The organism is Gemmatimonadales bacterium (assembly GCA_036265815.1).
Lineage (GTDB): Bacteria > Gemmatimonadota > Gemmatimonadetes > Gemmatimonadales > GWC2-71-9 > CAVVWJ01.
This window is the reverse complement of sequence record DATAOI010000044.1, coordinates 56,662-171,064: the sequence shown is the minus strand read 5'-3', so window position 1 is coordinate 171,064 and position 114,403 is coordinate 56,662. Positions and strand designations below refer to the sequence as shown.

At 69.0% G+C, this 114,403-nt stretch carries 104 protein-coding genes and 1 tRNA gene (2 of these 105 running past the window's edge); 49 read left to right on the top strand and 56 right to left on the bottom strand.

All coding sequences use genetic code 11. The features are described 5' to 3' along the window. The 7 genes from dnaK to VHR41_08950 form a co-directional block, all read left to right on the top strand. Positions 1 to 1,028: the 3' portion of a molecular chaperone DnaK gene (gene dnaK / locus VHR41_08980; GenBank protein HEX3234320.1), read on the top strand. It extends 889 nt beyond the left edge of the window; only the last 1,028 of its 1,917 coding nucleotides appear in the window; the start codon falls outside the window, past its left edge; it ends in the stop codon at positions 1,026 to 1,028. 177 nt (positions 1,029 to 1,205) lie between these two features. Then, the gene (locus VHR41_08975) at positions 1,206 to 2,780 is read left to right on the top strand and encodes a trypsin-like peptidase domain-containing protein (protein HEX3234319.1); all 1,575 of its coding nucleotides are present in this window, start codon (positions 1,206 to 1,208) and stop codon (positions 2,778 to 2,780) included. A 115-nt stretch (positions 2,781 to 2,895) separates the two neighbouring features. Then, positions 2,896 to 3,165 carry a hypothetical protein gene (locus tag VHR41_08970; GenBank protein HEX3234318.1) on the top strand — a complete coding sequence of 90 codons (270 nt, stop codon included), beginning with the start codon at positions 2,896 to 2,898 and terminating at the stop codon, positions 3,163 to 3,165. 29 nt (positions 3,166 to 3,194) lie between these two features. Next, a complete protein-coding gene (locus VHR41_08965) occupies positions 3,195 to 3,401 on the top strand; it encodes a DUF6494 family protein (GenBank protein HEX3234317.1) in 207 nt (68 codons plus the stop codon). Between the two features lie 28 nt (positions 3,402 to 3,429). Next, a complete protein-coding gene (locus tag VHR41_08960) occupies positions 3,430 to 5,109 on the top strand; it encodes a hypothetical protein (GenBank protein ID HEX3234316.1) in 1,680 nt (559 codons plus the stop codon). Positions 5,110 to 5,112: 3 nt separating this feature from the next. Further along, positions 5,113 to 5,946 carry a hypothetical protein gene (locus VHR41_08955; GenBank protein HEX3234315.1) on the top strand — a complete coding sequence of 278 codons (834 nt, stop codon included), beginning with the start codon at positions 5,113 to 5,115 and terminating at the stop codon, positions 5,944 to 5,946. A gap of 42 nt (positions 5,947 to 5,988) precedes the next feature. Beyond that, positions 5,989 to 6,070: transfer RNA gene (locus VHR41_08950), tRNA-Leu, on the top strand. 98 nt (positions 6,071 to 6,168) lie between these two features. Here VHR41_08950 and VHR41_08945 read toward each other — a convergent pair. The 3 genes from VHR41_08945 to VHR41_08935 are packed head-to-tail and all read right to left on the bottom strand — an operon-like array spanning position 6,169 to position 13,882. Beyond that, positions 6,169 to 9,321, bottom strand: coding sequence for a TonB-dependent receptor (locus tag VHR41_08945; GenBank protein HEX3234314.1), 3,153 nt, complete (start codon positions 9,319 to 9,321; stop codon positions 6,169 to 6,171). Further along, complete coding sequence (locus tag VHR41_08940) at positions 9,318 to 12,335, bottom strand: protein kinase (protein ID HEX3234313.1); 3,018 nt, start codon at positions 12,333 to 12,335, stop codon at positions 9,318 to 9,320. Before VHR41_08940 ends, VHR41_08945 begins: the two co-directional genes overlap by 4 nt. Then, complete coding sequence (locus VHR41_08935) at positions 12,332 to 13,882, bottom strand: protein kinase (GenBank protein HEX3234312.1); 1,551 nt, start codon at positions 13,880 to 13,882, stop codon at positions 12,332 to 12,334. Before VHR41_08935 ends, VHR41_08940 begins: the two co-directional genes overlap by 4 nt. 186 nt (positions 13,883 to 14,068) lie before the next feature. Between VHR41_08935 and VHR41_08930 the strand changes: the two genes are divergently transcribed. The 6 genes from VHR41_08930 (at position 14,069) to VHR41_08905 (ending at position 20,012) form a co-directional block, all read left to right on the top strand. Continuing rightward, positions 14,069 to 14,683, top strand: a complete 615-nt coding sequence (locus tag VHR41_08930) for a hypothetical protein (GenBank protein ID HEX3234311.1) — start codon at positions 14,069 to 14,071, stop codon at positions 14,681 to 14,683. A gap of 790 nt (positions 14,684 to 15,473) precedes the next feature. After that, positions 15,474 to 16,727 carry a trigger factor gene (tig, locus tag VHR41_08925; protein ID HEX3234310.1) on the top strand — a complete coding sequence of 418 codons (1,254 nt, stop codon included), beginning with the start codon at positions 15,474 to 15,476 and terminating at the stop codon, positions 16,725 to 16,727. Positions 16,728 to 16,729: 2 nt separating this feature from the next. Further along, positions 16,730 to 17,359 carry an ATP-dependent Clp endopeptidase proteolytic subunit ClpP gene (gene clpP / locus VHR41_08920; GenBank protein HEX3234309.1) on the top strand — a complete coding sequence of 210 codons (630 nt, stop codon included), beginning with the start codon at positions 16,730 to 16,732 and terminating at the stop codon, positions 17,357 to 17,359. Between the two features lie 63 nt (positions 17,360 to 17,422). Next, entirely contained in the window at positions 17,423 to 18,670 is a 1,248-nt protein-coding gene (gene clpX, locus VHR41_08915; protein ID HEX3234308.1) for an ATP-dependent Clp protease ATP-binding subunit ClpX, read from the top strand. Further along, positions 18,667 to 19,368 (top strand): ribosome biogenesis GTP-binding protein YihA/YsxC, encoded by a 702-nt coding sequence (gene yihA / locus VHR41_08910; protein ID HEX3234307.1) that lies wholly within the window; start codon positions 18,667 to 18,669, stop codon positions 19,366 to 19,368. Before clpX ends, yihA begins: the two co-directional genes overlap by 4 nt. Continuing rightward, positions 19,365 to 20,012, top strand: a complete 648-nt coding sequence (locus VHR41_08905; GenBank protein ID HEX3234306.1) for a hypothetical protein — start codon at positions 19,365 to 19,367, stop codon at positions 20,010 to 20,012. Before yihA ends, VHR41_08905 begins: the two co-directional genes overlap by 4 nt. Positions 20,013 to 20,016: 4 nt before the next feature. Here the strand turns inward: VHR41_08905 and VHR41_08900 are convergent, their stop codons facing one another. The 4 genes from VHR41_08900 to VHR41_08885 all read right to left on the bottom strand — a co-directional run bounded on the left by VHR41_08900 (position 20,017) and on the right by VHR41_08885 (position 23,151). Next, positions 20,017 to 20,970 carry an FAD:protein FMN transferase gene (locus tag VHR41_08900; GenBank protein ID HEX3234305.1) on the bottom strand — a complete coding sequence of 318 codons (954 nt, stop codon included), beginning with the start codon at positions 20,968 to 20,970 and terminating at the stop codon, positions 20,017 to 20,019. Continuing rightward, positions 20,967 to 21,461 (bottom strand): hypothetical protein, encoded by a 495-nt coding sequence (locus VHR41_08895; GenBank protein HEX3234304.1) that lies wholly within the window; start codon positions 21,459 to 21,461, stop codon positions 20,967 to 20,969. The genes VHR41_08900 and VHR41_08895 overlap by 4 nt, the downstream gene beginning before the upstream one ends. Next, entirely contained in the window at positions 21,458 to 21,946 is a 489-nt protein-coding gene (locus VHR41_08890) for an FMN-binding protein (protein HEX3234303.1), read from the bottom strand. The genes VHR41_08895 and VHR41_08890 overlap by 4 nt, the downstream gene beginning before the upstream one ends. An 80-nt stretch (positions 21,947 to 22,026) precedes the next feature. Continuing rightward, positions 22,027 to 23,151 (bottom strand): hypothetical protein, encoded by a 1,125-nt coding sequence (locus tag VHR41_08885; protein HEX3234302.1) that lies wholly within the window; start codon positions 23,149 to 23,151, stop codon positions 22,027 to 22,029. Between the two features lie 150 nt (positions 23,152 to 23,301). Between VHR41_08885 and VHR41_08880 the strand changes: the two genes are divergently transcribed. Continuing rightward, complete coding sequence (locus tag VHR41_08880) at positions 23,302 to 24,147, top strand: acyltransferase (protein ID HEX3234301.1); 846 nt, start codon at positions 23,302 to 23,304, stop codon at positions 24,145 to 24,147. A 123-nt stretch (positions 24,148 to 24,270) separates the two neighbouring features. Then, positions 24,271 to 26,502 carry an ATP-binding protein gene (locus VHR41_08875; GenBank protein HEX3234300.1) on the top strand — a complete coding sequence of 744 codons (2,232 nt, stop codon included), beginning with the start codon at positions 24,271 to 24,273 and terminating at the stop codon, positions 26,500 to 26,502. Here the strand turns inward: VHR41_08875 and VHR41_08870 are convergent. The 8 genes from VHR41_08870 to VHR41_08835 all read right to left on the bottom strand — a co-directional run bounded on the left by VHR41_08870 (position 26,459) and on the right by VHR41_08835 (position 35,996). Further along, positions 26,459 to 27,898: a NosD domain-containing protein gene (locus VHR41_08870; GenBank protein HEX3234299.1), complete on the bottom strand. Its 1,440-nt coding sequence runs from the start codon at positions 27,896 to 27,898 to the stop codon at positions 26,459 to 26,461. The genes VHR41_08875 and VHR41_08870 overlap by 44 nt on opposite strands. Further along, positions 27,895 to 28,647 (bottom strand): imidazole glycerol phosphate synthase subunit HisF, encoded by a 753-nt coding sequence (gene hisF, locus VHR41_08865; GenBank protein ID HEX3234298.1) that lies wholly within the window; start codon positions 28,645 to 28,647, stop codon positions 27,895 to 27,897. Before hisF ends, VHR41_08870 begins: the two co-directional genes overlap by 4 nt. Beyond that, complete coding sequence (locus VHR41_08860; protein ID HEX3234297.1) at positions 28,641 to 29,108, bottom strand: NUDIX domain-containing protein; 468 nt, start codon at positions 29,106 to 29,108, stop codon at positions 28,641 to 28,643. Before VHR41_08860 ends, hisF begins: the two co-directional genes overlap by 7 nt. Continuing rightward, a complete protein-coding gene (gene hisH, locus VHR41_08855; protein ID HEX3234296.1) occupies positions 29,105 to 29,725 on the bottom strand; it encodes an imidazole glycerol phosphate synthase subunit HisH in 621 nt (206 codons plus the stop codon). Before hisH ends, VHR41_08860 begins: the two co-directional genes overlap by 4 nt. After that, entirely contained in the window at positions 29,722 to 30,312 is a 591-nt protein-coding gene (gene hisB / locus VHR41_08850) for an imidazoleglycerol-phosphate dehydratase HisB (protein HEX3234295.1), read from the bottom strand. The genes hisH and hisB overlap by 4 nt, the downstream gene beginning before the upstream one ends. 87 nt (positions 30,313 to 30,399) lie before the next feature. Next, positions 30,400 to 31,614: a histidinol-phosphate transaminase gene (gene hisC, locus VHR41_08845; GenBank protein ID HEX3234294.1), complete on the bottom strand. Its 1,215-nt coding sequence runs from the start codon at positions 31,612 to 31,614 to the stop codon at positions 30,400 to 30,402. Then, entirely contained in the window at positions 31,611 to 33,836 is a 2,226-nt protein-coding gene (locus VHR41_08840) for a type II/IV secretion system protein (protein HEX3234293.1), read from the bottom strand. Before VHR41_08840 ends, hisC begins: the two co-directional genes overlap by 4 nt. A 72-nt stretch (positions 33,837 to 33,908) precedes the next feature. After that, entirely contained in the window at positions 33,909 to 35,996 is a 2,088-nt protein-coding gene (locus VHR41_08835) for a hypothetical protein (GenBank protein ID HEX3234292.1), read from the bottom strand. A gap of 29 nt (positions 35,997 to 36,025) precedes the next feature. Between VHR41_08835 and VHR41_08830 the strand changes: the two genes are divergently transcribed. The 3 genes from VHR41_08830 to VHR41_08820 are packed head-to-tail and all read left to right on the top strand — an operon-like array spanning position 36,026 to position 39,782. Further along, positions 36,026 to 36,616 (top strand): hypothetical protein, encoded by a 591-nt coding sequence (locus tag VHR41_08830; protein HEX3234291.1) that lies wholly within the window; start codon positions 36,026 to 36,028, stop codon positions 36,614 to 36,616. Further along, complete coding sequence (gene trpE, locus VHR41_08825) at positions 36,613 to 38,109, top strand: anthranilate synthase component I (protein HEX3234290.1); 1,497 nt, start codon at positions 36,613 to 36,615, stop codon at positions 38,107 to 38,109. Before VHR41_08830 ends, trpE begins: the two co-directional genes overlap by 4 nt. A 14-nt stretch (positions 38,110 to 38,123) precedes the next feature. Then, positions 38,124 to 39,782, top strand: coding sequence for an adenylate/guanylate cyclase domain-containing protein (locus tag VHR41_08820; GenBank protein HEX3234289.1), 1,659 nt, complete (start codon positions 38,124 to 38,126; stop codon positions 39,780 to 39,782). Here the strand turns inward: VHR41_08820 and VHR41_08815 are convergent. Next, positions 39,731 to 40,336, bottom strand: a complete 606-nt coding sequence (locus VHR41_08815; GenBank protein ID HEX3234288.1) for a nucleoside triphosphate pyrophosphatase — start codon at positions 40,334 to 40,336, stop codon at positions 39,731 to 39,733. The genes VHR41_08820 and VHR41_08815 overlap by 52 nt on opposite strands. Further along, the gene (gene dtd, locus VHR41_08810) at positions 40,333 to 40,776 is read right to left on the bottom strand and encodes a D-aminoacyl-tRNA deacylase (GenBank protein ID HEX3234287.1); all 444 of its coding nucleotides are present in this window, start codon (positions 40,774 to 40,776) and stop codon (positions 40,333 to 40,335) included. Before dtd ends, VHR41_08815 begins: the two co-directional genes overlap by 4 nt. A 217-nt stretch (positions 40,777 to 40,993) precedes the next feature. Between dtd and VHR41_08805 the strand changes: the two genes are divergently transcribed. Further along, positions 40,994 to 41,881: an MBL fold metallo-hydrolase gene (locus VHR41_08805; protein ID HEX3234286.1), complete on the top strand. Its 888-nt coding sequence runs from the start codon at positions 40,994 to 40,996 to the stop codon at positions 41,879 to 41,881. 71 nt (positions 41,882 to 41,952) lie between these two features. Here VHR41_08805 and glmS read toward each other — a convergent pair whose 3' ends face one another. Genes glmS through VHR41_08790 form a run of 3 tightly spaced genes read right to left on the bottom strand, consistent with a single transcriptional unit; the run spans position 41,953 to position 46,263 of the window. Next, positions 41,953 to 43,782: a glutamine--fructose-6-phosphate transaminase (isomerizing) gene (gene glmS / locus VHR41_08800; GenBank protein ID HEX3234285.1), complete on the bottom strand. Its 1,830-nt coding sequence runs from the start codon at positions 43,780 to 43,782 to the stop codon at positions 41,953 to 41,955. Positions 43,783 to 43,795: 13 nt separating this feature from the next. Beyond that, positions 43,796 to 45,199 (bottom strand): phosphoglucosamine mutase, encoded by a 1,404-nt coding sequence (gene glmM, locus VHR41_08795; GenBank protein HEX3234284.1) that lies wholly within the window; start codon positions 45,197 to 45,199, stop codon positions 43,796 to 43,798. 17 nt (positions 45,200 to 45,216) lie between these two features. Next, positions 45,217 to 46,263 carry an HD domain-containing phosphohydrolase gene (locus tag VHR41_08790; protein ID HEX3234283.1) on the bottom strand — a complete coding sequence of 349 codons (1,047 nt, stop codon included), beginning with the start codon at positions 46,261 to 46,263 and terminating at the stop codon, positions 45,217 to 45,219. A gap of 87 nt (positions 46,264 to 46,350) precedes the next feature. On the opposite strand from VHR41_08790, the gene VHR41_08785 reads away from it, so the two are divergent. The 6 genes from VHR41_08785 to VHR41_08760 all read left to right on the top strand — a co-directional run bounded on the left by VHR41_08785 (position 46,351) and on the right by VHR41_08760 (position 52,717). Further along, entirely contained in the window at positions 46,351 to 47,526 is a 1,176-nt protein-coding gene (locus VHR41_08785) for a cystathionine gamma-synthase (GenBank protein HEX3234282.1), read from the top strand. A 76-nt stretch (positions 47,527 to 47,602) separates the two neighbouring features. Further along, positions 47,603 to 48,619, top strand: coding sequence for a M48 family metallopeptidase (locus VHR41_08780; protein HEX3234281.1), 1,017 nt, complete (start codon positions 47,603 to 47,605; stop codon positions 48,617 to 48,619). Continuing rightward, complete coding sequence (purD, locus tag VHR41_08775) at positions 48,616 to 49,923, top strand: phosphoribosylamine--glycine ligase (GenBank protein HEX3234280.1); 1,308 nt, start codon at positions 48,616 to 48,618, stop codon at positions 49,921 to 49,923. Before VHR41_08780 ends, purD begins: the two co-directional genes overlap by 4 nt. A 66-nt stretch (positions 49,924 to 49,989) precedes the next feature. After that, on the top strand, positions 49,990 to 50,814 hold the full coding sequence (gene mutM / locus VHR41_08770; protein HEX3234279.1) for a bifunctional DNA-formamidopyrimidine glycosylase/DNA-(apurinic or apyrimidinic site) lyase: 825 nt from the start codon (positions 49,990 to 49,992) through the stop codon (positions 50,812 to 50,814). Next, positions 50,811 to 51,917 carry a hypothetical protein gene (locus VHR41_08765; protein ID HEX3234278.1) on the top strand — a complete coding sequence of 369 codons (1,107 nt, stop codon included), beginning with the start codon at positions 50,811 to 50,813 and terminating at the stop codon, positions 51,915 to 51,917. Before mutM ends, VHR41_08765 begins: the two co-directional genes overlap by 4 nt. Before the next feature lie 179 nt (positions 51,918 to 52,096). Beyond that, the gene (locus VHR41_08760; protein HEX3234277.1) at positions 52,097 to 52,717 is read left to right on the top strand and encodes an outer membrane beta-barrel protein; all 621 of its coding nucleotides are present in this window, start codon (positions 52,097 to 52,099) and stop codon (positions 52,715 to 52,717) included. A gap of 64 nt (positions 52,718 to 52,781) precedes the next feature. Here the strand turns inward: VHR41_08760 and VHR41_08755 are convergent, their stop codons facing one another. The 6 genes from VHR41_08755 to VHR41_08730 form a co-directional block, all read right to left on the bottom strand. After that, on the bottom strand, positions 52,782 to 53,414 hold the full coding sequence (locus VHR41_08755; GenBank protein ID HEX3234276.1) for a hypothetical protein: 633 nt from the start codon (positions 53,412 to 53,414) through the stop codon (positions 52,782 to 52,784). Positions 53,415 to 53,442: 28 nt separating this feature from the next. Further along, on the bottom strand, positions 53,443 to 53,934 hold the full coding sequence (locus VHR41_08750) for a metallophosphoesterase family protein (protein ID HEX3234275.1): 492 nt from the start codon (positions 53,932 to 53,934) through the stop codon (positions 53,443 to 53,445). Between the two features lie 94 nt (positions 53,935 to 54,028). Beyond that, positions 54,029 to 54,619 (bottom strand): flavin prenyltransferase UbiX, encoded by a 591-nt coding sequence (locus VHR41_08745; protein HEX3234274.1) that lies wholly within the window; start codon positions 54,617 to 54,619, stop codon positions 54,029 to 54,031. A gap of 5 nt (positions 54,620 to 54,624) precedes the next feature. Next, positions 54,625 to 55,518: a UbiA-like polyprenyltransferase gene (locus tag VHR41_08740; protein ID HEX3234273.1), complete on the bottom strand. Its 894-nt coding sequence runs from the start codon at positions 55,516 to 55,518 to the stop codon at positions 54,625 to 54,627. Further along, complete coding sequence (locus VHR41_08735) at positions 55,515 to 57,029, bottom strand: menaquinone biosynthesis decarboxylase (GenBank protein ID HEX3234272.1); 1,515 nt, start codon at positions 57,027 to 57,029, stop codon at positions 55,515 to 55,517. Before VHR41_08735 ends, VHR41_08740 begins: the two co-directional genes overlap by 4 nt. 1 nt (position 57,030) lies before the next feature. Next, positions 57,031 to 57,798 (bottom strand): ubiquinone/menaquinone biosynthesis methyltransferase, encoded by a 768-nt coding sequence (locus VHR41_08730; protein HEX3234271.1) that lies wholly within the window; start codon positions 57,796 to 57,798, stop codon positions 57,031 to 57,033. A 50-nt stretch (positions 57,799 to 57,848) separates the two neighbouring features. Here VHR41_08730 and VHR41_08725 point away from each other — a divergent pair, with 50 nt between their 5' ends. Genes VHR41_08725 through VHR41_08705 form a run of 5 tightly spaced genes read left to right on the top strand, consistent with a single transcriptional unit; the run spans position 57,849 to position 61,891 of the window. Further along, positions 57,849 to 58,448 carry a sigma-70 family RNA polymerase sigma factor gene (locus tag VHR41_08725; GenBank protein HEX3234270.1) on the top strand — a complete coding sequence of 200 codons (600 nt, stop codon included), beginning with the start codon at positions 57,849 to 57,851 and terminating at the stop codon, positions 58,446 to 58,448. Between the two features lie 40 nt (positions 58,449 to 58,488). Further along, complete coding sequence (locus VHR41_08720; protein ID HEX3234269.1) at positions 58,489 to 59,097, top strand: hypothetical protein; 609 nt, start codon at positions 58,489 to 58,491, stop codon at positions 59,095 to 59,097. Then, complete coding sequence (locus VHR41_08715; protein ID HEX3234268.1) at positions 59,084 to 60,376, top strand: hypothetical protein; 1,293 nt, start codon at positions 59,084 to 59,086, stop codon at positions 60,374 to 60,376. The genes VHR41_08720 and VHR41_08715 overlap by 14 nt, the downstream gene beginning before the upstream one ends. A 2-nt stretch (positions 60,377 to 60,378) precedes the next feature. Next, positions 60,379 to 61,227: a hypothetical protein gene (locus tag VHR41_08710; GenBank protein HEX3234267.1), complete on the top strand. Its 849-nt coding sequence runs from the start codon at positions 60,379 to 60,381 to the stop codon at positions 61,225 to 61,227. Between the two features lie 43 nt (positions 61,228 to 61,270). Next, the gene (locus tag VHR41_08705; GenBank protein ID HEX3234266.1) at positions 61,271 to 61,891 is read left to right on the top strand and encodes a DUF4126 domain-containing protein; all 621 of its coding nucleotides are present in this window, start codon (positions 61,271 to 61,273) and stop codon (positions 61,889 to 61,891) included. Positions 61,892 to 62,027: 136 nt separating this feature from the next. Here VHR41_08705 and VHR41_08700 read toward each other — a convergent pair whose 3' ends face one another. From VHR41_08700 to VHR41_08660, 9 genes are all read right to left on the bottom strand, one after another. Beyond that, positions 62,028 to 62,786, bottom strand: coding sequence for an SAM-dependent chlorinase/fluorinase (locus tag VHR41_08700; GenBank protein HEX3234265.1), 759 nt, complete (start codon positions 62,784 to 62,786; stop codon positions 62,028 to 62,030). Further along, positions 62,786 to 63,898: an Mrp/NBP35 family ATP-binding protein gene (locus VHR41_08695; GenBank protein HEX3234264.1), complete on the bottom strand. Its 1,113-nt coding sequence runs from the start codon at positions 63,896 to 63,898 to the stop codon at positions 62,786 to 62,788. Before VHR41_08695 ends, VHR41_08700 begins: the two co-directional genes overlap by 1 nt. Next, the gene (locus VHR41_08690; protein HEX3234263.1) at positions 63,898 to 64,128 is read right to left on the bottom strand and encodes a NifU family protein; all 231 of its coding nucleotides are present in this window, start codon (positions 64,126 to 64,128) and stop codon (positions 63,898 to 63,900) included. Before VHR41_08690 ends, VHR41_08695 begins: the two co-directional genes overlap by 1 nt. Positions 64,129 to 64,194: 66 nt before the next feature. Next, positions 64,195 to 65,223, bottom strand: a complete 1,029-nt coding sequence (locus VHR41_08685) for a bifunctional oligoribonuclease/PAP phosphatase NrnA (GenBank protein ID HEX3234262.1) — start codon at positions 65,221 to 65,223, stop codon at positions 64,195 to 64,197. Positions 65,224 to 65,311: 88 nt separating this feature from the next. Continuing rightward, entirely contained in the window at positions 65,312 to 66,835 is a 1,524-nt protein-coding gene (locus tag VHR41_08680; protein HEX3234261.1) for an amino acid permease, read from the bottom strand. Between the two features lie 76 nt (positions 66,836 to 66,911). Further along, a complete protein-coding gene (gene guaB, locus VHR41_08675; GenBank protein HEX3234260.1) occupies positions 66,912 to 68,369 on the bottom strand; it encodes an IMP dehydrogenase in 1,458 nt (485 codons plus the stop codon). A gap of 349 nt (positions 68,370 to 68,718) precedes the next feature. Beyond that, positions 68,719 to 70,200, bottom strand: a complete 1,482-nt coding sequence (locus VHR41_08670) for an amino acid permease (protein ID HEX3234259.1) — start codon at positions 70,198 to 70,200, stop codon at positions 68,719 to 68,721. Then, on the bottom strand, positions 70,201 to 70,551 hold the full coding sequence (locus VHR41_08665) for a hypothetical protein (GenBank protein ID HEX3234258.1): 351 nt from the start codon (positions 70,549 to 70,551) through the stop codon (positions 70,201 to 70,203). Positions 70,552 to 70,561: 10 nt separating this feature from the next. Beyond that, a complete protein-coding gene (locus VHR41_08660) occupies positions 70,562 to 71,623 on the bottom strand; it encodes a hypothetical protein (GenBank protein HEX3234257.1) in 1,062 nt (353 codons plus the stop codon). A gap of 30 nt (positions 71,624 to 71,653) precedes the next feature. Here VHR41_08660 and gpmI point away from each other — a divergent pair, with 30 nt between their 5' ends. From gpmI to glp, 7 genes are all read left to right on the top strand, one after another. Further along, positions 71,654 to 73,204 carry a 2,3-bisphosphoglycerate-independent phosphoglycerate mutase gene (gene gpmI, locus VHR41_08655; GenBank protein ID HEX3234256.1) on the top strand — a complete coding sequence of 517 codons (1,551 nt, stop codon included), beginning with the start codon at positions 71,654 to 71,656 and terminating at the stop codon, positions 73,202 to 73,204. Further along, positions 73,194 to 73,928, top strand: a complete 735-nt coding sequence (locus VHR41_08650) for a hypothetical protein (protein ID HEX3234255.1) — start codon at positions 73,194 to 73,196, stop codon at positions 73,926 to 73,928. Before gpmI ends, VHR41_08650 begins: the two co-directional genes overlap by 11 nt. 3 nt (positions 73,929 to 73,931) lie before the next feature. Further along, the gene (locus VHR41_08645; GenBank protein HEX3234254.1) at positions 73,932 to 74,354 is read left to right on the top strand and encodes a 6-carboxytetrahydropterin synthase; all 423 of its coding nucleotides are present in this window, start codon (positions 73,932 to 73,934) and stop codon (positions 74,352 to 74,354) included. A 138-nt stretch (positions 74,355 to 74,492) separates the two neighbouring features. Then, on the top strand, positions 74,493 to 75,293 hold the full coding sequence (locus VHR41_08640; GenBank protein HEX3234253.1) for a hypothetical protein: 801 nt from the start codon (positions 74,493 to 74,495) through the stop codon (positions 75,291 to 75,293). A gap of 11 nt (positions 75,294 to 75,304) precedes the next feature. Beyond that, a complete protein-coding gene (locus VHR41_08635) occupies positions 75,305 to 75,913 on the top strand; it encodes a molybdenum cofactor guanylyltransferase (GenBank protein HEX3234252.1) in 609 nt (202 codons plus the stop codon). Further along, positions 75,886 to 76,419, top strand: a complete 534-nt coding sequence (gene mobB, locus VHR41_08630) for a molybdopterin-guanine dinucleotide biosynthesis protein B (GenBank protein ID HEX3234251.1) — start codon at positions 75,886 to 75,888, stop codon at positions 76,417 to 76,419. Before VHR41_08635 ends, mobB begins: the two co-directional genes overlap by 28 nt. Continuing rightward, positions 76,416 to 77,669 carry a gephyrin-like molybdotransferase Glp gene (glp, locus tag VHR41_08625; protein ID HEX3234250.1) on the top strand — a complete coding sequence of 418 codons (1,254 nt, stop codon included), beginning with the start codon at positions 76,416 to 76,418 and terminating at the stop codon, positions 77,667 to 77,669. The genes mobB and glp overlap by 4 nt, the downstream gene beginning before the upstream one ends. 11 nt (positions 77,670 to 77,680) lie before the next feature. On the opposite strand, the gene VHR41_08620 is transcribed toward glp, so the two are convergent. Then, positions 77,681 to 79,234, bottom strand: coding sequence for a hypothetical protein (locus tag VHR41_08620; GenBank protein ID HEX3234249.1), 1,554 nt, complete (start codon positions 79,232 to 79,234; stop codon positions 77,681 to 77,683). A 356-nt stretch (positions 79,235 to 79,590) separates the two neighbouring features. Here VHR41_08620 and VHR41_08615 point away from each other — a divergent pair, with 356 nt between their 5' ends. Both VHR41_08615 and VHR41_08610 read left to right on the top strand, forming a co-directional pair. Continuing rightward, a complete protein-coding gene (locus VHR41_08615; GenBank protein HEX3234248.1) occupies positions 79,591 to 80,427 on the top strand; it encodes a zinc metalloprotease HtpX in 837 nt (278 codons plus the stop codon). After that, positions 80,428 to 81,363 (top strand): TerC family protein, encoded by a 936-nt coding sequence (locus VHR41_08610; protein HEX3234247.1) that lies wholly within the window; start codon positions 80,428 to 80,430, stop codon positions 81,361 to 81,363. It begins immediately after the preceding gene. A gap of 62 nt (positions 81,364 to 81,425) precedes the next feature. Here the strand turns inward: VHR41_08610 and VHR41_08605 are convergent, their stop codons facing one another. After that, positions 81,426 to 83,087 (bottom strand): hypothetical protein, encoded by a 1,662-nt coding sequence (locus tag VHR41_08605; protein HEX3234246.1) that lies wholly within the window; start codon positions 83,085 to 83,087, stop codon positions 81,426 to 81,428. Between the two features lie 85 nt (positions 83,088 to 83,172). On the opposite strand from VHR41_08605, the gene VHR41_08600 reads away from it, so the two are divergent. Then, a complete protein-coding gene (locus tag VHR41_08600) occupies positions 83,173 to 84,516 on the top strand; it encodes an MFS transporter (GenBank protein HEX3234245.1) in 1,344 nt (447 codons plus the stop codon). Here VHR41_08600 and VHR41_08595 read toward each other — a convergent pair. Beyond that, on the bottom strand, positions 84,506 to 85,135 hold the full coding sequence (locus VHR41_08595) for a hypothetical protein (GenBank protein ID HEX3234244.1): 630 nt from the start codon (positions 85,133 to 85,135) through the stop codon (positions 84,506 to 84,508). The two genes, VHR41_08600 and VHR41_08595, sit on opposite strands and share 11 nt — an antisense overlap. A gap of 191 nt (positions 85,136 to 85,326) precedes the next feature. On the opposite strand from VHR41_08595, the gene VHR41_08590 reads away from it, so the two are divergent. Genes VHR41_08590 through VHR41_08560 form a run of 7 tightly spaced genes read left to right on the top strand, consistent with a single transcriptional unit; the run spans position 85,327 to position 91,611 of the window. Next, positions 85,327 to 86,331 (top strand): M20/M25/M40 family metallo-hydrolase, encoded by a 1,005-nt coding sequence (locus tag VHR41_08590; GenBank protein HEX3234243.1) that lies wholly within the window; start codon positions 85,327 to 85,329, stop codon positions 86,329 to 86,331. Continuing rightward, entirely contained in the window at positions 86,328 to 87,389 is a 1,062-nt protein-coding gene (gene asd / locus VHR41_08585) for an aspartate-semialdehyde dehydrogenase (GenBank protein ID HEX3234242.1), read from the top strand. The genes VHR41_08590 and asd overlap by 4 nt, the downstream gene beginning before the upstream one ends. Beyond that, complete coding sequence (lysC, locus tag VHR41_08580) at positions 87,386 to 88,738, top strand: lysine-sensitive aspartokinase 3 (GenBank protein ID HEX3234241.1); 1,353 nt, start codon at positions 87,386 to 87,388, stop codon at positions 88,736 to 88,738. Before asd ends, lysC begins: the two co-directional genes overlap by 4 nt. Before the next feature lie 21 nt (positions 88,739 to 88,759). Continuing rightward, positions 88,760 to 89,467, top strand: a complete 708-nt coding sequence (locus VHR41_08575) for a dihydrodipicolinate reductase C-terminal domain-containing protein (GenBank protein ID HEX3234240.1) — start codon at positions 88,760 to 88,762, stop codon at positions 89,465 to 89,467. After that, positions 89,464 to 90,351: a 4-hydroxy-tetrahydrodipicolinate synthase gene (gene dapA / locus VHR41_08570; protein HEX3234239.1), complete on the top strand. Its 888-nt coding sequence runs from the start codon at positions 89,464 to 89,466 to the stop codon at positions 90,349 to 90,351. Before VHR41_08575 ends, dapA begins: the two co-directional genes overlap by 4 nt. Further along, on the top strand, positions 90,344 to 91,189 hold the full coding sequence (locus VHR41_08565; GenBank protein HEX3234238.1) for a 2,3,4,5-tetrahydropyridine-2,6-dicarboxylate N-succinyltransferase: 846 nt from the start codon (positions 90,344 to 90,346) through the stop codon (positions 91,187 to 91,189). Before dapA ends, VHR41_08565 begins: the two co-directional genes overlap by 8 nt. Continuing rightward, positions 91,189 to 91,611: a secondary thiamine-phosphate synthase enzyme YjbQ gene (locus VHR41_08560; GenBank protein ID HEX3234237.1), complete on the top strand. Its 423-nt coding sequence runs from the start codon at positions 91,189 to 91,191 to the stop codon at positions 91,609 to 91,611. The genes VHR41_08565 and VHR41_08560 overlap by 1 nt, the downstream gene beginning before the upstream one ends. Here VHR41_08560 and VHR41_08555 read toward each other — a convergent pair. The 4 genes from VHR41_08555 to VHR41_08540 form a co-directional block, all read right to left on the bottom strand. After that, positions 91,608 to 92,024 (bottom strand): hypothetical protein, encoded by a 417-nt coding sequence (locus VHR41_08555; GenBank protein HEX3234236.1) that lies wholly within the window; start codon positions 92,022 to 92,024, stop codon positions 91,608 to 91,610. The genes VHR41_08560 and VHR41_08555 overlap by 4 nt on opposite strands. A gap of 256 nt (positions 92,025 to 92,280) precedes the next feature. Beyond that, on the bottom strand, positions 92,281 to 93,927 hold the full coding sequence (locus VHR41_08550; GenBank protein ID HEX3234235.1) for an electron-transfer flavoprotein:ubiquinone oxidoreductase: 1,647 nt from the start codon (positions 93,925 to 93,927) through the stop codon (positions 92,281 to 92,283). Between the two features lie 110 nt (positions 93,928 to 94,037). Further along, positions 94,038 to 96,791, bottom strand: coding sequence for an ABC transporter permease (locus VHR41_08545; protein ID HEX3234234.1), 2,754 nt, complete (start codon positions 96,789 to 96,791; stop codon positions 94,038 to 94,040). Then, a complete protein-coding gene (locus VHR41_08540) occupies positions 96,791 to 97,138 on the bottom strand; it encodes a PadR family transcriptional regulator (GenBank protein HEX3234233.1) in 348 nt (115 codons plus the stop codon). Before VHR41_08540 ends, VHR41_08545 begins: the two co-directional genes overlap by 1 nt. Before the next feature lie 108 nt (positions 97,139 to 97,246). Here VHR41_08540 and VHR41_08535 point away from each other — a divergent pair, with 108 nt between their 5' ends. Continuing rightward, a complete protein-coding gene (locus tag VHR41_08535; GenBank protein ID HEX3234232.1) occupies positions 97,247 to 98,527 on the top strand; it encodes a pyridoxal phosphate-dependent aminotransferase in 1,281 nt (426 codons plus the stop codon). Here the strand turns inward: VHR41_08535 and VHR41_08530 are convergent. From VHR41_08530 to VHR41_08465, 14 genes are all read right to left on the bottom strand, one after another. Further along, on the bottom strand, positions 98,505 to 99,857 hold the full coding sequence (locus tag VHR41_08530) for an APC family permease (GenBank protein ID HEX3234231.1): 1,353 nt from the start codon (positions 99,855 to 99,857) through the stop codon (positions 98,505 to 98,507). The two genes, VHR41_08535 and VHR41_08530, sit on opposite strands and share 23 nt — an antisense overlap. A gap of 26 nt (positions 99,858 to 99,883) precedes the next feature. Beyond that, entirely contained in the window at positions 99,884 to 100,873 is a 990-nt protein-coding gene (locus tag VHR41_08525) for an electron transfer flavoprotein subunit alpha/FixB family protein (GenBank protein ID HEX3234230.1), read from the bottom strand. Then, on the bottom strand, positions 100,873 to 101,625 hold the full coding sequence (locus VHR41_08520; GenBank protein HEX3234229.1) for an electron transfer flavoprotein subunit beta/FixA family protein: 753 nt from the start codon (positions 101,623 to 101,625) through the stop codon (positions 100,873 to 100,875). Before VHR41_08520 ends, VHR41_08525 begins: the two co-directional genes overlap by 1 nt. A 152-nt stretch (positions 101,626 to 101,777) precedes the next feature. Continuing rightward, positions 101,778 to 104,000: a TonB-dependent receptor gene (locus VHR41_08515; GenBank protein HEX3234228.1), complete on the bottom strand. Its 2,223-nt coding sequence runs from the start codon at positions 103,998 to 104,000 to the stop codon at positions 101,778 to 101,780. Between the two features lie 109 nt (positions 104,001 to 104,109). Continuing rightward, a complete protein-coding gene (locus tag VHR41_08510; protein ID HEX3234227.1) occupies positions 104,110 to 104,715 on the bottom strand; it encodes a hypothetical protein in 606 nt (201 codons plus the stop codon). Continuing rightward, the gene (locus VHR41_08505) at positions 104,712 to 105,269 is read right to left on the bottom strand and encodes a sigma-70 family RNA polymerase sigma factor (GenBank protein HEX3234226.1); all 558 of its coding nucleotides are present in this window, start codon (positions 105,267 to 105,269) and stop codon (positions 104,712 to 104,714) included. The genes VHR41_08510 and VHR41_08505 overlap by 4 nt, the downstream gene beginning before the upstream one ends. 50 nt (positions 105,270 to 105,319) lie before the next feature. Then, on the bottom strand, positions 105,320 to 106,519 hold the full coding sequence (locus tag VHR41_08500; GenBank protein ID HEX3234225.1) for an acyl-CoA dehydrogenase family protein: 1,200 nt from the start codon (positions 106,517 to 106,519) through the stop codon (positions 105,320 to 105,322). An 8-nt stretch (positions 106,520 to 106,527) separates the two neighbouring features. Then, positions 106,528 to 107,241 (bottom strand): SprT-like domain-containing protein, encoded by a 714-nt coding sequence (locus VHR41_08495; protein ID HEX3234224.1) that lies wholly within the window; start codon positions 107,239 to 107,241, stop codon positions 106,528 to 106,530. Then, entirely contained in the window at positions 107,242 to 108,114 is an 873-nt protein-coding gene (locus VHR41_08490) for a metallophosphoesterase (GenBank protein ID HEX3234223.1), read from the bottom strand. Continuing rightward, the gene (locus VHR41_08485; GenBank protein HEX3234222.1) at positions 108,111 to 109,478 is read right to left on the bottom strand and encodes a hypothetical protein; all 1,368 of its coding nucleotides are present in this window, start codon (positions 109,476 to 109,478) and stop codon (positions 108,111 to 108,113) included. Before VHR41_08485 ends, VHR41_08490 begins: the two co-directional genes overlap by 4 nt. Further along, positions 109,475 to 109,768 carry a hypothetical protein gene (locus VHR41_08480; protein ID HEX3234221.1) on the bottom strand — a complete coding sequence of 98 codons (294 nt, stop codon included), beginning with the start codon at positions 109,766 to 109,768 and terminating at the stop codon, positions 109,475 to 109,477. The genes VHR41_08485 and VHR41_08480 overlap by 4 nt, the downstream gene beginning before the upstream one ends. Then, complete coding sequence (locus tag VHR41_08475) at positions 109,743 to 110,759, bottom strand: isocitrate/isopropylmalate dehydrogenase family protein (protein HEX3234220.1); 1,017 nt, start codon at positions 110,757 to 110,759, stop codon at positions 109,743 to 109,745. Before VHR41_08475 ends, VHR41_08480 begins: the two co-directional genes overlap by 26 nt. Then, positions 110,756 to 111,397: a hypothetical protein gene (locus tag VHR41_08470; protein ID HEX3234219.1), complete on the bottom strand. Its 642-nt coding sequence runs from the start codon at positions 111,395 to 111,397 to the stop codon at positions 110,756 to 110,758. Before VHR41_08470 ends, VHR41_08475 begins: the two co-directional genes overlap by 4 nt. 241 nt (positions 111,398 to 111,638) lie before the next feature. Next, complete coding sequence (locus VHR41_08465; GenBank protein ID HEX3234218.1) at positions 111,639 to 112,505, bottom strand: SDR family NAD(P)-dependent oxidoreductase; 867 nt, start codon at positions 112,503 to 112,505, stop codon at positions 111,639 to 111,641. Positions 112,506 to 112,599: 94 nt separating this feature from the next. On the opposite strand from VHR41_08465, the gene VHR41_08460 reads away from it, so the two are divergent. Further along, positions 112,600 to 114,403: the 5' portion of a carbon starvation CstA family protein gene (locus VHR41_08460; protein HEX3234217.1), read on the top strand. Its footprint extends 233 nt past the window's final position; the window shows 1,804 of its 2,037 coding nt (coding positions 1-1,804); the start codon lies at positions 112,600 to 112,602; the stop codon falls past the right edge of the window.

The following is a 114,403-nucleotide window of genomic DNA, read 5'->3' as shown; positions in this document are numbered from 1 at the left end:
CCAAGTTCGAGCAGCTGGTGGACGACCTGATCCAGCGGACCATCCCGCCGATGCAGCAGGCGCTCAAGGACGCCGGACTCGATCCCAAGCAGATCGACGAGGTGATTCTGGTGGGCGGATCGACCCGGATCCCCAAGATCCAGCAGATCGTCAAGGACTTCTTCGGGAAGGAGCCCAACCGCTCGGTCAACCCGGATGAGGTCGTCGCCATTGGCGCGGCCATCCAGGGCGGCGTGCTCGGCGGTGACGTGAAGGACGTGCTGCTGCTGGACGTGACCCCGCTCTCGCTGGGCATCGAGACCCTTGGCGGCGTCACCACGGTGCTGATCCCCCGGAACACCACCATTCCGACCAAGAAGTCGGAGGTGTTCTCCACCGCGGAGGATAACCAGACCACGGTGGAGATCCATGTGCTCCAGGGCGAGCGGCAGATGGCCGTCGACAACCGGACCATCGGCAAGTTCCAGCTCACCGGCATCCCGCCGGCACCGAGGGGCATGCCCCAGGTCGAGGTGACGTTCGATATCGACGCCAACGGCATCCTGCACGTGTCGGCCAAGGACAAGGCCACCAACAAGGAGCAGAAGATCCGGATCGAGGCCTCCAGTGGCCTCAGCGACACCGAGATCGACCGGATGGTCAAGGCCGCCGAGCAGCACTCCCAGGAGGACAAGGAGCGCCGGGAGCAGATCGAGGCGCGGAACCAGCTCGACAGCCTGGTCTACCGGGTCGAGAAGGACAGCAAGGACTGGGTCGACCGGCTTCCCGCCGAGGCCAAGACACGGCTCGACGCGGCGCTGGAGGGCGGCAAGCAGGCGCTCCGGACGGGCGAGGCTGACGGCATCCGCCGGGCCCTGGACGAGCTGAACGCCGCCTACTCCGCGGCGGGGGCCTCCCTCTACCAGGGTGCCCAGTCCCAGGGTCAGCCCGGCGGGGAGCCGGCCGGCGCCGAGCCGGGCGCCACACCACCGGGTGGGCAGGAGGACGTGGTCGAGGCCGACTACGAGATCGTGGACGATAAGAAGTAGAAGTAGCTCCTTATCGCCCTGAGCGAAGCGAGGGGGGCATACCCTTAGGGCGTGCCCCCTTCACTCCGTTCAGGGGTGACAGCGCCCACCGCGGCCCAGCCGCGGCCCGGTACATCTGTGTACTATTCAGACGGGCAGGATGCCCGCTACCCTCACGCTCTGCCGAAGGATCGCTCGATGTCCGCACGATCGTTGAACTGGCTCAAATTCGGTGGGTTGGTGGCCCTGGCGTTCGCGCTCGGGCTGCTGTTCGCCGGATTGCTCGACCTGCCCAATCGCTCTTCGGCGCAGCAGCAGGGACGCCAGGCCGCGGCTATCGCGCCGGTGCCCACCCCGTCCATCCCCGCGGCCCGGCCGTTACAGGACCTGAGCGAGGCCTTCGCCGCGGTGGCCGAGCATGTGAAACCAAGCGTGGTGTACATCCGCTCCCAGCGGACCGAGCGGGCCTCCCAGCAGCGGATCCCCCCCGGCATGGAGCGCTTCTTCCCCCAGTTCCGCCCGCAGCAGCCCGAGATCGAGCAGGGCAGCGGGTCGGGGTTCATCGTCTCGGCGGATGGCTACATCCTCACCAACAACCACGTGGTCGAAGGCGCGGAAGTGGTCACCGTGCGCCTGCTGGACCACCGGGAGTTCAAGGCCAAGGTGATCGGCACCGATCCCAACACCGACGTGGCGGTGGTGAAGATCGACGCCAAGAGTCTGCCGCCGGTGGCGCTGGGCAACAGCGACGACGCCAGGGTGGGCGAATGGGTTCTCGCCATCGGCAACCCGCTCGGCGAAGGCCTGACCTTCACCGTCACCTCCGGCATCGTGAGCGCCAAAGGCCGTGCGCTGGCTGGGCTTCCGGGCCGGGGCCAGGGCAGCATCCAGGACTTCATCCAGACCGACGCGGCGATCAACCCGGGCAACTCGGGCGGTCCGCTGGTGAGCGTCCGGGGTGAGGTCATCGGCATCAACTCCGCCATTGCCAGCGAGACGGGGTTCTATTCGGGCTACGGCTTTGCCATCCCGATGAACCTGGTCCGCACCGTCATGACCCAGCTCATCGAGACCGGAACGGTCCACCGCGCGGCCCTGGGGGTACAGATCGCCGAAGTCACGCTGAACGACGCGGCCTACGTTGGCCTGCCGGAGATCAGGGGCGTGGCGGTCAAGGACATCCCCACCGAGGACTCCCCGGCCAAAGCGGCCGGTATCGAGCCGGGCGACATCATCGTGGCCGTAGATGGCAAGCCGGTCGAGTACGTCGGCCAGCTTCAGCAGATCGTCGGCTTCCGCAAGCCGGGCGAAGTGGTGAAGGTCGAAGTGGCCCGCAAGGGCGGCGTCCGTAAGACGTTCAACGTCCGTCTGCAGGCGCTGGCGGACCAGCCCGAGCTGGCGCAGGGCGACGAGCAGGACGGGAACAAGGACGGTGACCGGGGCGGCCCGAACAACGCCTCGAACGCGCTGAGCCCGCTGGGCATCTCCGGGGAGGCGCTCACGCCGGAGATCGCGAGCGAGCTGGGTTCTCCGGGCTTGCGCGGCGTGGTGATCACTGGTGTCACGCCCGGCGGGCCGGCGTGGCCGCTGCTGCGCGACGCCGAAGACGGCGGGCCGGATGTGATCACGGCGGTGGAGGGGAAGTCGGTGCGAAGCCAGGCGGAGCTCCGTAATATCCTCAAGGGCTTCAAGCCGGGCGACATCGTGACCGTCAATGCCTACAACGCCCGCATCAAGCAGCGGCACGTCGAACGGCTGAAGCTGGCCCGCTGACCCCGGCCCGGCCGGCATCCGTGGTACCCGGAGGGGTCGGCATTGCCGGCCCCTTTTGGCTAGAATGAACCTCATGGGAGCTCGACCTCCAGTATCCCCGGACCTGGGAGCACGTATGACGACGAGTCAGGAGACCGATTGGATGGACCACCCCGCCATCCGCGCGCTGATCGATCGAGCCGGCGAGCTGGCCATCGAGGAGCGGATCACGGTCGTCAAGGGACTGATTCCCGGAATCGCCGACGCGCTCTCGGAGGAGGAGTACGAGAAGTTCGTGAACTTCATCCGGCTCAAGGGCGAGCGCTATCTCGAGGCGAAGGCCCATCCGGGCCAGGGTCGGGCGGAGCGACACGTTCCCGGTGAGCGGGAGCTCGAGGGACGCTGAGGTCACATACCTTTTCATCCGAGGTGGTCATGGACGAGGAGCGATTCAACATCTCTCTCCGGAGCTTGCTCAAGCATTTCGGAGTGACCGCCCAGCGCGAGGTGGAAAAGGCGGTCGACGCGGCCCAGCGCTCCGGGGCCCTGGCGGGCCGCAGTGCCCTCAACGCCCGTGCGGTCATGATCGTGGAGGGGCTCGATGCCGAGATCGCGGTCGAGGGCCAGATCCAGCTGGCGTAGCGTGTTTCGAGCGGAGAGACCGAGCGGCATGCAACGCTGGCCGGCCTGGCTGATGGCTCTGGCGGCCGGGATCGCGGGGTGTGGGAAGCGTGGAGACGGCTCGCCTGGCACCGCGGCGTCCGCGCCCACGGAAAGCCCGATCGCGGCCAAGGTGGCCCAATACGCGCCTGTGCGCCTCACCTCGGACCTGGGCCGCCTGACCGACAAGGAGCGTCGGATGCTCCCCCTGCTGATCGGCGCGGCCGCCACCATGGATACGGTCTTCCGGCGGCAGATCTTTCCGGGCTACGACTCGCTGCTGACCACCTTGCCAGACTCCAGTATTCGACGTTTCGTTGAGATCAATTACGGCCCCTGGGACCGGCTGGACGGCAACGCGCCGTTCGTTCCCGGAGTCGGCGAGCGTCCGCCCGGCGTGGAGTTCTATCCCCACGAGATGACCAAGGAGCAGCTGGAACAGGCCGCGGACAGGTCGCCCACGGCCGCCGAGGCGCTCCGTGGCCAGTATTCTGTGGTGCGGCGGGACTCGAGCGGGACCCTGACGACCGTCCCCTATCACAAGGTCTACGGTCCGGAGGTCCAGCATGCCGCCGCCAAGCTCCGCGAGGCGGCGGCACTGGCGGAGGACCCCGGGCTCAAGCGATACCTGCTGCTGCGCTCCCAGGCGCTCATGACGGACCGCTACCAGGCCAGCGATCTCGCCTGGCTCGATATGAAGCACAACACATTGGACATCGTGATCGGGCCGATCGAATCGTACGCCGACGAGCTGTTCGGGTACAGGACAGCGGCCGAAGCCTTCGTGCTGATCAAGGACAAGGAGTGGAGCTCCCGACTGGCCCGGTACGCCGCACTCCTGCCGGCACTACAGCGCGGCCTGCCGGTTCCGGCAGCGTACAAGCGGGAGCAGCCCGGCACCGGCTCGGACCTCAACGCATACGACGCCGTCTTCTGCGCGGGTGAGGCGAACGCGGGATCCAAGACCATCGCCATCAATCTGCCCAACGACGAGCAGGTGCAGCTCAGAAAGGGCACCCGCAGGCTCCAGCTCAAGAACGTGATGCGGGCCAAGTTCGACAAGATCCTGCGGCCGATCGCGGCGGAGCTGATCGCCAGCGACCAGCAGACCGACATCAACTTCGACGCGTTCTTCGCCAACGTCATGTTCCACGAGGTAGCGCATGGCCTCGGCATTAAGAACACGATCGACGGCAAGGGCACCGTGCGGGCGGCGCTCAAGGAGCAGGCCAGTGCGCTGGAAGAGGCCAAGGCCGACATCCTGGGCCTGCACCTGGTCACTCAGCTGCTGCAGCAGGGAGAGCTCAAGGGCACCACGGCGGAGCAACACTACGTGACCTATCTGGCCAGCATCTTCCGCTCCATCCGGTTCGGTGCATCGGATGCCCACGGCCGGGCCAATGCGGCGCAGCTCTCGTTCTTCGAGGAGCACGGCGCGTTCACCCGGGATTCGGCGAGCGGGCGGTACCGGGTCGATCTTGCCAAGATGCAGGAGGCCGTGCGGGCCTTGGGTGAGCGTATCCTGCGTTTCCAGGGGGATGGCGACTACGAGGGGGTGAAGCAGTTCATGGCCACGCGCGGCCGAATTTCTCCTGTTGCCCAAGCCGATCTCGGCCGTCTGCGCAGCAGGGGGATCCCGGTGGATGTAGTCTACCAGCAGGGTCCAGCTGTTCTGGGCCTGGAGCACTAGGCCATGCCGCGCCGGGTGACCCCCGAGGTGATCGAGATCGAGCTGCCGCCCAAGCCGCGGCGCTGGCCGCTCGTGCTCGCGGCCCTGATCGCGGTGCTGGCGCTGGCCGGCTGGCTGTTTGGTGCGCGGCTGTTCCCGTCGGCGCCGCTCGTGCCCAAAGCCCAGGTCGACGCCGTGACCTCCGAGGTGGCGCAGCACGGTGACTCGCTCGATGTGGTCGTGGCCTGGGTGCTGGGGAAGGGGCCGCTCGCCGGCCTGGTCGACTCGGTCCGGATCGAGGTCGACGTCGCGAGCAGCGACAGCTCCCGGGTGACGATGTCCCCGGCCTCCCGCGGTGTGGATACCCTCCGTTTCGGCGTGACTCCGCTGGGACAGGCCACCGGCGGTACCTCCTGCGTCGCCACGCTCAGTCTTGGCCGCCTTTCTCATGAGCGCTGTACGCCGTGGCAGTTCGTGCGTCCGTCCGCCACGGCCGTGGCCCCGGACTCTGCGCTCGCGAATACCTCGCCGCGCAAGTCCGGCGGGCACGACCCGGCCGCCGGCGGCGCGCCGCGGATCGCTCGCATCGTGATTCACCCGGAGGGGCAGCAGGTGGACCCCGACCTGGGAGGTCGGTGCGCGCGGTGGCAGCAGCAACATCCCGGTCAGTCGGTGTGGATCGAGGTGAATCGAACCGCCGTACCCGACTGCACCGGACCCAACGGCAAGCCGACGGTAGCGCAGTTCTGTGCGTTTGCCGTGCTGAAAGATGGCCGCCGCATCAAGACCGCCAACTCCGCGAGGAATCCGTACTGCGAGGCGGTCTTCGAGGAGTGGGCCCGGGAGCGGGTCAGCTAGAGCGGCTCAGCGCTGGCTCGCGCAGGGATACTATTCAGCTTTGCGAACGTGGCGGAACTGGCAGACGCGCAGGACTTAGGATCCTGTGGGGAAACCCATCCGGGTTCGACTCCCGGCGTTCGCATCTTCTTCCGATGTCCCACCTTACGTCATAGCTCACTCACCGCGCGGTCCGGAAAACGAAGAGACTCGATGGCGGGCTCTGAGAGGGTGGGCCGGGAATCAGAAACCGTACCGCGCCCCGAGCTGCAACCGCCAGCGAGTGGCCTCGTTATCACGGACCTTCCGGTCTATCCTCCCCATCTCATAGATACCGCGGCCGTTCGCTTCATCGTAGCCGACCAGTCGCAGCAGATCGCCCGAGTGGAAGCGCTGGACACCCCAATCGCGATCGAGGAAGCTGAGCACGTTGAACAAGTCCGCGATCAGCTCGACCGATTGTCCTCTCGTCGTCGGAAGCACGGTGGAGAGCCGCGCGTTGAGCAGCGTCTGCCAGTACTCGCGGCAACTGTTCCGGCGCATGATCCGCCCCCGCTGTTTCTCGAGGCAGGACTCAGACCGGATGTACCGATCGAGTGCGGCCCACTCGGTCGGGTCCGCCAGGGTGATATCGGAGGAGTCTCGTGGCACGTAGAGGATGTCATTGAAGGGATACCCATCGGCGTTCGGATCGCCCTCGATCCCGTAGTTGAACGGGTGACCTGAGAGGCCGTTGTAGAACACGCCCAGCCGGAGACGGGCCGGCAGGTCCACCACGCCGCCCAGGGTGACCTTGTGAACCCTCTCGAAGAAAGATGTGCCGAGCCGGCGGTGGTCCAGTGTTCCATCCAGGGGGGCGATAAGCACGTTGGAGGCTAAGTCCCAGCCGAGCGGCGAGATCCGGTCCCGGGCATCGGTGTAGGTGTATGCCAGGCTCAGCTCTCCGGCCCGGAACCGCTTCTGCAGTTGCAGCGTGGCGCTCACGGAGCGCTCGCCGCTCGAGTTTCGCATCTGCACCACCGGGCCGAAGGCGTAGGTGCGCCGATTGGGAAACGCCTCTCCGGTGGATGGATCGATGGTACCATATAGCACCCGGCTACCCTCACCGGAGGCCGACGCCGTAGGCGGCGCCAGGTTCAGGTCAATGAAATCGAGTTGATCGACACCGCGGATGTAGAGCAGATCCGCGGTCCCCACCATGTTCCAGGGAAGCCGGACATCGGCGCCCAACGCCAGCCGCAGGTTCCGCGGAAATCGGAAGGCGCGATCGAACAGGCTCACATTGCCCACCGCCGTTGCGCCTGAGGCGCAGGCCGTGGGCTGGTCATCGAGGTCCAGAGAGGTGATCGCCGGGACGTCTGCTTCCGAGCAGATGAGCTCCACCGTCTCCAGGCCCGTCGATTCATAGACATTGCTGAAGTACAAGTAGATGGGCCGCCCGCTGAACAGCCCGGCCCCCGCGCGCAGGAAAGTCGTGCCGCGGCCCCCCACGTCATAGTTGACTCCAAGGCGTGGCGACCAGAGGAGGTGCCCGCTCGGGGTCGCCGCGGTGCTGACGCCCAGCGAATCGGCGAGCATCGCGTTCCGCGCCGGGGCATCGCGAAGAAACGGTACGTCGAACCGCACCCCCGCGGTGAGGGACAGGTTGGGCACCATGGACCACTGGTCCTGGAGGTAGAGCCCGAGCTGGCGCACCTCGAGGTCGCTCCGCGCGCCCTCCGGCCGCCCGGGCCCGGGAAGGGTGCGCCGGAAGCCAAACGGTTGCCTCTGCTCGAGGTCGTCCAGACTCCCAAAGGACCAGCGGCCCGTCCCGATCAGGTCGATCGAGCGATTCTTCCCGCCGAGCGGAAGCAGCTCATCGTGGGTGCCCAGGGTGACCCGATGGGGCCCGAGCAGCCAGGAGGAGTTGTTGGTGACCTCCCACGTTGTATTGTTGGCGTACCGGTCAGTACAGATATTGTTGGTCCCGGCGCGGAGCGCCCCGTTGTCGACGCCGAAGACGCGCACGACAGCGAAGTGACTCACGGGGTCGCAGTGATCCCTATCCGCTACCCGGGACAGGGAAAGCTCGTTCGAGAATTGGCCCTGACCGGCTGCGGTCCAGGTTGCGCGGGTGGCGTTCACCGTCTCCCGTCCAACTACATCCCACGACCTGAGGCTGTAGAAACCACAGCAATAGCCCCCTTGCGCGAATCCCCCCTGCGGATTCCTTTCCGCGTAGTCATGGGACACCTCAATGCGCTGGTTCAGCCCCGGCCAGATTGTCACCTTTCCGAAGATGTTGCCCCCAGGATTCCGGAATGGCGATGCGGCGATCGAGCCCGGATCCACGCCGTAGGTATTCCGGAGGATGCGCTGAAAACGCTCCGCGCTGGACCGCCGAACGCCGATGCCGGCTGAGTCCGCTCCGCCGGTGGTATCGGTGCCGATCGAAGGGAGGCTGGGGCTGGTGAACCGCTGGAGTCCGGCATCGAGGAAGAACGCCACACGATCGCGGACGATCGGACCGCCCAGCGTGACGCCCACTTCCCTGGTCGAGAACTCCTGCGCCTGCCGCCCTTGCTCGTCACGGCCGGTCAGTCCCTCGGACTGGAAGAAGCTGGTGACCGTTCCTTCCCAGCGGTTCGAGCCCGACCGGGTCACGGCATTGACCAGCCCGCCCGCGAACATGCCATAGCGCACGTCGAACGGCGCGACCAGGATCTGCATCTCCTGCAACGCCTCCGCTGACAGGGTCCGGACGTTGTGGATACCTCCGACGGTACCGGACCCGAACGTCCCCGCGATTCCTCCCGCATCGTTATTGTTGGCCCCATCGATCTCGATGTTGTTGAGCCGATCGGACTGTCCGGCGATCGATATGCCCTGATCGGTGGTGCGGATCGCCTGGGGCGAGAGAAAGGCGAGCTGCGAGAAGTCCCGGTCCAGCAGCGGCAGCCCCGAGGTCAGCCGCTCGTCGATCGTCTGGGCCGGGCCGGTGCGGCCCGCGTTGAGCGCGGGATCGATGCGTCCCGCAACCGCGATCTCGGGAAGCTCCAGAATCACCGGTGTCAGGCTCAGGTCGGCGCGGCGCCGCTCCCCGAGCGAAAGCATGAGGCCCGTCCTGGCCGTCGGCGCGTAGCCGACCGCACGGGCTTCGACGGTGTACGGCCCGCCGAGCGACAGGTACTCGAGCACGTAGCGGCCGCCGGCGGCGGTCACGGTACGCCAGCGCTCGCCGTTGGCGGTGTTGATGACGGTGACCACCGCCTCCTCGATGCCGGCCGAGTCGCGACCGGTCACCACACCATGAAGCGCCGCGGTGGTGATGGCTTGGGCTGCAAGCGGAAGGGATACCGCGCCCGAGAGGACCAGTGTAAGTCCGATTGCCCGTTGCAAGCCTTGCACCTGTCTCATCGGGACCTGCCCGCAGGCTCCGTCAGGAGCGCAGCCAGCTCCGCCCGGACCCGCTCGACCTCCGGCTGCAGCGCCGGCTCCGGATCTCGCCGGAGTGCGAGATAGTGCCGGTACGCGCGGATCGCGCCCGCCGTATCGCCGCTCAGCGTGGACAGTCTCCCCTCCTCGCGGAGGAAGGTCGACATGTAGGTCGGCGCCAGCATGAATCCCGATGCCCGTCGCCTGACAGCGCGCAGCGCCAGCGGCAGGTCGCCCTGATATTCGGCGGCGCGTGCCAGCACCAGGTTCGCGCCCGGGTTCCCGTCCCACCCCGCCGCGCAGCAGACCTCGTACACGTCCGTGCGTGCCAGCGAATCCAGGTCGGCGAGAGGCTGGGACCGCGAGAACGCTCCTGTGCCTACCTGCAGCACCCGCAACAGGGCGGAGCATAGACCGGTGAAGCGGGCGAACATGGCGGAGTCGCCGTCGGAAAGCCCAGGAATGTGAGCGGTCCGGAGCAGCGCCACGGCCTCCGCAGCGCCCTCGGTCTCCCCCTGACTCAGCCGCCATTGGAAGCCGACACACAGGTCACGGTACTGCTCCCGGCGCTCGCCCCGGTCGGTGGCCGGAACCTTCGGGAGCGTCACCATCCGGCGCACGATCTCGGGGATTCCGACGGTATCTCCCTGCCAGTAGAGCGCGGTAAGGACCCGCTCCCGCAATGCGGACCGCGACGAGTTCGCGGCCAAGTCCCTGTTCGCCTCCGCTGGGCGGCCGCCGTTGAGTGCGAGACCCGCGCGGATTTGTCGGAGCAACGAGGCATAGTCACCGGTCGCGCCGACCATGTCTTCCGCGATGGCTCTCGCCACATCCTCGACCGCGATGCCAGTCCACTGCGTGAACATGAATATCAGGGCGGGCAAATCGCGGGGGCGGGTCTGATTGGCCCAGAAGGCTCGCCGGGCACTGTCTCCGCGCGCGAGGGCCCGGTGCCACTGGAGGTAGTGCGCCTGCCTGCCGGCGGTGTCCGCCTCGAGCCCGAGCGCGGTAAGCCGAAGCACCTCGGCCGTGTCTCCGGCGATCTGAGCCAGGTCCACCATGTGGGTGAGCGGCTCCGCGAACAGTGGCGACCGCACCGTCGCGCTGGAGTCGAGGGTGGTTGCCGAATCGATGGACCAGCCACGCTGAAATGCGCTGCGGGCCTGCTCGAGCGCCGAGTCCTGCCCGGCCAGGATACCCCAGTGGAAGTAGGTGTCGCCGAGGACATACCAGACGTGCGGCTCGTTCGGGTAGGCGGTCACTGAGGCCCGCCGGTGGGCGAACATTGCCGGCGCACCCGCCCATGGGCGTTGCGACGATTTGAGCAGCGCGCGGTCCGTGGGGCTCAACCGGTCCCGTCCCATCCACACGAGCCGGCGGGCCCGCTCCAGGTCCTCGTCCCCCCCAAGAACCCCGAGCCAGCCCGAAAGCCTCTCGAGCTCCAGCGCCGCGAGCGCGAACGTCGAGTCGAGCACCGTGGCCTCGTGGAGGTACCGGATTGCCTCCTCCAGGTGGCCGCGGCGGTACGCGGCGCGCCCCCTCGCGAACGCGCGCACTGCCGCCAGCGAGTTGCTCATCAACAACCCGAGGCGTTGCCGGTCGACACCCGCATCGATGCCGACCAACTGGGCCGTGAGACGGTCCACCAGGACCGGCAGGCTGTCCGCGGGTCCGGTGACGGTCACGCGAGGCCCGGGCTGATGCTCACCAACCGGCCGGACGGATGCCGAGAGGACGAGGCGAGCCGGGCTCCCGGCGACGGCACCTTCGAGGACCCTACCTGCGCCGATCCGGCGCGCCAAACGAGCATCCGCCCCGCCGGTCGTATCGCCCCGCGCCCGGGCCCGATACCAGGCTCCCAGCACCGTCCGGGGATCGGCCACCTGCAGCGCCGTGTCTCCGCTCAACTGAGTCGAGAACAGATCGACCATTCCCTCCCCGAGCCAGGCGAGATCCGGCGCGGCGGCCGAGACGTCGAACGGAAGGACTGCCACCCGGCGGGACTCGGTCGGCGTGGTGGGGATCGGCCGCAAGTGCCAGAGCGCGAGCAGCCCGAGGCCGCCGAGCGCGAGTGCCCCAACGATCCTCCACCTGCGGGTCCGCGCAGGTGCAGAGCCTCTGACCAGCGGCCCGGCTCCCGCAACCGCGGCAGCGAGCTCACCGGCCGAGGCGAACCGGTCGCCCGGGACCTTGGCGAGCCCCCGCCGGAGCGCCGCCTCGAGGTAATCGGGAATCTCGGGCCGAGCCGTGCGCACCGAGGGGACCGGATCGAGCGCGTGACGGGCCATGACCGCGCGCGGGCTCGACCCCAGGAACGGCGGGTCGCCCACCAGCATCTCGTACATCACGCAGGCGAGGCTGTACACGTCCGACCGTGCGTCCACCCGCCTGGCCGTGGCCTGCTCGGGACTCATGTAGGCCGGTGTGCCCAGCGAGAGTCCCGTCTGGGTCAGCTTGTCCCCACCCGCGGCATCCAGCGCCGTCGCGACCCCGAAGTCGGCGACCACCACCCGCTCGGCGTCCAGCAGGATGTTCTCCGGCTTGATGTCCCGGTGCACGATCCCCTGGGCGTGTGCATAGTCCAGCGCGGCCGCGACCTGGCGGCAGATCCCGATCGCCTCCTCCAGCCCGAGCTGAGTCTCCCGCTGCAGCCGGGCACGCAGCGACTCCCCGGGAACGTACGGCATCACGTAGAACGACCGCGCCTCACCCCCACCCAGCACGGTGGTGCCCGAGTCGAAGAGCGGCAGGATGTTCGGATGCTGGAGCCGGGACGCGATGGAGATCTCGCGGAGAAACCGGTCGGCGCCCAGGGCCCCGGAGAGCTCCGGATGCAGCGTCTTGAGCGCCACCAGCCGGTCGTGGGGCAGGTCACGCGCCAGGTAGACCGTCGCCATCCCGCCGCGGCCCAGCTCGCGCTCGATGCGATACCGGCCGCACACCGGGCTCCCCGGGCCCAGCGCATCGATGCCGCCACCACCGTCGGGCCTCCTCATGACCGGAGCGCGTCCCGGAATGCCGCCGCACTGGGCCACCGGTCGGCCGAATCCTTGGCCAGAGCCCGGAGCAGCGCGCGCTCCACCCCGGCCGGCACCTCGGGACAGACGGTGCGAACCGGTGGCACCGGGTCGGCGGCGTGGCGAGCCAGGATGACATGGGGCGAGCGTCCCGCGAACGGAGGCACGCCGGCCAACATCTCGTAGAGCACGCAGGCCAGGCTGTAGACGTCGCTTCGGCCGTCCAGCCGGCGGCTCCCACGACCCTGCTCCGGACTCATGTAGGCCGGCGTCCCCAGGGCGACTCCCGACGCGGACAGCCGCTCCCCGCCCGCCGCCTCGAGCACGTGCGCGATTCCGAAATCGGCCAGGAAGGCGTGCTGCCCCTCCAGCAGCACGTTCTCGGGCTTGACGTCCCGATGCACGAACCCGCGTTCATGGGCATATCCCAGCGCATCGGCGAGCTGGGAGGTGATCCCAAGCGCTGTCTCGAGCGGGAGCTGGACCTCCCGCGCCAGGCGCTGTCGCAAGGACTCGCCCGCCACGAAGGGCAAGACGAAGTAGCGACCCTCTTCGTCCGAGTCGTAGAGCGGCAGGATGTGGGGATGGTGCAGGCGGGCGAGGATCGCGATCTCGCGCCGGAACCGCTTCGCGCTCAGCGTCGCGGCGAGGTCCGGATTCAGCACCTTGAGCGCGACCGGCCGGTCGTGCTTGCGGTCATGCGCGAGAAACACCGTGGCGGCGGTGCCTCGCCCGAGCTCCCGCTCCACCCGGTAACGCGGCTCCTGCTCCCCATTCCCCGTGACTGATCTGGCGGGCGCCGCCATCAGGTGCTCGGCGCGGAGCCGTTCCACCAGCGTGATCAGGTCCGATGCCGGTGACGTCGCCAGCTCCGCCCGAACCCGGGCGTCGTAGGCCTGGGCGTGCCGCATGGCGGCAGTCCAGTCGCCGCCGGCCGCCAGGGCCCCAATCAGACCGGTGGCCGCCCGTTCGCTCAGTGGATCCGCGGCCGCCAGCTCCCGCCAGTGTGCGATCTCGAGCGTGTGTTGCTCGGCCGCGCCCGCCCGGCGGGCGAGCCGATACAGCGCGGCGGCATGGGCCGTGGCCAATCGGGCTCGCTCCTGCTCCATCCACTCCTCGAACGCCGCCGAGTCGTCCAGGTAAAAACCGTCGAGGAAGGGGCCGCGGTAGAGCGTGACCGCGTCGGACAGCGCGCCGGCCGCGAGCGCCGCATCGAACTCGGCGACGTCGGAGCTGATGGCTTCCGGGTTGAGCCGGACGGGGTCGGTGCCGAGAAAGAGGTCGCCCTGCGCCTGCCGCCGCAGGTAGTAGAGCAGCTGTTGCAGCCCGTGCCGCGCGCCTTCGATCGGGCTCTCGGGCCAGAGATAGGCCATGAGCTTGTCGCGCGTGCACCCCCGCTCACCGGCCACCGCAAGCAGGGCCAGCAACGCGAGGCGCTGGCGCTGGGAAGCCACCACCTCCGTCCCGTCCGTCAAGCTGAGGCCGCCGAAGGTGTGCAGTCGCACCGTGCGGCGTATGAGGGGCATATGAGGGCGGCATGATGCCGTTGGATGATAGTACCGGCGCTTACTGGGGTGGGCAAGCACGACGCGCCGCCCGCCCGCTCATTGCCCCACACCTACCGGCTCAGGCTCTTCGGGGCAAACCACATGTCAGGGTCTTCGCCCGACCGGCGGGGATCGTCCCTGAACCCACTCATCGAGGAGGTCCCCGTGTTCCGTTCCAAGGCAGGTCCAATCCTGGCCGCGGCGGTCGCGCTGGTAGCCAGCGCCTGCAGCGACAGCGAGCCGGCGGCGCCGGCCACGTCCGAGGTGGCGCACCCGCAGTACCTCTACACCAACGGCCCCATCACCCCCAATGTCTACCGCACCGCTGAGGGCTTCGTGTTCGGACTGCCGGACTTCCAGACTGGCCTGCTGGCCTGGATAGGTCTGCCCTCCGATCCGACCGCCGACGTTGGCTGCGGTGGCGATCAGGAGCTTCCACTTGTGCCACTCCAGGCCGCGGGCTGGCAACAGGCGTTCAACGTCCTGGCCGTGGCCAAGGAGATCAATATCCACGTCTACGACCTCAACACTTTCGAGGACACTTGCTTCTCGCCGGTCATTGCGGCCGGTACCGGTCACGCGGTCTACACCGACAACGACTTTGAAGTTACCGGGCCGGGCGCCAACGCCTTCGGGCTCGACATTGGGGGAATCCTGACCACGGTTCCCGGCGGTGAGCCGGTGCGGGTGCAGGGGACAGTGCGCTCGCTCAACATGCCGGACGGATCATTCCGAAGGGTCACCAGCCATCTGTCGCTGACTCCGGTTGGGGGGCAGTAGCAGCAGGACTTTACTGGGGCCGAGGCATGAAATAGCCAACGACTCGGCCCCAGGTATTGCATTCCGGATGGCGCACTGGCTGCCGCACTTACCCTTCTCGAGGCGCTTCGAAAGTGTTTCTGAAATGGCTCAAACACCCTCGCACCACGCGACTGGGTCGCGGCGCCGGATCTTTCGCGAGCCGGTTCGGGGTGTCCTGGGTCATCGTGCGGGCCTTTTGTACAGGCGCTCCCGTCGGCGAGTATGTGGAGGCGAGAGGTCACCTGTGCCGAACCTGTGCCGGAACTGGAGACAACTGGGGACTACAGTGGACAACAGACCGAGGCGCAAGGTCAACAGCCACAACACCTGCGTGGTCTGCTCTTGTCGGCCGTCCGCCCTTCACCCGAACTTAGGATCCTGTCCCGTGAGGGGTGCGGGTTCGACTCCCGCCGTTCGCATCTTTTTCTAACGTCCCTCTTACATCACAGCCCAATGATGTCGGGGAAGCGGCCGCGGATCACTGAAGATGGCGGCACGCCGCGCTGCTTCAGCAGATCGCGCATGGTTCGGTCGCGTGCCGCTCCGGTGAGCAAGACCACGCGGGTCGCCAGGTGGGGGTTGCCCGCGATGTCCGGCTCTGCCGCGACGGTCGCCAGCGCCTCCCCGGCCGGACTCCGCCTCGCTGACCTCGAATCCGCTGTGCTCGAAGAGCTTGCGGAGCACGTCTCGAACCTGCTTTCGTCATCCACCAGCAGCACTCTGGGCAAAATTGACCCTGGGGAGTGCGATAGGGTAGATTCCCCGCATCATGAGTCAGATCACAGTGGAGAAAACCGCCGAGGATTCGGCCTCCAAGTCGCTCCGAGTGACCGTACCGGTCGACCGGGTGCACCAGGCCGAGTCCAAGGCGTTGCGCTACTACGTCCGGCAGGCGCGGTTGCCCGGCTTCCGCCCGGGCAAGGCCCCCGAAGGGGTGGTCCGCAAGCGCTTTGCCGACGCCATCCGGCAATCGGTGCTGGAGGAAGTCATCCGGGAGAGCTGGGAAACCGCCAAGACCTCCGAGTCGCTCAAGCCCATCGCCGATCCATCCATCCGGAACCTCAAGTTCGAGGAGGGGAGCCCGATCGAGTTCGAGCTCCTGGTCGAGGTGCGGCCCGAGATCAAGCTGGAGCGCATCGGCGGCTTCCGGCTGGAGCGGCGAGTGGCCCCAGTGACCGACGAGGCGGTGCAGGAGCAGCTCGCCCGCCTGCAGGAGCAGAAGGCGGCCTGGATCCCGGTGACCGGCGCCAAGCCCTCGCCCGGGCAGATGGTCCGGGTGGAGGTGGCGCCGCTGGATGAGGCCGGCGCGGGTGCGGCGCAGCCCTACGATCTGGTCCTGGGGCAGAACCAGGCGATTCCCGAGCTGGAAGAGCGCATCATGACGCTCCTCCCCGGCGAGACCACGGACGCGGAAGTCAAGTTTCCCGAGGATCACCCGGACGAAAGCCGGCGGGGCCAGACTCGACGGGTCCGGGTGACCCTGCACGAGGTGAAGCGCCAGGAGCTGCCCCCGCTGGACGATGGCTTCGCGCGCGAGGTGGGCGACTTCGAGAACCTGGACGCACTCCGCGCCGCCATCCGCCACGATCTGGAGCACGAGGCCTCCCGCGAGGCCGACGCCCAGGTGCGCCAGGGCCTGCTGGCCCAGATCGTGGAGGCCAACGGCGTCCAGGCACCCGAGTCGCTGGTGCACCGGCTGATGCACGGTTACGCCGAGACCTACCGGGTGCCGGCCGACCAGCTCCAGCAGTTCGAGCAGCAGTTCCACGAAGTGGCCGCGGCCCAGGTGCGGCGCGATCTCGTCCTCGACGCCCTGGTCGAGGCTCACGGGCTCCGTGCTACCGAGTCCGAGCTGGATGCGCGTATCGCCCAAATGGCCGAGGCGCGGGGCGTGCCGGCCGGGCAGGTTTACGGCTCGCTCCAGAAGGCCAACCGCCTGCCGGAGCTGGAGCGCGCGATCACCGAAGAGAAGGCGTTCGGTTTCCTCCTGGGTCAGTCCACAGTCGATGAGGTGAAGTCCTGACGATGGCCACTCTTTATCCGCCGTACATCATCGAACGCTCCAGCCGCGGCGAGCGGACTTACGACATTTTTTCCCGGCTCCTGATGGACCGGATCGTGTTCATGGGGGCGCCGATCAACGACGACGTCGCCAACATCATCATCGCCCAGCTGCTGTTCCTCGAAGCCGACAACCCCGACAAGGACATCTACCTCTACATCAACTCGCCGGGCGGCGTGGTGTCGGCCGGCATGGCCATCTACGATACCATGCAGCACCTGCGCGCACCGGTGAACACCATCTGCATGGGGATGGCGGCGTCGATGGGGTCGTTCCTCCTGGCCGCGGGCACCAAGGGCAAGCGGAGCGCCCTGCCCCACTCGCGGATCATGATCCACCAGCCCTCGGGCGGCGCCCAGGGTACCGCGTCGGACATCGAGATCCAGGCCCGGGAGATCCTGTACCTCCGCTCCAAGATGAACGCGCTCTACTCGATGCATACCGGACAGCCGATCGAGACCATCGAGCGGGACATGGACCGCGACCGGTTCATGAGCGCCGAGGAGGCCAAGGCGTACGGACTGATCGACAGTGTCTTCACACCTCGAAGAGACATGGTGGTACCCCTCCCGGATGGGAAGAAGGAGACTTGACGCCCCGGCGGCCGGGGACCACCTTTCCGGCAGCCATCCACCTCCATCGCGATCTGGCACCACATGTCCAACGACAAGCACCTCCGCTGCTCCTTCTGCGGCAAATCGAAGGACTCGGTCCGGAAATTCATCTCCGGCCCGTCGGTCTACATTTGCAACGAGTGTATCACGCTCTGCAATGAGATCCTGGCGGAGGACGAAGAACGCGAGGTCACGGACAGCATTACCCAGGTTCCTACACCGGCGGAGATCAAGGACGTCCTCGACCAGTACGTAATCGGGCAGGAGCGGGCCAAGCGGACCCTCGCCGTGGCGGTGTACAATCACTACAAGCGGATCAACGCCTCCGGCGGCCGGGACGTCGACGTCGAGCTGGACAAGTCGAACATCCTCCTCCTCGGCCCCACCGGGGTCGGCAAGACCCTGCTCGCACAGACCCTCGCCCGCATCCTCGACGTGCCGTTCACCATCGCCGACGCCACCACCCTCACCGAGGCCGGGTACGTCGGCGAGGACGTGGAGAACATCCTGGTCCGGCTGCTGCAGGCCGGCGAGTTCAACGTCGCCGAGTGCGAGCGGGGCATCGTCTACATCGATGAGATCGACAAGATCGCCCGGAAGTCGGAGAACCCCAGCATCACCCGCGACGTCTCCGGGGAAGGCGTGCAGCAAGCCCTGCTCAAGATCCTGGAAGGCACCATCGCCTCGGTGCCGCCCCAGGGCGGCCGCAAGCATCCGCAGCAGGAATACATCCAGATCAACACCAAGGACATCCTCTTCATCTGCGGCGGCGCCTTCGACGGGCTGGAGAAGATCATCGAGGCCCGCACCGGCCGGCAGCAGATCGGCTTCAACGGCGGGGCCCGCGGCACCGCCGTGGCGCTCGACGTCAAGAACCCCTATGCCGAGGTCGAGCCCGACGACCTGCTGCGCTTCGGCCTCATCCCCGAGCTGGTCGGACGGCTGCCGGTGGTGGTCTCGCTCGAGGCGCTGGACGAGGAAGCGCTGATGCGGATCCTGGTCGAGCCCAAGAACGCGCTCACCAAGCAGTACAAGAAGCTGTTCGAGCTGGAGGACGTGGGCCTCACCTTCGACCCGGAGTCGCTCCGCGCGGTGGCGCTCAAGGCGCTCAAGCGCGGCACCGGCGCCCGCGGACTCCGCTCGATCCTGGAGACCATGATGACCGACATCATGTACGATCTCCCCCAACGGGACGACGTGCGTGAGATCGTGATCACCAAGGAGTCGATCACCGAGGGCACCACGCCGCTCATCGTGACCGAGCGCGCGCGGACCAAGCGGGAGGCGTGAGGGCGGGGGGCGGCGGGAAGGGCGGGAAAGACGGAAAGGGCGGGAAAGACGGAAACGTTGGTCGGGGCGCACGCGGTGCGCCCTTCGCGCGCCAGGGCGTCGAGGCCAGTCCGCTGGAGGAGTTGCCGGTCGAGTTCGTGGGCTCCTTCCCGGATCCCCTGGTCGCGCTTGAGCCGCCGCTGCCGGAGATCGCGCTGATCGGCCGGTCCAACGTGGGGAAATCGAGCCTGCTCAACGCGCTGCTCGGGCGGCCGCTGGCGCGGATCAGCGGCACCCCCGGCAAGACCACCCTCCTCAACGCCTATCGCCTGCCCGGGTTCTACCTGGTGGACCTTCCCGGGTACGGGTTCGCCCGGGCGGGCAAGGCGGCGCGGGCGGGCTATCGCACCCTGGTGACCCGCTATCTGCGCGAGCGATCCACCCTCGCCGGGGTCATCTGGCTGCTCGATGCCCGCCACCATCCGTCGAGCGACGACCTGGAGATGCAGGACCTGCTGAGCGAGAGCGGCCGGCCGGTGCTGGCCGTGCTCACCAAGGGAGACAAGCTGACCCGGTCGGCCCAGCAATTGCATGTGCGGGAGATCGCGGCTGCATTGGGCATCCCCGAAGAGCAGATCCAGCTCACCAGCAGCAGGTCACACTCCGGCATCGCGGATCTCGCCGCGAGCGTTCTGGCAGCCCTGGGAGGAGAGCAATGAGGATCCCGCTGCGGTGGTTGGGAGGCTGGCTGGCGGCAGGCACGATCGGCGCGTCGGCCGTCGCCGCTCAGGCGGCCGGCCCGGCCTCGAGCCGGCTTCCGCCGCCGGGCTACGGGTCGCTGACCCAGAACGATCTCGCGCTGCGGGTGGTCACGCCGGACATCGAGGTGCGCTTCGTTCCGCTCGATCAGCGGGTCACCCGGCTGCTGGCGAAAGACTCCTGGGAGTCGCTCCAGAGCCTGGTTCAGTCGCGGCGGGCCGCGATCGATTCGGTCGCCTCCATGGCGGGGGTCTCGCGACCCGGGCTCGCGCTGGTGACCTTCTTCGGCCAGCGCACCAACGCACGGTTCGATCCCCAGACCCTCACCGTCGGGGTACGGAACCGCATCTTCCGCCCGCTCGGCATCGTGCCGTTCTCGGGCCGGTTCACCGGCCAGCAGCTGGACGTGCGCGAGCAGGTGAGCGGCGTCTTTCTGTTCGAGCAGGACCTGCCCGTGGACGACTCGTTCACCGTCTCCTACAACGGTGTGACCTCGGGCGATTGGACCACCAAGCAGCGGCAGCTCGATCGCGAGCGCGCGCGGGTGGCGCTCCGGGCCCGCGCCGACGTGCGCGACACGGCGGCCGCCGACAGCACCCGCTGAGGCATCAGAGGGTGAAGCTCCGGAGCACGCCCGGTGCCGGCGCGCCTGACACCAGCATGGCGGTCGAGAGGGCATCGGCCTCGAGCCCGCTCCGGGCCACCACCGACACCTGAGCCAACGCGTCTGCCGGCCAGCCGGTCGACGGATCCATGACGTGGCCCCACACCGCGCGCCCGTAGCGGACCACCGAGACGGAGTTGGATGACGTGGCGAGCGCCGCATCGCTGAGGCGGGTCGCCGCGAGCATGCCGCGACCCGGGCGGGGATCGGCGACCTCCACCAGCCAGCCCGGTTCCCCGGGCGGCGCGCCGAGCGCGTAGCAGTCGCCGCTGATGTCCAGCATGGCCCGACGCACCCCTGCCCGCCTGAGCACCGCGACCGCCCGGTCGAGCCCATAGCCCACCCCGATCCCGCCCAGGTCGAGCCTGCTCTCCCGGCTCGGCAGCTCCACGCGATCCCCATCCACCACTACCCGAGTCGCCTGAACCACGCGCCGGGCCGCCGCGATCTCCGGCGCGGTGGGTTCCCGGGTTCGTGACGCATGGAAGCCCCAGGCACGCATCAGCGGCTCGACCGATGGATTGAATGCCCCCGCGGTGGCCCGCTCGAAACCGAGTGCCGCGACGAGCACCTCCGCCAGGTCCGACCCGACCCTGATCGCCGGCCGCCCGGCACGCCGGTTCAACTCGCAGAGATCGCTGGAGTCGTCGAACCCCGAGAGCGCGTGCTCAACCCGCCAGAGCTCGGCCAGCGCGGCCTGCGCAGCTTCGTAACCGGCGGCCTCATCCGCGGCGAAGAGCTGCAAGTGCACCGGCTGGCCCATCGCCCAGGACCAGCGCTCGACCAGACGCTCGCCCGTGCGGCGGGCAGCCCCGCGGCGCACGGCAGCCGGCAGTGCGCCCGGGAGCACGCCGATGAGGCCGGCGCCCAGCATCCCGAGAAACCGACGCCGCCTCATGCGGGCTCCGCCGGCCGCGCCAGCTCCCGCAGCACCAGAAGCGACTGGACGTAAAACGTGATCGCCATGAGCGCGCTGGACGCCGCGAGCAGCCAACTGAACCGGCCATCGACGTACCGCATGAGCCACATCGCGGAGAACGATACCAGAAGCGCCACGAACGGCTCCACGATCAGCGTCCGCCGCCACGCCTCGGATGGCCACTCGCAGAGCGCGAGGGCCAGCCCGCTCAGGACGAAGATCACCGCCATGCTCAAGAGATGGGTGTGGGTGATCGTGAGCATCTCCGTGAACGACTTGGGAAACTCCATCTCCGCTTCGCTGCCCGCGGAGTCGGCGCCGTTTCCTCGGTAATGGGCGGCGACGCCGGCCGGGGTCATACCGGTGGTATGGTGAACGAAGAGCAACGAGGTCGTGTAGCCCACCAGTTGAATGATGGTGATCCATCGGCCGAGCGCTCGGATCGGCGCCGGCATTCGGCGCCAGCTCACTTGAGCCTTCCGGACTGATGCCAGCCGGTCAGCTCCGCCAAGGCTTGCCGGACGCTCCGGGTCACGGCATTCGAGCTGATGGTGGCTCCGGAGATGTTGCGGATGTCCTTCCCGACCTGCAGCGGTGCGCCGGTGGTCTTGCCGCGAAACTGCTTCCGCCACGAGTCATAGGCCACCTCTCCGCCGTGCGGCTCCCGATAGACCAGGATGTCGATGTCCTTGAGGCGATCCTCCGGATCGATGGCGACCAGATAGGTGATGGGCTGGTCCTTGCCCTTCACGTTCCGCACCTCAGCAAAGCCGAGCAGCGCGCCAGCCCCCGAGATGCGCAACACCGTGGTGGTGTCGACCCGGATGCTGTCGATCATGGCGCCTTTGCCGTAGACCCGCTCGATCGACTTGGCCAGCTTCCCGGGGGGAGCCGACTGAGCCGCAGAGGCCCGGGCCACCAGCAGCGAAAGCACGAGGACCGGCAGGACCCGCATCTCAGCACACCCCGGAAGATCCATGTGGCCGTTGAGAATAGCGGTGACATCGAGGCCCCACAACGCCGTGACGGTCCACCTCAGAACTCATAGCCCACGCCGAGGGCCAGCACCTCGTTCTCGCCCACACTGGCCTTGTTGCGGCGGAGCTGGTAGTCGCCCTTGAAGATCACGTTGTAGAGCGGCTTGTAGGAAAGCCCGAAGGTGGTCACCCGGCGCGCGAGCGCATCGTCCTTGGCGGCGTTGTCGGGGACCGACGCCTGGGTATCGTAGTTCTCGTAGCGGATGAAGGCATTGAGTCGCTGGGCCGATGCGGGCGCGAGCTGGGCAAGCAAGTTGTAGGCCCCCTCGACGTAGCCACCGGTGATCCGGCTGGCCACGCTCGCGCCGTTTGCCACGCTGATCAGATCGGCCTTGGAGATGTGGATGTTGGCGAACACTCCGCGGAAGGCGAACGCCCCCACGTCGTACCGGACGTCGGCGGAGCTCAGGAACACCGGCGCGTCGAAGGCGCCGTCGCCGATGGCAGGATTCTGGTTGGCGGTGCCGCCGTACCAGAACGAGCCTCCGATCCGGAGTCCCGGACGGGTCCACTCGAGCCGGCCGGTCACCGATGGGTTGGCGAAGCTCGCCTCCTTCCCCTCCTGCCTCCCTCCACGGATCCCGGTCTCCGCCGAGAACCCCTCGGCCAGGAGGCCGTTGACCAGGTAGATGCGGTAGCTGAGCCCGGACGAGCCTGGCAGGGTACCCACGGCCCCGACCCCGATGTCGCGCCAGGTCGTGGGGATCACCTCCTGCTCCAGCAGCGGGCGGTCGACGCCGTTGAAGGTGGGTGGCTCGTGCGTCTCGTTGATGATGCCGATGGGCGGGAGCACCAGGCCGGCGCGGAGGGTGACGACAGGCGAGAAGGTGTAGTCGAGATAGAGCTGCTCCATGGCCACCTCGCCGCCCTCTTCGCCCCCCTCCACCTTGGTGTCCTCGACCTCGAGCTCGGAGTGGAAGGCGATGCGCTCGTTGAAGGTGTGCGCCAGGTAGACCACGAAGCGCTTGACGTTGACCTCGCCGGGGGTATCGGGGCCGGTGGCGTTGGTGAAGTGGACCTCGCCGTAGCCTCCGATGGTGGTCGATTCTTTCGCCTCCTCCTGGGCGGCGAGGGGGGGGACGGTCAGTAGGAGCGCGAGGACCCAGGGGAGGAGGGTGCGCATCAACGGCCTCAAAGACTAGTTGAGAATGATTATCAGCAGAATGGCTACTACCTTATTCCCGTTTGGCACTGGTGTCAACACCGCCCCCCGATCATCATTTCAGCACGGTTGCATCCGATCGCAAATTCTTCGACGGCCACCGAGGCCACGATGGCTTATCTCCCACTCCGCTCGGTCTCTCTCCCCGAGACCCCGGAGCAGATCTTCGACGGCTGGCTGGCCGACATCAAAGCCCGCCTCGCCGCCCCCGATGCCGACTGGTACCGCCTCACCCGGGACATCCTGTTCGAGATCTATTTCCCCGGCGTGGCGGACTACGACTCGCTGCTGCAGGACCCGGCCACCCCGGCCGGCACCCGGGCCGCGCTGCTCTGTCTCGACCCGCGCAACATCACCCTGGAGCCCGAGTACTACGCCGACGTCGATCCGGTTCGCTACGCCCGGGTCAAGCCGCTCCACTGGTTGTGGCAGAGCTTCGACCGCTCGCCCCTGGGCGGTGGCAACGTGCACCTGGGAGTGCGGTTCCGCCGCCTCCTGGCGCCGCACCTCTTTGCCCGTGTGGGACGGAACTTCAAGTGCTTTCAGTTCGTCGAGTTTTCCTACGGGTACAATCTCGAGGTGGGCGATGACTGCGTCATCCATCGCTACGTGCTGCTGGATGATCGCGGCGGGATTATCCTGGGCGACCGGGTGAGCGTCTCGGACTTCGCCAACATCTACAGCCACACCCACAGCATCGTGGACCAGAAGGACGTCACCAACGTGCGCACCATCCTGGAGGACGACGTGCGCATCACCTATCACGCGACCGTGCTGGCCGGCGTGCGGGTGGGGCGGAACGGCATGGTGGGCGCCAACGCCGTCGCCACCAAGGACGTCCGCCCGTACCACGTGAACGTCGGCATCCCCGCCAAGTCGGTCCGGGTGAAGCCGAACGCGCCCCCTGAAGCCTACATCAGCGAGCGGGTCTCCCGTCGGGACTCGCCGGAGCCCTGACCTCTGCCTCGATCCCACGAGCGCTGGTACCTCTCTCCCTCCGCCATCGCGGCCTGGGCGCTGCTCGGCAGCGCCCTGATCGCCTCGATCCTGGGAGGCTTCCCCCGCCTGCTTGCCCTGGCGATGGGTGTCTGCGGCGCGCTCATCGTGGTGCTGGCCACCTGGCGGAAGGAATGGGAGGTGCCGCTGCACGCGATGGCGGCCGCGCTCCTCGGGCTGGTGGCCTGGCTCTCGAATGGCAGGATCTGGTGGCTGCCGCTCCTCGCGGTGGTGACCATCTCGGCCAGCTTCTGGATGGCGATCACCCGTGGCCGGCGCCGCCTGCGCGAGTCGGAGAACAAGTGCGAGCAGCTCGCCAGCCAGCTCGATCGACGAATCAGCGAGCTCTTCTCCCTGCAGGAGCTGAGCTACGTGCTCTCCGAGTCGATCCAGCTCGAGCGCATCGTCGACCAGGTGGCCAAGTACGCCGGACGCTTTCTCCAGGCGGACGGCGCCATCGTGGTCCTGGCGGACGACGAGCAGGGCCGGAAGCTCCGGGTGGTGGGGGCGGCCGGCACGCTGGAGCCGCTCCTGGGGCAGGCCAGCGAGGACCCGGAGACCACGCTGGTCCGGTTCGCCATCAGCCGGGAGCGGATCGAGGTGGCGCAGGGAGTGACCACGCCGACCGTGACCCTGATCGGCGGCCACACCGTGCGCTCCGCGGCCGTGGCACCGCTCCGCTCCCAGGGGCTCACCATGGGCGCGCTCGCGGTGGCCGACCGGCGCGGCGGGCAGTTTACCACCGAGGATCTCTGGCTGCTCTCGACCGTCGCGACCAACGCCTCGGTGGTGCTGGCCAACTCACGGCTGTACGAGATGGTCCGGCGCAGCAAGGAGGAATGGGAGACCGCCTTCAACGCGCTCACCGAGGGCATCGCCGTCGTGGGACCGGGCGACGCCGTCCTCCGGGCCAACCGCGCGCTCGCGGCGCTGGCCGACATGCCCGAGGCGGAGCTGGTCGGCCGCAGCTTCTGCCAGGTGCTCTTCGGCATCTCGGAGACGGTGGACGAGCTGATCCGGGCGGCCCACCGCGGCGAGCGGACCGCGCCCCTGGTCGTCCGGCTGGAGCGGGCCCAGCGGGTGCTCCGGCTCACCGCCGCTCCGCTGGCCGAGCGGGCGGCGCCCGGCCCGGTGGTGATCCTGGCGGAGGACGTCACCGAGCAGCGGATCATGGAGGCGCAGCTCATCCAGAACGACAAGATGGCCTCCATCGGCCAGCTGGTCTCCGGCGTCGCGCATGAGCTCAACAACCCGCTGACCTCGATCGCCGGCCTCGCCGAGCTGCTGCTGGAGCGCGACGCCCATCCCGACTTCCCCCGGGAGCACCTCCGGGTGATTCACGACCAGGCCGAGCGGGCCGGGCGGATCGTGCGGAACCTGCTGACGTTCGCACGGAAGGGCGCGCCGGAGAAGGCCGCCGTCGACCTCAACGACGTGGCGGCGCGAACCTCGCTCCTCATCGTCTACGAGCTGCAGCTGCACGGTATCGAGCTGGAGTCCGCGCTGAGCGGCGAGCCGGTGGTGGTGCTGGGCGATCGCTACGAGCTGCAGCAGGTGCTGCTCAATCTAGTGACCAACGCGGTGCAGGCGGTGAGCAGTCTGCCGCCGGGCCAGCCGCGCCGCATCACCCTCGCCACCAGCCGCACCGACGGCGAGTCGATCCTCCGGGTGCGCGACACCGGCCCCGGCGTGCCCGCCCACCTGGTCTCCCATCTCTTCACGCCATTCTTCACCACCAAGGGCCCCGGCGAAGGCACCGGGCTCGGACTGTCGCTGAGCTATGGGCTGGTGAAGTCGCACGGGGGGGAGTTGAGTTACGAGCCCTCACCCGAGAGCGGCGCGGAATTCCGGGTCAGACTGCCGTCCTACGCCGCGCCGCCGGAGCTCCGCGAGGCGGAGCCGGCGGAACGCCGGATTCGCACCCGGCGAATCCTGGTGGTGGACGAAGATCCCGTGGTGCAGCGGCTGGTGAGCGCCCTGTTCGCGCCCGAGGGGCATCTGGTGGAGGCGGCGCGCACCGGCGAGCAGGCGATGCGGCGCATCGGCGAATGCCCCTTCGACCTGATTATCTCGGAGGCACGCATCCTGGCGGGTCCGTCGGAGCTCTTCGTGCACGCGCTGGCGGAGGCATGTCCCGACGCCGGCAGGTATCTGGTGCTGGCCCACAACGGCGAGGTCGACCTGCCCGATCCGTTTCCCGGCATCACCCCGTACCGCACGCGAAAGCCGTTCAACCTGCGCGAGCTGCACGCGATCGCGCTACAGGTCTTCGCTAATAGCCTGCCGCACTCGCCGGCTTCCACGGCAGCACGCTGACCCGTCCGTGGACCCGCAAGGCCGCCGCGTTGGCGTCGGTGGTGGCCCAATAGTTTCCTCCGGCGACCAGATCGGGCGCGTCGATGAACCATCCCGCCGCCCGGAGAAAGACGTTGCCGGTGACCTCGGTGCCGTGCCCGGCCGAGTCGATCACCAGCCCGCTTCCCACCCCGTCGAACAGGTTTCCGCGAACCCGGCTGCCCGTGGTGGCCTCCAGCACGATCCCCTGCTCCAGGCCGCCCAGCACGTTGTCGTCGATCCGGTAGCCCCGGCTCGCCGGAGCGCCCCTCTCCGGGGCCACCACGCGGATCCCCACGCGCGCGCCCAGCAGCACGTTGGACTCGATGGTGTTGTCGCTCCCGTGGGCGACGGTAATCCCGGATTCCCGCGCGCCGATCACGGTATTGCCCCGGAGGGTGCTGGCGCTCACCCGGATCAGCCGGAAGCCGGCGGCGGCGCTGTCGGCCCGGTTCTCCAGGAAGGTGACGCTCCAGGTGAACAGCGCGGCGAAGCCGCTCTCCTGGGCGAGCGACGCGTCGTTGCGAATGATCAGGTTGCCGATCGAGGCATGCGCCAGCGGCGGCTGGCCGGTGACCAGGACCCCGGTGCTCGACGCGGTGAGATCGTTGTCGGTGATCGTATTGGAATCGCTGGCCTCGCGGAGGAGGACGGCCGCGGCGGCGCATGCCAGGCTGGGCGTCGGGCAGCGTCGCGTGCGGGTGGCCTCATTCCGCACGATCAGGTTGTGCGACGAGCTCCAGAGGTGGATCGCCCACCCGCTGTTGCCGGTGAGGGTGTTGTCGGCCAGGTATGAGTCGCGGGCCTCCACCAGGCCGATCCCGTTCTGGCTGTCACGCGCGGTCACGCCGGTGACGGTGGCACCCACGGTGTTGCGCAGCAGGATGGCGCCGCCGTAGCGTTCGATGGCCTCCACCCGGGCCGGATCCAGCCGGTCGGTCGAGTCGGCCCGCTGGGCGGACGAGCGGAGCGGCTGGGCCCGGCTGCCGGAGAGGTCTCCCCCGATGATCCGGTGGCCATGGCCACCTTCGACGCGCACCCCGAAGCGGTATCCCCGCACGACCCCGCCGACCACGGTGATGCCATCCACCCCCTTGCTTGCGATTCCGATCCCGGCGTAGCGCTCAGGTACCGAGTCTCCGCTCTCCAGGGTCACGCCGGTGAGGTCGATGCTGGTGCCCGAGGACGCGGCGATGATCACGCCACGCTCCGTCGGATCGGCGATGCGGTAATGCCCGGGGCAGATGCGGACCTCTCCTTGCACCTGGGTGGCCGCGCGGCTGGGGCGGATACACGGGGCCGCGGCCGTGCCGGCGCGTGCGGCGGGCGCGGAGAGCAGCAGGCCGGCGGTGACGCCGAGCAATGCCCACGCGCTCACGGTCGCACCGGATAGCCGCGGGCCCGGAGGTACTCGCGGGCCTCGGGCAGACTCGATCCCTGGAAGTGGAAGATCGTGGCCGCGAGCACGCCGTGTGCGCCGGCCTCGAGCGCTTGGGCGAGGTGCTCCAGCCGTCCCGCGCCGCCCGAGGCGATGACCGGGATGGAGACGGCGGCCGCCGCGGCCGCGAGCAACTCCAGGTCGTAGCCGGCGCCGGTTCCGTCCCGGTCCATCGACGTGAGGAGGATCTCGCCGGCGCCAAGCGATTCCAGTTGACGGATCCAGTCGACTGCCTCCAGCGAGGTCTGCTCCCGGCCCCCGTTCACCATGACAGTGAGCCGGCCGTCGATGCGCTTCACGTCCACCGCCGCCACTACGCACTGGGTGCCGAAGCTTTCGGCCAGGCGGGAGACCAGCGAGGGGTCGCGCACGGCCGCGGTGTTCACCGAGACCTTGTCCGCCCCCGCCCGGAGCGCGGCACCCGCATCGGCCACCGTGCGGATGCCGCCGCCGACCGTGAACGGAATGAAGATCGACTCGGCCACCTGGGTCACCATCGCGAGGGTGGTCTTCCGCTCCTCCGGGCCGGCCGAGATGTCGAGGAATACCAGCTCGTCCGCGCCCTCGGCGTCATAGCGGGCGGCCTGCGCCACCGGGTCGCCCGCGTCCCGGAGCGACTCGAAGTGCACGCCTTTCACCACCCGGCCTCCGGCCACGTCGAGGCAGGGAATGATCCGCCGGGCTAGCATACGCGCAGCACGTCCTCGACGGCTCCCGCGTCCCCCGCGGCGAGCAGGGCGATGATGTCCTCCAGCGCCCGCGCCTCCCGTGGCCAGGCGAAGCGCCGGCGCGCGGCCTCCGGCGCCAGCCACTCCGAGTGGTCGTGCTCGGTGCCCAGGCGCACGGTGGCATCCGCCGGCACGAACGCGGCGAAGACCGGTACCAGCGCAGCCTCGTCCGAGCGGTGCAGGTAGAACGTTTCCATCCGGCTCAGGTTGTACAGCCGAACCGGCGTGAGACCGGTCTCCTCCATCAGCTCCCGCAGGGCGGCCGCCACGGGCCGCTCGTCGGGCTCGATGTGGCCGTGCACCGCTTCCCAGGAACCGGGGCAGCGGCCGCCCGCGGCGCGCCGGAGTACCAGGCACTCGAGGGCCGGTCCCGTTCCGCGGAGGACGTAGACGTCGACCAAGGCTACCCGGATCGTGGTCACGGCCGCCACCGGGCGAATCCGTCCAGCAGCTCGATGCCGGCGCGCTGGGACTTCTCCGGATGGAACTGGGTGCCGATCACGTTGTTCCGGCCCACCACCGTGGGAAAGACGCCGTCGTAGGTCCCGGTGCCGAGCACCGCATCGTCGGCCAGCTCGGCCGGATGATAGCTGTGCACGTGATAGAAGAACTGGGACCCGTCGGGAAAGAGCGGCGCAAGCACCGGGTGCCGGCGGCCGGCGACGGTGAGATCCACCCGGGCCCAGCCCACGTGCGGCACGTGCAGCGCCGTCACGAAGCGTCGGACCGTCCCGGGAAGGAGAGCGAGTCCGTGCGCCTCCGGCGCCTCCTCGCTGGTCTCGAAGAAGAGCTGCAGGCCCAGGCAGATCCCCATCACCGGGCGGCCGGCGGTCGCGACTTCCCGGACGGCGGCCCCCAGGCCGCTGGTCTCCAGCGTGCGGGAGGCCTGGCCGAAGTGTCCCACGCCCGGGACGAGCACATGATCGGCCGCACGGACTTGGTCCGGATCGGTGGTGAGCCGCGCCGAGTGGCCGCCCGCGGCGAGCGCCCGCACCACGCTGGTGAGGTTGTTCACCCCGTAGTCCACCACCACGATCACAGCGTGCCCTTGGTGGATGGTACTCCGGTGACCCGCGGGTCCAGCTCGGTGGCGGCGTCGAGCGCGCGGGCGAACGCCTTGAACGCCGCCTCCACGATGTGGTGCGGGTTGTCGCCCCGGACCAGGTCGAGATGGACGGTGAGCCCCGCGTTGAGCACCAGCGCGCGGAAGAACTCGGGGGTCAGGAACACATCGTAGTCGCCCAACATCTGCCACTTGGGGATGTCGATCTGGTACGTGAGATGCGGCCGCCCCGAGACATCGACCACGGCGCGCACCAGCGCCTCGTCGAGCGGCACGAGTGCGTCGCCGTACCGGCGGATGCCGGCGCGGTCGCCGAGGGCGCGGGCGAGGGCCTGCCCGAGGGCGATACCGGTGTCCTCGACCGTGTGATGGCCGTCCACGTGGAGATCCCCCCGCGCCTCGATGGTGAGATCGAGCAGTCCATGCCGGGCCAACGCTTCCAGCATGTGATCGAAGAAGCCGATCCCGGTGTGCACCGTGGCCGTGCCCCGGCCGTCCAGGTCGACCTGGACATGGAGATCGGTCTCCTTGGTTGTGCGTCTGATCTCAGCGGTGCGGCGCATGGCTAGCCGGCGGGGGCGGAAAGACGGGAAAGACGGGAAAGACGGGAAGGTCCCCGCCCCGGCCCCGCGATCTGCTCGGGTCTCGATTTATGCATCACCTTCCCGTCCTTCCCGTCTTTCCCGTCTTTCCCGCCCTTCCCGTCCTTCCCCCAGCATCCCTTCCAGCGCTCCCGCCACCGCCTCCATGTCCTCCGGCGTCCCCACCGAGATCCGCAGGCACTCCGCCAGCTCGGGCGCGCTGGAGACGTCGCGAACCAGGATCCCATGCTCCTGGTACAGCCGGGTGAACACCACTCTCGCCGGCACTCCCTTGCAGCGTATCAGGACGAAATTCGCCGCAGTGGGATACACTGTGATGCCGGCGAGGCCCGTGATGCGCCGGACGAACCGTTCCCGGGTAGCAGCGATCTCGCGCACCCGCTCCGCCAGCACCCCGCGGTGCCGCAGCGCCACCGCCGCCGCTGCCAGCGTCACCAGATTCAGGTTGTACGGTAGCTTGCCCTTGGCGATCTCGCGCGCGACCGCTGGGTGCGCCAGCGCCAGACCGAACCGCAGCCCCGCCATGCCGAAGGCCTTGGAGAAGGTGCGCAGGACCACCAGCCGCGAGGTCGTGGCCAGGAGCGGCACCGCCGTGGGGCCGCCGAACTCCTGGTAGGCCTCGTCGCACACCACCAGCGCGCCCGTCTCTTCCAGCACCCGCGCCACGGCGTCCGCCGGCAGCGGCGATCCGGTCGGGTTGTTGGGCGAGTTGAGCACCACCACCCGGGCCCGCTCCCGCACCGCCGCTTCGATGATGGCCCCGATGTCGTACGCGAAATCGCGGCCCAGCTCGACCGCGCAGTAGCGGCCGCCCAGCACGTTGGTCAGCAGCCGGTAGAGCGAGAAGGTGGGCGTCGGCGCTACCACCGCGTCGCCCGCGCCCAGTGTTACCGAGAGCGTGGCTTGAATCAGCTCGTTCGATCCATTCCCGACCAGGACGCCGTCCGGCACCCATCCGTAGTGCCCGGCCAGCCCGGCCAGCAGCTCCGCTGGGGCGAACTCCGGATAGCGTTGCCACGGGGAGTCCGCCACCGTCGCCAGAATCTCACCCTTGAGCTCGGCGGGCAGATCGTAGGGACTCTCGTTCTGGTTGAGCTTCCGCGGCGCCGGCTGGGCAGCCAGCGTGTAGGCCGCCTGCGCCCGCACCGCGGGCTTGATCAGGGCCAGTCCCTCGACTCCATCGGGGGACGCACCCCCCGGGCCGGTTGGGTCGTCTGGGGACGGTCGGAGGGAGGTGGACTCGGGGGAGAGCGGCCGGCTCAAGCGCGGTGGCGGCCCAGCACCGCCTCCAGCCGGGCGGACAGGGCGCGGGCCCGGAACGGCTTGGTGATGAAGTCGTCGGCCCCCAGCTGAAAGACGCGCACTTCGTTGTCCTCGTCACCCTTGGCGGTGAGCACCACGATGGGGATCGTGCGGGTGGCCGGACGGGAGCGAAGCTGCTGCAGGACCGTGTAGCCGTCGATGCCCGGCAGATTGAGATCCAGCACGATGATGTCGGGCGCGACCCGGTCCACCTGGTCCAGCGCCTGGACTCCATCCCGCGCCTCCGCCACCGCGTAGCCCTCACGCTCCAGCAGGTCCTTCATCACCCGGCGCAGCTGGTCTTCATCCTCCACCAGCAGCACACAGGTGTCCCGGCTCGGGCCGCCCGGCGTCTCCGGCAGGTCCTCGTCGATGAGCTCGAGACCGGTGGGGAAGCCGAACGTGGTTGCCGACGGCGGCGGCGGCGCCGATGCCGCAGGGGCGGCGGGCGCCGCCGTCCGGCTGCTCCGCCCCGCCGGCCGGGCGGGAGACACCCGGGCGCGCTCCTGCGGCACGTCGGTTACCCGAAGCAGCTCGTCCACCGACGACTCACCGGCCAGCACGTGCCGAAGGCCGCTCTCCCACAGCGACAGCATCCCGCCTGCCCGCGCCGCCTCGGCGATCTCCTCGGCGGTGCCGCCCTTGCCGATCAGGCGCTCCAGCTCCGAGTTCATCGTCAGCACTTCGACGATGCTGAAGCGCCCGCGGTATCCCGTCATGGTGCACTCCGGGCAGCCGACCGCTCGAAACAGCTTCACCCCGGCTGGGAAGAACCGGGCGGCGCGCTCCGGAACCGGCTCGGTGGCCGGCTCCCGGCACGCCGTGCAGAGACGGCGCATGAGCCGTTGGGCCACCACTCCGCGCAGCGCCGCCGCGATCTTGTACGCCTCCAGCCCCATGTCCACCAAACGGGTGACGGCGTTCGGCGCGTCGTTGGTGTGCAGCGTGGAGAGGACCAGGTGGCCGGTGAGCGAGGCCTGCAGCGCGATCTGCGCCGTCTCCTGGTCGCGGATCTCGCCGATGAGCACCACGTCCGGATCCTGGCGCAGGATCGAGCGGAGGGCGGACGCGAACGTCAGGCCCGCCTTGTCGTGCACCTGCACCTGGACGATGTTCTGGCCCAACCGGTACTCGACCGGATCCTCCACCGTGACGATGTTGACTCCCTCGCTCTGGATCATCCGGATGGCCGAGTAGAGAGTGGTGGTCTTGCCGGAGCCGGTGGGGCCGGTGACGAGAAGAATCCCCTCTTTGTTGTTGAGCAGATTCGACACCGCGCGCTGCTCGTCCGGGTGCAGGCCGAGCGACTCGAGGGTCAGCACGGTGGTACGCTGGCTCAGGATCCGGATGACGACCTTTTCGCCGAGCGAGGCCGGCAGAGTGGAGACCCGGAGATCCACCGCCTCGCCGTTCACCGAGACGCGGGCCCGGCCGTCTTGGGGCCGGAGCCGGTCGGCAATATCCATCGCGGCCATGATCTTGATGCGCGAGATGAGGGGCAGCCCGGCGTTGCGCGGGACTTTCATCACCTGGCGCAGCACGCCGTCGATCCGGTAGCGCACCACCACGCCACCCTCGATCGGCTCCACATGGATGTCGCTCGCTCGGCTGGAAACCCCGTCGGCCAGCATCATGTCCACCAGCCGGATGATCGGGCGCTGGCTCGCCTCCTCGGCGCTGGCCGCGGCCTCTTCCTCGTCCGGCAGCGCCTTCACGTCGAAATCGGTCTCGATGCCCTCCAGCAGCCGGTTGACCACGTCCTCGTTGCGGTACATGTCGTCCAGCCGCTCGCGGATCCGTCCCGGCGACCCCAGCGCCATGCGGACCTCGAGCCCGGTGGCGAAGGCCAGCATCTTCTCGGCGTCGATGTCGAATGGATTGGCGGTAGCCACCTCGAGGTAGGAATCGGTCTGCCGGATGGGGAGCACGTTGAACCGGCGTGCGACCTGCTCCGGAACGGTCTCGGAGAGCTTGAGGTCGAGCCGTGACAGATCGGCCGGCGGCAGCCGGAACCGGGTGGCGACGGCGGTCAGGATCTCCGCGTCCTGGGCCAGCTTCCGCTGCACCAGCGTCTCCCACAGCGACACCGGGGCGGAGGCCGGCTCCTGTCGGAGAGCCGCGATGGCCTTGGCTGGCACTAGCGGCTCGATGCTCGGCGCCAACCACTCATCGGTGAACAGCATTGCTGGGCTCTGACAATCGGGTGAGGGTCCTGCGGGACGGATGACCGACAGGCACTCGAAAAGATAAGACGGCTACAGCAGGCCCCACCAGTCCCGATTCACGTCGACTGTCACGCCGAACCGCCCGTCGCGCAAGCCGATACCGGCTTCGATCCGAAGCAGGCGCATGAACCACTCGAGCGCGACCCCCGCCACCGGCCGCACGCCATCGCTGGCGTCCCAGGGTAGCCCTGAGAGGGGCCGCGCGGTGTAGCCGGCGCTCAGAAACGGTGCGACGGTCATCCGATGGCCGGTCGAGGCGAACGTGCCCAGGGGAAGGGCCGGAATCGGCGTGTCGAACCGCCACTCCAAGTGGGCCAGCGCGGCGGTCCGGCCGCCGTACACCCGGAACGGCTCGGCCACAAGGGTGCCCCGGCCCCCCAGGACGAAGCTCCGGTAGGCCGGGACCCCGTCGGTTCCCACCCCGAGGTAGCCTCGCGCCTCGAGCTCGGTTCCGCCCAGGCTTGCCGTCCAGCGACCGTCGGCGGAGACCCGGGCGTAGCCTCGGGGCCCATCGCCCGCCTCGAGCGAGAGCCGGCCCTGGAGATCCCGGCGCACCGCCACCCCGCCACTCGCCCGCTCGAACTCGAGCCGCGCCACCCGGTAGGTCCCCGCGCCGAGTGCCGGGTTGGCCCGGTAGGTTCCCGTGGCCGGCGAGGCGCTCACGCCTACCGACTGGCTCTCCTCCACGTCCAGGCCGAGCCCGATGGAGCTTCGCGGGTCGAGTCGCTGGCGGAGCGCGAGCTCCGCGGAGTTGAGCAGCACGTAGTCGCCGAAGTCCCGCCCGCCTTCCTGCGAAAGAACGGAGTTGAGCACCGGCGAGATCACCGGGAGATCGCTCAGGTCCCGGATCCTGCGCGTCGCACCGAGCGAGAGCTGGGTCGGCCCCTGGCCGACGGTGAGAGCAATGCCTCCGGTCACCCGGTGGTCCGACGTTCCGTACGCCACCGTGGGGCGGAGCTGCACTCGACTGCTCCCCGATCCCAGCACCCCGCCGAAGCCCAGCGTGAGCCCCTGGACCCGGTTCACGTGGATCAGGTCGCTCACCGACCCGGCCGCCAGCCGTTTGGACGGGAGCCCGCTCAACGCCCGCGACCCGGCGATCCGCTCGACCTCGACCCTGAGCGCGTCCATGTCCTGCCGGTTGAGCGGCGCGGCGACGCCCGCGATGGCCTGCTCGAGTGGCTCGCTCCAGGTCGAGTCGGAAGGCCTCGGCCGGAGCAGCCCGGCGATCGGCGGCCCGGTGAAGATGCCGGGCGGCAGCGTCGGATTTAGGTCGTATCCCTGGATCTCCCAGCGGCCGCGGATGATCCCCCGAGCCGGGAAGTCGAGCCACGTGGCCCGCCGGCGGATCTCGACCTCCTGGCGGTAGGGCAACCAGAAGCGTCCCTCGAATCGTGCGTTCTCCAGCACGATGTCGATGTCCTCGAGCTGCCGGTCGAGATAGGCCGAGGGAGTGAAGCTGAAGCGAAACCGGACCAGCTCGGCCGTCGCGACGTCCAGGTACAGCGTGCCGACCACCAGCGGCCGGGAAAACGAGCGAGGACGCACCTGCACCTCGCGCACCAGGGTCTCGCCCCGGCTGGTGCGGATCGCGAGCGAATCACCCAGCGCGAAGTCGTACAGCGCGAGACCGGCCGGCGAGAGCGGATGGGGTACGTCCCGCACCTCGTCCCCTTCCCCGATCCGGATGACGTTGCCGAAGTTGTTGGTGACGATGCCGAGATGATCGCGGTGGTAGTTGATGTCGGTTGGAAGGAATGACCCGTCGCGCCAGCCGAGGATGACCTGCTTGCTCCGGTTGGGGGCCTGCCAATACACTTCCACGTCCAGCTCGTCGGCCTTGACCAGCCGGGGCGGTCCGTTGAGCCCTTCGCCTACCTGGGCCAGGAAGAATACGAATCCGTGAGCCCGGGTCCGATAGCTCGCGAGGGCGGAATCGGATTGCACCACCAGGCGGCGCTCCACCGCCCGGCCCACCAGCGCCAATGCGGCGGGAGTGTTCCAGGCCTGCGCCAGGAGGGGCGGACAGCGGACCAGGAGGAGGCCGGCCACCTGCACCGCCGTCAGCACCACGTGGGCCGGCGCGCGCCTCCGAACATCGCGCACCGCGCTCCTCACGGTACACCTCCCACGTTCACAGGGGATCGATGACGGGAATATCCCGGAGCCGCTGGAGGCGGGCAAGCTGGCTCTGCCTGGCGGCAGCGTGTGGGGGCCGGGCGGCCGCCGGCCGCAACGCCCCGGGGCCGGCCGGCGCGACCAAGGTGGTGCCGCTGGACACGGCCTTCGTGCTCGAGACGGCTGGCGCGCCGCCGCCGGACACGTCGGTCACCTTCACGGCGGGCGTCTCCCGCTCGATCGTCCTGCGGCACGGTCCGCCGGACAACCTGGTGTTCGCCCAGCTCGACTTTCCGCCCGCGGCCTTCAAAGCCGACAGCGGCCGGCCGGTGACGGTCCGGGTCCATCCTCGGCCCGGCATCTACGGGGTCGACGTGACGACCAGCGTGTCCCTCGCGGGGGGAGGGTCCCTCACCTTCAAGTACGCCCGCTACTTCTCCGCACCGGCCAGGGCCCGGGCCGTTTACGGCAGCGACGTCCTCTACGAGCGGGCGCTGGCCATTGGACGGCTTCAGCCGAACGGACAGCTTGGGCTCCTGCCGTCTACCCGGCCGGCCTCGGACAACCTGCGCTCCGCCCTGCCGGGCCCCGGCAGCTATCTCGTGGCGGCGGCACCGTGACCGCGAGCTTCGCCCGCTTCGCCGAGCGGGCGCGGTCGGGTGGGGGAATGGTGCCGGTGACCCGGGAAGTGGTGATGGACGGCGACACCCCGGTGACCGCCTTCGTCAAGCTGCACCGCGGGCCGTACGGCTTTCTGCTCGAATCGCTCGAAGGCGGCGAGCGCTGGGCCCGGTACACCTTTCTGGCCACCGATCCCCGCGAGGTGTTCCGCTACCGCGGCCGCGAGTGCGCCCGCTGGACCTCGAGCACGGGCTGGACGGTGGTCGACAGCGACATCGACCCGCTGGAGCATCTCGGACGGCTGCTGCGGAAGCACCCGCCGATCGTCGTGCCCGGTCTCCCCCGGTTCACCGGCGGCGCGGTGGGCTACCTCGGCTACGACATCGTCCGGACCATCGAGCAGCTCCCCGATGCGCCACCGGACGACCGCGACCTGCCGGACGCCATCATGATGGTGGCCGACACCCTGCTGGTGCTCGACAACCTCTACAATCGCGCGACGGTGATCGCCAACGTGGAGGTGCCTCCGGACGCGGCGGAACCGGAGATCGAGCGGCTCTACGCCGCCGCCGAATCGCGGATCGAGAACTGGCTCGGCCGGCTGGACGCGCCGGCCGCCCTCCCGCCGCTCACCCTGGAGCCGCCGCCTGCGTTGCCGGCCACGACCACCGCGTATGATGATGAACAGTTCCAGGAGGACGTGCACCGGATCAAGGAATACATCGCTGCGGGAGACACCTTCCAGACCGTGCTCTCCCGCCGCCTGGAGCTGAGCGCCCCCGACCCGTTCCTGACCTACCGCTATCTCCGTGCGCTCAACCCGGCGCCGTATCTCTACTTTCTCCACTGCGACGACATTCACATCATCGGGAGCTCGCCCGAGATCCTGGTCCGGGTGGAGGAGGGTGAGGTTACCCTTCGCCCCATCGCGGGCACCCGGCCCCGCGGGGCCGGCCCGGCAGAGGACGTGGCGCTCGCCGAGGAGCTGGCGGCCGATCCCAAGGAGCGGGCCGAGCACCTGATGCTGGTGGATCTGGGGCGAAACGACGTCGGCCGGGTGGCCGAATTCGGGACCGTCCGGCTCACGGCGTTCATGACGATCGAGCGCTACTCCCACGTGATGCACCTGGTGAGCGAGGTCCGCGGCCGGCTCCGTCCCGAGCTCGACGCGGTCGCGGCGCTCGCCGCGTGCTTCCCCGCCGGTACCGTCTCCGGCGCCCCCAAGGTGAGGGCGATGCAGATCATTGACGAGCTCGAGCCGGTGCGGCGAGGCCCCTACGCCGGAGCGGTGGGGTACATCGGCTGGGGTGGCCGGACCTTGGACACGGCGATCGCCATCCGTACCTGCATCATGAGCCGGGGACGCGCCTGGATCCAGGCGGGCGCCGGCATCGTGGCCGACTCCGATCCGTTCTCCGAATGGCGGGAGACCGAGGCCAAGGCGCGCGCGGTCCTGCTGGCCCTGGCGCTCGCGGCCAGGCAGCCGGGCTAGCCCTATATTTCGGCATGCCTCCGTTCCGCCTCGTCAGCGTCGAGGGTGACCAGAGCTTCGAGCTCCCCCCGGGTCGGAGCCTGGTCGTCGGGCGCGGGCTGGGTAGTGACATTCCCCTCCACGATCCCACCATCTCCCGGCGCCACGCCGAGCTGACCGCCGGTCCCGAGGAGGTGCAGGTCACCGATCTCGGAAGCTCCAACGGCACCTGCATCAACGGCATCCGGGTGACCAGCGGCCGGCTCCGGCCGGACGACGCGATCACCTTCGGCAAGATGGTCTTTCGGCTCCGGTCGGCCCGGTCCTCGGGCGCCGCGCGGATCGCCGCGGAGGCGCCGCCGCCGGCCGGCACCATCGTGCGACAGCTGATGGTGAGCGGCGGCGGGCCGCCGGGCCTCACCAGTCGCGACGGCCCCAACGCCGGCAGCCAGCTCAAAGTCTCCGCCACCACCGGCGAGGCTCGACAGGCGATGAAGCTGTCGATGCTGCTGGAGGTCTCCCAGAAGCTGTCCGCCGAGCTCGACCTGGAGCGGCTGCTCCGCAACATCGTCGACATGACGTTCGAGATCATGAACGTCGACCGGGTCACCATTGCCCTCCGAAACGAGCAGACCGGCGAGGTGGTGCCCACCATTTCCCGCAGCCGTCATGGGGACGTCCAGCCCCAGCAGGTGCCGCGCTCCATCGCAGAGAAGGTGATCGAGGAGCGGATCGCCGTGGTATCCCAGAACACGGGGGCGGATGCCCGGTTCAAGGGCAAGTCGATCGTGATGCAGAGTGTGCGGAGTGCCATGTGCTCACCGCTCATGGCCTCGCCCGAGCGGGTGCTGGGGCTCCTGTACGTCGACAATGTCACCGCGCCCACCACCTTCACCGATGAGGACCTGCAGTTCCTGGTGGCGTTCAGCGGTCTTGCGGCGGTGGGGATCAAGAACAGCCGCTACGCCGAGCAGATCCGGCACGAGAGCATGGTGCGCTCCAACTTCGAGCGCTACTTCGCGCCTAACGTGGCGGCGGAGATCGCCCAGCAGGAGAGCGCCACGCCCCTCGGTGGCGACCGGCGGCCGGTGACGGTGCTCTTCAGCGACGTGCGCGGCTTCACCGCCATGGCGGAGTCGATGGATCCGGACGCGATCGCCCGGCTCCTGAGTGAGTACTTCAGCGAGATGGTCGAGGTGATCTTCGAGCACGGCGGCACGCTCGACAAGTTCATCGGCGACGCGATCATGGCGCTGTGGGGCGCGCCCATCGCCCATCCGGGCGATCCCGACCGCGCCATCCACGCCGCGGTGGCGATGCAGCAGGCCATCGCCGAGCTCAACCGGCGCTGGGCCAGCCAGGGACGCCCTGAGATCCGGGTCGGGATCGGGATCAACCACGGCGACGTCTTCGCCGGCAACATCGGCAGCCACCGCCGGCTGGAGTACACCGTGATCGGCGACCCGGTGAACGTGGCCGCGCGGCTCTGCGCGCTGGCCGGGCCGGGGGAGATTCTGGTCAGTGAGGCGTTCCTGCGGGTGCTGCACGATCAGGTGGACTGCGAATACCTGCCCGACATGGGGCTCAGGGGGAAGGCGCAGGTGGTGCAGGTCTACCGGGTGCGGCCGGACGGCGTCTCTGCTCAGTGGGCCTCGATCACCTCGGTGGTGCCGGCGCGGCCGTTGAAGCGGTAGGGGTGTCCGGCCTGCTCCAGCAGGCCCAGCACCAGCCGGATCGGCAGGCCCATCACGCTGAAGAAGTCGCCTTCGATCCGCTCCACCAGTGCCGCGCCGTATCCCTGGATGCCATAGGCACCGGCCTTGTCCATTGGCTCGCCGGTCGCGATGTACGCTCTCAGGTACTGATCGCTCAGCCGGCGGAAGGTGACGTTGGTGACGTCGGTGGCTTGATGCAGCGCCTCGGCGGCCACCAGGGCCACCGAGGTCACCACCTGGTGAGTGCGGCCCTGCAGCTTCTTCAGCATCCGGAGCGCGTCGGCGGGGTCGACGGGCTTCTCCAGGACCTCGTCCCGCACCACGACTGTGGTGTCGGCCCCCAGCACCAGGGCGCCGGGCACGCTCAGCGCTTTCTCCCTCGCCAGCCGCTCCACGTAGTCCACCGGCGTCTCCACCACCCGTCGCACCTCGGCGATGTTGGGGACGTACACCCGGACGGGCATGCCCAGCATCTCCAGGAGCTGCCGGCGGCGGGGAGAGGAGGAGGCGAGGGTGAGCGGCTCAGACATCATGAAGTGCGGTCCAGGATGAGGGTGACGGGGCCATCGTTATGGATCTCCACCTGCATGTTGGCGCCGAACTCACCGGTCGCGACGTCGAGGCCCAAGGCCCGTAGCGCGGCCACGAAGCGCTGATACAGCGGCTCGGCGAGGTCGGGACCGGCGGCGTCGATGAACGACGGGCGGCGCCCCTTGGCAGCATCGCCGTAGAGGGTGAACTGGGAGATCACCAGCACCCCGCCACCTACGTCGGACAGGCCGAGATTCATCTTGCCGGCGGCGTCGGAGAAGAGGCGGAGTCCGGCCACTTTCTCCGCCATCCAATCTACCTGCGCGGCGGTGTCGCCGTGAGTGAACCCGACGAGCAGGCAGAACCCCTGGCCAATGGCGCCGGCCACCCGTCCGTCTATGGTGACGGACGCTTGGGAGACTCGTTGGAGCACTACGCGCATGGCCGGACCGCCGGGGTGGAGGTGATTATCGTTCATCGCGGTGTAGGGATTTTGCTCGCTGCTCCCCGACCGCGGCGGCGGAGGTCCGATCCGGGTGAGAAGATCCCTCGGTCGCTCCGCTCCCTCGGGATGACAGCGCCACGTTCAGGATCACACTGTCGGCGCTTGTTGAGTATCGCAACATAGAGATGGTCGCAGGCCGACCGAAACTGGAGATATGGCACTCAAACAGCAGCTCGCATTCGCGGGCAGGTACGCGCGCAATGCGGTGACCCACCGGTCCCCCGCACCGCCCGTCCTCCCGGCGCTGCACCACCCGAGCCCCGGCACCTGGGCGAACGACGCGCTCACGGTCTCCTGGCTCGGCCATGCGACCGTCCTGATCAACTTCCTGGGCGACTGGCTGCTCACCGACCCCGTCCTGGAGCAGCGCATCGGGATCGGCAGAGGGTTCGCCAAGCTGGGCCCCCGGCGGCTCATTCAGCCCGCGCTCCGGGCGCGCGAGCTGCCACGGCTCAACGCGGTCCTGCTCTCCCACGCCCACATGGACCACACCGACCTCGGCACCCTCGCCCGGCTGCCCCGAAGCACGCCCGTCGTGGTGCAGCCGGGCAACCGGGACTTGGTCCGCCGATTCCGCTCCGTCCACGAGCTGGCCTGGGGAAGCTCGGCCGAGATCGGCGATCTCCGGCTGGAGTCGGTGGAGGTGCGGCACTGGGGCGCCCGGATGATCACCGACCGCCACCGAGGCTACGGCGGGTACCTGGTGGAGAAGGCCGGGCGGCGCGTGGTCTTCGCGGGCGACACCGCGTACACCGATGCCTTCGCGCGGCTCCGCGAGCACGGCCCGGTGGATCTCGCCATCCTGCCGATCGGGGCGTACGACCCATGGATCTACAATCACGCCTCGCCGGAAGAGGCCTGGCGCATGGCGCGGATGCTCGGCGCCGAGTACGTCCTGCCGGTGCACCATTCGACGTTCCGATTGAGCCGGGAGCCGGTGGACGAGCCGCTGGAGCGGCTGCTGGCGGCGGCGGGGGAGGAGCGGTGGCGGGTGGTGGGGCGTGAGGTGGGGGCGACGTGGAGGATGCCGAGGGAGGAGTAGCCGTAGCTGCAGCGTCCCCGCCGTACTAGGTGAGATCGTCTCAGCCAGTCTCAAGGCTCCGTGAGGTAGGCTTACTCCACCGTCACCGACTTCGCCAAGTTCCTCGGCTGGTCCACGTTGCACCCCCGCGACACCGCCACGTAGTACGACAAGAGCTGGAGCGGGATGCTGGTCAGGATCGGCGTCAGCGTATCCAGCGTCTCCGGGATGGTGAACGTCGCATCCGCCAGCCGCTCGATCTCGCTGTCCCCCGCGTTGATCAGCGCGAGCACCTTCCCGCCCCGCGCCTTTACCTCCTCGATGTTCGACACGATCTTGGAGTGCACCGCGTCGCGCGGGGCGATGAATACCACCGGCATGTTCTCGTCGATCAGCGCGATCGGGCCGTGCTTCATCTCCGCCGCCGGGTACCCCTCGGCGTGGATGTAGGAGATCTCCTTGAGCTTGAGCGCGCCTTCCAGGGCCACCGGGAAGTTGACGCCCCGGCCCAGGTAGAGCGCGTTCCGGGTGGTGCCCAGGAACCGGTGCGCGAGCCGCTCGACCTCCGAGGTGCGCTCCAGGATCTCGCCGATCTGCTCGGGCAGCTTCCGCAACGCCTGGATGAACTGCCGCCCCTGGAGGATGCTGAGGTTGCGCAGCCGCGCCATCCGAAGCGTCACCAGGGCCAGCGCCGCCACCTGGCTGGTGAACGCCTTGGTGCTGGCCACCCCCACCTCCGGCCCCGCGTGGAGATAGATGCCGCCGTCCACCTCGCGCGCGATGGTCGAGCCCACCACGTTCACCAGCCCCACGGTCCGCGCCCCCCGCCGCTTGGCTTCCCGGATGGCGGCCAGCGTGTCCGCCGTCTCGCCCGACTGGGAGATGCCGATCACCAGCGTGCTCTGGTCGACTACCGGGTTCCGGTAGCGGAACTCCGAGGCGTATTCCACCTCCACCGGCACCCGGGCCATCTCCTCCAGCATGTACTCGCCGATCAGCGCGGAGTGCCACGAGGTGCCGCACGCCGTGATGATGATCCGCTGGACCTGTTTGAGATCGTCGTCGCTCAGGTTGAGGCCGCTGACCCGCGCGGTGCCCTCTTCCTCGAGCAGGTGGCCCCGGAGCGTGTTGCAGAGGCTCTCCGGCTGCTCGCAGATCTCCTTCAGCATGAAATGGGGATACCCGTTCCGCTCGATGGTGGCCAGGTCCCAGTCGAGCTGGTTCACCGGCTTCTCGATCCGGGTCGTCTCCAGGTTGCGGACCCGGTATCCGTCGCGGGTCAGCACCACCATCTCCCCATCGTCCAGGTAGACCACCGAGCGGGTGTACTGCAGCAGTGGGGATGCGTCCGAGGCAACGAAGAACTCGTTCTCGCCCACGCCCACCAGCAGCGGCGATCCCTTGCGGGCCGCTACCAGGACGTCGGGCTCGTCCGAGGAGATGAACGCCAGGCCGTAGGCCCCGTCCACGTCCCGGAGCGCGTTGGCCACTGCCTCTTCCAGGTTGCCCTGGTAGAACTCACCCACCAGGTGTGCCAGGACCTCGGTGTCGGTCTCGGAGTTGAAGGCGTGGCCGCGCTGCTCCAGCGCCTTCCGGATGGCGCTCGAGTTCTCGATGATGCCGTTGTGGATGACCGCGATCCGGCCCGACTGATCGGTGTGGGGATGCGCGTTGGGAGTGGTGGGAGCGCCGTGCGTGGCCCAGCGGGTGTGCCCGATGCCGATGGTACCGGACGGGATGCCCCGCTCCAGCTCCTGCTCCAGCATCGAGAGCTTGCCCGCCGCCTTCGCGATCTTGAGACCGCTGCCGTTTACCACGGCGATGCCGGAGGAGTCGTACCCCCGGTACTCCAGCCGCCGCAGCCCTTCGACCAGCAGCCCCGCCGCCTGCCGGGGTCCGATGTATCCTACGATGCCACACATCGAGCCATGAACCTCAGTGCAAGAGTGACCGGGCTGCCTCGATTAAGGCGTCTGCGTCGGCTGTGGTCGGAGCTTCGGCGATGAGACGGACGATCGGCTCGGTTCCCGAGGGCCGGACGTGAAGCCAGCGGTCCCGCCACGACAACCGCAAACCATCCCGCTCATCCTGCTCCGCATCGGGAAACCGCTTCTCCAGCCGCCGGTACAGCGGCCGGAGCTCCGAGCGTGGACCCTTCGCCTTGACGATCGTGTACCGGGGTGCGGCGTCGACCAGCTCGGACACTGTACCCCCAGTCGAGGCAAGGAGATGCAAGATCAGGGCCAGCCCCAGAGGCGCGTCGCGCCCGATATGCAGGGCCGGCAGCATCACTCCGCCGTTGCCTTCGCCGCCGATCAGGGCGCCCTGGTCCCGGATGGTACGGGCTACGTTGGCTTCCCCGACCGGGGCCCGCACCAAGCGCGCCCCGCCGGCTCGCGCGGCGTCCTCCACCACCAGGCTGGTCGACAGGTTGGCCACGACCGTGGGTGTCTCCGCCGCACTGGTGCGCCCGTTCAACACCGCTCGCACCGCAAAGGCGAGGGTATAATCTTCGCCGATCGGCCGGCCGGTCTCGTCCACCAGCGCCAGCCGGTCGACGTCCGGATCGACCGCGAATCCGATCGCGGCGCCGCTCTCGCGCACCAGGCGTCCGAGGTCACCGAGGTTCTCAGGGATCGGCTCCGGCGCCCGCGGGAACTGTCCGTCCGTCTCCAGGTTGATCCCGCTCATCCTGCACCCCAAGCGCTCCAGCAATGCTGGGACGGCCGTGGCGCCGGCACCCCGGACACAATCGACCGCAACATGGAATCGCCGGTTGCGGATCGCGGTGACGCCGATCATAGGCAGCGCCAGGATCGCCTCGAGGTGCCGCTCGACCGCTTTCGGGTCCTCCCGCACTCGGCCGATCCCGTCCCACCCCATCCGCGGAGGCCCTTCTTCGGCCAGCGCCCGCACCCGCTCGCCCGACTCGGCGTCCAGGAAGATTCCATCCGGGCCGACGAATTTGAGCGCGTTCCACTCGATCGGGTTGTGGCTCGCCGTCAGGATCAAACCCGCGCCCGCGCGATGGTGTTCCACGGCCATCTGAACGGTCGGGGTAGGCACTACGCCCAGGTCGATCACATCCACCCCGACCGACATCAGGCCCGCCGCCGCGGCTCGCGCGAACATCGGGCCGCTGGTCCGGCTGTCCCGGCCGAGCACGACCGCCGGGCGCTGGCTCAGCCGGTCCGCGCTGGCGACCTGTCCCAGCGGGGACGTGCGCACCCAGGCGCCCAGTGCCGCCGCGTGGCGTGCCACCAGCTCGGGTGTGAGGTCGGTGCCGACGTGCCCCCGCATGCCGGAGACGCTGATCATGAGCGTGTCTGAGATCGGCACGGGCGGCGGCTCGACTGTCAGAGGGAGATGGGAAGAGCGGAGACGTCGCTGAACGCCCGCAGGAAGGCGTCCACGGCCGGCGGGTAGAAGTGGGTACCGGCACAGCGCTTGAGCTCGTCGACGGCGTCGGCCGGCGTGCGGGACGGACGGTACGCCCGGTTGGTGGTCATGGCGTCGAACGCATCCACCACCGCGACGATTCTCGCTTCGACCGGGATGTCCTCGGCCTGGAGCCCGTCGGGAAAACCGCCGCCGTCGAGCCGCTCGTGGTGCGAGCGGACGATCTGCAGGACGATGGGCGATTCGGCGAGGGATGGCGCCAGGATCCTCTCGCCCAGCGTCACGTGACCCTTGATGTGCTCGAACTCCTCGGGACTCAACGGCCCCGGCTTGTTCAGGATGTCCTCCCGGGTTCCGATCTTCCCGATGTCGTGCAGCTCCCCGCCCAGACGGATCTGCTCCAGCCGCTCGCCGGTGTAGCCGAGCTGCACGGCGGTCTTGACGGCGTATCGGCTCACCCGGGTGGAATGGCCGCTGGTGTAGGCGTCCTTCGCCTCCAGCGCGTGGACCAGCGTCTGCACTCCGTTGATGAGCGACTGCTTGTTGCGGCGGTCGAGCTCCCGGACCCGGCCCTCCAGGTTCTGCTGGTAGAACCGGTTCTGCAGCACGAGGTCGCGCTTCTCCAGCGCCTTGTCGACCCGCGCCCGAACCTCCTCGATCAGCACCGGCTTGGAGATGTAGTCGAGCGCGCCGAGCTGGAGGCACTCGACCGCCGTGGTGACCTCGGCCACGCCGGTGAGCATGATGATGGCCATGTCCGGATAGAGTCGCAGCGCCTCCCGCAGGAAGGTGACCCCGTCCATCTCCGGCATGTAGATGTCGCTGATGCAGATGGGGACTTCGCCATCGCGCTGCAGCAGCGCGAGCGCTTCGGCGCCGGACGATGCTTCCAGGGTGGCCAGTCCGTGGGACTCGACGACGCGAGCGAGCGCGCGCCGGACCGAGGCATCGTCGTCGACAACGAGGCAGCGCGCGGTGACGACGCTGGAAGTCGGGGAGATCACGCACCGAAGCTAACCGCGGCACACCCCCTCTTCAACCGAGCGGGGCGCGCCATTACGCTTCTGCCACCCTCACTGGCGCCGGCCCTGATGACCCGGATTCTCCCGACAGATCCCCAGCACCGATTCGCCACCCGGTCGGTCCACGCGGGCCAGGTGCCCGAGCCGCTCTCCGGCGCCGTCATGACGCCCATCTACCAGACCTCGACCTACGTGCAGTCCGCGCTCGGAGTGCACAAAGGCTACGAGTACGCGCGGACCCAGAACCCCACCCGCGAGGCGCTCGAGCGCAACGTCGCCAGTCTGGAGGGCGGGACCCATGGGTTCGCCTTCGGCTCCGGGCTCGCCGCGCTCGACAACGTGCTCAAGCTGTTGCGTTCGGGCGATCACGTCGTCTGCGGGGACAACGTCTACGGCGGCACCCACCGGCTGATGGAGCGGGTCTACGGCGAGTTCGGGGTGCGATTCAGCTTCGTGGACATGCGGGGGATCGATGCCATCGAGGCCGCGCTCACCCCGGCCACACGGATGATCTACTGCGAGACTCCGACCAATCCGATGATGAATCTGGTCGACCTCGCCGCGGTGGGAGACCTGACCCGGGCCCACGGCTATCTCTACGTGGTGGACAACACCTTCGCCACGCCGTTCTTCCAGCGCCCGCTCGAGCACGGCGCGGACATCGTGCTGCACTCCACCACCAAGTACCTCAACGGCCATAGCGACATGGTCGGAGGCCTGCTGATCACCTCGCGGGACGATCTGGCCGAACGGCTGGGTTTCCTCCAGAACGCGGCGGGTGGAGTGCCCGGCCCGATGGACTGCTGGCTGGCGCTCAGGGGGCTCAAGACCCTGCCGCTCCGCATGCGGCAGCACGACGCCAACGGCCGTCGCATCGCGGAATGGATCAGCCGGCGCTCCGACGTGACGCGGCTCTATTATCCGGGACTGCCTTCCCACCCGCAGCACGAGCTGGCCTGCCGCCAGATGTCCGGCTTCGGCGGGATGATCTCGCTCGATCTGGGCGATGCCGCCCGAGCCCGGCGCTTCGTCGAGCGGACCCGCGTGTTCGCCCTCGCCGAGTCGCTTGGCGGGGTCGAGAGCCTGATCGGCCATCCCGCCAGCATGACTCACGCATCGGTGCCGCCGGCGTTGCGCCAGAAGCTGGGACTGACCGACAGTCTGGTCCGGCTGAGCTGCGGCGTGGAGGACGCGGAGGACCTGATCGAGGACCTGGACCGGGCCTTCGCGGCGAGCGCCGGGTGAGCTGACGCGCGTGTCTCAATGTGAAACTATCTGATACTGTTCCCGTACGGCGAGCTCCTCTAACCTGAGTCATACCATGAGCACTTCCGTTCCCGCCGTACGCCCGCGCCAGAGCTTCGCCCAGATCGCGGCGGTCTCATGGGAGCACCCGGCGGACCGGGCGGCACTGCAGACCCTCCGCTCCGTCCCTGGTGTCGACGAGATCATCAGGAAGGTGCTGGCGCTCATCGGTGGCGAGCGCGGGGTGCGGCTGCTCTTTCAGGGGAACGCCGTCCGGATCGGCCCGGCGCAGTTTCCCAAGCTGTGGCACATGCACAACGAGGTGGTCACCACCTTCGATTGGCCCACCGTGCCCGAGCTGTACGTCTCCCAGACCCCCTTCTTCAACGCCGGCGCGTACGGCATCGACAAGCCGTTCATCGTGATCCACTCCGCGGCCGTCGAGCTGCTGAACGACGACGAGCTGCGGGTCCTCCTGGCGCACGAGATGGGACACGTGATGAGCGGCCACGCGCTGTACCGGACCATCGCGGCCATTCTCGCGCTCATCAGCCTGGGCGCGCTCCCGGTCTTGGCGAGCATCGCGGTGTTACCGGTGCGACTCGCTTTTCTCGAGTGGTCGCGCAAGTCGGAGCTCTCCTCCGACCGGGCGGGTCTGCTGGGCGCCCAGGACGTGGTGGCCGCACAGAGCCTGGACATGAAGATGGCCGGCGGCGGCCGGGGCGAGGGATTCACCGCCCAGCTCAACGTCGACGCGTTCATGCAGCAGGCCCATGAGTATGCCGCCAGCGGCGAAGGCCTGGACGTGGTCTACAAAGTCCTCAGCACCCTGGCGCTCACCCACCCGATGCACACCGTGCGTGCCGCGGAGCTGCAGCGCTGGGTCACCAGCGGCGAATACGAGCGGATCCTCCGGGGCGAGTACGTCCGGCGCGGACCCGACGCCGAGGAGCGCCCGCTGCGGGACGACCTGGGCGCGGCGAGGAGCTATTACGCGGGCGAGGCCCGTGAGCTCGCCACCCAGGTGGCCGAGGCAGCCAAGCGAGCCGCCGAGCGGGCCCGCGACGCCTTTCGGAACGCGCAGAAACCGTGAGGCTTCTGGTCGTCGGCGGCGGGGGCCGGGAGCACGCCATCTGCTGGTCCCTCCGCCGGGAGAACCCAGACTCCGATCTCTACTGCGCACCGGGAAATCCGGGCACCGCGGAGCTGGCGGTCAACCTCCCGATCCCCGCCGACGACCTCGACCGGCTGGCCGACGCGGCCGACATGCACGGGATCGATCTCACCGTGATCGGCCCCGAGGTTCCACTCGCGCGCGGGCTGGCCGATCGTCTGAGAGCGGAAGGGCGCGCGGTCTTCGGGCCCAGTGCCGCGGCCGCCCAGATCGAGGCGTCGAAAGCATTCTCCAAGGAGCTCATGGCGGCCGCCGGCGTGCCGACCGCCGGAAGTCGCACGTTCCAGGACCTCCCCTCCGCACTGGAGTACGTCGACCGGCACTCCGAGCCTCTGGTGGTGAAGGCCTCGGGCCTGGCGGCCGGGAAAGGCGCCGTAGTCTGCGCCACCCGGGGAGATGCCGCGGCGGTCGTGCGGGCGATGCTGGGTGAGGGAAAGTTCGGCGAGGCGGGGCGGACCGTGGTGGTGGAGGACTTTCTCGAGGGTGAGGAGATCTCGGTCCTCGCCCTCACCGATGGCATGGACGTCGAGCTCCTCCCGGTGGCTCAGGACCACAAGCGGCTGCTCGAGGGCGATGGCGGCCCCAACACCGGCGGCATGGGGGCCTACAGCCCCGTGTCGTTGGCCACCCCTGCCCTGCTCGAGCAGGTGCGCCGGCGGGTGCTACACCCCACCCTCGAACAGCTCCGCAGTCAGGGCACTCCCTTCACTGGCGTGTTGTACGCCGGCCTCATGGTGGACCCGACAGGAGAGCTTTCGGTCGTGGAGTTCAACTGCCGGTTGGGAGATCCGGAAGCGCAGGTGGTGCTGCCGCTGGTGTCGGAAGGACTCACCGAGTGTGTCTTTCGGGTCGCGCGGGGCGAGGGGGTCTCGCCCGTCGTCCAGCGACGGGATCACGCCTCGGTCACCACGGTGCTCGCCTCCCGCGGCTACCCGGACACCCCTGAGAAGGGAGCGGCCATCACCATTCCGGATGTCTTGCCGGCCGGAGTGACGGTCTTTCACGCGGGCACCACCCGCGGACCGGACGGCGTCCTGCGAGCAAGCGGCGGGCGCGTCCTCACGGTGACGGCCGTAGCCCCGACGTTCGGCGAGGCGCAGCGCCTGAGCCGGGGTGCCGCCGAAGGGATCGAGTTCGAGGGGAAGGTCTTCCGCCGGGATATCGGCTGGCGGGAGGCGGCCCGACGGTCTGCTGGAGAGGTGCCCGCGCCGCTGTTGCGTTAGCTAGCGGAGCGCAGCGATTGGCTCGGGATCACAGTGCGTAAGACCCTCGAGTTAGATTGCAGTGCGATGCCCGAGCTTCCCGAAGTCGAAACCATCGTCCGCGACATCCGTCCCGCTCTCGTCGGCCGCCAGCTCCGCCAGGTCTCCCTCAGCCACACCGACGTCCTCCGCGGGGTGACTCGGCGGCGCCTCTTGCGGGACCTCACTGGCGCCTCCGTGCGGGATGTGTTCCGGCGAGCCAAGCACGCTGTGCTGGATCTGGGCGAGCGCCGCCTGGTGGTTCAGCCCGGCATGACGGGATCCCTCGTCGTCTCCGACCGGCCGCTCACCGGCGAGGAGACGCAGTACGCGGTGCTCCGCGCCGCGCTGGATGACGGTGGCGAGCTGGTGTACCGCGACGTCCGTCGCCTGGGCACCCTGCTCCTGCTCGATCGCCGCGGCTGGGAGCGCTATACCGCCGCCATCGGACCCGAGCCGCTCGACCCGAGCTTCACCCCTGCGCGTCTGGGCCGCGCATTGGGCGGCTCCCGGCAGGCGGTGAAGAAGATCCTGATGGACCAGCGGCACCTGGCCGGGGTGGGAAACATCTACGCCAACGAGGCGTTGTTCGCGGCCGGCATCGACCCCTCGAAGCCCGGCGATCACCTGACGCCGGAGCACCATCAACGGCTGCACGTGGAGCTTCAGCGAATTCTCAGGGCGGCCATCGCCTCGAACGGCTCGACCGTGCGCGACTACCGGACCGGCACGGGAGAGTCGGGCAGCTTCCAGCTCGAGCTGCTGGTCTACGGGAGGGAAGGCGAGCCCTGCCGGCGGTGCGGCACCCGCCTCACGGGTACCCACGAAATCGATGGCCGCATCACCGTGTTCTGCCACCACTGCCAGTCGTGAGCCGAAGCCGCCGCGCCCAGCGAGCCGCCCCGCTCCCATCGACCGATCTCGACCAGCTCCGCGAGCGGGTGCGGGCGCTCTCCGAGAACCGGCCCGCCGTGTATCGCATGGTCGACAGCCTGGGTCGGATCATTTACGTGGGCAAGGCCAAGCGGCTCCGGACCCGGCTGCTGAGCTACTTCCGGGCGGACTATCCCGAGGACAAGGCCGCGCGCATTCTCTATGCGGCGAGCGACATCACCTGGGATTACGTGCCCAGCGAGTTCGCCGCCTACCTCAGCGAGCTGCGTCAGATCCGAAAGTGTCGGCCGTACTTCAACCATCGCGGCAACGTCACCCGCCGATGCGTGCTAATCAAGATCTCGGGCGAATCGGCGGCCCGAGTGTACGCCGGCAGCACGGTGACCCGCGGTGACATCGGGTGCTACGGACCGTTCCACTCCCTCGGCCGGACCCTGGAGGCAGTGCGCACGCTCAACGATCTGCTCCAGCTCCGGGATTGTGCGCCGACGATGCCGGTGGTGTTCGCGGGCCAGGGAGATCTGTTCGATGAGCCGCGCCAGGCCGGCTGCATGCGGCATCAGTTCGGCTTCTGCTCCGGTCCCTGCGCCGGCTTCGTGGCGGAGCGAGAGTACCGGCAGCGGGTGGAGACGGCGCGGGCGTTCCTGGAGGGCCGGACGATTCAGCCGGTCGATCGGGTGGTGCACGCGATGCAGCAGGCCGCGGCCGAGGCGCGCTTCGAGGTGGCGGCGCGCTGGCGCGAGAAGTTCGAGCAGCTGGAGTGGTTGCTGGCGGCCACCAGCCGCGCCCGGTCGGCGCGAGACCTCCTCACGTTCGTGTATCACGATCCCGGTGACTTCGGCGACGACCGGGTCTATCTCGTCCGCCAGGGCGTGGTGCGTGCCTCGTTCGCCTACCCCTCGACCCCCATCGAGCACGAGGCCTTTCGGGCCGTGGTCGCGGAAGAGGCCGCCCGGCCGACGCCGCCGGTGGGGCCGCTCCCACCCGATTCGATCGACGAGATCCTCCTCCTCATGTCGTGGTTCCGGGCCCATCCGGAGGCCCTGCGACGCACTTCCAGCTATTCCGACTGGGCCGCCTGAAGGACCCTGGGGACAGGATCCAGCTCCAATCGTCCGCACAGGAGGACAGGCCTGGCGGCCCTCTCCGGTAAGCCACTTGTTCACTGGGACTTGACTACCTGCAGATTGTGGCACCGACCGTGCCTTCACCCGCTGCCGTCGCGCGCCAGCGCACCATTCACCGACATGCGGGAGGTCACATGCTGAAGAACACCCTTTGCGCCGGCATCCTCGCCGGCCTCGCTCTGACGACGCCCCTAGCCGCACAGCGCTCCGCGGGTCCCTCGTTCGGCATCACACCCTATGCTGGCTACATCAAGTTCGGCAATCTGGCTTCCGGGCCGCTCGGCACCAGTCTCCGGGATGCGGGCGCGGCGGTCTATGGCGCCGAGGCGGCGCTGGGGCTCACCAGCGGGATCGCGCTGGTGGGGAATGTGGCGTATTCACAGCCGGCGCTCGAGGTGGGCGTGCCGCTGATCGGCGGCGTGTCCGTGGGAAGCAGCTCGATGCTGCTGTACGACGCCGCGCTCCGGCTCCGAGTGCCGCTGACCGGCGGACTCCCGATCTCGCCGTTCGTGCAAGGTGGCGCCGGCGCGATGCGCCAATCGTTCGATGTCGGCCCGGCCTCCACCCACTCGACCAACTTTGCGTACAACGTCGGGGCCGGTGCCGACGTGGCCCTCGCCCGCCGGTTCGGCCTGCAGCTCATGGTGAAGGATTACATCGGCAAGTTCGACGCGAAAGAGGCGACGGGTCTCAACGTGGGCAGCAAGACGACGCACAACTGGGCGGTGAGCGCGGGCGTGCGGCTCGGGCTGTAGGCTGGGCCATCGACCAGAGACCATCTGGCATCCCGGGGCCCTGGCCTGGCGCGCCTGCCTCCGTCTACTCGACCGGTACCCACAACGCCGGCGTCCGCTCCAGCAGCGTGGCACCGGCGCTCGTGGTTGGGGCCGGCCAGCTGTACCACCCGTTGGGATCATTGTCGTGCACCTGAAATGCCATGGTCGGGCGGCGGCCCGGCGCCCCGGCGAGCCACGCCGGATCGAGGCGGAGCACCAGGCTCCAGCCCCGCGCGCCGTCCACGCCGCCGACCGCCCAACCACCTCCTTCGCGAGCTCGGCCCACCCGCCAGTCGGGGTCGCCGAGCGGCGGCTCCCAGCGACCGGACCGTCCCCGATACACCACGCTGCTGTCGAGCACCCGCTGAAGCGACCACTGAAAGTCCTCGTGGCCGGGCGCGTCGGCGCGGGTGCCCGCCAGGTCGAAACAGATGGCGAGCGCATCCGCCCACGAACGGGTGCTGTCCGGAATCGATGCCGCGACGAACACCGTATCCGCCGCACGGAGCAGCCAGATCGACGCCGTGCCCTGCCGCGTGGGGATCCGCACCTGCGGCGGGCCCCACGCAACGCTGTCGATCCGCCCATCTGCCGGCGGCGGCGCGACGAGGTCGTGGAGGTGGAGTGTGTCGGTTGGCGGGCCCCCTGGCGGGAGCGCCTGGAGAGAGATCGACAACGCCGCGAGCAGCGACGCGAGCAGCCGGCTACTCCGCGTCGAATGGGGTGAGCGGGACGAGACGGCCCCGCGGCGGGATGCCGGGCTCGAGCTCCAGAATGCCCACCGACGCGGGCAGATCGAAACGGCGGCGGCCGGCGCCCCCCGGGTTCATCACCGTGACCACCACGTCCACCAGAGTGAGCAGCGGCCGGTGGGTGTGGCCGAAGACGATGATCTCCGCCTCCGGAAATGCGGCGTGCACCCGTTCCGGCGTGGGAGAGCCGAACTGGTCGCCGTGGGTGACCACGATGTCGAACCCGTCGAGCTGGACCACGGCCACCCGCGGCAGCCGGTGCCGGACCTCCGCCCCGTCGGTGTTGCCGTAGACGGCGGTCACCGGCGCGATCGCCGCCAGCTCGTCCAGCAACGCGGCCGGTCCCACGTCGCCACCGTGGAGGATGTGATCCACCTCGCGAAACGCCTCGAAGACTTCGGGCCGAAGCAGCCCGTGGGTGTCCGAGATGACGCCGATCCGCACGTCCCCTACCGCCGGGTTATCCGCGCGAGAGGTCGACCCCCGGGGGAGAGGATCCCTCGCTCCGCCCGGGATGACAGTGATGTCATGCGGTGGATCATCCGTCGTCCCCCGTCCAGCGCCGGGCGATATCGATGTCCAGCTCGAGGTGATCGAGGACCCGCTGTACGACGAAATCCACCAGCTCGGCGATGCGGGTGGGGCGATGATAGAACCCGGGGGCCGCGGGGATCACCACCGCGCCGGCTTCGGTGACCGCCACCAGGTTCCTGAGATGCACCAGCGACAGCGGCGTTTCCCGCGGCACCAGGATGAGACGGCGGCGCTCCTTGAGCGTCACGTCCGCCGCGCGCTCCACCAGCGACCGGCTGGTGCCTCCGGCGATCGCGGCCACCGTGCCCATCGAGCAGGGGCAGACCACCATGCCGCCGGTCCGCTGGGAGCCGGACGCGGGCAGCGCGCCGCGGTCGTCGTCGGGGAAGACGGTGACGGACGACCAGTCGCCCACGGCCCGCTGGAGCGACTCGATCGAATCGATGCCGCACTCGTGCTGCAGCAGCCGCATCCCGTGGCTCGAGGGAATGAGCCAGACCGGCACCCGGCGATGGGCCAGCACCTCCAGCAGGCGAAGCCCGTAGGGCGCGCCGGACGCCCCGGTGAGCGCGAGAACGATGGGATGCCCGCTCATGGAGCTCAACCGACCGCCCGGTCCAGCAGGGCGAAGGCGAACACCGTCACGCTCATGACGCCGTTCATGGTGAAGAACGCGGCATCCAGCCGGGAGAGGTCCCCCGGCCGCACCAGCCGGTGCTCGTAGGCCAGAATGCCGGTCGCGACGGCCAGCCCCACGTAATACCAGGCACCGAAACCCGCCCCGTAACCGAACAGCGCGAGCGCGGGGATGGTGACCGTGTGCAGGAGCTTGGCCAGCATGATGGCCCGCTGCTCACCCAGCCGCACGACGGCGCTGCGCAAGCCCTCGGCTTGATCGAATCCGGCGTCCGGCAGGGCGTAGAAGATGTCGAACCCAGCGACCCAGGTGGCGACCGCGAGGGCCACGGAGAAAAGCAGCCAGGGCGGGTGGCTCCACCGCCCGGTCACCGCGAGGTATCCTCCGACCGGCGCGATGGCGAGACTGATGCCGAGCCAGAGGTGGGGCCACCAGGTGAATCGCTTCGAGAGGCTGTAGGTCAGCACCCAGACCAGGGCGGCCGGGCTCAGCGCGAGGCAGAGCCGGTTGAGGCCGCCCGACGCCAGGATGAAGAGCATCGCGGCGATGACGACGGACCTCCACGCCTGGGCGGTCGTGAGGGAACCCCGGGGCAGCTCGCGGTTGCGGGTCCGCGGATTCCGAGCGTCGAACCGGAGGTCGGCGATGCGATTGAAGGCCATCGCGGCCCAGCGGGCCGCCGAAAAGGCGAGCATCACCAGCAGCACGGTGCGCGGCCGCACCGGTGCCACCCGCGACGCGGCGAGTACGCCGAGCAGGGCAAACGGCAGGGCGAAAAGCGTGTGCGGCAGCTTCACCAGGTTGATGTAGCGGATCAGCAGCGACTCTCCGGCGAACGTCTGCCCCTCGCCGCTCACAGTCGGATCCCCAGCTGGCTCCACATCTCGTCTACCCGCCGCTTGGTGTCGGGGTCCATGGTGATCGGCTCGGGCCATTCCCTGGTGAATCCTTCTTCCTTCCACTTCCGGGTCGCGTCGATCCCCATCTTGCTGCCGTAGGTGAAGCCCCTGCTGGAGTGGTCGAGCACGTCCATGGGTCCCATGGTGAAGCGCACGTCGCGCTCGGGGTCGATGTTGTTGAGCGTCACCCACCAGGCCTCGTCCGGATTCCGGACGTTGACCTCCTTGTCCAGCACCACCAGCAGCTTGGCCAGCGACATGAGCCCCTGGCCCCAGAGCGCGTTCATCACCTTGTACGCCTGTCCGGGGTACTGCTTATCGATCGAGACGAAGACCAGGTTGTGGAAGATGCCTGCCGCCGGCATGTGGTAGTCGACGATCTCGGGCACGGTCAGCTTGAGCAGAGGAAGGAAGATCCGCTCGGTGGCATGGCCGAGGTAGTAGTCCTCCATCGGCGGCCGGCCAACTAGGGTCGCCGGATAGATCGGGTCCCGCCGAGCGGTCAGCGCGGTGACGTGCACCTTGGGATAGTAGTCGGCCAGCGAGTAGAACCCGGTGTGGTCCCCGAAGGGACCTTCCAGCACCAGCGGCTCCGCCGGATCGATGTACCCCTCGAGCACCAGCTCGGCTTCCGCGGGCACCTCCAGCTCGCAGGTGATGGCCCGTGCCAGCTCCACGGGCTCGCGGCGCAGGAATCCGGCGAAGAGGAACTCGTCGATAGTGGGCGGCAGCGGCGCCGAGCCGCTGTAGATGCTCGCCGGATCGCCGCCCAGGGCGATGACCACCGGCATGCGCTGCCCTTTCTCCGCCATCTCGCGCCAGTGGGCGGCACCCACCTTGTGACGCTGCCAGTGCATCGCCAGGGTGTCGCGCCCAAGCACCTGGACCCGGTACATGCCGACGTTCCGGATCCCCCGCGAGGGATCGGTGGTGATAACCATCGGCAAGGTGATGTAGCGGCCGCCGTCGCCGGGCCAGGTGGTGAGAAAGGGGATCTGGTCGAGGTTGACGGCCTCGCCCCGGAGGACCACCTCTTGGCAGGGCGGGCGTCCGGATTTCACCCTGGGCGGGAACTTCCCGACTTCAGCGAGCTTGGGCAGCATCGCCAGCTTTCCGAACAGTCCTTCCGGCACCTTGAGATTGAGCAGCTCGGAGATGCGGCCACCGATGGCGTCGAGGTCCTCCACACCGAGGGCGAGGCCCATGCGCCGCATGGAGCCGTAGAGGTTGATGGCGACGGGGGCCGCGCTCCTGCGCCCATCCTCCAGCAGGACGTGCTCGAACAGCAGCGCCGGACCACCTCCGGGGCTCTTCATACAGCGATCGGCGATCTCGGCAATCTCCAGGTGGGCTCGCACCGGGTGGGTGATGCGTACCAGCTCGCCGAGCTGCTCGATCGCCTTGATGAACTGCCGCAGGTTGTCCAGGGCCATGGGGTCCGTTGTGGTCAGGTTCAGCTGCGCGTGCATGTCACGAGCGGCCGAGCGCCGACCGGCCGCCCACCGAACGATCACCCCGTGTGCCCACGTGCATCGCGCAGACGCCGCCCATGAACAGGCGGTAGGAGACGGCGGTGAAGCCCTGGCCGGCCATCCGGCGCGCGAGCTCGGGCGGCGCGGGAAAGGTCTGAGTCGAGGCCGGCAGCCAGGTGTACGCCGTCGCGTGCCGGGAGATCAGCCGGCCGATCAGAGGAAGCACCCGGCGGAAGTAGAACTGATAGAGCGCCCGGAGCCAGGGCTCCGGCGGCAATGCCATGTCCAGTATCACCAGCCTGGCGCCCGGCCGGAGCACGCGGGCGGCCTCGGCCAGCCCGGCGTCCAGGTCGACCAGGTTCCGGAGTCCCCATCCCACCATGGCACCATCGAATGCCGCATCCCCGAAGGGCAGCTCGAGGGCGTCGGCTCCCACCGGCGCCAGACGGGCTGCCTTGCCGCGGCCCAGGCGGAGCATCGCCAGAACGAAGTCGGCGCCGATCACCCGTCCCCGAAAGCCGGGCTGGCGGGCCAGCGTAGCCCCGAAATCGAGGGTCCCGGCGCAGATATCTAGATAGATTCCCTCCGGTATCCGCTCCCAGTTCAGCTGAGCGACCGCACAACGCCGCCAGCGCTGATCGAATCGCAGGCTGATGATGCGGTTGAGCCGATCGTAGGTGGGCGCGATCGCCCCGAAGATCTGCTTGACGTAGGCCCGCTTTTCGGGACCGCCGGCGACGGGTAACTCACGATCAGAGGCTAACATAGGCGCTCAATGTAGTCCCGCGGCGAGATCCTTGGCAAGGCGACGGGGCGATGCCTAGCGGGCCCGAGTGGGCACGACTCAGCGATCAGGAGGTCGTGCTGCTCGCCCGCGGCGGAAAGGATGCCGCGTATCGTGAGCTGATCCGGCGGTACGAGCGCCCGATCTTCGCCCTGCTGTTTCGCATGGTGCGGGACCGGGAGCTGGCGGAGGATCTCTCGCAAGAGACCTTCGTCAAGGCGCTCAACGCCATCGAGTCCTACCGCCCCGAGTTCAAGTTCTCGTCCTGGATTTTCAAGATCGCCAACAACGCCGCAATCGACCATCTGCGGCGCCGGGAGCTGGACACGCTCTCGCTGGATGGCTCGCCCCACGCGGAGACACCGGAGGCGATGCAGGCCACGGCCCTGCAGATCGGCGCGCGGCAGGAGTCGCCCCTCGATGCGGTCGAGGCGAAGGAGCTGGGCGGCGCGATCGAGGCGGCGATCGGACGGCTCCGGCCGGAGTACCGGTCCTGCATCCTGTTGCGTCACGTCGAGGGGCGCGCCTACGAGGAGATCGCCGAAATGCTGGATCTCCCGCTCGGCACCGTCAAGACGTACATCCACCGGGCCCGCAACGAGCTGCGCCAGCTCCTGGCCCACCTCAAATGATGAAACCTTCCCCGATTCCCCAGCGTAGGAGGGTCCACTTATGACCCCTGCACCCGGACGGCATCTGTCCGCCGAAGACCTCGACGCGTGGCTCGACGGCGCGCTCTCACCAGACGCGCAGTCCCACCTGGAGCGGTGCCCGGAGTGTCTCGAGCGGACCCAGGCGGAGCAGGAGCTGGTGACCCTGCTGTCCGCGCTTCCGCTGATGAGTCCCTCCGCCGATTTCGCCGACCGGGTCATGCAATCGGTGGCGGTGCCGGACCCGTTCGCTCTCCGCTCGCTGGAATCAACGCGGCGTCGTCTCTTCGCCAACCGGAAAACGGCGGCGCTGGCGGCGAGTGTTGCGCTGTTGCTGGCCTGCTCCATGACCGCGAGCATCGTCTGGACTCTCGGGCATCAGCAGACCCTCGCCGCCTTGGGATCGTGGCTGGCAGGCGAAGCGGGCCGCGCGGCCTGGCTGACCCTGCGTGGGGTGGCCTCGAACTTCATCGAGCAGCCATGGTACGCCGCCCTGCGCAGCCTGGCGGCCCATCCGGCGCGTCTTGGCCTCGCCTCCGCGCTCGCCTCCCTGGCCTATATCGGCGGTGTTCTTGCGTTCCGCCGCCTTCTGGCGCTTCCGACCCAGCAGGTGGCCCATGCCAGCGTCTAGCGCCCCGGCCCGGCTCCTTCTGGTGCTCCTGCTGGCCGCGGCGGCGCGTCCAGCCTCGGCCGGCACTCGGCCGGGGACGTGCAGTTCGTGCACGGTGACGCTGGTGCACGACTTCTGGGCGCTGGTGTCGGGCGTCTCCAGTATGCGCAAGGCCGTTCAACAGGAGCCTGGCCCCCGGCCGCGTCCCCAGGCCATCGCGCCCGCGCAGTCGGAGGACCACACCGTCGACATCAGCGACCTGAGCAAACCCACAGTCATCGAATCGAAGCTGCGCCGGGCGCTGCGCACGAATGATGGAGCCGTGCGCCTCACCGTGCCGAGCGGCACGGCCCGGCTGGGCGACTTCAGCGTTGGATCCAACGAGAGCGTGCCGGGGCACCTTCTGGTGGTGGACGGCACGGCCGATGTGTACGGCAAGCTGATGGGCAACCTGGTGACGGTGGACGGTGACGTCGTGCTGCACCCCGGAGGTCTGGTGAGCGGCGACATCCTGACGCTCGGGGGCGAGGTGCGCGATCAGGGCGGCGAGATCGGCGGAGAGGTGCGCAGCCTCCGCGCCGCCGCTCCGGAAGGGCCCACCGCCAGAGAAGCACCGGCGCCCGGCGCGCTGGAGACCGTGTTTCACCGAGTCTCGGGCGTGGTCGGCGTCTTTCTCACGTTAGGCGCGCTCGGGTTCGGGCTGGTCCTGTTCGGCCGCCCCAATCTCGAGGTGGTCTCGGATACGGTGTCGCACTCGTTCGGTCGAGCGTTCGTCACCGGGCTGGTGGGCCAGATCCTCCTGCTCCCCACCTTCGGCATGCTGGTAGTGGGACTGGTGCTCAGCGTCGCCGGGATCCTGCTGCTGCCGTTCGCCGTGGTGGTCTACGGGCTGCTCGTGGTGGTGGGCGCCCTTGGAGGCTATCTCGCGGTGGCGCACGCCATGGGCGAGACCTACACTCGGCGCCGCCTGGCGCAGGGCATGATCGGCTCCCCCAATAGTTATCGCTATCTGCTGGTCGGGCTGGGAAGCCTGGCGGCGTTCTGGCTCGCCTGGGCCCTCTTCGGCTGGGTGCCCGTGGCGGGCAATCTGATCCGGGGTGTGGCGTTCCTGGTGACATGGCTGCTCGCAACTGCCGGCTTCGGGGCAGCCCTGCTCAGCCGGGCGGGCATTCGGGAGAACTTCGCGGGCCGCCTCATTCCCCCCGAGGCACTCACCGACGAGTACCTCTGGGCGACGCCGCAGTTCGGGGTCACCGCTGCCCGGCGCCCGGGAGGCCGGACGCCCACCCGCGGGCTTTGAGCATGCGGGTCTGCCTTCTGCTGCTCACTCTCGCGTCGAGCCTCGGCGCGGAAGCCGCATCGGCCCAGAGCATGCGGCCCTTCAGCACCTATCGTCAGTGGCATGGTGAGACCCGCCTCACCGCGCGGCTCGACTATGCCGCGGGCTCGCTTCGGCTCGCCGCCGGCCGGCCCAACGAGCTGTACCGGATGGACGCCTCGTACGACAGCGAGCGCTTCCTTCCCCTGAGTGACTACGACGCCGGCAGCGGCGGACTGACGTTCGGATTTCGAGCGGCCGGCGGCGGCGGCATCAGGGTGGTCTCCCAGCACCAGCTTCGGCAGTCCGCCGAGGTCGCGTTCTCCCCCCGGACCGACCTCGCGCTGGACGTGGCGCTGGGCGCCGTGGACGGCGACCTCGAGTTGGGAGGCCTGCGGCTCACCGATCTCCATCTCTCCACCGGAGCGAGCAGGACGGTGGTGCGCTTCTCCCAGCCCAACGGCACCCGCTGCCGGTCGGCGTCGCTCACGGCGGGAGCGGCCGAGGTGTCGGTGCTCGGATTGGGCAACAGCCGGTGCGACCGGATTACGTTCGAGGGCGGCATGGGGAAGGTGCTGCTCGATTTCGCGGGGGTCTGGACCTCGAGCTCCCGGGTGGACGTGAGCATGGCGCTGGGTGAGCTGACGCTCCGCCTGCCGCGCCGGGTGGGCGTCCGTATCACCCCCGACAACTTTCTCGCGAGCTTCCAGCCGGAGGGACTCCAGCGGAGCGGGTCCGGCTACGTGACGGCGGGGTACGAGACAGCGGCGCGGCATCTGGACATCTCGCTCAGGACGGCGGTCGGCGGGGTGAAGATCGACTGGGTGGAGTGAGGCGACTCACACCGCCTCGCGCGGCAGAGGGCTAGGTTTGGTCATGACGCCGCTCGAAACGCTGGGCTACGTTCTCGGGACCTCCTTCGCTTCCGGACTCAATCTCTATGCGACGGTCGCGGCGGCTGGACTGCTCCAGCGCTTCGGTCTGGTCCAGCTTCCCGAGCCGCTGCACGTCCTCAGCAACCCGCTGGTGGTGGGGGTGGCGACGGCGCTGTTCGTGATCGAATTCGTCGCGGACAAGGTCCCCTACGTCGACTCGGTGTGGGACGCGGTGCACACCTTCATCCGCCCACCCGCGGCTGCCTTTCTCTCCTACAGCGCGTTCTCGGGAAACGTTCCGGAAGAGTGGCGAATCGGAGCCGGACTGCTCGCGGGCGGCGTGGCCCTCACCTCGCACGGCGCCAAGGCCACAACCCGCGCGGCCGTGAACGCGAGCCCGGAGCCGTTCAGCAACTGGACGCTCAGCACGGTGGAGGACGCCTTCGCGGTGTTCCTCGCCTGGCTGGCGGCAACGCATCCCATTGTGACGGCGGTGCTCGTCGTCGCGCTGGTAATCGCGGCGGTGCTGGTGATCTGGCGGTTCTTCGGGCTGTTCCGGCGGCTGGTGGCGGGGACGGGGGAAAGGGGCTCGGGAGAGGCGGTAGTGGGAAGCAGGTCGTAACCGCCCTGTCATCCCGAAGAGCGGCGCCACGCTGTCATCCCGAGGAGCGCCAGCGTATAAGGCGCCTGCCTCGTTTCCGTGCCATCCTTGCCCCACCTTGCCCCACCTTGCCCCTCCCTACCTCACCCTGCCGCCCCTACCCCAGCCTCGCCCGGACCCTCCCCCCCACCCCCAACCCGAGCCGCCGCGCGGCCGAGCCGTCGCGTACCGCCACCTCGACCGCTCCGCCCGATCCGACGTAGGCCAGGAGCCCGCCGGTGGGCACGTCCCCGAACGTGCGGCGGAGCGGCCCCAGGTCGAGGCCTTCGACCTCCATCGTGGCGTAGGGCGGGACCAGATCGGTGTCGAGGTTCGTCACCAGAGTGCCGAAGCGATCGACGTAGACGATCTCCCCCAGCACCGACTTCCCCTCGTAGTGCGGTTCGGCGTAGACCAGGCGGTGGGGAACCCCCGCGAACGGCCGTCCCAGCGACGGCAGCGGCTCGCCGCACGCCAGCATCGCGGCTGCTGGAGCGAAGAGGTCGCGCCCGTGGAACGTCGGCGAGGCACCGCGGGGGATCCTGAGCTCGACGATCTCGACTTCGGTGTCGCGGATGACCGGGGTGAAGAGGCCGTTGTCTGGTCCGACGAACCAGTGGCCGTGCGCCCGGAGAGCCAGGCCGGCCCGGCTGGTGCCCACTCCCGGATCGACGACCGCCAGGTGGGTGGTACCCGCAGGGAAGCGATGCCAGGCGCGGCCCAGGAGATAGGCGCCGGCCCGCACCTCTCCCGGGGGCACCTGATGGGTCACGTCCACCAGCACCGCCTCGGGAGCGGCGCTGAGGAGTACCCCCTTGATCTCGGCTACGTAGGAGTCGGTGGTACCGAAATCGGTGAGCAGGGTAATGAGCGGCATCAACCCCGAAGGATCGGCAGCGCGACGCTCCGGCCGGCGGTCTTGGCCTGAAGCTGCTCGGCGATCTGACGCAGGACCAGCCCGGCGGCGCTCTCCGGTTCCGCGACCACCACCGGGTTTCCGGCATCGGCCAGCTCCGCCAGGCGCGGCTGCAGCGGCACGCTGCCCAGCAGCGGCACGCCCAGCTCCTCGGCCAGGCGCTGACCGCCACCCGAGGAGAACAGCTCGAAGCGGCGCCCGGTCTCCGGATCGGTGAAGCCGCTCATGTTCTCGATCACCCCGACCACCGGCACCCCTACCCGCTCGAACATCTTGGCGCCGCGGAGCGCATCACCCACGGCCATCTCCTGCGGGGTGGTCACGATCACTGCGCCGGAGACGTGGGTGGCCTGCACGAGGGAGAGCTGGGCATCGCCGGTTCCGGGCGGCATGTCCACGATGAAATAATCCAGCTGCCCCCACTCCACATCGCGGAGAAACTGCTGCACGATCTTCATGATGATGGGGCCACGCCAGATGGCAGGGGCATCTCGCTCGACCAGGAAGCCGAGCGACATGAGCCGGACGCCGTGCGCCTCGAGCGGCTGGATCTTTCCGCCGTAAACCGGGGGCTTCTCGAAGACGCCGAACATGCGCGGCACATTGGGCCCGTAGATGTCCGCGTCCATGACCCCGACCTGCAGTCCGGCCTGGGCAAGCGCCACGGCGAGGTTCACCGCCACCGTGGACTTCCCTACGCCACCCTTGCCGGAGGACACCGCGATGATCCGGCCGAGGTTGGGCTGCTCCGCAGCCGTGGGGGCCGGCTCCGGAGCGGGCGGGGCCGCACCGGTGGGCGCCGCATGGGTCACCCGCGCGGGTCCCGCCGGATTGGTGACCGTGATCTTGACCTCGTCCCGCCGCACTCCCTCGACTGCCTGCACGGCGGCCCGCGCCTGACGCACCAGGGTAGCCGGATCTTCCGGGGCCAGCAGGAAGGTGAAGCTCACCTTCCCGTCCTCGGTGGTAGTGAGGTCCCGGATCATCCCAGCGGAGAGCAGGTCGTTGTCCACCCGCGGGTTGCGGATGGCCGCGAGGGCCGCGGCGACCCGGGCCTCGATCGAGTCCGCCACTAGACGGCCTCCACCTGCTTCACCTCGGGCACCATTGCCCGCAGCCGGGTCTCGATGCCCTGCTTGAGGGTGATGGTGGACGCGGCGCAGCCGTGGCAGGTGCCGCCCAGCCGAAGCAGCAGCAGGCCCTCGCTTTCGTCGAAGTCGACGACCTCCACATGACCGCGATGGGACGCGATGTAGGGACGCAGGGTGTCGAGTGTTTTCTCGATCCGATCGATGGTATCCATGGTCCTCAGAGGGAATTCCTACTCCTAAACTCGGAATATAGGATACCAGAGACCTCGGTCAACACGTCAGCGCTGCTTCCCCCCATTGCCGCCGAGATAGGTCCGCGCAGCGCCGAGCACGGTGGCTTGGACTTCGGCGAGGGTGCCCGGCAAGGCTAAGCCGGCCGCCTTGGTGTGTCCCCCGCCGCCGAACTTGTTGGCAAACGCCGCCACATCCACGGCGCCCACCGACCGAAGCGAGACCTTGACTCGTCCCTGGCTCACCTCCCGGAACAGGAGGGCCATCCTCACCCCCTCGATCGAGCGGGGAAACTCCACCACGCCGTCGAGGTCATCCGAGGACACGCCCAACCGCTCGATGGCTCCCGAGGGCACCGTCACCCACGCCAGGCCGTGCTGCGGCTCGACCACCAGGGTCTGCAGCGCCTCGGCGAAGAGACGGGGGCGTCCCTCGGGCGCGCGGGCGTACACTTCGAGATAGATCTCCTCCGGGTCCACCCCGGTTTCCAGCAGCTCCGCCGCGATTCGCAGCGTGCGCGGCCGGGTGTTGCTGAAACGAAACCCTCCCGTGTCCGTGAGGATGGCGACGTAGAGCCCGCGCGCGGCCTGCTCGGTCAGCTTCCAGCCATTCGCGAGCGCCAGCTCGAAGACCAGCTCGCCAGTCGCGGCGGCACTGGCATCCAGGTAGCGCGGCCCATCGGGAAGTATGCCTTCGCTCACATGGTGGTCGACGCAGGCCACCGGCACCCGGCTGGCGCGGACCGTCTCACCCAGCATGCCGAGGCGGCCGAGATCGGAGATATCGAGCACTACGATCGCGTCGGCACGTCGGAGCTCGCGCACGGCCTCGCGGGTGCGATCGACAGAAGGCAAGTCCTCAAACAGGAACTCGAACCTGGGCGGCGTCGGGGTGGGGTTGGTCACGACCGCCTCGATCCCGCGGTCACGCAGCAGGTGGGCGAGGCCTGCCTCGCTGCCGAGCCCATCGCCGTCGGGATTGACGTGGGTGATCAGGCAGACCCGGCGGCCGGGCGTCAGCACGGTGGCGAGGGACCGCGCGGCGGCGATCCGGTCGGGAGCGAGCACGAACGGCATGGGGAAATACTAATAGAACAACGCGGACGGAGCGGCCGTCAGCCGGCCTTCCGTCCGCGTTGGTCTGCCTGCGATCTCGCGGGAGCGGCTACCGTCCCACCGGCTCCCGGACCGGAGCCGGCGATTCCGCGATCTCCTGCTGCAGCACGCTGTGCTTGCGGCTGTACCCGAAGTAGATGCCGAACCCGATCACCAGCCAAACGAACAAGCGGAGCCAGGTGTCGCCGGGAAGCGTGGCCATCAGCCCGAAGCACGCCAGGATACCCAGGATGGGGACCAGGGGCACCAGGGGAGTGCGGAACGGCCGCTCCAGATCGGGCCGCTTGTTCCGCAGGATCCATACGCCGCCGCACACCAGCACGAAGGCGAGGAGGGTTCCGATGTTGACCAGCTCACCCAGAATCTGAATCGGGAAGGTGCCGGTGATGACCGCGACGATGAGACCGACGCCGATGGTCGAGAGGTACGGGGTACGGAAGCGGGGATGCACTTTCCCCGCCCAGGCTCCGATCAAGCCGTCCCGAGACATCGAGTAGAAGACCCGGCTCTGGCCCAGGAGCATGACCAGCACGACCGACCCGAGCCCGAGCACCGCGCCGACGTTGATGAACGGACGCAGCCAGGTGAGCTGAGGAATCTGCTCCACCGCGTAGGCCACCGGGTGCGCCACGTTGAGCCGATCGTACTTCACCAGTCCGGTGAGGGTCAGCGACACCAGGATGTAGAGAACGGTGCAGATGCCCAGCGATCCCAGAATACCCGTCGGCATGTCCTTCTGCGGATTGCGGGCCTCCTGCGCCGCCGTGCTGACGGCGTCGAATCCGATATAGGCGAAGAAGATGAGCCCGGCCCCGCGGAACACCCCGCTCCACCCGTACTCGCCGAAGGTGCCGGTGTTGGGCGGGATGAAGGGATGCCAGTTGGACGGGGTCACGTACCGCCAGCCGAAGACCAGGAACATGAGCACCACGGCGATCTTCAGGATGACGATCAGGTTGTTGACCTTGGCGGATTCCTCGATGCCGATGGTCAGCACCGTGGTGGCCAGGAGTACGATCGCCATCGCCGGAAGGTTCACCAGCGCGCCCGTGTTGTTCCATCCCGGCTGGACGCAATGGGCCACGGCATTGGTGACATCGGCCGCGCTGCAGAAGCGGAGCGGCGCAGAGGTCACAGCCTCCGGAAGGTGAATGCCGAGATAGTCGAGCAGACTCACGAAATAGCCGGACCAGCCGACGCCGACCGTGGCCGCGCCCATGGCGTATTCCAGTACCAGGTCCCACCCGATGATCCAGGCGACGAACTCGCCCATGGTGGCGTAGGAGTAGGTGTACGCACTCCCGGCAACCGGCACCGCGCTCGCCATCTCCGCGTAGCAGAGGCCCGCCAGTCCGCACGCGACGGCGGCGACGATGAAGGAGATCGGCACGGCCGGGCCTGCATGCAGCGCGGCAGCCAGCCCGGTGAGCACGAAGATGCCCGCTCCGATAATGGCCCCGATACCAAGCATGGTCAGGTTGAGTGCCCCCAGTGACCGCTTGAGCGAGCGCTCGCCCGTCGCCTCGGCCTCGGCGCGCAGGACCGTGATGGACTTAGTGGCCCATAAGTTCATAGGGTGATCCTCTTTGGAAGGGAGCGCGTCCGCCGGCGAGGCGGCACATACGTTCGGCCCTGCTTGTTGCCGCTGCTTAGGCGCTGTAGTTCGGTGCTTCCCGCGTGATGGTCACATCGTGCGGGTGCGACTCGCGGAGGCCGGCCGAGGTGATCTGAATCATCTCCACGTCGCACTGCAACTGAGGAACACTGCCGACCCCGCAATACCCCATGCCGCTCCGGAGACCCCCGACCATCTGATAGAGCACGTCGGCCACGGGGCCCTTGTAGGGCACGCGGCCCTCGATGCCTTCCGGCACCAGCTTGGAGGGTGCCATCTCCCCCTCTTGGAAGTAGCGGTCGGCCGAGCCGTCCTGCATGGCGGAGAGGCTGCCCATGCCGCGGATCATCTTGTAGCGGCGGCCTTCGGCCAGCACCGACTCGCCGGGGCTCTCCTCGGTGCCGGCCAGCATCGACCCCATCATGACCGAAGACGCTCCAGCGGCCAGGGCTTTCACCACGTCCCCGGAGTACTTGATGCCCCCGTCGGCAATTACGGGCACGTCGTCCACCCCCCGGAGCGCGTCCATGATGGCGGTGACCTGGGGGACGCCGACGCCGGTGACCACCCGGGTCGTGCAGATGCTGCCTGGGCCGATCCCGACCTTCACGGCGTCCACCCCGCGGCGCACCATCTCGCGCGCACCAGCCTCGGTGGCGACGTTGCCGGCCACGAGCTGGATGTCGGGGAAGCTCTCCCGGAGCTGTCCGACGGTGCTCAGCACCCCCTCGCTGTGACCGTGCGCCGAGTCCACCACCACCACGTCGACGCCGGCATCGACCAGCCCTCGCGCCCGGGCGAGGGCGTCGGGACCGGCGCCCACGGCTGCCGCGACCCGGAGCCGGCCGTGCTGGTCCTTGTTGGCGTTGGGGTGCTCGCGGCGCTTGAAGATGTCCTTGACGGTGATGAGGCCCTTGAGGATGCCCTGGGCGTCCACCACCGGGAGCTTCTCGATCCGGTGCCGGGCGAGGATCCGCTCGGCGTCATCCAGGCTGGTACCCACCGGGGCCGTGACCAGATTCTCCTTGGTCATCACCTCGCGGATCGGCTGGTCGAGGTTCCGCTCGAACTGGAGATCGCGGTTGGTGATGATCCCGATGAGCCTCCCCTGGCCGTCCACGATCGGAACGCCGGAGATCTTGAAGCGGCGCATGAGCTGGTAGGCCTCGCGGAGCGGCCGGTCGGGCCCGAGCGTGGTGGGATTGAGGATCATCCCGCTCTCGCTGCGCTTCACCCGGTCCACCTCGGCCGCCTGCCGCTCGGGGGACATGTTCTTATGCAGCACGCCGATGCCGCCGCCCCGGGCCATGGCGATGGCCATGTCGGCCTCGGTGACGGTATCCATGGCGGCGGAGATCAGCGGAATGTTGAGCGAGATGCTGCGGGTGAAGCGGGTGGCGGTCGAGACCTCGCGCGGGTGGATGGCCGCATATCGCGGCACCAGAAGCACATCGTCGAAGGTGAGGCCGGGCTTGGGGCGAATAACGGTCATTCGTTCGGCGAGACGGCGCGGGGAAGCACACCTCGATGCACGACGGCCCACCGAGCCCTCTCGAGGGCGGTCGGCAGGCCGGGAGCGCAGGGGTCCATCTCCAAGTGTAGGGGGCGGGCCCGGGGAAATCAAGCGCGTTCCGGCCCGCCGAAAGGGTCGCCTGGAGGACGGCCTCAGTCGCCCGTCCGGGTCCCCGCGAAGCTCTCCGTCTGAGTGCAGGTGGCGAACACCGGAGCGCTGGCGCTCCCGTCGCGAAATACCTGGGTGGTGGCACTCGAGAGCGTCAACGAGAGCGGGCTGGCGGACAGGTCGAATTGTCCGCTGATCGAGTACCTTCTGAGCCCGCCCCTCACCCTGTCGGGGTCCCGGTTCTGCGCCAGAGAAGGTACACCGGGATCCCGAGGGCCACGATCAGCAGCCCCGGCCAGGTATAGAGCGGCCTCTCGAACAGCAGAATCACCATCAATCCGCCCACCGCCACCAGGTAGAGCGCGGGCAGCACCGGGTACCCGAACGCCTTCACCGGACGCGGGAGGTCCGGCCGGATCCGCCGCAGACGGAAGAGCGCCACCGTGGTGAGAAAATAGAAGACCAGCGCCGCGAAGATGACGTAGTCGAGCAGCTGGTTGTAGGTCCCGCTGATGCAGAGCACCGCGGCCCAGACCGCCTGGGCTATGAGCCCGAATATCGGCGTGCGATAGATCGGGTGTAGCGTCCCGGCGCGCTCGAAGAAGAGCCCGTCGCGCGCCATGGCATAGTAGACTCGCGGGCCCGAGAGGATCAGCCCGTTGTTGCACCCGAAGGTGGACAGCAGGATCGCGACCGCCATCACCGTCGCCGCGCCCGCACCCATCGCCACTTCGATTGCGGCGGTGCCTACCCGGTCCTGCGCCGCGTACTGGAGCCCGCGGGCCAGCACGTCGGTGCCGTTGGGTTCGCCGTAGAACGGCAGGATGTTGAGATAAGCCACGTTGGCCAGGATGTAGAGCAGGCTCACCGTCCCGGTGCCGATGGCGAGGGCCCGCGGCAGGTTCCTGGTCGGATCCTGCACTTCGGCGGCGGCGAAGGTCACGTTGTTCCAGGCGTCGCTCGAAAAGAGCGAGCCCACCATGGCGGCCCCGATCACCGGCACCACCGCGAGGCTCCAGCTCCCGGTGCCCCAAAAGTTGGAGAAATTGGTGGCCGCGATGTCGGGCTGCCGGAACAGCGTGAGCCCCAGCAGCACGATGGCCGCGAGCGCGCCGATCTTGGCGACACTGAAGACCGTCTGGATCGCCGCGCCGAGGGTCACGCCGCGCATGTTGGTGACGGTGAGGACCGCGATCATCAGCATCGCCACGATCCGCTGGGGCGAGAGCCCGAGCTGGATCGCCTCGCTGCTCCCCGGCAGGTGCACCTGGCCGAGCCGCAGGAACACGTCGGGCGAAAGCGGGACCAGGACGCCGAGAAACTTGGCAAACGCCACCGCCACGGCGGCGATGGTCCCGGTCTGGATGACGGTGAACAGGGTCCATCCGTAGAGGAACCCCGCCAGCGGCGAGAGTCCCTCCCGGAGAAAGACGTACTGCCCGCCGGCTTTGGGGATCATCGCCGCAAGCTCGGCATAGGCCAGCGCGGCCACCACGGTCATCGCGCCAGTGACGACCCAGACGATCAGCAGCGCCCCCGGCCCCCAGGCCGACACCTGCCGCCCGATATCGGCCGAGACGATGAAGATCCCGGAGCCGATCATCGAGCCGACCACCAGGGAGATGGCGGCCAGCGGACCGATGCCGCGGATGAACTCGGGAGACTGGCCGGCGGCCGCCGGTGCCTTCGCGGGGGCGACCACTCAGCTGCCCGTGTCGGACTGCGGCTTGGCGGGCTCGATGGCCTTGGGAGGACGCTCGGCCGCTTTCACCGCCTCCTCCACCACCGCCTGCCCCGCGGCGGCCAGACCTTTCATGACTTTGGCGGCACTGTCCATCAGGCCCATGGTGCCGCTGATCGCCTGGATCGGGATCTTGCCGGCCCGCATGGTGTCCTCGACCGTCTCCGTGAGCCGGGCGAAGATCCCGCCCGGCCGGGACCGCTCCGCGTATTTACTGTCGAGAAACTCGATGTAGTCCAGGATCTGGTAGCCGCGCTCGTCGCCCAGATTGTCCAGCAGGCGCGCGATCCGCTGCTTCAGCAAGTCGTTCATCGGAGGACCTCTACTTTCCGTCGAGCCCGGATACCACGGAGACCAACTCGGTCACTGGGGTGGTGAGATACTTGGAACGGGCCGCCCGCACGGTGACCCGCAAGACCACCTCGGTCAACGGCGGCAGGGCCCGGAACTCGGCGATCCGGCCGGCGGGAATGGTGACGTAGACGAAGCCCGGCTCGGGCAGCGGCCCGCGGGTGAGCAGGTACGGCTGCCCGGCGGGCATCTCCGTCCGGAGCTCGTCGGCGGTCTGCACCGCGATGAGCTGCAGCCGCCAGTCGATGGTCTGCCCCACGTACCGGTCCGGCGCCGCGCGGACCTCGGCGGCGCTCACGCCGACCAGCGTCCCGCCGTCGCTCGCCTTCAGGTCGTCCTCCTTGACCCAGCCTTCGAGCTGCACCCTGGCCCAGCCGTTGGAGCGGCTCACCACCCGGGCGGGTGTGCCGCTCGGGAGCGTGGCCAGGGCGCCACCCTCGGGGACGGCGCTGAGATTGGTCTCTCTCGCGGTCTCGACCCGCTCGTCGGTCGCGGGAGCATCCGCTTTGGAGGCATCGCCTTTCGATGCCGACGGAGCGGCCCCCGGCGCGCGGGCCTGGGGCGCTTTCCCCTGCACCGGCTGGGGACGCGCGGCGGAGCCGACGGCACGGCGCGGCACCCATCCCGCGCGCTTGACGCGGGTCCAGCGGCCGTTCACGCCTACCCGCTTGAGCAGGGTGCCCTCGCGCACTCGGCCGAGCACGGGCCCGTTCGGGGCTCGGCGCAGGTTCTCTCCCCGGTCGGGCGTCACGACCAGATCGAAGCCGTCGCGCCGGGTCGGCGAAGTGGACGAGGTGGTGATCCAGCCCTCGACCGTTACCTGATGCCAGTCCCCGCGAGGCCGGCCAGGCACGACCGGCGCGCCGGCCGGAAGGGAGACGAGGGGCGGTCCGTCGGGCTCGCGCTGCAGGTCGGCCGGCGTGGAGAGGGGCTGCTCCTCCTGCGCCCGAAGCGGCGCGGCGAGCAGCAGGCAGGCGATGACGCAGGCTGGTAGCCGAAGCAGGCCCGGACTAGATTGCGGCGCGTAACTCACAGTCCGACATTGTAGAACACGCGGAGAGCCATGTCAAACGGCAACGCCCGGAACCGGGTCGTTTTGGTGGTTCTGGACGGCTGGGGATATCGTCCCGAGCGTGAGGGGAACGCCATCGAGCTCGCCGCCACCCCGGTCTGGCACCGGCTCTGGGATTCCTTCCCCCACACCCTCCTCGATGCCAGCGGCCTGTCCGTAGGGCTTCCCGAAGGGCAGATGGGCAACAGCGAAGTCGGTCATCTCAACCTGGGCGCCGGGCGGGTGGTGCCGCAGGACCTGGTGCGGATCTCCCAGAGCATTCAGCGGGGCGATTTCTACCAGCTGCCGCCGCTGGTGGAGCTGTGCGGCGGACTGCGCCAGAGCGGCGGTACCCTGCATCTCGTCGGCCTGCTCGGACCCGGCGGGGTGCATGCGCTCGACCGGCATCTCCTCGCCTGCGTCGAGCTGGGCGTCCGCCACCGGGTGCCGGCGATCGCGATCCACGGTTTCCTCGATGGGCGCGACTCCGCCCCGACGCTGGGTGCGGAAGTGGTGCGCACCCTGCTTCAGGACATGCGGCGCATCGCCGGACCCCGGGTGGACATCGCCTCGCTCACCGGCCGCTACTACGGCATGGACCGGGACCACCGGTGGAACCGCACCCAGGTCGCCTACGATGCCATGGTCCACGGGGTGGGCACACCGGTCGAGCATCCGGTGCAGGCGGTGCAGGCGGCATATCAGCGGGGGGAGACCGACGAGTTCATCAAGCCGCTGGTCCACTTCCGGCAGGGCCGGCCGGTGGCGACGATGCACGACGGCGACGGAGTGCTGTTCTTCAACTATCGCAGCGACCGGATGCGGCAGATCGTCGCCGCGCTGGCGATCGACGGGTTCGCCGAATTCGACCTGGGCAACCGGCCGAGGCTATCCTGCGTCACCATGACGCAATACGACCAGACGTTTCCCATTCCGCAGGCGTTCCCGCCGTTCACGCTCGCACGGATACTGGCGGAGGTGCTGGCCGGTTCGGGCCGGACCCAGTTCCGGACCGCGGAGACGGAGAAGTACCCGCACGTCACGTACTTCTTCAATGGCGGCCACGAGCCGCCGTTCCCCGGAGAGGAGCGCTGCCTGATCCCCTCGCAACGCGTGGCCACGTACGATCTGGCGCCCGAGATGAGCGCGGCCGGTATCACCGAGGCGCTCTGCCGCACCATCGAGTCCGGGCAGCATGATTTCCTCCTCTGCAATTTCGCCAACGCCGACATGGTGGGACATACCGGTGTGCTTCCCGCCGTGATCCGGGCCGTGGAGACGGTAGACCGCTGCCTGGCCCGGGTGCTGAGCAGTGCGGAGAAGGCGGGCATCAGCGTCCTCATCACTGCCGACCATGGAAATTGCGAGATGATGATCGACCCGGTCACCGGCGGGGTGCACACCGCGCATACCACCAGTCCCGTGCCCTTCGTCGCGGTCCGGTCCGACGCCGATGCGCTTCGCTCCGGGGGCTCCCTTCGGGACGTCGCGCCCACCGTGCTCCGGCTGCTCGACATGGCCCCGCCGGCCGAGATGACCGGATGTGATCTTCGTGAGATCTGAACGCATGGCGCGCATGTGGAGCATCGTGGCGGCCGGCTTCCTTCTGCTCGGCCTGCCCGCGGAAGCCCGGGCCCAGGTGGGGCATCCGCCCAACGCCTCGCCGTACCACGATATCCGCCGGGGTCACACGTTCGTCCCGCTGGGAGGATACTTCAGCGGGGACGGGGGCCGTTTCGGGATCGCGCCGCACAGCGGCGGGGTCTACGGGTTCCGCTACGACATCCGCACGGCCACCGCGCTCGAGATGGGTCTGGGCTTCGCCCGCGGCTCGCTGGAGCGGCTGATCGTGAATCCGGACGAGACTCTCGCGAACCGGGTCTCCGGTCCGGTCAAGCAGACGGTGACGTTCGCGGAGTTCGATCTGCAGCTCAACCTGACCGGCGGCAAGACCTGGCACCGCCTCGCCCCCTTCGTCGGGGCCGGGGTCGGGCTCACCCTTCCCAGCGGCACAGCCCAGGACACCAGCGGGTTCAAGTTCGGTCACAAGCTCTATTTCATCCCGTCGGCGGGGCTGCGCATCTTTCTCACCGACCGCCTCCACCTCCGCGGCGAGGCCCGGACCACCTTCTGGAAGCTGAAATACCCGACCAGCTTCACCGAGGAGCCCACTCTCGAGCCGGGCACGGTGGATAGCCCGAACGCGGTGATCACCGACGGCAACCTGAGCGAATGGACGACGAGCTCCTGGCTGCAGGTAGGGCTGGGGTACTCCTTTTCTCCCTGAGCGATGTCCACTTCTCTGACGCGCGTCGTCGGATTTCATGCCGTTCACCGGCTCTTCCGAGCCGACTGGACCGACGCGCAGAACCGCGAAGCGTTCGGACCGCTCTCCGACCCGCCGGGGCACGCGCACGACTACCGGTGCGCCGTGACGGTCCGCGGCCCGATCCACGACTCCCGCGGCATGGTGCTCGACCTGACGCTGCTCGACCGGATCCTCCACGACGAAGTGGTGGCGCCGTTCGAGGGAGCCAACCTGAATCAGGATGTGCCCGTGTTTGCCGGCGGGCGGATGCTCCCGACCTGCGAGGCGATCGCCGCGTACGTCTACCCCCGCATCTCCGCCAGGCTGCCGGCCGGAGTCGAGCTGGAGCGGGTGCGTATCCTGGAGGACCCGACGCTCTATGCCGACTGCACCGGCCTCCCCTGAGGTGATTCGCCCCGCCCAGCGGGGGTGGGGGGAGGTCCCGCCGGACAACGCGGCAGCGGCGCAGGCCGAGGCGCGGCGGCCTGTGTTGGCATCGGGCTGCGGCGCCGTCTCCACTGACCACCAATCACTGGGGGGCTGATGCACCTCCGAGCGTGCGCCGCAGTCATCGCTGCCGGGCTGGCGCTCAGCGCCGCACCCGCCACCGCCCAGCGGACCGGCGACCGCGCGCGGCTGGTGTTCACCGTGTCGGGCGCCTACATCGGCGGCGCCGGTCTGTGGACGGTTCCCGTGCAGCCCGTCGAGGACCAGTTGCCGGCCGACACCTTCTTCCTGAGCCGAAGCATCAAGCGAACTTTCGGCGCGGGGTTCGCGGGCAGCTACTATCCGGGCGCCCACTTGGGGCTCTCCGTCGAGGCGTTCCTCATCGGTCTGGGATACGAAGATACCTGTCGCCTGCTCCCGCCTCCGGGCCAGAATGCCCGGAACGTCTCCCTCTGCCGGGCCATCGATCGGCGGGACCGCTCCGCGGCGTCGGTGGCCTTCTCGGTCGGGGGCATCTACCGGGTGGCCAGCCGGGAGTTCATCTCGCCATTCGTCAGCGCCGGCGCCGGCTTTCTCTTCAACAATGTGAGCTCGATCCTGACGTCCGGGTTCGTCAGTACCGCCACCGAGACGGGTGAGTTCGTGCTGTACGACGACGACAACCGGACCAGGATCCGGCCCGCTTTCCGGCTGGGGGCCGGCGCCACCGTCGCCCTGGGGAAGGCGTACCATCTCCGGGTGGAGGTCCGCGACAACATCGTGGGCATCGAGCAGGTCACCGGGGTGAAGCCCACGATCGCCCAGATCCCTCCGCACGACAACACCTACAAGTCGCTCTGGAGCGTGCACGTCGGGGTGGATGTCATCCTGGAGCGGCAGCGCGGGAGACGCTACTGAGCGGCCCAGTCGTGCGGGGCGCCATCCTGGCGGGCGGGGGGGCGACCCGATTCGGCGGCAGACCGAAGGGCCTGGAGATCGTGGGCGGGGAGCGGATCCTGGACCGGCTCGAGCGAACCATGCGGGCGGCGCTGGGCGAGCCACCGCTGCTGGTGGCCAATGCCCCGGACGCCGCCTCCTGGCGCCCGGACCTGCGGGTGACCTCCGACCTCCGGCCCGGCCTCGGCGCCCTGGGCGGCATCTACACGGCGGTGGCCGCGGCGCCCGCGCCCGTAGTCTGCGTTGCCTGGGACATGCCGTTCGTCCCCGCCGCCCTGGTGCGGGCCCTGGCCGATGGGCTCGCCCGCCACGATGCGGTGCTCCCCGAGAGCGACGGTCGTCGCGCAGTCGAGCCGCTCTGCGCGGCGTATGGGTCGGCCTGCCTCCAGCCAATCGCCGAGCGGCTCGACGCCGGCGATCTCAGGGCCATCGCCTTCCACCCGCGCATCTCTGTCGGTATCCTCCCTCTGGCCGAAATCCGGACTTTCGGCGACCCCGCGTTCCTGTTCTTCAACGTCAACACCGCGGACGATCTCGCGAGGGCGGACGAACTTTGGCGGCGACACGGATCATCTCCATAGTCGGCCGGAAGAACGCGGGCAAGACCACACTGGCCGTGGCGCTCGCCAGCGAGCTCGCGCGACGGAACCGGCGGGTGATGACGATCAAGCACGGGCACCACCTGGTCGACGTCGATCGCCCCGGGTCCGACAGCTGGCGCCACTTTCACGAAGGCCGGGCGGAACGGGTGCTCATCGCCGCACCGGACCTGCGGGTGCTGTTCGAGCGGACCCCCGACGACTACGATCCCATCGGCCTGGCGCGGCGCTATCTGGCGGACGCCGACATCGTGCTGGTCGAGGGCTTCAAACGAGCGCCGCTGCCCAAGATCGAAGTCTTCCGCCCGGCGGTCTCCGCCCATCCGCTCTACGCCGCCGACTCCGCCGAGGCCTCCCTGTGGGCCGCGATCGTCACCGACGATTCCGAGTTCGACGCCGCCTGCATGGTGCTCCGGTTCCAGGATACGATGTGGCTGCAGCTCCTGGCCAACCTGGCCTGGGATCGGGCGCTGGTACTCGATCCGTGACGGAGCCGCTGGCCGCGGCGGACGCGGCCCGGCGGATCCTCTCCCAGGTGCGCCGCCAGCCCGCGCTCCGGGTGCCGCTCGACGACGCGCTCGACAGTGTCCTGGCCGAGTCGATCATCGCGCCGCTGGACATTCCCGCCTGGACCAATTCTGCGATGGACGGCTACGCCGCGCGAGCCGCCGACGTGCGCGGCGCCTCCGAGGCCGACCCGGTGCGGCTCCGGGTGGTGGAGCAGCTGCCGGCCGGCGCGTTCCCCACCCGATCGCTGGCGCCGGGCGAGGCGGCCCGGATCTATACCGGCGCTCCGCTGCCGGACGGCGCCGACACGGTCATCCGGCAGGAGGATACGGACTACGGCGCCGACATCGTGACCGTCGTGCGTGACCGGGACATCGGGGTGAACATCCGCCGGGCAGGCGAGGACATCCGGAAGGGCAGCACGGTGCTCGTGCCGGGCAGGGAGCTGGGGCCGGCGCACCTCGGCGTGCTGGCCTCGCTCGCGGTGGCCCACCCCATGGTCTACCGCCGGCCCCGGGTGGGGATCCTGGGCAGCGGGGACGAGATCGTGGACGTGGACCAGCCCGAGGAGATCCTCAGCGGGCGGAAGATCGCGAGCAGCAATACCCACACGCTGGCCGCGCTGGTGCGCCTGGCGGGGGGAGAGCCGGTCAACCTGGGCATCGCGCGGGACACGCCCGCGAGCCTCCGGGAGCACCTCGGGCGTGCACTCGAGTGCGATCTCCTGGTGACCACGGCCGGCATCAGCGTGGGCGAGCACGACTACGTCCGCGCGGTGCTCGACGAGCTCGGCGCTGAGCAGCGGTTCTGGAAGCTACGCATGCGGCCGGGCGCGCCGGTGGGGTTCGGACTGCTGGGGGACATTCCCTGGATCGGCCTCCCGGGCAACCCGGTCAGCACGATGGTGACGTTCGAGCTCTTCGTCCGCCCCGCCATCCGCAAGATGTCGGGCCGCACCCTGCCCTTCCGTCGCAGCGCTCTGGTGCGCGTCGGCGAGCCGATCAGCCTCAAGCCCAAGCTGCAGCATTTCCTGCGGGCCGTCGTCAGGGAGGAAGCGGGCGGGGCCGAGGCCAAGCTCACCGGGCCGCAGGGCTCGGGTATTCTCACGTCGATGATGCTGGCCAACGCGCTGCTGGTGATTCCGGAAGGCCAGTTCGAGACCCCCTCAGGGGCGATGGTGCAGGCGCTCCGCCTGGACGATCCTATTCATCAGGCCGACCCGGCCTTCTGAGGGCGCGTCGGTCAGGGGGTGCCGTGGAAGATCTTCCCGCCGACACCGACCGCGAACACGTCGGCCCCGGAGCTGCCCCAGACGCCAAGCAGATTGTCGGAGTGCAGAATGGTGGACTTCCAGCGGGTTCCGGGGCCGGTCGAGTGGAGGGTGAGACCGCTCTGCCCCACTGCAAACGCGTCGGCTTGCGAGTGGCTCCATACCCCGTAGATGAACCGCGTCGTCCCCCGCTCGGACCCCCATGCGGTCCCGTCGTACCGGAAGATTGCCCCATCCCATCCCACGGCCACCACGTCCCCGGCCCCGCTTCCCGAGATACTGGTGAAGCCCACTCCGGGGCGCTCCAGCACGGTGGTCCAGGTCTGCCCATCGTAGTGAATGATCTTGCCGGTGCCCCCCTCCTCACCTGGGACGATGGCGTTGCCGACGGCGTACACGTCGGTCGGCGAGCTGCCCCAGACATCCATCAGGCTCAGGAAGTCCGGTTCCAGGTCTCGCATGAAGCCGCACTGGCTGCCGTCGCAGTGCACCAGGACGGAGCCGTTGAACTCGGGGCTGGCATTGAAGGCGCCCACGATGAACACATCGGTGGCGGAGGTGCCCCAGACCGACTGGAAGAAGATGGGGGTGTCGGGATCGGTGGGGAGCCCCGGAACATCATGCCACTCGTGTCCATCGAAGTGCAGCACCAACGCGGGGTTCGACGCGAACGCGTCAAACCCCACCGCGTAGACGTCCGACCCCGAGGCGCCCCAGATGGCGTCGAGCACGATGTCGTTCCGGTCCAGCTGGCTGGACCAGGCGCTGCCGTCGTAGTGCAGGATGATGGATTCGAACGTCTCGTCCGACTGACCCACCGCGAAGACATCCGAGCCGGACGTGCCCCAGACATCCACCAGGGACTGCCGGGTTCCGCTGGTCATGGGGGTCCACCGGGACACGGTCGGCGTGGGGCAGTCGAGCGTGAATGGCACCGTCACGGTGTCGCCCTCGGCGAGGGTGACGGTCTGGGGGTTGTCTTCCTGCACCCTGCAGTTCGCGGCGATCCCACCGAGCGCGACCGGATGGGCACCGTCGGTCAGCCCGCTGATGATCACCGTATCGTTGGCGGCGGCCGGGCGGCCGGGAGCCTCATCGATCGTCACCTCGTACCCGTCGGGATCCGGCGCCTCACCAGTGGTCGTCGTGGTAACGATCACGGTGGCTTTCACGGCTTGGCAGACGATCTGGAAGTCGGTCTCGACGGTGCTGCCGGAGACGACATGCGCGGTTCGGGGGTCGGCCCCCTGGACCGCGCAGTTGGCGCTGACGCCGTCCAACCCCACGGCATGGTCGCCCGGGGTGAGATCGGCGACCTGGACGGTATCGGTGAGCTTCATCGCCCGGCCCGAATCGCCATCGATGCTCAGCGAGTAGCCGTCGGGATCGAGATCGATGCCGGAGGTAGCGGTGGTGACCTGGAGGTCGGGAACCTCCACGCCGGTGTCGCGGTCGCTGCACGCGACCACCCCCAGGGCAGCAAGGACGGACCCGAGAACGAAACGGACGAAGAATGGCTGGCTCACGACCTGGCCCGAATGAGAACAAGCATTGAAATACGCTGATGGCTATAAGCTTTCACTCGCTCCCGGCCGCTGCCGTGTCCAGCCGCACACTCCCGAGCCGCGCTCAAGTCCGGCGAGAGTTGACCGGCCCCTCGAAACTGACTAAGTTTTCGGCACAAGAAGGGGAGTAGCTTATCCGCCGGATGGCGGACGTCTGGATCGTCAAGACTGCTCGCCCGCGCGAGCACGGTCCAGCAGGGTCGGGGTGGCGCCAAGCGCCTGCCCGCGCACCAGAGCGAGACCTTCGTCCAACGCGAAAGCGGAGCGGACGGGGTCTCGCTCTTTTTGTTAGACCCCACTGAGGGTGTGAGGAGCGTATGAACAACATCAAGACAATGGTCCTCATGGCCGGGCTCATGGGGCTCTTCCTGCTGGCGGGCCAGCTGCTGGGCGGCTCCCAGGGGCTGCTGCTCGCGCTGCTGCTGGGCGGCGCGTTCAACTTCATCATGTACTTCTTCTCCGACCGCATGGTGCTGCGGATGTACGGCGCCCACGTGGTCACCGAGGCGGAGGCGCCTGAGCTCTACCGGATGGTGGACCGGCTGCGCCAGCGGGCTGGCCTCCCGATGCCCAGGGTGGCCGTGGCGCCGCACGAGCAGCCGAACGCCTTTGCCACCGGGAGGAACCCGGAGCACGCGGTGGTGGCGGTGACGACCGGGATCCTCAAGTACGTGCCCCAGGACGAGCTGGAAGGCGTGCTGGCGCACGAGCTGGCGCACGTGAAGAGTCGGGACATGCTCATCACCACGCTTGCCGCCGGTGTCGCGGGCGCGATCAGTAATCTCCCCTACCTCATCATGTTCGGCGGCGGCCGGGATGAGGAGGGCGGTCACCCCTTTGCCCGGCTCGGCCTGCTGCTCCTGGCGCCGATCGGAGCGATGCTGATCCAGTTCGCGGTGTCCCGCCAGCGGGAGTTCGAGGCCGACCGGGTCGGCGCGGAGATCCTGGGACGCCCGCTGCCCTTGGCCAACGCGCTCCGGCGGCTGGACGCGCTAGCGCACCGGATCCCGATGGAGGTGGCCCCGGCCGCGGCGCCACTGGCGCAGGTGAATCCATTGGCCGCGCACGGGGGCGGAGTGTCCGGGCTCTTCAGCACCCATCCCCCGACGGAGGAGCGGGTGGCCCGGCTCGAGGCGATGGCCGCGGGCCGGTAAATGGGACACCACCCGACCGCCGTCTGGCTCGGGTTCACCGCGCTGGTGGTCGGGCTGCTGGTCCTCGACCTCGGGGTGCTCAACCGGCGCTCCCACGCGCTGGGCTTCAAGGAGGCGATGAGCTGGAGTCTCGGGCTCATCGCCCTCGCCCTCGGATTCGGCCTGTTCATCCTGTGGCGGGAGGGATCGCGGCACGCCCTCGAATATTACACCGGTTATCTGATCGAGCTGTCCCTCAGCGTCGACAATCTCTTCGTCTTCCTCCTGATCTTCACCTACTTCGGCGTGCCGGCGGCCGCGCAGGCGAAGGTGCTCAAGTGGGGCATTCTCGGCGCGATCGTGATGCGGTTCGTGATGATCGCGCTCGGCGCGCTGCTGCTGCAGCGCTTCGAGTGGGTCGTGTACCTCTTCGGCGGTATCCTGGTGCTGACCGGCATCCGGATGCTGGGCGGAAAGGAGGAGCGGATCCAGCCGGAGAAGAACCCGGTGGTCCGCCTGGCGCGCCGGCTGCTGCCGTTCTCCGACTCCTACGACGGCAGCCGTTTCTTCTGCCGCACCAGCCGCGGTCGGCTGCTCGCCACGCCGCTCCTGCTGGTGGTGCTGGTGGTCGAATGGTCGGACCTGGTCTTCGCGATCGACAGCATCCCGGCCATCTTCGCGGTGACCCGCGACCCCTTCCTGGTCTACAGCTCGAACGTCTTCGCCATCCTCGGTCTGCGCGCGCTCTTTTTCGTGCTGGCCGGGATGATCGACAAGTTCGTCTACCTCAAGCCCGGCGTCGCGTTGATCCTGATCTTCGTGGGGCTCAAGATGGGGCTGAGCCACTGGTTCCACCTGCCCACGGTCGCGTCGCTCGCGGTGGTGGTCTCTCTGCTGGCCGGTGCCATCGCGCTCTCGGTCTGGCGGAGCGCGCGGGAGGTCCGGCAAAGGGCCTGATGCCGGGGGCGCTGATGTTGAGCGCGGCACTCGGATGACGGCGCGCCCTCCGAGTGGCAGCGTCACCGGAGGCTCCTCAACGCGTCGATTGCCTGGTGGTTGCCCGAATTGCGGGCGACCGAGCGCTCATAGTTGCGGATGGCCAGATCCACTTGTCCCGCCTTCAGATACGCTTCCGCCAGGCTATCGTAGACGTTCCAGGAATCGGGGTGCTCGCTGGCGTTCAGCTTGAAGACGACGATCGCGTCGTTCAGCTGCTGCTGCTCCAGCAGGCGATAGCCGAGCCCGTTCAGTGCGGCCTCGGTATCCACCCAACGGGTGCGCGGGTCCGCCTTGTAGCCGTGGTACCTCTCCAGGGCACGCGCGAGCCCTCCCTGGCGAAGGCTCTGGTCCAGCTGCTCCGCCAGCGGTGGAGTGTTCCGGTAGGTCAGGATTGCTTCCATGGCAGGATCCCGATTCCTCCGGTAGTCCTCGAAAGAGAGGTCCGCGGCGATCTCCGGAGCGGTCCAGGGCCGCGTGTCCCGCGGGTCGGAGAGCTGCCACCAGAGGGTCGATACCCGCACGGTGATCCCGCTGTTGGGGAGCGTGATCCGGTGCGAGTCGCCGTAGGCATTGCCGCGCGACGCGGTCGGCTCGCCGACGAAGATGGCATTGGTGAAATTCTCCAGCAGGGTCACCAGAAACTGCGCGGCCGACCAGGTGCGCCGGCCGGTGATGACGAAAAGCCGGCCCCGCACGTCCAGGCTCTTCGCCCGGATGATGCCGAGCAGGAGCGGCCGGTTGAGCGCCCCGTTGCCGCCGCCGTTGAGCCGCAGGTCAAGGACAAAGCGCCGGACCGGCCGGCGCCGGGCGAAGGCAAAGAGCCGCTGGCAGAACCGTTCCAGCGTCTCGTCCGGCTTGTCGCCCACCTCGTTGAGCTGGACGTAGAGGGTGTGGGAATCGGGCAGGTAACGGTAGCGGAATTTCTCCGAAGGATCCTCCAGCCAAAGCGGCGCGGGACGGCCGGCACCCTGCCTGGCGTCGGTCCAGCCCTGAGGAACGACCCAGCTCCGATCAGTTTCCGGTGCCATCATCGGCGCCGGACCGGCGGGCGCGAGCGCCGCCTTGAATCGGCGTCCCTCGCGCTCGAGGGTGAGCTCGGCACGCTCCATGTCCGGGATGAGTCCGGTGCCCTGGAGGATCTCGGGCATCACCAGCAGAAATGGGGCGAAGAACCTGACCCCCATCTCGTTGTCCCGGCCGATGAGCGGCCGCACCGCCGCATACGCTTCCTCCACGGAGTGCCCGCCGATCCGGACGACGCGCGCCCCGATCAGCCCCGCGTGCGCCGAGTCGGCGGCCCGGATGTAGAGACCGTCGCTGAAGAAGTAGAGGGCGATGGGATAGGTACGGAAGCCGATCCTGGGATCGCGGGTCGGAGCGACGTTGGTGTGACCGTCACCCACCCGCGTGACGATGCGGGCCAGCTCCAGGATGACCTGCTCGCGCCGCAGCGTCGGCAACCGGGCGTCGAGCGAGGCCACAGCGCTGTCGAACGATGGTTTGGAGATCGTGTGATAGAGATTCCGGTGCCATTCGGGCATCTGACCGGCCATGTATCGGAGGTCCTGCCGCCAGGCCGCCACGGCGGCACTATCGAGGGGCGCGTCTTGCGCGTACCCGGGGCGGATGAACGGGACGCCGGCGAGGGCCGCCAGCAACAGCGCGGTCGAGCGACGAAGCACGGAGGACTCCGCTCAGAGAGAAGACAGGCGGCGCGGGGACTCCCGTTGGACACGCCGCGCCGCCCGAGAGTTGTATCTTCTCCCGATGCCCCGTCTTCCCTTTCTGGCCCGCCTGGGCCTCGATCGGCCCGAGCTCCGCGCCTGGGCCATGTACGACTGGGCCGCCTCCTCCATGCAGACCACCGTCATGGTGGCGGTCTTCCCGATCTACTTCGTCAAGGTGGCTGGCGCCCACCTGGCTCAGAGCCGCGCGACTCAGCAGCTGGCCACCGTGAACACGGTGGCGTTGGTGCTCATTGCGATCGCATCGCCGATACTGGGAGCGGTGTCGGACTACAGCGGGATGAAGAAGCCGCTCCTGGCGGTCTTCATGGCCGTGGGCGTGGCGGCGGTGGCCGGACTCTTCTTCGTGCATACCGGCGACCTGGCGCTCGCCTCGTGGCTCTTCGTGCTGGCGCTCATTGGGGTCACCGGAAGCTTCGTGTTCTACGAATCGCTCCTACCGCATATCGCGGGGCCGCGGGAGATCGATCGGGTCTCCACCGCCGGCTACGCCATGGGCTACGTTGGCGGCGGGCTCCTGCTTGCGCTCAATCTCGCCTGGATTCAGCGGCCGGGCTGGTTCGGACTCCCCTCCGGTCCGGGGCTCGACGAGCCGGCGGCCACGCTGCCGGCCCGGCTCGCCTTCCTCTCGGTCGCGGCCTGGTGGCTGGTGTTCTCGATCCCGCTGTTCCGCCGGGTGCCCGAGCCGCCCCGCAAGCTCGAGCCGGACGAACGGCGGGACGAGACGCCGATCCGGGCGGCATTCGTCCGCCTGGCCGAGACGTTCCGCGAGCTGCGCGGATACCGGCAGGCATTTCTGATGCTGCTTGCCTTCCTGATCTACAACGACGGCATCCAGACGATCATCAAGATGGCAACGGCCTACGGCACCGAGCTGGGGATCGAGCAGAGCGCGCTGATCGGCGCCATTCTCCTGGTGCAGTTCGTGGGCATTCCGTGCTCCTTCCTCTTCGGCATGCTGGCGGGGCGGATCGGGGCGAAGCGGTCGCTCTTCCTGGGCCTCCTGGTCTACGCGGCCATCAGCGTTCTGGGGTTCTTCATGAAGACGGCCCTGCACTTCTATGTGCTGGCGGGGTTGGTGGGGTTGGTGCAGGGAGGCACCCAGGCGCTCAGCCGCTCGCTCTTCGCGAGCATGATCCCGCACCACAAGTCGGGGGAGTTCTTCGGCTTCTTCAGCGTCTTCGAGAAGTTCGCCGGGATCTTCGGGCCGCTGATCTTCGCCGGGACGATCGCGGCTACCGGGTCGAGCCGGAACGCGATCCTGTCGGTCATCGCCTTCTTCGCGGTGGGGGCGGCCATCCTCACCTTCGTGAACCTCGAAGAGGGGCGGCGCCAGGCCCGGGCGGCCGACCAGGCTACGGCGTAAGGTCGGCGTTTCCGCAGAGGACATCGAACCGAACCTCCACCATCCTCCCCGGGCGCACCTCGACGAGCTGGGGATTTCCGCCCTGCAGTACGCAGCCTTCGGCCATGTCCTTGAGCGAGATGAGGTGTCCCCCGGGCGTGAGCCCAACGAACGTCTCTTCAGCCTGGATCGGAATCGACCGGATGGGAACACCGGCCACCGCCAGGCGGTAGCCATCCCGGTCGGGAGCATCTCCCGTCGTGCTGACGAATATCCGAAATCCGTCGGCCGGGACGGATTGGCAGGTCACGGTGAAGCTCACCGCCGCTCCTCCGTCTGTACCCACCTCTACCGAACGCGGATTCTCCCCCTGCACCGCACAGTTCGACGCGATGCCCGAGAGGAGCACCGTATGAGTCCCCGGAGACAGACCCTCGAGCGCGATGTTTCCGCCGGCGGAGATGTCGCGGGTCACGCCGCCGTCCACCGTGAGGATGAAGCCGTCTGAATCGGAGCCGGAACCGGACGAGGTGACGAGGACGTGGAGGATGCCGTCAGAAGACACAGAGAAGGCGGATTCGCACGCCACGCCGGTCCCGACGCAGAACAGGAATGGCAGCACCGATGGGAGACGGGTCACAGGGTCCTCCTCTCCGCGGGAAACCACTTGCCCGCCGATACTCCCTATCCTAACTTGCGCACTCACTCAATTCTACGGCGAGCGTGACGGCGATGACTATTACGAGCGGAGCTCGGTCGGCGTAAGGAGTCCCGCCTATCCCTCGACCAGGAGCCCCGCCGCGCACCACGCCGGCGGGGCGCTTTCATTCCATGGACGCACTGGAGCTGACCCGGGCCCTCGTGGCTCTCGAGACCCCCACCGGGGCCGAGGGTCCGGCCACCGATCTGCTGGAAAGCGCGCTTCGGGGGGCCGGATACCGGGTCGCTCGCCAGCGGGTCACGGCCGGGCGGGACAATCTCCTGGCCTACCGTGAGCCCCCGGCGCTGGTCTTCAGCACCCACGTCGACACCGTGCCTCCCTACCTCCCGCTGAGCGAGGACGACCAGGCGATTCGGGGTCGGGGAAGCTGCGACGCCAAGGGCATCGCGGCGGCGATGGTGGCGGCGGCTGAGCGACTGGCCGCTGCGGGGGAGCGCCGGATCGGGCTCCTCTTCCTCGTAGGGGAAGAGAATGGCTCCGATGGTGCCCGCGTGGCAGCCGACCTGGGGCCGCGGGGCCGGTTCGTCATCAACGGCGAGCCGACCGAGAATCGGCTGTCCATCGGACAGAAGGGCTCGCTCCGAGTCGATCTCGAGGCCAGCGGACAGCCGGCGCACTCGGCCTATCCCGACGAGGGCGTGAGCGCGACGGCGATGCTGCTCGATACCATCGAGCGGATCCGGCGGATGCCGCTGGCCATCGATCCGCTGCTGGGCGCCTCCACGCTGAACATCGGACTCATCGGCGGCGGCGTGGCGCCCAACGTGCTGGCTCCGCATGCCACCGCACAGATCCTCATTCGCACGGTAGAGCCCACCGAGGGACTCAAGGCAACCGTCCGCGCACTGGCCTCACCCGGCGTCTCCGTCACCTTTCCGGTCGAGCTGCCCAGCCACCGGGCGTCGGTCATTCCGGCCGGGTGGGACACCACAGTGGTGAGCTTCGCCAGCGATCTCCCGTTTCTCGCTGCCTGGGGCGAGGGTTATCAGCTAGGGCCCGGCTCGATCCGGGTCGCCCACTCCGCGCAGGAGCATATCCTCAAGGCCGACCTCTTGCGCGGCGTGGAGCTCTACGTGCGACTGGCCACCGATCTCCTCGCCTCCGAGGCGGCATGACAGCCAAGATCCCGGTCACGATTCTGGGTGCCACCGGCACCGTCGGACAGAAGTTCGTGCGCCTCCTGGCCGAGCATCCCTGGTTCGAGGTGGGGGCGGTGGCCGCCTCCTCCACCAGCGCGGGCAAACGCTACGGTGAGGTGGTGCGCTGGCGAGAGGCGGTGCCGCTGCCCCAGCGCATTGCGGAGCTCACGGTGCAGGAGTGTACTCCCCCCCTTGCCGGCCCGATCGCCTTCTCGGCGCTCGACGCCGAGGTGGCGGGCCCGATCGAGCAGGCGTTTGCGCGGGCCGGCGCTCAGGTGGTGACCAACGCCCGGAGCCACCGGATGGATCCGGACGTCCCGCTGCTCATCCCGGAAGCCAACCTCGACCATCTTCGCCTGCTGGAGCGGCAGCAGGAGACCCGCGGCTGGTCCGGCGCGATCCTGGCCAACCCCAACTGCTCTACGGCGGCGCTGACGCTGGCGCTGGCGCCACTGCACCGGGCATTCGGCATCGAAAAGCTGTTCGTCTCCACGATGCAGGCGGTCTCCGGAGCGGGCTATCCCGGCGTGGCCTCGTTGGACATCGTGGGCAACGTGGTGCCGTACATCGGCGGCGAGGAGGAGAAGATCGAGCGGGAGAGCCGGAAGATCCTGGGCACGCTGGAAAACGGCGTGGTCACGCCGGCCGCCTTCGGGGTGAGCGCGCACACCAACCGGGTGGCGGTGGTGGACGGGCATCTGGAGGCGGTCAGCGTGGGGTTCCGTCGCCGGGTGACTCCCGACGAGGCCCTCGCGGCGCTCAGCGCGTTCCGTGCCCCCGAACGGGTGGCCTGCCTTCCCAGCTCGCCGGCGCTCCCGATCGAGGTCGAGTCGCGCCCTGACCGGCCGCAGCCGAGGCTCGATCTGGAGCGGGGCCGGGGCATGGCGGTGACGGTCGGCCGGGTACGGCCCTGTCCCATTCTCGATCTCCGGCTGGTCCTGCTGGGCCACAATACCATCCGGGGAGCCGCGGGCCAGGCGGTACAGATCGCGGAGCTCCTGGTAGCCGAGGGACGGGTGACGCGCGGGTCATGATCATTGCCAAGTTCGGGGGAACCTCGGTGGGCAATGGGCCGGCCATCGGGCGGCTGGTCGAGATCGTCAGGGGACGGCAGGAGGAGCGTCCGGTGGTAGTGGTCTCCGCACTGGGCGGCGTGACCGATGGCTTGCTGGACCTCGCCCGTCCCGTGCTCAGCGGAGACGCGGGCGGGCTGGACGCGGCGATCGGCCGCCTGCTCGCGCGCCACAACGACATCCCCCAGGACCTCGGCGGCACCGGAGCCGCGCTGGTGGAAATCACCAAGGACGCCGCCGCCCTGCGGGACGAGCTCCACCCGGCGCTGGGCCGGCAGCTCCGGCCCCAGGAGCTGGACGCGCTCGCCGGCCGGGGCGAGCTCTGGAGCTCCCGGCTGGTGGCGGCGGCGCTAGAGAACGCCGGGCTCCCCGCCACTTGGGTCGACGTGCGCACGATCATGATCACGGACGAGCGGTTCACCCGGGCCGCGCCCGATGTACGGGTGGTCACCGAGCGCGCGCGGGCCTGTCTCCAGCCGCTGACGGCGTCGGGCCGGATTCCCGTCACCCAGGGCTTCATCGGCGCGACCGCGGCCGGCATTCCCACCACCCTCGGCCGGGGCGGCTCGGATTTCACGGCGGCCTTGCTGGGCGCCGCGCTGGAGGTCGAGCGAGTGGAGATCTGGACCGACGTGGACGGCCTCATGACGGCCGATCCGCGCATCGTTCCGTCGGCCCGCACGCTGGCGGAGGCGAGCTACGAGGAGGCGGCGGAGCTGGCAACCTTCGGCGCCACGGTGCTCCATCCGGCCACCGCGCAGCCGCTGGTGCGAGCGGGAATCCCGATCGTGGTGCTCAACTCGACCCAGCCGGGGCGGCCCGGGACGACCATCGAGCCGTCCGCCATCCTGGAGCGGATGGGCGACTCGCCGGTCCGGTCCATCTCCTGGAAGCGGGGTATCACCGTGATCAACATCCGCGCGCCCCGGATGCTGGGTGCCTTCGGCTTCCTCCGAGCGCTGTTCGAGGTGTTCGAGCGGCACGAGGTGGTAGTGGACGTGCTCGCGAGCAGCGAGGTCAGCGTCTCGCTCACGGTCGAGGAGCGCTCCCATCTCGGCGCCGTGGTGCGCGACCTGGCGGAGCTGGGTGAGGTGTCGGTGGATAATGGGCGCGCCGTGATCGCGGTGGTGGGCGTCGGACTGCGGCACACGGCCGGGCTCGCGGCGCGGCTCTTCCGCGCGGTGCAGCCGGCCAACGTGGAGGTCATCTCCCAGGGCGCCTCTGCGATCAACATGACCTTCGTGGTCCGGGAGGAGGACGGGCCGGGCGTCGTCCAGCGGCTGCACCAGGAGTTCTTCGGCACCTGCTGATCCAGCACATCACCGGAGCCAATGACGTCGATGCGCATCCTGATCGTGGGCAACGGACGGATGGGGCGAGCGGTGGCGGCGTTGGCCGACCAGCGGGGCCATACGGTACACCGGATCATCCAGAGCACGGACAACGCGGGTGGCCGCGCCCTCACGGCGGCCGCGGTCGCGGGAGCCGACGTGGCTGTCGAGTTCACCCGGCCCGACGCCGCGCCGGCCAACCTGGAGCGGCTCATCGAGGCCGGCATCCCAACTGTCACCGGCACCACTGGCTGGACAGCAGACCTGCCCCGCATCGCCGCGCTGGCCGAGCGCCGGGGTGGCGCACTGCTCCACGCCGCCAACTTCTCCGTCGGCGTTCACCTCTTCCTCCGCGCCGCCCGCGACTTGGGCCGCTGGCTGGCCGGGCACCCCCAGTTCGATGCCTTTATACTGGAGGAGCACCACGCGACGAAGCGGGACGCGCCGTCGGGCACCGCCCACGTGCTTCAGGAGGGACTCCGGCAGAGCGATCCGTCCCGTCCGTTCCCGATCACCTCGGTACGCGCGGGCGCCATTCCTGGCACCCATGCCGTGACGTATGACGGGCCCTATGAGACGTTGTCGCTCTCCCACGTGGCGCGGAGCCGCGAAGGGTTCGCGGCGGGGGCCCTCGCGGCGGCGGAATGGCTGCCGGGCCACCCTGGTGTACACACGTTCGAGGCAATGCTCTTCGGAGAGCCCGGATGACCCGGTTCCAGGGCTGTGGTACGGCGCTGGTCACTCCATTCACCGAGGCCGGTGAGCTCGATCTGGATGCGCTCCGCGCACTGGTCGAATGGCAGATCACCGAGGCCATCGACTTCCTGGTGCCCTGCGGCTCGACCGGCGAGGCCCAGACGCTGGATGACACGGAGCGCGAGCGGGTGGTGGCGCTGGTGGTCGAGGTTGGCGCCGGCCGGGTGCCCATCATGGCGGGCGCCACCAGCAACGATACCGCCCGCGCGGTGCAGGAGACCCGGCGAATGTGCGGGCTCGGTGTCGATTACATCCTTAGCGCAACTCCCTACTACAACAAGCCCACCCAGGACGGCCTGTACCGCCACTTCATGGCGGTGGCCGACGCCTCCACCAGGCCGGTCTGCCTCTACAATGTGCCGGGCCGCACCGCGGTGAACCTGAAGCCGGCGACGGCGCTCCGGCTCGCGGAGCATCCCAACATCATGGGGATCAAGGAGGCCAGTGGCGATCTCCGGCAGATCATGGACCTGCTCCGCGGGCGGCCGGCAGACTTCTCGGTGCTCTCGGGAGACGACTGGCTCGCGCTGCCGCTGATCAGCGCCGGTGGCGATGGGCTCATCTCGGTGGTCTCTAACCAGGTGCCAGCATCGATGACCGGCCTGGTCCATCTGTCGCTCTCGGGCGACCTCGAGTGGGCCCGCGAGTGGCACTACCGGCTGCTTCCGTTGATGGATGCCAACTTCCTGGAGACCAATCCATCGCCGGTCAAGGCCGGGCTGCACCTGATGGGCCGGGTGCGGAACGCGCTCCGCCTTCCGCTGGTGCCGGTGAGCGCCGAGACCAGCGCGGCACTGGGCGCCGCGCTTCGGGTGGCTGGTGTCGAGGGTGTCTGAGCGCTCGGCGCTGCGTGAGGAGATCGAGCGCTACACGGCTGGCGTGCCGAAGGGTGAGGAGCCGGCCGCGCGCGCCGCGTTCGTCCGGCTCAGGTCCGCGCTCAACGCCGGGACAGTACGCGCTGCCGAGCGCGCGGCCGATGGCACCTGGCGGGTCAACGCATGGGTCAAGGCCGGTATTCTCCTCGGCTTCCGGCTGGGAAGCATCCAGCCGGCCGCCACCGGCGGGCCGTTTCCTTTCTATGACAAGGACACCTTCGCGCTCCGGCCCATCGGCCCTGCCGACGGCGTCCGGATCGTGCCGGGCGGCTCGGCCATCCGAGATGGGTGCTACGTGGCCCCGGGCGTCGTCTGCATGCCCCCGATGTACATCAACGTCGGGGCCTACGTGGACCAGGGCACCATGGTGGACTCACATGCACTGGTGGGCTCGTGCGCCCAGATCGGCCGCCGGGTGCATCTCTCCGCGGCCGCGCAGATCGGCGGGGTGCTGGAGCCGGCCGGGGCGCTCCCGGTGATCGTCGAGGATGAGGTGCTGGTGGGAGGCAACTGCGGAGTGTACGAAGGAACCATCGTGCGGGAGCGGGCCGTGCTAGCGCCGGGTACGATCCTGACGGGCGGGACGGCCGTGTTCGACCTGGTGCATGACCGGGTCTACCGCCGGGACGGCGACCGCCCGCTCGAGATCCCCGCGGGTGCGGTGGTGGTGCCAGGCACCCGGCCGGTCAAAGTGGGCGCGGGGCGGGAGGCGGGGATCGGACTCTACACGCCGGTGATCATCAAGTACCGGGACGAGCGAACCGAGACGGCGGTCCGGCTGGAGGAGCTGCTGCGCTGATGGTTGCCCACACCCACTATCTCTGGTTCGAGACCAGGAAGCGCCAGGAGATCATCGACATCACCGACGAGGTCGCGGAGCAGGTGCGGGTGAGTCGAGTGACGGAAGGGTTCGTCCTGGTCTCCGCCATGCACATCAGCGCGTCGGTTTTCGTCAATGACCACGAGTCGGGCCTCTGGCAGGACATTCTCGCCTGGCTGGAGGAGACGGTCGCGCCGTGGGATCCCGACCGCTATCACCACAACGAAACCGGCGAGGACAACGCGGCCGCCCACCTCCGGAGCCTGACGGTGGGACACGAGGTGATCGTGCCGGTCACCGCGGGCAAGCTGGATCTGGGCCCCTGGCAGCGGGTGTTCTACGGCGAGTGGGACGGGCAGCGGCGGAAGCGGGTGATCATCAAGGTGCTGGGGGACAGTTAGCGCATCCAATCGCAGAGCGGCACGCCTTCCTCGCCCGCCATCTCGTGATCCTCGTCGGTCCTCGGCGCCTCGGCGCCATCGACGGAGCCTGCGAACATCACGCAGCTCCGCCCCGGCTGCCCCTGGTAGGTGGCTTTGGCCTGCCAGCCGGTGGCGCTCGCGGCAAGGATCTCCACCCGCACCCCCGACTCCGGCCGCAGCTCGAGCACCTCGGCGGACGGCGCGTACGTCCGGTTGGAGAGACGGAAACGCGCCTGTGCGGCGCCCACTGCCCGGAGCGTATTCTTGAGCAGCGAGGCGGGGCTCGTCTGCCAGGAGGCCGCCGTCGTGGTCTGGCCCTGCGCCGGCGCGGGAAGCGCCAGCGATAGCAGCACCAGCAGCGATCCTGCGGTGAAACCTCGACGCGAATGCATCCGTTTCTCCGGTGAGGAGCGGGGGTTCATGTCCAGTTTGTCCATCATCCCCGTGCCACGCAATCCGCAGGAAGCAGACGCCGTCCAGTTTCTGTCATCGACCGGCTGAGGGCCCTCGGCACGAGCCGCCAACCTGCTCGCCGAGCGTCGGTTGAGGCGCTGCAAGCCGCGGCAGCGTTCGATCCGCGTCCTGGGGCCGGCCCTGGCGGGGCGACGCCGGCAGGATACACCCCGCCCCGCGTGAATCCCGCCCCTGCTACATCCCCCGGTATTTGGGCCCGCTGCCGCCTTCGCGCGGTGTCCACCGAGGGCCGACCACGTCGGTCGCCTTGCAGTCGACGCAGTTGGGCGGATTGACCCTGAGGCCGTCGCCCACCCGCTCGTAGACGCCCGCCGGGCAGACGTGCGCATAGAACTCGGCCACCTCCGCGCTGATATCGGAGCCGGCGAGCAAGTGCGAGGGAATGGTGTCGCGCGTCGCATTGCCCGACTTGAACACCGCGTCCATCTTGCTGAACGTGAGGGTTCCGTCCGGCACGAACGCCCGCTCGGCGCTCACTCTCCTCGGTATCGCGGCGTCCTCCGGCATGTCGATCTTGCCGCCCGGAAACCTGCCTCCGGTGACGGTCATCAGCCCGGCCTTGATCCCCCCCGCATACAGCCCGTCCTTGAACGCCAGCCGCATGTTCCGCGTACGGTACAGGTCTCCCGCGATGTAGCTCTCGCGCACCATCCGATCGTAGCTCGCGAGAGCACCCCGGCCCACGTCGCCACGCTTGAGCGCGGCGTACACCGCGCGGGCGGCGAAGATGCCCGACTGCATGGCGTAGTGGATCCCCTTCAGCGAGGGCACATCCACCAGTCCCGCCGTGTCGCCCACGAAGAGCACGCCGTCGCCGCTCAGCCGCTCGGGCAGCGCGTGGTAGCCGCCCTCGGGAATCGTCTTGGCTCCCCACTCGAGCAGCTGGCCGCCCTCCAGCTGCGCCCGGAACAGCGGATGGAGCTTCATCCCCTGCAGCAGCTCGTGCACGTCGAGGCTCGCGTCGTGGTAGTCCAGTCCGACCACGAGACCGAGCGACACCTGGTTCGGCCCCATCGGATACATCCAGCTGCCGCCGAACGCATCGGTCGGCAACGGCCACCCCAGGGTATGGATCACCCGGTCCAGCGGACGTCTGGTCTCCCATACCTCCTTGACGCCGAGCGCGAAGATCTGCGGGTTGGGCGACCCGACCCGCTGCCACTGGCGCCAGGCCTGGCCCAATGCCCCGCGGGTGCCCTCCGCCACCACCGTCACCCGCCCCGTGAGGTCGGTTGGCTCGGCGAACGCCGCCGTCGGCTTGCCCTCGCGGTCGAGGCCGGACGGCGCCGTGCGGACGCCGCGCACCTGCTCTCCCTCCACCAGCAGCGCGTCCACCGGAAAGCCGGGAAACAGATTGACCCCCAGCTCTTCCGCTCGCTCCCCCAGCCAGCGGACGATCTCGCAGATCGACGCCGTGTAGTAACCGCTGTTGTGCATGGTAGGCGGTGTGGGGATCCGCTGCGCCCGCCGCTCGGTGAGGAAGTACACCGCTTCCTCACCCACCGGCTGACGGAATGGCAGGCTGCTGGCCACGCCGTCCGGAAAGAGCTCGCGAAAGGCACTCGGGTTGACGACCGCGCCCGAGAGGCTGTGCTCGCCGAGGCTCTCTGCCTTCTCCAGCACGCCGATGTTGAGCTCCGCCGCCTCCTGGCCGTCCTGCTTGGCCAGCCGGGCCAGCTCGATGGCGCAGGAGAGCCCCGCGGGCCCGGCTCCTACGATCAGCACGTCCATCTCGATCGCTTCGGCGCTCGGGGGGTCCCGCAGGATGATCCGATCGAGCGGCAGCGGGACCTGGTGGATGACCGGAAGGATGCTGGACACGACGGCTCCTCGTGGGCTGGCTGGCGGCAGGCACAATATACACAGCGCCGGAGACTCGCGAGTCCCCGGCGCCGCAACCGCACGGTCCAACGCAGGTTACCGTCGAGCGGTCACTCCGCGCGCAACGCCTCCAGCGGACCGACCCGCGCGGCCCGAGCCGCAGGCAGGTATCCGGCGATCGCCGCGCACACCGCCAGCACGCCCAGGGCGGCCGCGATGGAGGGCAGGTCGATCGGCTCGACCCCGTACAGTTGGTTCCGCAGCAGGCGCGATGCCAAGAGCGCGAGCGGCACGCCAACCAGGGTTCCGCCGGCCACCAGAGTGAGCGCCTCCCTCAGGACCATGGCCCGCACCCGCGCGCCGTCGGCACCCAGCGCCATGCGCAGCCCGAACTCACCCGTCCGGCGCAGGGTCGCGTACATCGTGACCCCGTACAACCCCAGCGCGGCCAGCCCCAGCGCGAGCGCGCCGAAGAAACTGGCCACCCGGGCCACCAGGAGATCCTGGCTGATTGACTGGCGCATCAGCGTCGTGAGCGGGTCGTTGTTGAGCACCAGCAGCGAGGCGTTGACGGACGACAGCTCCCGCTGCACCGTGGCCGCGAGCTGGGCCGGGTCGCCGGTCGCTCGCAATTCGAAGTTGAATTCCAGCGGCATTGGCGCAACCTGGTACGCCGGCAGATACATCCGGCGGGCGGGAACCTGGCGCAGCTGATGGTCCTTGGTGTCGGCCACGACGCCGACGATCTCGTAGTCGGCGCTGTCCACGCGGATGCGGCGGCCGATCGCCTCGCCGTGCGGGAAGTAGAAGGCGGCCATGGTCGCGTTGACCATAGCCACGCGCGGCGCGCGCTCGTCGTCGCGATCGGTGAAGTCACGGCCGGCAAGGAGCCGGGCACCGACGGCCGTGACGTAGCCCGGGCCGACCCGGTCGTAGTTGGCCGTGGTATCGTCCTCCGTGCGCGGGGTGAACCCGGCTACCTGAAAGGTGACGGCCGACTCGGTCCCGCTGAAGATCCCGTTCTCCGAGAAGGTTGCCGCGGCCACGCCGGGGATGGAGCGGACCCTTTCGAGCAGCACCCGAGCCAGCTGGGCGAGCCGCTCCCCCTCGAGGCCGGTGGGCGCCGCGTCCACGGTCACGATGAGCAGCCGGTCGCGCGCCAGTCCCGGGTCGACGTTCGTGAGCGCGCGCGTGCTCCGGATCAGCATGCCGGTTCCGACCAGCAGGATGACCGAGAGCGCCACCTGGAGCACCACGAGCAGCTTGCCGGCGCCGATCCGGCCCGGCCCGCCGAGCAGGCCGCCCGTGGTCCCGCGGCCACCGGCGCGCAGACTGGTCCCCAGCTCGACCCGCGTCGCCCGGAGCGCCGGCGCCAGGCCGAAGAGAACGGCGGTTACGCCCGTCACCAGAGCGGTGAAGCCAAGCACGCGCCAGTCCATCCGAACGTCGAGCGGGATCGCGCCGGCGCCGTTGGCGGCGAGCTTGAGGAGGGCTTCACTGCCCCAGATCGCTAGTAGCAGCCCCGCGGCGCCGCCGAGGGTGCTCAGGATCAGACTCTCGGTCAGGAGCTGTCGTACCAGGCGGACCCGGCCGGCGCCGAGCGCCATCCGGACGCTGAGCTCGCGCTCGCGCGCGGCGCCGCGGGCGAGGAGCAGGTTGGCCACGTTGGCGCAGACGACGAGCAGCACGAGGCAGACCGCGGCCATGAGCGTCGCCAGCGGCTCGGCGTAGAGCTCCCGGATGGGTGACAGCCCGCGCGCGCCCGCGTCGACCGAGACCTCCTGCTCCGCGAGGCCGGCGGCCGCGGCGGCGGACGGGTCCGATGCGGCGAGCGCGCGGCGGACGATCGTCGGATACGCGGCCCGCACCTGCGCCAGGGTGACGTCGGGAGAGCGACGGCCGACCAGCAGCAGCCAGCTCTGGTTGGGCGCGGCCAGCCAGTCCTGCTTCGCGAGCGCCGGCTGCATCGTGAGCGGCATCCAGATATCGGTCATGCGGCCCACCACCTCGCCGTGGAAGCCCGGTGGCGTGACCCCGACGACGGTGACGGGGACGTGATTGATCGTGAGCGACCGCCCCAGGACACCCCGGTCGCCGTCGAAGCGGCGCTGCCAGTAGGCGTAGCTGATGACCGCCACCGGCGAGCCGCCGGCGGCCCGGTCGTCGTCCACGGTGAGCGGCCGGCCGATCAAGGTGGGGACACCCAGCACGGCGAAGTAGTTGCCGCTCACCAGCCGGCCCCGGGGGTGCTCGGCCTCCGCGGACTCCGAGCCAGCTCCCGGCGGGCCTGATGCAGTCGCGTCGGTCAGGTCGAGTCGGCCGGTCCTGCCCGTCGCGGCCAGGCCCCGGAGAAGCTGGGGGTCGCGGCTCAGGTCGGTGTAGACCGGATAGGAAAAGAGGTCGGTGCGGAGTGAGCCGTCCGAGACGCTGTTGGTGCGGCGCGGATCGCCGATGACGACGAGCTGATCGGCGTCAGGCACCGGCAGCGGCCGGAGCAGCAGCGCGTCGATCAGAGTGAAGATCGCCGTATTGGCCCCGATTCCGATGGCCAGTGAGAGCACCACGACCAGGGCGAACCCGAGGTTGTGACGCAGCGCGCGCACGGCGTACACGGTGTCCTGCCGCAACTCGGCGAGGTAGTTGGCGCGCCGCAGGGTCTTCTCCCGTTGGGCGTCGATGGCGAGCAGCTCGCCGCGGACCTGGTCCCAGTCGCCGAACTGCCGGAGCGCCTGAGCCCGAGCCGTTGCGGGGTCCAGGCCGCGCTCGATCAGCCGCTGGACCCGCATATCGAGGTGAAAGGCGAGCTCCGCCTCGACATCCCGCGCGACGCGCTGGGGGCCATGCTGCAGCCGGAAGCCGGCCATCAGGTCGGCACCGCAGCCGTGGCGCGAAGCGCGCGTCCGGCGAGCTCGACGAAGCGGTGCCACGACGTGGTGCCGGCCAGGAGGCGGGCCCGGCCGGCCTTCGCGATGCTGTAATACTTGGCCTGGCGGTTGTTGTCCGACACGCCCCACTCCGCGGTGATCCACCCGCGTCGCTCGAGCCGGTGGAGCGCCGGATACAGCGTACCCTCCCCGATGAGGAACGTGGCGTCGGTGGCCTGCTGGATCCATTCGACGACGGCGTAGCCGTGCCGCGGGCCCCAGCTCAGCGCCTTGAGGATGAGCAGGTCCAGTGTGCCGCGCATCAGGCTGACATCGAGGTCGTCCATGGGCGCTCCGGCTCGGGATCTCCCGGAGTCTAGCACGCTCCCATCGTGACGCAAGGGGAGCTGCTCTCCGCCTGCCGCCGCTTCCCGGCGCCGCTAGTTTTCACGCCCATGACCAGTCCCGTCATCCCAGGCTTCCGGCCGGTCCCCTTCACCGGCGTCATCTTCGTCATGGCCGAAGCGGCGCGGCGTGGCTTCCGCTACGGTCACCCCGACTGGTGCAATCTGGGCCAGGGACAGCCGGAGACCGGCCCGCTGCCTGGGGCCCCACCCCGGGTCCACCAGGTCGAGATCGGCGTGGACGACCAGGAGTACGCGCCGATCCCCGGCATCTGGGAGCTGCGCCGGGCGGTGGCCGAGCTGTACAACGAGTTATATCGGAAGGGAAAGCGCTCGCAGTACAGCGAGCGGAACGTCTGCATCTGCGGTGGCGGGCGGGCGTCGCTCACCCGCGCCGTTGCCGCGCTGGGCGAGGTGAACCTGGGTCATTTTCTGCCCGATTACACCGCGTACGAGGAGCTGCTCGACATCTTCAAGCTCTTCACCTCGATCCCCATCCTGCTCGAGGGCGAGACCGGCTACCACTTCAGCCTCGAGCAGCTGGAGCGCGAGATCACCGGCCGCGGGCTCTCGGCACTGCTCCTCTCCAATCCCTGCAATCCTACCGGCAAGGTGATTCAGGGCGCCGAGCTCGAGGGCTGGGTCGGGGTGGCGCGCGAGGTGGGGTGCACGCTGCTGATCGACGAGTTCTACTCCCATTACCTCTGGACCGGGAGCGAGGACGGCTTCGGGATGGTCTCCGCCGCGCGTCACGTCGAGGACGTGGACGCCGATCCGGTGGTGCTGTTCGACGGCCTCACCAAGAACTGGCGCTATCCCGGCTGGCGCACCACCTGGATCGTCGGTCCCCAGCCGGTGATCGAAGCGGTCTCCAGCAGCGGCTCGTTCCTCGACGGCGGTGGCAGCAAGCCGTTGCAGCGCTCGGCCATCCCGCTTCTGGCGCCGGCCGTGGCCTGCGCCGAGGCGGCAGCGATCCGGCAGGCATTCATGCGGAAGCGGCGGGTTCTGGGGGAGGGACTCGCAGCGGCGGGCGTGCGATTCGACCTGGAGCCCGAGGGCACCTTCTACTGGTGGGGAGACGTGTCCGGGCTGCCGCCGGCGATCAACGCGGGCATGTCATTCTTTCGTGCCGCCCTCGAGCGACAGGTCATCTGCGTGCCGGGAGAGTTCTTCGACGTGAACCCGGGCAAGCGCCGGAGCGGCCGGCCCTCCCGCTTCCGGAACTACGTCCGTTTTTCCTTTGGCCCCGAGGAGCGGTCCGTCGCCGAGGGCGTGCGCCGCATCCAGGAGCTGGTGCGCGCCGCCGCGGTCAGCGGGCCGGCGTCGCCCTGATCCCCCGCTGGACCAGGAGGAACACCGGGAAGCTCAGGGCCAGGATGGCGAGCGACCGGAGGCTGTTCCGGGTATCTCCCGCGACGCTCGCGACCAGGAAGCCGATGGAGCCGAGCAGCGCGATCCCGGTGGTCCAGGGGTAGCCCCACACCCGGTAGGGCCGCTCGGCGTCGGGCTCGCGCACCCGGAGGACGAAGATCGAGGTGAACGACAGCAAGTAGTTCAGCACGAAATAGAACGCGAGCAGTGCGAGCACCTGGTTGAAGGTACCGGTGAGGAGCAGCAGGACCGCCACGGCCGTGGTGGCGAGCAGGGCCACCCGCGGCGCGCCGGCGGCGCTCACGCTGGCCACTCGGGCGGGCAGCAGGCGATCCCGGCTCATCGCCAGGGGGACGCGGGAAGCCATGAGCTGTGTCGCGTTGATGGTGCTGAGCATGGAGACCAGCATCAGGCTGCGGATCACGGTGTCGCCTCGTGCCCCGAAGATTGCCTTGGCGGCGGCACCGGCGACGAACGGGTCGCCGGCCATTCCTCCGATCGAGAGGACGTGGAGAAAGGCGAGATTCACCAGCAGGTAGATGCTGATCAGCATCAGTACCCCGATGAGGGTCGAACGCACGATGTCCCGCCCTGGATCGCGTACCTCCTCGCTGAAATAGAAGATCCCGTTCCAGCCGTCGTAGGTGTATATGACACCTTGCAGCGACACGGTCACTGCGACGAAGAGCGCGGCGCCCGTGGGAGCGTGTGTCGGCGCCGAGGGCCCGTGCGTGCCGACGAGCAGGAAGCAGGCGAGGATCAGTCCGGCGAAGCCCACCGTCTTGGCCAGGCTGGTGAGCTGCTGGACGCCGTCCCCCCAGCGAATCCCTCCCCACTGGATCGCGGCGAACGCGAGCACCGTCGCTACGGCGGTCGCGGTCTCACGGCCGGCCAGCGCCGGAAAGAGCACCCCGGAGTACTCGCCCAGCACGATCGACACGGCTGCGGTCGTCCCGGCGGTTGAGACCCAATCGCTCCAGCCCACGATGAAGCCCGGGTACGCACCCAGCGCACGGCGGACGAAGACGTACTGACCGCCGGAACGCGGGATCATCGCACCCAGCTCCGCCAGCGAGAGCGCCCCAAGCAGCGCGTAGATTCCGCCTGCGATCCAGACGCCGAGGAAGAGCGGCTCCGACGGCAGGCGGGCGGCGATGTCTCCCGGGGTGCGCAGGATCCCGACACCGATGCTGTTGCCGATGATGATGGCGAGGCCGAACGCCACGCCGAGCACCCTCAGCAGTCGACCTTGCCGCGGGGCGACGGGGACCGTCTCTGGGAGAGCGACCACGGGCCACTCCGGATGTGAAGGTGACGCTACTGGGTGCCGCGGACCTTCCGGATCTCCGCCGTCAGGCGGGGTACCACCTCGAATAGATCACCGACGATGCCGTAATCGGCGATCTTGAAGATCGGCGCGTCCTTGTCCCGGTTGATGGCGACGATGGTCTTGGCCGTACGCATGCCGGCGAGATGCTGGATGGCGCCGGAGATACCGACGGCGATGTAGAGATCCGGACTCACCAGTCGCCCGGTCTGCCCGATCTGGTCGGTGGGCGGCCGCCAGCCGTCGTCGGTGACCGCGCGGGTCGCGCCGACGGCTGCGTTCCCGATGGCCGCGGCCAGATCTTCGACCAGCTTGAAGTTCTCCGGCGCCCGGAGTCCCCGCCCGCCGCTCACGATGACCGGCGCCTCGCCGATGTCGAGCCTGGCCCCGGCGCTCTGGGTGAGTTCGGTGACCACCACCCGCGCCGAGGCCGGATCCATCGCCGGGGCGGCCGCCTCCACGCGCCCCGGGCGGGGAGTCTCCCTGGGGGTGATGGCGCCGGGACGGAGCGAGAGGAGCGCCGGCTCGCCGGTCAGCCGTAGGGTGACGATGACTTTGCCGGTGTATGCCGGATGGCGCGCAACCACGGCACCACTCTGAAGCTCGACCTCCGTCGCGTCCGAGGCGAGGCTCACCCCCAGCCTGGCGGCGACCCGCGGAGCTAGGTCACGGCCCTGCGCCGACGCCGCGAAGAACGCGGCACGGTAGCCTCCCGCGCGGAGCCGGTCGGCGGCCGTGGCGGCGAACACTTCGGGGCTGTAGCGATCGAGCGCCGGATGCTCCACCACGATGACGACGTCGGCGCCGAATCGCCCCAGCTCCTCGGCCCGCCCGGCGATTCCCGGCGCGCCGATGAGCAACGCGTGGACTTCGCCACCGCCGGATGAGTCGGCCGCAGCGCGCGCCGCCGTTACCGCTTCGAAGGCCACCTTGCGGAGCTCCCCGCTCCTGGACTCGGCGAACGCCAGCAGTGCGGCCATCACAGCACCTTCGCTTCGGTGTGGAGTCGCTGTACCAGCTCGGGCACCGCGTCGGCGCCTTCACCCATGAACTTGGGGCCGCTGCGCTCGGGCGGCAGCGCCATCGTCTCGACGATGAGCCGCACCTCGCCGAGTGCCGCGGGCTTCACCTCGAGCGGCTTCTTCTTGGCCGCCATGATGCCCTTGAGCGTGGCCAGACGCGGACGCGCGATGCCTTCGTCGATGGTCAGCACGGCAGGCAGCGGGAACCGCACGGTCTCGGTGGCGCCTTCGAGATCGCGCCGGGCCATGCCGCGCCCCACGTCCAGCTCGAGATGGGAAATGGACGTGACGCAGGGGAGACCGAGCAGCTCGGCCACCATGGGGCCAACGGTGCCGCTGGCGGTGTCGGTCGCCATTCGTCCGAAGAGAATCAGATCGTACCCGCCGGTACCGAGCTCGGCGGCCAGTGCCTGGGCGATGGCCAGGCCGTCGACCGGAACGGTGTCGGCCTTGAGCTGAATCGCGCGGGCGGCGCCCATCGCCAGGCCTTTGCGCAGTATCTCCTGGACGCCATCTGGACCCAGACACAACAGCTCCACCTCGCCCGACCCTTGCTTTTCGACCAACCGGAGGGCCACCTCGAGCGCGTAGCCGTCGAAGTCGCTCATGTCGTATTTGAGGCCGCCCTGATCCAACGACTTGCGATCGCCCGCGATAGCAAACCGCAGCTCCATATCCGGCACACGCTTGACGCACACTGCGATCTTCAAACCCACGCTCCCGATGGAGGTTTCGAGTCCCGCCAACTGGCGGCAAACCTAGTCGCGCCCGGGGTCCGATGCCAGCAGGTCTGCACGCTCGAGCCGGCTCGCCAGGTGTCGCTCTGAAGCGCATCGGACGCCCGGCCAACCCGGGCGCCCGATCATGGATTTGGGGCGTGCTCGGCCGGCCCCCCGAGCGTGGTCCGGACCACCAGCCGGAACTCCCGCCGGGCGTTCGGTGTCAGGAACCGCTCGACGGTGAGGCCGTCGGGGTTGCCCTGGTTGAGGTTGAAGGTGCCGAAGATGGCGCTCTTGTTCTGAAACAGGTTGGTGACGATCCCGTTGATCTCCCAGCGCCCGAACTCGACGCCAACGCGCGCATCGGCCACGAAGTAGCCGTCCAGCTGATCGGTGACGTTGGCCTCGTCACCCCGGAGGTACTCCTTGCCGATGTAGCGCCCGTCGGCGCCCACGGAGACGTCATGCCCGATCCGGGCCAGCCCGCCGAACTTGATCTGGTGGTCGGGCACCAGCGGGAACCGGCTCCCGGGCGTCACGTCGTTCTCGGTCGGGAACGGGTTGATGACCGGCACACCGTCGGCCTCGTCAGCCGAGCGGATCGAGAACACCTTGGCATCGCTCTGGAAGGTGGCCTTGGTGTAGGAGTAGTTGAGGTAGAGTGAGTGCCCCTGCGGGAACGTGTACGCCCCGCCCGCCTCCAGGCCAACCCGCCGCGTCTTGTCCAAGTTCACGAAGAAGCCGTCGATGGTGCTGCCCTGGGGCTCGTCCTCGTCGCCGAACGGGGTGAGGAAAATGTCATTCTTGACGCTGGTGTAATAGACGGACCCGCTGACCGAGACCCGGTCGCGTGCATAGCGCACGCCGGCCTCGACGGTGCTGGCCTTGACCGGCTCGAGCGGCGGGTCGTCCCCCAGGGCGAAGGGAAGCGGGCACGGCGCCGCGGGATCGGCGCAGGCGTTCTCGATCACCGCGGGGGCGCGAAACGCCTGCCCCCACGACGCGAACACCGACGCGCTCGGCGCGACCTCGACGCTGGCGCCGACCCGCGGATTGAAGCGTTTGTACGTCGCCGTGGTGTCGCGCTGGGGATTGAGGACGTTCTCGAACGGAATCCGGACGTAGTCGTAACGCGCGCCGGCCGACAGGGTGAGCTTGCCGATCGTCAGGTCGGCGGCGGCGAAGGGCGCCAGGTCCCACAGCGGGCTTCGCGCCTCCGTAGTCAACGTCCGGCTCGCGCCGAATTTGGTCGAGTCCGCGAAGATATCGATCTTGACCCGGGTCACCTCCCCGTCCATGCCGCCGCGCAGGCTGAGGGCGGTCCGGTCGTTGATGACGGTGGTCCAGCGATAGTCGGCCGTGTACCCGAAGCTCGTGTTGTAGCTGATCCCGAAGGCGTCCGGATCGTCTTCCTGATTGACGTTGAGCCGCTCCGCGCGATGCCGCCGGAAGTACATCGTCACCGAGGCCCGGCCCAGTCCGAACTGCTTATATGCCTGGACCGAGCCCTGAAAGGCCCAGAGCTTCTCGTAGTCGCCGGCGCTCAGGTTGGAATCGGGACTCTGCTCGAAGATGGATTGGGGCAGAGAGCCGGCCGTTTGCGCGCTGTCAGCCGAATAGAAGCCCTGGAACCGGATGCCGCCGGTCTCACCGAGCTTGCCGAGATTTACGAAGCCCTGGTAGCCCTGGGCTCCGGTGATGTCGCGCCACCCATCCTCGCGGTTGTAGTTCCCCCCGACATACCAGTCCATCCCACCCCGGCTGAGTCCCCCGACGTGCGCCTCCCCTCGCGCCGCGCCGAAGCTGCCGCCGGACAGCTCGATAGTGCCCGACGTCGGCCCGGTCCCGCGCGCGGTGACCAGATTGATCGCCCCGCCGAGCGCATTGCGGCCCAGCAGCGATCCGTTGCCGGAGAGGATCTCGATGCGCTGGATGTGGTCCATCGGCAGCAGGTCGAAATTGACCTGCGATGCCTCCGGCTCGTTCATGCGCACGCCATCGAGAAAGACCGCCACACCCTGGGGCAGACCGACCACTGGGGACGAATAGAAGCCCCGGCTCGAGAGGTTGAGCTTGTAGGGGCTGCCGAGGTCGTCGTAGGTCGAGAAGCCGGCCACGCTCTTGAGCGCGTCCGAGAGGATCCTCGGCTCGTACGCGTCGACCTGTGCCGCGTCGAGCGTCGTCACCCGTGCCGGCACCCCCGAACCGATCGTCGGGCCTGCGGCGGGGGCGATGCTGCCCACCACCTCGATCGGAGGCAGCTCATGGGCGGCGGTGTCGGCCTTGGTCGTGTCGGGCTGCTGCGCAGCGATCGACGGCGGCACCAGGAGCAACCCCGCGAACACGAGCGCACTCGTCAGTCTCATGAAAGCCTTCCTCAGGCTTACTGTCCACCTAGATACGCACGACCTCGGTGTGCGTCACACCCCGAGGCTCAGCAGGATCCGCCAGCACAGATAGATGAGCGAGGGATTGTCAGCGGAGCGGGAAGGCGGCGGCGGCTCGACGACCGGGACGGTCCGGGCGGCGCTCATAGATGGCGGCCATGACCACCCGATCCGGCGGCACACCCATGACCAGCAGGGCATCGTCACTCGGGCCGCCGCCATCGAAATCGAGGCAGCAGTGCTCGGTGGTGACCAGACCCGCGCTCGCGTCACCGAGGATCGAGGGTTGCTCTCCGCGGTCGAGCCGGATCACATCGCCCGGCGAAAAGGCGCCCGAGTGGTCGTTGTCCTCGTACAGGCGTAGGTGATGGACCCTGGCATCGCGATCGGCGACCAGCGTGACCCCATCGTCGGCCGCGCCGCCGCCGTCCAGATCGAAGCAGCAGCGGTCGATCTGGACCGGCCGGTGCGTGAGCAGCACCCCGCCGGCGAGGACCGCGGCCAGGACCGATGCAGCCACTCCCCAGGCGGCACGAAGGAACCGAAGCCGGCGGGCAGGGTCCTCGACCCCCTCGCCCCGCCGGACCCGGCCTTCGATCTCGGGGCCGAGCGACGCCCGCGGTTCGAACCGCACCCCGCCGAGCGCGCGGTCGAGGTCGGCCAGCTCCGGCGGCAGATCGGAGGGGTCGCTCATCGGGCCAGGACCTTCCGGAGGCGCCCCAGCACCCGCCACAGCCGGGTCCGCACGTTCCCTTCGCTGAGACCGAGGAGCTGGGCCATCTCGGCGGTATCGAGCCCGCTGCCATACCGGAGCCCGACCAGCTCGCGGTCGGCCAGGTCGAGCGTGGCCACGGCATCGAGCAGCCGCCCGACCTGCTCCTCGCGGAGCAGGCGCTCCTCCGGCGACGGCGCATCGTGGACGAGGTCGTGCATGGTGCCGATCGACACGTACTGGCGCAGGCGGGCACGGCGACGCCAGTCGGTGAGGACATTCCGGGCCGTGGTCAGGATCCACGCCTTGGCCGAACCCCGATGAGGATCGAACCGCTCAGCGGCCCGGATCACCTTGAGAAAGGTCTCAGCAGTGAGGTCTTCGGCCACGTCGGCAAGCGGGACGTGGAATCGGAAGTAGTTGTAGACGGCCGTGCCATGGTCCTCGAACCATGCTCGACAGCGGAGCTGCGCCTCGTCGCTCGGGGCGGGCGCAGGCCGAGCGTCGGGCAGAGGGGGATGCGAAGCGGAGCTCACGTCAGATAGATAGGCGCCAGGTCGGGATTCGTCACGCCCGGGGAGTTAAACTAGAAGGCGGCCAGCCCGGTAATGGCCTGCCCCACGATGAGCGAGTGCATGTCGTGGGTGCCCTCGTAGGTGTACACCGATTCGAGGTTCGCCATGTGGCGCATCGAGTGGTATTCGGCGAGGATGCCGTTGGCGCCGAGCAGCCGCCGCGCCTCCCGGGCGATGTCGCAGGCCATGTTCACGTTGTTGCGCTTGCAGAGCGACACTTGGTCCGGCGTCATCGTGCCCGCGTCCTTGAGCCGGCCCAGCTGCAGCGTCATGAACTGCGCCTTGGTGATCTCGGTCAGCATCTCGACCAGACGCACCTGCTGGATCTGGGTCCCGGCGATCGGCTTGTCGAACATCACGCGCTGGCCGGCGTAGCGCAGCGCCTCGTCGTAGCATGCCATGGCGGCGCCGATGGCTCCCCACGCGATGCCGTACCGCGCCTGTGTGAGACACATGAGCGGGCTCTTGAGGCCGCCCGACTTGGGCAGGATAGCGTCCTTGGGCAGGTGGACGTCCTGCAGATGGATCTCGCTGGTGTCGCTCGCGCGGAGCGAAAGCTTCCCCTTCTGGTCCTTGGCAGCGTAGCCCTTGGTATCGGTGGGCACGATGAAGCCGCGGATGGACTTGGCGTCGTCGACCGCGCCGGTCTTGGCCCAGATGATGGCCACCGTGGCCTGAGAACCGTTGGTGATCCACATCTTGGTGCCGTTGAGCACCCAGCCGTCCTTGGTCTCTCGGGCGGTCGTGATCATGCCACTCGGATTGGAGCCGAAGTCGGGTTCGGTCAACCCGAAGCAGCCGATGTCCTGCCCCGACGCCAGCAGCGGCAGCCAATGCCGCTTCTGTTCATCCGATCCGAAGGCGTAGATCGGGTACATCACCAGCCCGCCCTGAACCGAGGCGAACGAGCGGATCCCGGAGTCGCCCCGCTCGAGCTCCTGCATGATCAGACCATAGGCGACGTTGTTGAGCCCCGCGCAGCCGAACTCCTCCGGCAGGTTGGCGCCGAACAGCCCGAGCTCGGCCATGCCGGGGATGAGCTGCTTGGGGAATCGGCCTTCGACGTAGGCCTCGCCGATGACGGGAATGAGGTTCTCGTCCACCCAGGTCCGGACGGTGTCGCGGACCGCCCGTTCCTCTTCCGACAGGAGAGTGTCGAAGGCGAGAAAATCGACGCCGGCAAATTGGGATGTGGCGGCAGCGGTAGCCATGCGGAGCCTCACTCGGAGCGGATGACAGGCCCGGAAGATACCTGGGGAAACGACGATTCCGGAATCCGGGCCCGGTCGACCGCGGGACTCACCGCCCGCTTGGCATGGGGCAAAACGCCAACCTCGCGCGCCTTCCCCCGAAAGGTCGGACCGTGATCCACCCGGAGCCCGCTTTCCGCCTGCCACTGGTGCACCATCTCGTGCAGCATGGTATGCTCGACCTCGGGCCAGGCGTGCCGCAGGATGTGGCGCCGGCTCAAGGCGATCTCGATCGGACGGCCGGTCGGCAGGTCCACGCTGAGCTCGCCCAGCCGGGTCCGCATCCGTCCCGACACCCGAATCGGGAGCATCGAGAGCGAGCCCGCGAAATATTCCGCGTTGAGCCGCCCGTGGAGCTGCTCGAGACGGTGGAGCAGCATGAGGTCACCCGGCTGTGGCCGGTCGCACCGGGGTGGCCGAGCCGGCGGTGGCGCGTACTCCTCGACCGGAAAGGCGAGAAATTCGCGCTCCGCGCCACGCCGGAGCGCGCGGCGAAGCCGGGGATCGAGGAACCGCACGATGGCGCGGAGCACTCGGTCCGGGGCGGCGGCGTAGCCGCGGTGCAGCCGGAGCACCCGGCGCGCGGTCAGGCTCACCATGACCGTCCGATTGGTGTGGGTCAGCACCCGTTCCACGTCCCGGAGACCGAGCTGCTTCAGCCGTTGTGCCAGAAGGTCGTCCACTTACGATCCCTGATCCCCACCCGCCACCGAGACCGCCAGGCCGGGCGCCTCCGCGCGGGCGAACGAGTACGTATCCGACTTGAGGAACCGGCCGCCGCTCGGCTCCCAGCGATAATGCTGGATGTGCACGGCGCGGGCATCGATCTTCACCAGATTGAACACCGAGGGCCGCCGGTGGCGGGTGCGGAAGCTGTGGGTGCCGGCGGTGCTGATGGCGAGGCTCCCCTCCACCTGGCCGGCGCCCTCCTGGTGATCGTGGCCGCAGAGGACCACGTCGGCGCCGGTCGCGAGCAGCCGCCGGTGCGCCGAGCGCCAGCGGGCCAGGCCCATCCGCCGGGAGAGCCCGCCCGCCAGCACGTTGTGATGCAGGGCCAGGATTCGCGCGGTGCCGGGCGGCGCCTGGCCCAGGATGGTGGCCACCCGGGTGGTCTCCGAGGCGGGGAGGTGCCCCTTCACGGCCACGTCTCGGAGGTTCCAGGTGAGCGAGCCAAAGGCAACGCCGTAACTGCTGAGTGCGCCGGCGATGATCGCGCCGGGGATCTCCAGTACCGGCGTCAGCGGGCCGAAGTAGCGGGCGTACTTGGCATACTTGGGCGCGGCGCCGAACGCCCCCAGCGGGCTCTTCCACCACTCGAGATCATGGTTTCCCGGCACCACCAGCACCGGCATCGAATGGCGAATCCGCTGGAGAAAGGCATGGGCCGCCTGAAACTCGCCATGGCGGGCGCGCTGGCTCAGGTCGCCGGAAATGACGGTGGCCCCGACACCCAGCGTGGGCAGGAAATCTTCCAGCGCCTCGATCTGCGCCAGGTCGGCGTAGCCCCCGAAATGCAGGTCGGAGACGTGCGCGATCGCGATGACCGGATCGGTCACCACACGACTCGGAGGCGGTAGGTGAGCAGGGATTCGCCGCCCGCGGGGACCCGCACCCGGAAGCGCGTGATGGTGGACGAAATCTTTTCCGGCCGGACCGAGCTCGAGACCACGGTCCACTCCCCGCCGCGCTCTTCCTGCACGTCGATGGTCACGGCACTGTCGAGTGCGTTGCTCAGGGTAACCCGGTAATCGGCGGTGGCCACCGTGCGCCAACCGGCCTTGCTGCTGTCACGCCTGGTCGAGTAGGAGGTCTGGACCCGTTTGGCCGTGAGATCGAATGCGGTGCCGGCGGAGAGCCGCAGATCCTCGCCCGCGGGCGTGTGGTCCGGCGCGGCCTCACCCACCAGCTGGAGTCGGCCGGCGCTGTCGGCCTGAAACAGCCGCGCGACGCCGCCGGGCAGCGGGCGATCGCCGAACTCGGTCTTACGCGGACGCTTGAGGGTGTAGCTCACCTCGACCGGCACTTGGGTCTCCTCGCCCTGCTGGGGGAGCATCCCCCAGTACGGAGCGGCGCCGTGCGCCACGTAGGCGCGCTCGTACTTCACCCGGCTCGGCTCGAACAGTGCCACCGAGGTGGTGAGCCCCGGCGCGAGCGAGCTGGTGCCGGGAAGCGAGTAGAGATGAAACTCGCCGACCCGCTGCTCTCCCGCGACATCGGCTTTGGCCGCCTGGAGGGCCGCGCGCGCCTCGTTGTACAGCGGGACCGGCGGCGGCGGCTCCGCTCGGCTCACCGCGCCCGCCAGGAGCTGGACCTCCGCATTCTCCAGCCGGAGCGCCTGCGACTCGAGCACCGCCATACCGGTGACCCGGGCCTCGCTCGCGCCGAGCACGACCTGATAGCTCGCCCGCCACGAGGCGCCGGTCGTGAAGTAGCCCAGGCGGAGGTGGTCCTGCGCCCGCTCCGCCCGGAGATCCAGCACGGCCGTCGGATCGCTGACCACGACGTCCGCCGGATAGAGGCCGGCCCCCGGCGCCGCAAAGCTGATGCGGCCGTCCGGCAGCTGGAGCCGGAGCGGGTCCACGCCGAGGATGAGCGCGCTCAGTGTGTCCTTGGATTCGGGCAGCCGGAACACCACCCGGCGGCCGACCGAGCGTCGCTGCACGCTCGCCTCGTCCACCGCGCCGTCGTACCGGACGCCCAGGAGGGTGACCGACGAATCCAGCGCGAAGAGCGACGCGGGCTCGATTGGCCCCAGAGCCACCCGCTGGGTGGAGGCGCCCTTGGGCACCGCGACGGGCACGCCGCGACGCACCAGCACCCGCCCGTCGTTATAGATGGTGAGCGACGTCTGCCCTTCCAGCCGCGCACTGCCGGCCGTGGCCAGCAGGAGCAGGCATGCGGCCATCCGAGCTGTGATCATCGGGGAAGGAACTCCATGGCGATGCGGCTGGCGATCCGCCGCACGATGATGTAGGTGGCTACCACCGCGACCGCGCCGTAGAAGCGGGCCGTGGTATCGACCGGCAGGTGCCAGCCGACGTAGGTCGCCATCAGCAGCGTCGCACCCAGCGCGATCCGATTGCCCAGCCGGGAGGACCGGCTCATCCGCTCCGCGCGGCACTGGGCACAGAGCTCGCCCCAGGCGAGGCCGGGCACCCGTCGCTCGCAGCGGGCGCAGGGGACTTCAGGCAACCCGCCGCGCGACAGCATCTCCGAACTCTCCTGTGGTCGCCGTGCCGCCGAGATCACGGGTGCGGATCTGATCCTCCACGATGGTGGCGGTCACGGCCCGGCGTAGCCGCTCGGCGCGGTCCAACTCGCCCAGGTGGTCCAGCATCATCGCAGCCGCGAGCATCTGGGCCGACGGGTTGGCGATTCCCTTCCCCGCGATGTCCGGCGCGCTCCCGTGCACCGCCTCGAAGATGGCGGCCCTGGTGCCGATGTTGGCGCCGGGCGCCAAGCCCAGGCCGCCCACCAGCCCCGACACCTCGTCGCTGAGGATGTCGCCGAACATGTTGGTGGTGACCATGACATCGAACTGCTCGGGGCGCATCACCAGCTGCATCGCGGTGTTGTCGACGATCATGTCGTTCGCCTCGATCTGCCCGGCGTACTCCTCGGCGATCTGCCGCCCCACCTCCAGGAAGAGGCCGCTGACCATCTTGAGGATGTTCGCCTTGTGGACGATGGTGACCTTGCGCCGGCGCTGCTTGAGGGCGTACTCGAAGGCGTAGCGCACGATCCGCTCGCAGCCCTTGCGGGTGACGATGGCCATCGATTCGCCGACCGCCCGCGGGTCGTCCCCGATCTGCACGAAGTGCTCGACCCCGATGTAGAGCCCCTCCAGGTTCTCCCGCACCAGCACGATGTCCACGTTCTCGAACCGGCCGCCCGGAATCAGTGTCTTGGCCGGCCGCACGTTGGCGAAAAGCTCGAACTCCTTCCGGAGCCCCACGTTCACCGAGCGGAATCCGGTGCCCACCGGTGTGGTGAGCGGGCCCTTGAGCGCCAGCGAGTTCTTTCGGATGCTCTCGACCGTCGCGTCGGGGAGCGGCGTGCCGGTGGCCTGGACGGCGGCCATGCCAGCCAGCTCTTCGTCCCACCTGAAGTGGAGCCCGGTGGCTTCCAGCACCCGAACCGTCTGGGCGGTGATCTCCGGGCCGATGCCGTCGCCGGCGATCAGGGTGACGTCGTAGGTCATGGACTGGTGGGATCGATCGGCAGCACCGAGGCGAGGGCGGCTTGCAGCGCCGCGTCGGGCGTGGCACCGGACCCGCTGGCCTGACTCCGCCAGAGCACCTTGCCCGACCGGGTGTCGGCCGCCACCAGAGAGAGGTCCGCGTGCACCCGCCGATCGGGCAGGAGCGCAAAGCCGAGCGCCGCGGGCACCATCACCACGCGGCCACCGACGACGGCCATGAGATTCCGCAGGGAGGAGCGGAGCGGGTCGCGGATCTCGCGCATCTTGGGCGCGCGCAGCATGGCCTGGCCCATCTGGTCGGGATCGTTCACCAGTCCCGGCGAGCGACGCGCCAGCTTCCGGAGCTTGGGCGGCAAGACCCACTGCACCTCGGGCGCGCGCCCGGTGAATGCGTCGCCGATGAGGGAGTCGGCCCAGAGGAGCGCGGTGCGGCGATCGCGGTAGGGAGCGTAGAGCGAGTCGGACTGCAGCGTCGGGTCGGCGGCCATCAGGGTCAGCGGCATCACCGCCACCTGCTGGCCGGCCAATCCCTCGGTGGGGACCAGCACGGGCGCGGCCGGCGCCGCCGGCGCATCCTGGGCGGCGAGCGGCGGACTCAACAGCAGCAGTATGAGTGCGGCGAGAGCAGCGGGCTTCACGCCGGGAAAGTAACTGTGGGGCGGGAAAGTGTCATCCTGGACGGAGTGGTCATCCGAGAGGAGCGGTGATGCGGAGAGGAGCGGTCGTGCCGAGGGGAGCGGTCAATGCCGAGAGCACAGATCCCTCGCGGAGTTCACCCTGAGCGCAGCGAATGGGCTCGGATGACAGTTCAGGATCGTGCCGGTATGCCCGGGATACTGCAGAAAGCTGAGAACGACCAGCGAACTCCCCGCCGCCCCCCTACTCCAGCGACAACCCCCCATCCACCACGATCGTCTGCCCGGTGATATGCCGCGCCGAGTCCGAGCACAGGAAGGAGATCACGTGCGCCACGTCTTCCGGCTCGGCCACCCGGCCGAGGACCGAGCTCTTCTGGGCGCGCTCGATCACCTCGGCCGGCAGCATCGCCATCCGCTCGGTGCGGATGAAGCCGGGGGCGACCGCGTTCACGTTGACGTTGGCGGGACCGAGCTCGACCGCGGCCGCGCGGGTGAGCCCGAGCAGCGCGGCCTTGCTGGTGGCGTAGTTGGCCACCCCGAAGCCGGGGCGCTTCGCCTGGTGGGCGCTTACGTTGACGATCTTGCCGAAGTGCTGCCCCCGAAAAATCGGCGCGACCGCCCGGATGCAGTTGAAGGAGCCGGTCACGTTGGTGTCCAGCACCTCGTCCCAGGCGTCCTCGCTCAGCCGCCAGAGCGCGCCGTCGCTGGCGATTCCAGCGTTGTTGATGAGGAAGTGCACCCCGCCGAGCCGCTCGTTGGTGCTGCGCACGAACAGCGCGACCGCCTCGCGGTCGCGCACGTCGCAGCGGCAGGCCAGCACGTTCACGCCCATCGCCATGAGCGCGGTCTCGGTCAGCAGTGCCTGCTCGCTCACGTCGCGCCCGGGCATGTTCACGAAACAGAAGGCGACGTCGCAGCCGAGCTTGCCGAATTCCATGGCGATGGCGCGACCGAGCCCGGTGGCGCCTCCGGTCACGACCGCGACCTTTCCCCGCCAACCCTTCCGGATCGGCTGCGGTTGAGGCTCCTCGAGCACGGCTCCGCGTGCCTCCTGGGACTCGTGCTCCCACGAGGGCCGATGGCCGAAGCCGAAGGATGGCAATGGCATGCGCTTCGAAGGTACGGTCCCCCCTGGGGAAGGGCAAGCAGGCCCGCCACGCCCGCGGTTTACCTTTCGCACTTGCCGCTGTTTAATTCTGCATATGCCCTCACGATTGGCGTGGGCGCTCGTCGCCCTGGTTGGCGCGGCCGGTTGGGGGATGCTCGCCCTGCATCGCGGGGAGACGATCAGCGCCGCCTGGCTGGTCCTCGCCGCCGTCGGCACCTATCTCGTCGCCTTCCGCTTCTACAGCCGCTTCCTGGCCGATCGCGTCTTTCAGCTGGACGACCGCCGCGCCACGCCGGCCGAGCGCCTGGCCAACGGCCGGGACTTCGTTCCGACCTCGCGCTGGGTCCTGTTCGGGCACCACTTCGCCGCGATCGCCGGCGCGGGACCGCTGGTCGGCCCCGTACTCGCCGCCCAGTTCGGCTACCTGCCGGGAACGATCTGGATCGTGTTCGGCGTGGTGCTCGCGGGCGCGGTACAGGACTTCGTGATCCTGTTCGCCTCCACCCGCCGGGACGGCAAGTCGCTCGGCCAGATGGCGAAGGAGGAGACCGGGCCGGTGACCGGCATGCTGGCCATGCTCGCCGTGCTGGCGATCATGGTCATCCTGCTGGCCGTACTCGCGCTGGTGGTGGTGAATGCGCTCAAGGACAGTCCCTGGGGCGTGTTCACCATCCTCTGCACCATCCCGATCGCGGTGCTGATGGGCTTCTGGATGAAGGTCTGGCGTCCGGGACGGACCATCGAGGCCTCGCTCGGCGGCGTGGCGCTCCTGCTGCTGGCGCTGGTCGGCGGTCGTTACGTGGCCGCGTCACCCACTCTCGCGCCATACTTCACCCACTCGGGGCTCACCATCGCGTACGGCATCATCATCTACGGCTTCATCGCCAGCGTGCTGCCGGTGTGGATGCTGCTCTGTCCCCGGGACTATCTCTCCACCTTCATGAAGATCGGCACCATCCTGCTCCTGGCGGCCGGCATCCTCCTCGTGCTCCCGCCCCTCAAGCTTCCCGCGATGACCCGGTTCATCGACGGCACCGGCCCGGTGTTCGCCGGCAAGCTGTTCCCCTTCGCGTTCATCACCATCGCCTGCGGCGCGATCAGCGGCTTCCACGCGCTGGTCTCATCCGGCACCACGCCCAAGATGCTCGTCCGGGAGAGCGACGCCCGCTACATCGGGTACGGCGGGATGCTGATGGAGTCGTTCGTCGCGATCATGGCACTCACCGCGGCCGCCCTGCTCGACCCCGGCATCTATTTCGCCATCAACGCGCCCCTCGCCACGCTGGGTGGCAACGTCCAGTCGGCCGCGGAGGTGATCCGCGGCTGGGGCTTCACCGTCTCGCCGGACCAGATCACCGGGCTCGCCGCCGAAGTGGGCGAGAAGACGCTGCTCGGCCGCTCGGGCGGAGCGCCGTCCCTGGCGGTAGGCATGGCCCAGATCCTGAGCGGCGCGTTCGGCCGCACCCTGATGGCCCTTTGGTACCATTTCGCCATCATGTTCGAGGCGCTCTTCATTCTCACCACGGTCGACACCGGCACCCGGGTGGGTCGTTTCATGTTCCAGGAGCTGGCTGGTCACCTCTGGGCCCCCCTGGGGCGGACCTCCTGGTATCCCGGCAGCATCATGGCATCCGCGATCATCGTCGCCGGTTGGGGATATTTCCTGGTGCAGGGCGTGCTCGATCCGCTGGGCGGGATCAACTCGCTCTGGCCGCTCTTCGGCATCAGCAATCAACTGCTCGCCGCCGTAGCGCTCTGCGTGGGGACCACGGTCCTGATCAAGGGCGGCAAGGCCCGCTACGCCTGGGTCACTCTGATGCCGCTCGCCTGGGTTCTCGCCGTCACGCTCACCGCCGGCTGGCAGAAGGTCTTCGCCGCCGACCCCCGGCTGGGGTTCC

Excerpts from the sequence above, each read along its gene's own strand:
- VHR41_08975 (HEX3234319.1), top strand. The coding sequence starts at position 1,206 with ATGTCCGCACGATCGTTGAACTGGCTCAAATTCGGTGGGTTGGTGGCC.
- VHR41_08970 (HEX3234318.1), top strand. The coding sequence starts at position 2,896 with ATGACGACGAGTCAGGAGACCGATTGGATGGACCACCCCGCCATCCGC.
- VHR41_08965 (HEX3234317.1), top strand. The coding sequence starts at position 3,195 with ATGGACGAGGAGCGATTCAACATCTCTCTCCGGAGCTTGCTCAAGCAT.
- VHR41_08960 (HEX3234316.1), top strand. The coding sequence starts at position 3,430 with ATGCAACGCTGGCCGGCCTGGCTGATGGCTCTGGCGGCCGGGATCGCG.
- VHR41_08955 (HEX3234315.1), top strand. The coding sequence starts at position 5,113 with ATGCCGCGCCGGGTGACCCCCGAGGTGATCGAGATCGAGCTGCCGCCC.
- VHR41_08945 (HEX3234314.1), bottom strand. The coding sequence starts at position 9,321 with ATGAGACAGGTGCAAGGCTTGCAACGGGCAATCGGACTTACACTGGTC.
- VHR41_08940 (HEX3234313.1), bottom strand. The coding sequence starts at position 12,335 with ATGAGGAGGCCCGACGGTGGTGGCGGCATCGATGCGCTGGGCCCGGGG.
- VHR41_08935 (HEX3234312.1), bottom strand. The coding sequence starts at position 13,882 with ATGCCCCTCATACGCCGCACGGTGCGACTGCACACCTTCGGCGGCCTC.
- tig (HEX3234310.1), top strand. The coding sequence starts at position 15,474 with ATGAGTCAGATCACAGTGGAGAAAACCGCCGAGGATTCGGCCTCCAAG.
- clpP (HEX3234309.1), top strand. The coding sequence starts at position 16,730 with ATGGCCACTCTTTATCCGCCGTACATCATCGAACGCTCCAGCCGCGGC.
- clpX (HEX3234308.1), top strand. The coding sequence starts at position 17,423 with ATGTCCAACGACAAGCACCTCCGCTGCTCCTTCTGCGGCAAATCGAAG.
- VHR41_08905 (HEX3234306.1), top strand. The coding sequence starts at position 19,365 with ATGAGGATCCCGCTGCGGTGGTTGGGAGGCTGGCTGGCGGCAGGCACG.
- VHR41_08900 (HEX3234305.1), bottom strand. The coding sequence starts at position 20,970 with ATGAGGCGGCGTCGGTTTCTCGGGATGCTGGGCGCCGGCCTCATCGGC.
- VHR41_08890 (HEX3234303.1), bottom strand. The coding sequence starts at position 21,946 with ATGCGGGTCCTGCCGGTCCTCGTGCTTTCGCTGCTGGTGGCCCGGGCC.
- VHR41_08885 (HEX3234302.1), bottom strand. The coding sequence starts at position 23,151 with ATGCGCACCCTCCTCCCCTGGGTCCTCGCGCTCCTACTGACCGTCCCC.
- VHR41_08880 (HEX3234301.1), top strand. The coding sequence starts at position 23,302 with ATGGCTTATCTCCCACTCCGCTCGGTCTCTCTCCCCGAGACCCCGGAG.
- VHR41_08875 (HEX3234300.1), top strand. The coding sequence starts at position 24,271 with ATGGGTGTCTGCGGCGCGCTCATCGTGGTGCTGGCCACCTGGCGGAAG.
- hisF (HEX3234298.1), bottom strand. The coding sequence starts at position 28,647 with ATGCTAGCCCGGCGGATCATTCCCTGCCTCGACGTGGCCGGAGGCCGG.
- hisB (HEX3234295.1), bottom strand. The coding sequence starts at position 30,312 with ATGCGCCGCACCGCTGAGATCAGACGCACAACCAAGGAGACCGATCTC.
- VHR41_08840 (HEX3234293.1), bottom strand. The coding sequence starts at position 33,836 with ATGCTGTTCACCGATGAGTGGTTGGCGCCGAGCATCGAGCCGCTAGTG.
- VHR41_08830 (HEX3234291.1), top strand. The coding sequence starts at position 36,026 with ATGACGGGAATATCCCGGAGCCGCTGGAGGCGGGCAAGCTGGCTCTGC.
- VHR41_08820 (HEX3234289.1), top strand. The coding sequence starts at position 38,124 with ATGCCTCCGTTCCGCCTCGTCAGCGTCGAGGGTGACCAGAGCTTCGAG.
- VHR41_08815 (HEX3234288.1), bottom strand. The coding sequence starts at position 40,336 with ATGATGTCTGAGCCGCTCACCCTCGCCTCCTCCTCTCCCCGCCGCCGG.
- dtd (HEX3234287.1), bottom strand. The coding sequence starts at position 40,776 with ATGCGCGTAGTGCTCCAACGAGTCTCCCAAGCGTCCGTCACCATAGAC.
- VHR41_08805 (HEX3234286.1), top strand. The coding sequence starts at position 40,994 with ATGGCACTCAAACAGCAGCTCGCATTCGCGGGCAGGTACGCGCGCAAT.
- glmS (HEX3234285.1), bottom strand. The coding sequence starts at position 43,782 with ATGTGTGGCATCGTAGGATACATCGGACCCCGGCAGGCGGCGGGGCTG.
- VHR41_08785 (HEX3234282.1), top strand. The coding sequence starts at position 46,351 with ATGACCCGGATTCTCCCGACAGATCCCCAGCACCGATTCGCCACCCGG.
- VHR41_08780 (HEX3234281.1), top strand. The coding sequence starts at position 47,603 with ATGAGCACTTCCGTTCCCGCCGTACGCCCGCGCCAGAGCTTCGCCCAG.
- mutM (HEX3234279.1), top strand. The coding sequence starts at position 49,990 with ATGCCCGAGCTTCCCGAAGTCGAAACCATCGTCCGCGACATCCGTCCC.
- VHR41_08760 (HEX3234277.1), top strand. The coding sequence starts at position 52,097 with ATGCTGAAGAACACCCTTTGCGCCGGCATCCTCGCCGGCCTCGCTCTG.
- VHR41_08745 (HEX3234274.1), bottom strand. The coding sequence starts at position 54,619 with ATGAGCGGGCATCCCATCGTTCTCGCGCTCACCGGGGCGTCCGGCGCG.
- VHR41_08735 (HEX3234272.1), bottom strand. The coding sequence starts at position 57,029 with ATGCACGCGCAGCTGAACCTGACCACAACGGACCCCATGGCCCTGGAC.
- VHR41_08730 (HEX3234271.1), bottom strand. The coding sequence starts at position 57,798 with ATGTTAGCCTCTGATCGTGAGTTACCCGTCGCCGGCGGTCCCGAAAAG.
- VHR41_08725 (HEX3234270.1), top strand. The coding sequence starts at position 57,849 with ATGCCTAGCGGGCCCGAGTGGGCACGACTCAGCGATCAGGAGGTCGTG.
- VHR41_08720 (HEX3234269.1), top strand. The coding sequence starts at position 58,489 with ATGACCCCTGCACCCGGACGGCATCTGTCCGCCGAAGACCTCGACGCG.
- VHR41_08715 (HEX3234268.1), top strand. The coding sequence starts at position 59,084 with ATGCCAGCGTCTAGCGCCCCGGCCCGGCTCCTTCTGGTGCTCCTGCTG.
- VHR41_08710 (HEX3234267.1), top strand. The coding sequence starts at position 60,379 with ATGCGGGTCTGCCTTCTGCTGCTCACTCTCGCGTCGAGCCTCGGCGCG.
- VHR41_08705 (HEX3234266.1), top strand. The coding sequence starts at position 61,271 with ATGACGCCGCTCGAAACGCTGGGCTACGTTCTCGGGACCTCCTTCGCT.
- VHR41_08700 (HEX3234265.1), bottom strand. The coding sequence starts at position 62,786 with ATGCCGCTCATTACCCTGCTCACCGATTTCGGTACCACCGACTCCTAC.
- VHR41_08690 (HEX3234263.1), bottom strand. The coding sequence starts at position 64,128 with ATGGATACCATCGATCGGATCGAGAAAACACTCGACACCCTGCGTCCC.
- VHR41_08685 (HEX3234262.1), bottom strand. The coding sequence starts at position 65,223 with ATGCCGTTCGTGCTCGCTCCCGACCGGATCGCCGCCGCGCGGTCCCTC.
- VHR41_08680 (HEX3234261.1), bottom strand. The coding sequence starts at position 66,835 with ATGAACTTATGGGCCACTAAGTCCATCACGGTCCTGCGCGCCGAGGCC.
- guaB (HEX3234260.1), bottom strand. The coding sequence starts at position 68,369 with ATGACCGTTATTCGCCCCAAGCCCGGCCTCACCTTCGACGATGTGCTT.
- VHR41_08665 (HEX3234258.1), bottom strand. The coding sequence starts at position 70,551 with ATGAACGACTTGCTGAAGCAGCGGATCGCGCGCCTGCTGGACAATCTG.
- gpmI (HEX3234256.1), top strand. The coding sequence starts at position 71,654 with ATGTCAAACGGCAACGCCCGGAACCGGGTCGTTTTGGTGGTTCTGGAC.
- VHR41_08645 (HEX3234254.1), top strand. The coding sequence starts at position 73,932 with ATGTCCACTTCTCTGACGCGCGTCGTCGGATTTCATGCCGTTCACCGG.
- VHR41_08640 (HEX3234253.1), top strand. The coding sequence starts at position 74,493 with ATGCACCTCCGAGCGTGCGCCGCAGTCATCGCTGCCGGGCTGGCGCTC.
- VHR41_08615 (HEX3234248.1), top strand. The coding sequence starts at position 79,591 with ATGAACAACATCAAGACAATGGTCCTCATGGCCGGGCTCATGGGGCTC.
- VHR41_08610 (HEX3234247.1), top strand. The coding sequence starts at position 80,428 with ATGGGACACCACCCGACCGCCGTCTGGCTCGGGTTCACCGCGCTGGTG.
- VHR41_08600 (HEX3234245.1), top strand. The coding sequence starts at position 83,173 with ATGCCCCGTCTTCCCTTTCTGGCCCGCCTGGGCCTCGATCGGCCCGAG.
- VHR41_08590 (HEX3234243.1), top strand. The coding sequence starts at position 85,327 with ATGGACGCACTGGAGCTGACCCGGGCCCTCGTGGCTCTCGAGACCCCC.
- asd (HEX3234242.1), top strand. The coding sequence starts at position 86,328 with ATGACAGCCAAGATCCCGGTCACGATTCTGGGTGCCACCGGCACCGTC.
- lysC (HEX3234241.1), top strand. The coding sequence starts at position 87,386 with ATGATCATTGCCAAGTTCGGGGGAACCTCGGTGGGCAATGGGCCGGCC.
- VHR41_08575 (HEX3234240.1), top strand. The coding sequence starts at position 88,760 with ATGACGTCGATGCGCATCCTGATCGTGGGCAACGGACGGATGGGGCGA.
- dapA (HEX3234239.1), top strand. The coding sequence starts at position 89,464 with ATGACCCGGTTCCAGGGCTGTGGTACGGCGCTGGTCACTCCATTCACC.
- VHR41_08560 (HEX3234237.1), top strand. The coding sequence starts at position 91,189 with ATGGTTGCCCACACCCACTATCTCTGGTTCGAGACCAGGAAGCGCCAG.
- VHR41_08555 (HEX3234236.1), bottom strand. The coding sequence starts at position 92,024 with ATGCATTCGCGTCGAGGTTTCACCGCAGGATCGCTGCTGGTGCTGCTA.
- VHR41_08545 (HEX3234234.1), bottom strand. The coding sequence starts at position 96,791 with ATGGCCGGCTTCCGGCTGCAGCATGGCCCCCAGCGCGTCGCGCGGGAT.
- VHR41_08540 (HEX3234233.1), bottom strand. The coding sequence starts at position 97,138 with ATGGACGACCTCGATGTCAGCCTGATGCGCGGCACACTGGACCTGCTC.
- VHR41_08535 (HEX3234232.1), top strand. The coding sequence starts at position 97,247 with ATGACCAGTCCCGTCATCCCAGGCTTCCGGCCGGTCCCCTTCACCGGC.
- VHR41_08525 (HEX3234230.1), bottom strand. The coding sequence starts at position 100,873 with ATGGCCGCACTGCTGGCGTTCGCCGAGTCCAGGAGCGGGGAGCTCCGC.
- VHR41_08515 (HEX3234228.1), bottom strand. The coding sequence starts at position 104,000 with ATGAGACTGACGAGTGCGCTCGTGTTCGCGGGGTTGCTCCTGGTGCCG.
- VHR41_08510 (HEX3234227.1), bottom strand. The coding sequence starts at position 104,715 with ATGAGCGACCCCTCCGATCTGCCGCCGGAGCTGGCCGACCTCGACCGC.
- VHR41_08500 (HEX3234225.1), bottom strand. The coding sequence starts at position 106,519 with ATGGCTACCGCTGCCGCCACATCCCAATTTGCCGGCGTCGATTTTCTC.
- VHR41_08485 (HEX3234222.1), bottom strand. The coding sequence starts at position 109,478 with ATGATCACAGCTCGGATGGCCGCATGCCTGCTCCTGCTGGCCACGGCC.
- VHR41_08480 (HEX3234221.1), bottom strand. The coding sequence starts at position 109,768 with ATGCTGTCGCGCGGCGGGTTGCCTGAAGTCCCCTGCGCCCGCTGCGAG.
- VHR41_08475 (HEX3234220.1), bottom strand. The coding sequence starts at position 110,759 with ATGACCTACGACGTCACCCTGATCGCCGGCGACGGCATCGGCCCGGAG.
- VHR41_08465 (HEX3234218.1), bottom strand. The coding sequence starts at position 112,505 with ATGCCATTGCCATCCTTCGGCTTCGGCCATCGGCCCTCGTGGGAGCAC.